89 protein-coding genes, 16 pseudogenes and 1 other annotated feature (2 of these 106 running past the window's edge) are annotated in these 115,343 nt (G+C 54.1%); of the genes and pseudogenes, 55 read left to right on the forward strand and 50 right to left on the reverse strand.

Features of this window, described 5'->3' with window-relative positions; translation table 11 throughout:
• A protein-coding gene (locus HA45_RS26095) for an anthranilate synthase component 1 (RefSeq protein ID WP_100700635.1) crosses the window boundary here: on the reverse strand, positions 1-491 show its 5' portion. 1,072 nt of this gene lie to the left of the window's left edge; 491 of the gene's 1,563 nt are visible here — the first part of the coding sequence; the start codon lies at positions 489-491; its stop codon lies off the left edge, out of view.
• Positions 492-515: 24 nt separating this feature from the next.
• Positions 516-620, reverse strand: a sequence feature (Trp leader region).
• Between the two features lie 154 nt (positions 621-774).
• On the opposite strand from HA45_RS26095, the pseudogene rnm reads away from it, so the two are divergent.
• Both rnm and HA45_RS26105 read left to right on the forward strand, forming a co-directional pair.
• Positions 775-1,657: pseudogene (rnm, locus tag HA45_RS26100) on the forward strand (RNase RNM).
• A gap of 12 nt (positions 1,658-1,669) precedes the next feature.
• On the forward strand, positions 1,670-2,290 hold the full coding sequence (locus tag HA45_RS26105) for an L-threonylcarbamoyladenylate synthase (RefSeq protein ID WP_100700633.1): 621 nt from the start codon (positions 1,670-1,672) through the stop codon (positions 2,288-2,290).
• Here the strand turns inward: HA45_RS26105 and HA45_RS26110 are convergent, their stop codons facing one another.
• Positions 2,291-2,947, reverse strand: coding sequence for a serine protease (locus HA45_RS26110; protein WP_100700632.1), 657 nt, complete (start codon positions 2,945-2,947; stop codon positions 2,291-2,293).
• Positions 2,948-3,766: 819 nt separating this feature from the next.
• Between HA45_RS26110 and rluB the strand changes: the two genes are divergently transcribed.
• Positions 3,767-4,834, forward strand: a complete 1,068-nt coding sequence (gene rluB, locus HA45_RS26115; RefSeq protein WP_100700631.1) for a 23S rRNA pseudouridine(2605) synthase RluB — start codon at positions 3,767-3,769, stop codon at positions 4,832-4,834.
• A 35-nt stretch (positions 4,835-4,869) separates the two neighbouring features.
• Here rluB and cobO read toward each other — a convergent pair whose 3' ends face one another.
• Both cobO and HA45_RS26125 read right to left on the reverse strand, forming a co-directional pair.
• Positions 4,870-5,457 carry a cob(I)yrinic acid a,c-diamide adenosyltransferase gene (gene cobO / locus HA45_RS26120; protein WP_100700630.1) on the reverse strand — a complete coding sequence of 196 codons (588 nt, stop codon included), beginning with the start codon at positions 5,455-5,457 and terminating at the stop codon, positions 4,870-4,872.
• Positions 5,454-6,217 (reverse strand): annotated as a pseudogene (locus HA45_RS26125) (YciK family oxidoreductase). The gene cobO and the pseudogene HA45_RS26125 overlap by 4 nt, the downstream one beginning before the upstream one ends.
• Positions 6,218-6,391: 174 nt before the next feature.
• Here HA45_RS26125 and sohB point away from each other — a divergent pair.
• Positions 6,392-7,438 carry a protease SohB gene (sohB, locus tag HA45_RS26130; protein ID WP_100700628.1) on the forward strand — a complete coding sequence of 349 codons (1,047 nt, stop codon included), beginning with the start codon at positions 6,392-6,394 and terminating at the stop codon, positions 7,436-7,438.
• Positions 7,439-7,464: 26 nt separating this feature from the next.
• Here the strand turns inward: sohB and HA45_RS26135 are convergent, their stop codons facing one another.
• Entirely contained in the window at positions 7,465-7,713 is a 249-nt protein-coding gene (locus HA45_RS26135) for a YciN family protein (RefSeq protein WP_100700627.1), read from the reverse strand.
• A gap of 370 nt (positions 7,714-8,083) precedes the next feature.
• Here HA45_RS26135 and topA point away from each other — a divergent pair.
• The 6 genes and pseudogenes from topA to HA45_RS28540 all read left to right on the forward strand — a co-directional run bounded on the left by topA (position 8,084) and on the right by HA45_RS28540 (position 15,800).
• A pseudogene (topA, locus tag HA45_RS26140) lies at positions 8,084-10,679 on the forward strand (type I DNA topoisomerase).
• 193 nt (positions 10,680-10,872) lie between these two features.
• Entirely contained in the window at positions 10,873-11,847 is a 975-nt protein-coding gene (gene cysB / locus HA45_RS26145; RefSeq protein WP_100700625.1) for an HTH-type transcriptional regulator CysB, read from the forward strand.
• Positions 11,848-12,340: 493 nt separating this feature from the next.
• Positions 12,341-12,499 (forward strand): YmiA family putative membrane protein, encoded by a 159-nt coding sequence (locus HA45_RS26150; RefSeq protein ID WP_071845610.1) that lies wholly within the window; start codon positions 12,341-12,343, stop codon positions 12,497-12,499.
• Between the two features lie 3 nt (positions 12,500-12,502).
• Positions 12,503-12,682, forward strand: coding sequence for a YciX family protein (locus HA45_RS26155; protein WP_100700624.1), 180 nt, complete (start codon positions 12,503-12,505; stop codon positions 12,680-12,682).
• A gap of 437 nt (positions 12,683-13,119) precedes the next feature.
• Entirely contained in the window at positions 13,120-15,270 is a 2,151-nt protein-coding gene (acnA, locus tag HA45_RS26160) for an aconitate hydratase AcnA (protein ID WP_244563541.1), read from the forward strand.
• Positions 15,201-15,800, forward strand: a complete 600-nt coding sequence (locus HA45_RS28540) for a hypothetical protein (protein WP_244563542.1) — start codon at positions 15,201-15,203, stop codon at positions 15,798-15,800. The genes acnA and HA45_RS28540 overlap by 70 nt, the downstream gene beginning before the upstream one ends.
• 39 nt (positions 15,801-15,839) lie before the next feature.
• Here the strand turns inward: HA45_RS28540 and ribA are convergent, their stop codons facing one another.
• A complete protein-coding gene (ribA, locus tag HA45_RS26165; RefSeq protein WP_100700622.1) occupies positions 15,840-16,433 on the reverse strand; it encodes a GTP cyclohydrolase II in 594 nt (197 codons plus the stop codon).
• A 229-nt stretch (positions 16,434-16,662) separates the two neighbouring features.
• Between ribA and pgpB the strand changes: the two genes are divergently transcribed.
• The 5 genes from pgpB (at position 16,663) to yciH (ending at position 20,266) form a co-directional block, all read left to right on the forward strand.
• Positions 16,663-17,427 carry a phosphatidylglycerophosphatase B gene (gene pgpB / locus HA45_RS26170; protein WP_100700621.1) on the forward strand — a complete coding sequence of 255 codons (765 nt, stop codon included), beginning with the start codon at positions 16,663-16,665 and terminating at the stop codon, positions 17,425-17,427.
• 127 nt (positions 17,428-17,554) lie between these two features.
• The gene (locus HA45_RS26175) at positions 17,555-17,860 is read left to right on the forward strand and encodes a LapA family protein (protein WP_100700620.1); all 306 of its coding nucleotides are present in this window, start codon (positions 17,555-17,557) and stop codon (positions 17,858-17,860) included.
• A gap of 6 nt (positions 17,861-17,866) precedes the next feature.
• Positions 17,867-19,036 (forward strand): lipopolysaccharide assembly protein LapB, encoded by a 1,170-nt coding sequence (lapB, locus tag HA45_RS26180; protein WP_100700619.1) that lies wholly within the window; start codon positions 17,867-17,869, stop codon positions 19,034-19,036.
• 199 nt (positions 19,037-19,235) lie between these two features.
• Entirely contained in the window at positions 19,236-19,943 is a 708-nt protein-coding gene (gene pyrF / locus HA45_RS26185; protein WP_100700618.1) for an orotidine-5'-phosphate decarboxylase, read from the forward strand.
• A complete protein-coding gene (yciH, locus tag HA45_RS26190; protein WP_100700617.1) occupies positions 19,943-20,266 on the forward strand; it encodes a stress response translation initiation inhibitor YciH in 324 nt (107 codons plus the stop codon). Before pyrF ends, yciH begins: the two co-directional genes overlap by 1 nt.
• Positions 20,267-20,335: 69 nt before the next feature.
• Here the strand turns inward: yciH and osmB are convergent, their stop codons facing one another.
• Positions 20,336-20,554 carry an osmotically-inducible lipoprotein OsmB gene (gene osmB / locus HA45_RS26195; protein WP_034821457.1) on the reverse strand — a complete coding sequence of 73 codons (219 nt, stop codon included), beginning with the start codon at positions 20,552-20,554 and terminating at the stop codon, positions 20,336-20,338.
• Positions 20,555-20,788: 234 nt separating this feature from the next.
• Between osmB and HA45_RS26200 the strand changes: the two genes are divergently transcribed.
• Positions 20,789-21,487: an L-ribulose-5-phosphate 4-epimerase gene (locus HA45_RS26200; protein ID WP_100700616.1), complete on the forward strand. Its 699-nt coding sequence runs from the start codon at positions 20,789-20,791 to the stop codon at positions 21,485-21,487.
• Between the two features lie 343 nt (positions 21,488-21,830).
• Positions 21,831-22,697 carry a crotonase/enoyl-CoA hydratase family protein gene (locus tag HA45_RS26205; RefSeq protein ID WP_100700615.1) on the forward strand — a complete coding sequence of 289 codons (867 nt, stop codon included), beginning with the start codon at positions 21,831-21,833 and terminating at the stop codon, positions 22,695-22,697.
• Positions 22,698-22,709: 12 nt separating this feature from the next.
• Here HA45_RS26205 and pdeR read toward each other — a convergent pair whose 3' ends face one another.
• The 5 genes and pseudogenes from pdeR to HA45_RS26230 all read right to left on the reverse strand — a co-directional run bounded on the left by pdeR (position 22,710) and on the right by HA45_RS26230 (position 31,763).
• Complete coding sequence (gene pdeR, locus HA45_RS26210) at positions 22,710-24,695, reverse strand: cyclic di-GMP phosphodiesterase (protein ID WP_100700614.1); 1,986 nt, start codon at positions 24,693-24,695, stop codon at positions 22,710-22,712.
• Positions 24,696-24,851: 156 nt separating this feature from the next.
• Complete coding sequence (locus HA45_RS26215; RefSeq protein ID WP_100700613.1) at positions 24,852-25,148, reverse strand: YbdD/YjiX family protein; 297 nt, start codon at positions 25,146-25,148, stop codon at positions 24,852-24,854.
• Positions 25,141-27,207, reverse strand: a complete 2,067-nt coding sequence (locus HA45_RS26220) for a carbon starvation CstA family protein (protein WP_100700612.1) — start codon at positions 27,205-27,207, stop codon at positions 25,141-25,143. The genes HA45_RS26215 and HA45_RS26220 overlap by 8 nt, the downstream gene beginning before the upstream one ends.
• Positions 27,208-27,391: 184 nt before the next feature.
• A pseudogene (locus tag HA45_RS26225) lies at positions 27,392-29,327 on the reverse strand (exoribonuclease II).
• A 126-nt stretch (positions 29,328-29,453) separates the two neighbouring features.
• The gene (locus tag HA45_RS26230; RefSeq protein WP_100700610.1) at positions 29,454-31,763 is read right to left on the reverse strand and encodes an FdhF/YdeP family oxidoreductase; all 2,310 of its coding nucleotides are present in this window, start codon (positions 31,761-31,763) and stop codon (positions 29,454-29,456) included.
• 248 nt (positions 31,764-32,011) lie between these two features.
• On the opposite strand from HA45_RS26230, the pseudogene HA45_RS28810 reads away from it, so the two are divergent.
• Both HA45_RS28810 and HA45_RS26245 read left to right on the forward strand, forming a co-directional pair.
• A pseudogene (locus HA45_RS28810) lies at positions 32,012-33,600 on the forward strand (PTS transporter subunit EIIC).
• A 230-nt stretch (positions 33,601-33,830) separates the two neighbouring features.
• Positions 33,831-34,726 (forward strand): annotated as a pseudogene (locus HA45_RS26245) (LysR family transcriptional regulator).
• Here the strand turns inward: HA45_RS26245 and HA45_RS26250 are convergent.
• The 8 genes from HA45_RS26250 to pspF all read right to left on the reverse strand — a co-directional run bounded on the left by HA45_RS26250 (position 34,723) and on the right by pspF (position 43,941).
• A complete protein-coding gene (locus HA45_RS26250) occupies positions 34,723-35,844 on the reverse strand; it encodes a CMD domain-containing protein (protein WP_100700608.1) in 1,122 nt (373 codons plus the stop codon). The pseudogene HA45_RS26245 and the gene HA45_RS26250 sit on opposite strands and share 4 nt — an antisense overlap.
• Before the next feature lie 210 nt (positions 35,845-36,054).
• Positions 36,055-36,843: an enoyl-ACP reductase FabI gene (fabI, locus tag HA45_RS26255; protein ID WP_100700607.1), complete on the reverse strand. Its 789-nt coding sequence runs from the start codon at positions 36,841-36,843 to the stop codon at positions 36,055-36,057.
• Positions 36,844-36,983: 140 nt separating this feature from the next.
• Complete coding sequence (gene sapF, locus HA45_RS26260) at positions 36,984-37,787, reverse strand: putrescine export ABC transporter ATP-binding protein SapF (RefSeq protein ID WP_100700606.1); 804 nt, start codon at positions 37,785-37,787, stop codon at positions 36,984-36,986.
• Between the two features lie 2 nt (positions 37,788-37,789).
• Positions 37,790-38,785 (reverse strand): putrescine export ABC transporter ATP-binding protein SapD, encoded by a 996-nt coding sequence (sapD, locus tag HA45_RS26265; protein WP_100700605.1) that lies wholly within the window; start codon positions 38,783-38,785, stop codon positions 37,790-37,792.
• Positions 38,785-39,675, reverse strand: coding sequence for a putrescine export ABC transporter permease SapC (gene sapC, locus HA45_RS26270; protein WP_100700604.1), 891 nt, complete (start codon positions 39,673-39,675; stop codon positions 38,785-38,787). Before sapC ends, sapD begins: the two co-directional genes overlap by 1 nt.
• Positions 39,662-40,627, reverse strand: a complete 966-nt coding sequence (sapB, locus tag HA45_RS26275; RefSeq protein ID WP_100700603.1) for a putrescine export ABC transporter permease SapB — start codon at positions 40,625-40,627, stop codon at positions 39,662-39,664. Before sapB ends, sapC begins: the two co-directional genes overlap by 14 nt.
• Before the next feature lie 2 nt (positions 40,628-40,629).
• Positions 40,630-42,252 carry an ABC transporter substrate-binding protein SapA gene (gene sapA, locus HA45_RS26280; protein WP_100700602.1) on the reverse strand — a complete coding sequence of 541 codons (1,623 nt, stop codon included), beginning with the start codon at positions 42,250-42,252 and terminating at the stop codon, positions 40,630-40,632.
• Between the two features lie 690 nt (positions 42,253-42,942).
• On the reverse strand, positions 42,943-43,941 hold the full coding sequence (pspF, locus tag HA45_RS26285; RefSeq protein WP_100701347.1) for a phage shock protein operon transcriptional activator: 999 nt from the start codon (positions 43,939-43,941) through the stop codon (positions 42,943-42,945).
• A gap of 147 nt (positions 43,942-44,088) precedes the next feature.
• On the opposite strand from pspF, the gene pspA reads away from it, so the two are divergent.
• The 7 genes and pseudogenes from pspA (at position 44,089) to tyrR (ending at position 49,926) form a co-directional block, all read left to right on the forward strand.
• Positions 44,089-44,769 (forward strand): phage shock protein PspA, encoded by a 681-nt coding sequence (pspA, locus tag HA45_RS26290; protein ID WP_128599119.1) that lies wholly within the window; start codon positions 44,089-44,091, stop codon positions 44,767-44,769.
• A 77-nt stretch (positions 44,770-44,846) separates the two neighbouring features.
• Positions 44,847-45,053, forward strand: a complete 207-nt coding sequence (gene pspB / locus HA45_RS26295) for an envelope stress response membrane protein PspB (protein ID WP_128599120.1) — start codon at positions 44,847-44,849, stop codon at positions 45,051-45,053.
• The gene (gene pspC, locus HA45_RS26300; RefSeq protein WP_100700598.1) at positions 45,050-45,397 is read left to right on the forward strand and encodes an envelope stress response membrane protein PspC; all 348 of its coding nucleotides are present in this window, start codon (positions 45,050-45,052) and stop codon (positions 45,395-45,397) included. Before pspB ends, pspC begins: the two co-directional genes overlap by 4 nt.
• A 57-nt stretch (positions 45,398-45,454) precedes the next feature.
• Complete coding sequence (gene pspD, locus HA45_RS26305; protein ID WP_100700597.1) at positions 45,455-45,703, forward strand: phage shock protein PspD; 249 nt, start codon at positions 45,455-45,457, stop codon at positions 45,701-45,703.
• On the forward strand, positions 45,684-47,081 hold the full coding sequence (locus HA45_RS26310) for a YcjX family GTP-binding protein (protein ID WP_100700596.1): 1,398 nt from the start codon (positions 45,684-45,686) through the stop codon (positions 47,079-47,081). The genes pspD and HA45_RS26310 overlap by 20 nt, the downstream gene beginning before the upstream one ends.
• Positions 47,078-48,149 (forward strand): annotated as a pseudogene (locus tag HA45_RS26315) (YcjF family protein). Before HA45_RS26310 ends, HA45_RS26315 begins: the two are co-directional and overlap by 4 nt.
• 213 nt (positions 48,150-48,362) lie before the next feature.
• A pseudogene (tyrR, locus tag HA45_RS26320) lies at positions 48,363-49,926 on the forward strand (transcriptional regulator TyrR).
• Positions 49,927-49,999: 73 nt separating this feature from the next.
• Here tyrR and tpx read toward each other — a convergent pair.
• Positions 50,000-50,502, reverse strand: a pseudogene (tpx, locus tag HA45_RS26325) (thiol peroxidase).
• Between the two features lie 155 nt (positions 50,503-50,657).
• On the opposite strand from tpx, the gene ycjG reads away from it, so the two are divergent.
• Positions 50,658-51,644: an L-Ala-D/L-Glu epimerase gene (ycjG, locus tag HA45_RS26330; RefSeq protein WP_100700592.1), complete on the forward strand. Its 987-nt coding sequence runs from the start codon at positions 50,658-50,660 to the stop codon at positions 51,642-51,644.
• On the opposite strand, the gene mpaA is transcribed toward ycjG, so the two are convergent.
• Positions 51,613-52,326, reverse strand: a complete 714-nt coding sequence (gene mpaA / locus HA45_RS26335) for a murein tripeptide amidase MpaA (protein ID WP_100700591.1) — start codon at positions 52,324-52,326, stop codon at positions 51,613-51,615. The genes ycjG and mpaA overlap by 32 nt on opposite strands.
• 209 nt (positions 52,327-52,535) lie before the next feature.
• On the opposite strand from mpaA, the gene HA45_RS26340 reads away from it, so the two are divergent.
• Together HA45_RS26340 and zntB are read left to right on the forward strand one after the other, a co-directional pair.
• Complete coding sequence (locus tag HA45_RS26340) at positions 52,536-54,155, forward strand: peptide ABC transporter substrate-binding protein (protein ID WP_100700590.1); 1,620 nt, start codon at positions 52,536-52,538, stop codon at positions 54,153-54,155.
• Between the two features lie 212 nt (positions 54,156-54,367).
• Positions 54,368-55,351, forward strand: a complete 984-nt coding sequence (gene zntB, locus HA45_RS26345) for a zinc transporter ZntB (protein WP_100700589.1) — start codon at positions 54,368-54,370, stop codon at positions 55,349-55,351.
• A 23-nt stretch (positions 55,352-55,374) separates the two neighbouring features.
• Here the strand turns inward: zntB and HA45_RS27570 are convergent, their stop codons facing one another.
• Positions 55,375-55,512, reverse strand: coding sequence for a hypothetical protein (locus HA45_RS27570; protein ID WP_167390556.1), 138 nt, complete (start codon positions 55,510-55,512; stop codon positions 55,375-55,377).
• A gap of 146 nt (positions 55,513-55,658) precedes the next feature.
• Between HA45_RS27570 and HA45_RS27575 the strand changes: the two genes are divergently transcribed.
• Complete coding sequence (locus HA45_RS27575; RefSeq protein WP_167390555.1) at positions 55,659-55,805, forward strand: hypothetical protein; 147 nt, start codon at positions 55,659-55,661, stop codon at positions 55,803-55,805.
• A gap of 49 nt (positions 55,806-55,854) precedes the next feature.
• Here the strand turns inward: HA45_RS27575 and ttcA are convergent, their stop codons facing one another.
• Complete coding sequence (ttcA, locus tag HA45_RS26350) at positions 55,855-56,790, reverse strand: tRNA 2-thiocytidine(32) synthetase TtcA (protein ID WP_100700588.1); 936 nt, start codon at positions 56,788-56,790, stop codon at positions 55,855-55,857.
• Between the two features lie 271 nt (positions 56,791-57,061).
• Here ttcA and HA45_RS26355 point away from each other — a divergent pair, with 271 nt between their 5' ends.
• The gene (locus HA45_RS26355; RefSeq protein ID WP_100700587.1) at positions 57,062-57,262 is read left to right on the forward strand and encodes a DUF2767 family protein; all 201 of its coding nucleotides are present in this window, start codon (positions 57,062-57,064) and stop codon (positions 57,260-57,262) included.
• Between the two features lie 37 nt (positions 57,263-57,299).
• On the opposite strand, the pseudogene nifJ reads toward HA45_RS26355, so the two are convergent.
• Positions 57,300-60,827 (reverse strand): annotated as a pseudogene (gene nifJ, locus HA45_RS26360) (pyruvate:ferredoxin (flavodoxin) oxidoreductase).
• Positions 60,828-60,963: 136 nt separating this feature from the next.
• The gene (locus HA45_RS26365) at positions 60,964-61,620 is read right to left on the reverse strand and encodes an MgtC/SapB family protein (RefSeq protein WP_100700585.1); all 657 of its coding nucleotides are present in this window, start codon (positions 61,618-61,620) and stop codon (positions 60,964-60,966) included.
• Positions 61,621-61,808: 188 nt separating this feature from the next.
• Here HA45_RS26365 and HA45_RS26370 point away from each other — a divergent pair, with 188 nt between their 5' ends.
• On the forward strand, positions 61,809-62,081 hold the full coding sequence (locus tag HA45_RS26370; RefSeq protein WP_100700584.1) for a putative hemolysin: 273 nt from the start codon (positions 61,809-61,811) through the stop codon (positions 62,079-62,081).
• Between the two features lie 17 nt (positions 62,082-62,098).
• Here the strand turns inward: HA45_RS26370 and HA45_RS26375 are convergent, their stop codons facing one another.
• Positions 62,099-63,091, reverse strand: coding sequence for a 2-hydroxyacid dehydrogenase (locus tag HA45_RS26375; RefSeq protein ID WP_100701346.1), 993 nt, complete (start codon positions 63,089-63,091; stop codon positions 62,099-62,101).
• Between the two features lie 165 nt (positions 63,092-63,256).
• Between HA45_RS26375 and HA45_RS26380 the strand changes: the two genes are divergently transcribed.
• From HA45_RS26380 to HA45_RS26390, 3 genes are read left to right on the forward strand one after another with little or no spacing between them, the layout of a single operon-like run.
• A complete protein-coding gene (locus tag HA45_RS26380; protein WP_100700583.1) occupies positions 63,257-65,872 on the forward strand; it encodes a YdbH family protein in 2,616 nt (871 codons plus the stop codon).
• Positions 65,869-66,057 carry a YnbE family lipoprotein gene (locus tag HA45_RS26385; RefSeq protein ID WP_100700582.1) on the forward strand — a complete coding sequence of 63 codons (189 nt, stop codon included), beginning with the start codon at positions 65,869-65,871 and terminating at the stop codon, positions 66,055-66,057. The genes HA45_RS26380 and HA45_RS26385 overlap by 4 nt, the downstream gene beginning before the upstream one ends.
• Positions 66,058-66,068: 11 nt before the next feature.
• Positions 66,069-66,389: a YdbL family probable chaperone protein gene (locus HA45_RS26390; RefSeq protein ID WP_100700581.1), complete on the forward strand. Its 321-nt coding sequence runs from the start codon at positions 66,069-66,071 to the stop codon at positions 66,387-66,389.
• A gap of 89 nt (positions 66,390-66,478) precedes the next feature.
• Here HA45_RS26390 and azoR read toward each other — a convergent pair whose 3' ends face one another.
• On the reverse strand, positions 66,479-67,078 hold the full coding sequence (gene azoR, locus HA45_RS26395) for an FMN-dependent NADH-azoreductase (protein WP_100700580.1): 600 nt from the start codon (positions 67,076-67,078) through the stop codon (positions 66,479-66,481).
• A gap of 255 nt (positions 67,079-67,333) precedes the next feature.
• Here azoR and hrpA point away from each other — a divergent pair, with 255 nt between their 5' ends.
• The gene (hrpA, locus tag HA45_RS26400; RefSeq protein WP_100700579.1) at positions 67,334-71,230 is read left to right on the forward strand and encodes an ATP-dependent RNA helicase HrpA; all 3,897 of its coding nucleotides are present in this window, start codon (positions 67,334-67,336) and stop codon (positions 71,228-71,230) included.
• Positions 71,231-71,344: 114 nt separating this feature from the next.
• Here hrpA and HA45_RS26405 read toward each other — a convergent pair whose 3' ends face one another.
• From HA45_RS26405 to rstA, 6 genes are all read right to left on the reverse strand, one after another.
• Positions 71,345-72,151: a trypsin-like serine peptidase gene (locus HA45_RS26405; protein ID WP_100700578.1), complete on the reverse strand. Its 807-nt coding sequence runs from the start codon at positions 72,149-72,151 to the stop codon at positions 71,345-71,347.
• 119 nt (positions 72,152-72,270) lie between these two features.
• Complete coding sequence (gene ydgU / locus HA45_RS29445) at positions 72,271-72,351, reverse strand: small membrane protein YdgU (RefSeq protein WP_455843913.1); 81 nt, start codon at positions 72,349-72,351, stop codon at positions 72,271-72,273.
• Between the two features lie 82 nt (positions 72,352-72,433).
• Entirely contained in the window at positions 72,434-72,853 is a 420-nt protein-coding gene (gene asr / locus HA45_RS26410) for an acid resistance repetitive basic protein Asr (RefSeq protein ID WP_100700577.1), read from the reverse strand.
• Positions 72,854-73,023: 170 nt separating this feature from the next.
• Positions 73,024-74,511: a carboxypeptidase M32 gene (locus tag HA45_RS26415; protein WP_100700576.1), complete on the reverse strand. Its 1,488-nt coding sequence runs from the start codon at positions 74,509-74,511 to the stop codon at positions 73,024-73,026.
• Positions 74,512-74,523: 12 nt separating this feature from the next.
• On the reverse strand, positions 74,524-75,834 hold the full coding sequence (gene rstB, locus HA45_RS26420; protein WP_100700575.1) for a two-component system sensor histidine kinase RstB: 1,311 nt from the start codon (positions 75,832-75,834) through the stop codon (positions 74,524-74,526).
• Positions 75,831-76,556: a two-component system response regulator RstA gene (gene rstA / locus HA45_RS26425; protein ID WP_100700574.1), complete on the reverse strand. Its 726-nt coding sequence runs from the start codon at positions 76,554-76,556 to the stop codon at positions 75,831-75,833. Before rstA ends, rstB begins: the two co-directional genes overlap by 4 nt.
• A gap of 176 nt (positions 76,557-76,732) precedes the next feature.
• Here rstA and HA45_RS26430 point away from each other — a divergent pair, with 176 nt between their 5' ends.
• The gene (locus HA45_RS26430) at positions 76,733-77,146 is read left to right on the forward strand and encodes a hypothetical protein (protein ID WP_100700573.1); all 414 of its coding nucleotides are present in this window, start codon (positions 76,733-76,735) and stop codon (positions 77,144-77,146) included.
• Here the strand turns inward: HA45_RS26430 and HA45_RS26435 are convergent, their stop codons facing one another.
• Together HA45_RS26435 and ydgH are read right to left on the reverse strand one after the other, a co-directional pair.
• Positions 77,147-78,538, reverse strand: a complete 1,392-nt coding sequence (locus tag HA45_RS26435) for a basic amino acid/polyamine antiporter (protein WP_100700572.1) — start codon at positions 78,536-78,538, stop codon at positions 77,147-77,149. It abuts the gene before it with no gap.
• Positions 78,539-78,749: 211 nt separating this feature from the next.
• Positions 78,750-79,706 (reverse strand): DUF1471 family protein YdgH, encoded by a 957-nt coding sequence (gene ydgH / locus HA45_RS26440; RefSeq protein ID WP_100700571.1) that lies wholly within the window; start codon positions 79,704-79,706, stop codon positions 78,750-78,752.
• A gap of 538 nt (positions 79,707-80,244) precedes the next feature.
• On the opposite strand from ydgH, the gene pntA reads away from it, so the two are divergent.
• Complete coding sequence (pntA, locus tag HA45_RS26445; protein ID WP_100700570.1) at positions 80,245-81,777, forward strand: Re/Si-specific NAD(P)(+) transhydrogenase subunit alpha; 1,533 nt, start codon at positions 80,245-80,247, stop codon at positions 81,775-81,777.
• A gap of 11 nt (positions 81,778-81,788) precedes the next feature.
• Positions 81,789-83,177, forward strand: coding sequence for a Re/Si-specific NAD(P)(+) transhydrogenase subunit beta (pntB, locus tag HA45_RS26450; protein WP_100700569.1), 1,389 nt, complete (start codon positions 81,789-81,791; stop codon positions 83,175-83,177).
• 49 nt (positions 83,178-83,226) lie between these two features.
• On the opposite strand, the pseudogene uspE reads toward pntB, so the two are convergent.
• Together uspE and fnr are read right to left on the reverse strand one after the other, a co-directional pair.
• Positions 83,227-84,184: pseudogene (gene uspE, locus HA45_RS26455) on the reverse strand (universal stress protein UspE).
• A gap of 118 nt (positions 84,185-84,302) precedes the next feature.
• The gene (gene fnr, locus HA45_RS26460) at positions 84,303-85,055 is read right to left on the reverse strand and encodes a fumarate/nitrate reduction transcriptional regulator Fnr (protein WP_034830913.1); all 753 of its coding nucleotides are present in this window, start codon (positions 85,053-85,055) and stop codon (positions 84,303-84,305) included.
• 297 nt (positions 85,056-85,352) lie between these two features.
• On the opposite strand from fnr, the gene smrA reads away from it, so the two are divergent.
• The gene (smrA, locus tag HA45_RS26465; protein ID WP_100700567.1) at positions 85,353-85,919 is read left to right on the forward strand and encodes a DNA endonuclease SmrA; all 567 of its coding nucleotides are present in this window, start codon (positions 85,353-85,355) and stop codon (positions 85,917-85,919) included.
• Here the strand turns inward: smrA and HA45_RS26470 are convergent, their stop codons facing one another.
• The gene (locus HA45_RS26470; protein WP_100700566.1) at positions 85,920-86,840 is read right to left on the reverse strand and encodes a LysR substrate-binding domain-containing protein; all 921 of its coding nucleotides are present in this window, start codon (positions 86,838-86,840) and stop codon (positions 85,920-85,922) included.
• Between the two features lie 309 nt (positions 86,841-87,149).
• Here HA45_RS26470 and HA45_RS26475 point away from each other — a divergent pair.
• Both HA45_RS26475 and hglS read left to right on the forward strand, forming a co-directional pair.
• Positions 87,150-88,483: pseudogene (locus HA45_RS26475) on the forward strand (MFS transporter).
• An 88-nt stretch (positions 88,484-88,571) separates the two neighbouring features.
• Positions 88,572-89,909, forward strand: coding sequence for a 2-oxoadipate dioxygenase/decarboxylase HglS (gene hglS, locus HA45_RS26480; protein WP_100700564.1), 1,338 nt, complete (start codon positions 88,572-88,574; stop codon positions 89,907-89,909).
• A 68-nt stretch (positions 89,910-89,977) separates the two neighbouring features.
• On the opposite strand, the gene HA45_RS26485 is transcribed toward hglS, so the two are convergent.
• Positions 89,978-90,412, reverse strand: coding sequence for a DoxX family protein (locus tag HA45_RS26485; RefSeq protein WP_100700563.1), 435 nt, complete (start codon positions 90,410-90,412; stop codon positions 89,978-89,980).
• Positions 90,413-90,605: 193 nt separating this feature from the next.
• On the opposite strand from HA45_RS26485, the gene HA45_RS26490 reads away from it, so the two are divergent.
• Both HA45_RS26490 and HA45_RS26495 read left to right on the forward strand, forming a co-directional pair.
• Positions 90,606-92,123, forward strand: a complete 1,518-nt coding sequence (locus tag HA45_RS26490) for a carboxylesterase/lipase family protein (RefSeq protein WP_100701345.1) — start codon at positions 90,606-90,608, stop codon at positions 92,121-92,123.
• Between the two features lie 213 nt (positions 92,124-92,336).
• Complete coding sequence (locus HA45_RS26495; protein WP_100700562.1) at positions 92,337-94,013, forward strand: methyl-accepting chemotaxis protein; 1,677 nt, start codon at positions 92,337-92,339, stop codon at positions 94,011-94,013.
• Here HA45_RS26495 and HA45_RS26500 read toward each other — a convergent pair.
• The gene (locus HA45_RS26500) at positions 93,971-94,852 is read right to left on the reverse strand and encodes a LysR substrate-binding domain-containing protein (RefSeq protein ID WP_100700561.1); all 882 of its coding nucleotides are present in this window, start codon (positions 94,850-94,852) and stop codon (positions 93,971-93,973) included. The two genes, HA45_RS26495 and HA45_RS26500, sit on opposite strands and share 43 nt — an antisense overlap.
• 126 nt (positions 94,853-94,978) lie before the next feature.
• Between HA45_RS26500 and HA45_RS26505 the strand changes: the two genes are divergently transcribed.
• Positions 94,979-96,145 carry a methionine aminotransferase gene (locus HA45_RS26505; protein ID WP_100700560.1) on the forward strand — a complete coding sequence of 389 codons (1,167 nt, stop codon included), beginning with the start codon at positions 94,979-94,981 and terminating at the stop codon, positions 96,143-96,145.
• 14 nt (positions 96,146-96,159) lie between these two features.
• The gene (locus HA45_RS26510; RefSeq protein ID WP_100700559.1) at positions 96,160-96,939 is read left to right on the forward strand and encodes a transporter substrate-binding domain-containing protein; all 780 of its coding nucleotides are present in this window, start codon (positions 96,160-96,162) and stop codon (positions 96,937-96,939) included.
• 157 nt (positions 96,940-97,096) lie between these two features.
• On the opposite strand, the gene pepT is transcribed toward HA45_RS26510, so the two are convergent.
• On the reverse strand, positions 97,097-98,323 hold the full coding sequence (pepT, locus tag HA45_RS26515; RefSeq protein ID WP_100700558.1) for a peptidase T: 1,227 nt from the start codon (positions 98,321-98,323) through the stop codon (positions 97,097-97,099).
• Between the two features lie 113 nt (positions 98,324-98,436).
• Between pepT and HA45_RS26520 the strand changes: the two genes are divergently transcribed.
• Positions 98,437-100,032, forward strand: a complete 1,596-nt coding sequence (locus HA45_RS26520) for an ABC transporter substrate-binding protein (RefSeq protein ID WP_100700557.1) — start codon at positions 98,437-98,439, stop codon at positions 100,030-100,032.
• Between the two features lie 215 nt (positions 100,033-100,247).
• Here HA45_RS26520 and HA45_RS26525 read toward each other — a convergent pair whose 3' ends face one another.
• Positions 100,248-101,174 (reverse strand): LysR family transcriptional regulator, encoded by a 927-nt coding sequence (locus HA45_RS26525; protein ID WP_100700556.1) that lies wholly within the window; start codon positions 101,172-101,174, stop codon positions 100,248-100,250.
• A 148-nt stretch (positions 101,175-101,322) separates the two neighbouring features.
• Here HA45_RS26525 and HA45_RS26530 point away from each other — a divergent pair, with 148 nt between their 5' ends.
• Together HA45_RS26530 and HA45_RS26535 are read left to right on the forward strand one after the other, a co-directional pair.
• Positions 101,323-102,744 (forward strand): M20 family metallopeptidase, encoded by a 1,422-nt coding sequence (locus tag HA45_RS26530; RefSeq protein WP_100700555.1) that lies wholly within the window; start codon positions 101,323-101,325, stop codon positions 102,742-102,744.
• Positions 102,741-104,013: pseudogene (locus tag HA45_RS26535) on the forward strand (MFS transporter). Before HA45_RS26530 ends, HA45_RS26535 begins: the two are co-directional and overlap by 4 nt.
• A 151-nt stretch (positions 104,014-104,164) precedes the next feature.
• On the opposite strand, the pseudogene aldA reads toward HA45_RS26535, so the two are convergent.
• From aldA to HA45_RS26545, 3 genes and pseudogenes are all read right to left on the reverse strand, one after another.
• Positions 104,165-105,600: pseudogene (gene aldA / locus HA45_RS26540) on the reverse strand (aldehyde dehydrogenase).
• A 198-nt stretch (positions 105,601-105,798) separates the two neighbouring features.
• Positions 105,799-105,897 carry a YoaK family small membrane protein gene (locus HA45_RS27260; RefSeq protein ID WP_141399000.1) on the reverse strand — a complete coding sequence of 33 codons (99 nt, stop codon included), beginning with the start codon at positions 105,895-105,897 and terminating at the stop codon, positions 105,799-105,801.
• 14 nt (positions 105,898-105,911) lie between these two features.
• Positions 105,912-106,235: a hypothetical protein gene (locus HA45_RS26545; protein WP_100700552.1), complete on the reverse strand. Its 324-nt coding sequence runs from the start codon at positions 106,233-106,235 to the stop codon at positions 105,912-105,914.
• Between the two features lie 367 nt (positions 106,236-106,602).
• Between HA45_RS26545 and rhaT the strand changes: the two genes are divergently transcribed.
• Positions 106,603-107,640 carry an L-rhamnose/proton symporter RhaT gene (rhaT, locus tag HA45_RS26550; protein WP_100700551.1) on the forward strand — a complete coding sequence of 346 codons (1,038 nt, stop codon included), beginning with the start codon at positions 106,603-106,605 and terminating at the stop codon, positions 107,638-107,640.
• 43 nt (positions 107,641-107,683) lie between these two features.
• Here the strand turns inward: rhaT and rhaR are convergent.
• Both rhaR and rhaS read right to left on the reverse strand, forming a co-directional pair.
• Positions 107,684-108,549, reverse strand: a pseudogene (rhaR, locus tag HA45_RS26555) (HTH-type transcriptional activator RhaR).
• A 14-nt stretch (positions 108,550-108,563) separates the two neighbouring features.
• A complete protein-coding gene (rhaS, locus tag HA45_RS26560; protein ID WP_100700549.1) occupies positions 108,564-109,385 on the reverse strand; it encodes an HTH-type transcriptional activator RhaS in 822 nt (273 codons plus the stop codon).
• 289 nt (positions 109,386-109,674) lie between these two features.
• On the opposite strand from rhaS, the gene rhaB reads away from it, so the two are divergent.
• Genes rhaB through rhaM form a run of 4 tightly spaced genes read left to right on the forward strand, consistent with a single transcriptional unit; the run spans position 109,675 to position 113,553 of the window.
• The gene (rhaB, locus tag HA45_RS26565) at positions 109,675-111,156 is read left to right on the forward strand and encodes a rhamnulokinase (protein WP_100700548.1); all 1,482 of its coding nucleotides are present in this window, start codon (positions 109,675-109,677) and stop codon (positions 111,154-111,156) included.
• Positions 111,140-112,396, forward strand: a complete 1,257-nt coding sequence (locus HA45_RS26570; RefSeq protein ID WP_100700547.1) for an L-rhamnose isomerase — start codon at positions 111,140-111,142, stop codon at positions 112,394-112,396. The genes rhaB and HA45_RS26570 overlap by 17 nt, the downstream gene beginning before the upstream one ends.
• 10 nt (positions 112,397-112,406) lie before the next feature.
• Positions 112,407-113,249, forward strand: coding sequence for a rhamnulose-1-phosphate aldolase (rhaD, locus tag HA45_RS26575; RefSeq protein WP_100700546.1), 843 nt, complete (start codon positions 112,407-112,409; stop codon positions 113,247-113,249).
• The gene (gene rhaM, locus HA45_RS26580; protein WP_100700545.1) at positions 113,239-113,553 is read left to right on the forward strand and encodes an L-rhamnose mutarotase; all 315 of its coding nucleotides are present in this window, start codon (positions 113,239-113,241) and stop codon (positions 113,551-113,553) included. Before rhaD ends, rhaM begins: the two co-directional genes overlap by 11 nt.
• A 92-nt stretch (positions 113,554-113,645) precedes the next feature.
• Here rhaM and HA45_RS26585 read toward each other — a convergent pair whose 3' ends face one another.
• Positions 113,646-114,296: a TetR/AcrR family transcriptional regulator gene (locus tag HA45_RS26585; protein WP_100700544.1), complete on the reverse strand. Its 651-nt coding sequence runs from the start codon at positions 114,294-114,296 to the stop codon at positions 113,646-113,648.
• A gap of 293 nt (positions 114,297-114,589) precedes the next feature.
• Between HA45_RS26585 and bhsA the strand changes: the two genes are divergently transcribed.
• Positions 114,590-114,847, forward strand: coding sequence for a multiple stress resistance protein BhsA (gene bhsA / locus HA45_RS26590; RefSeq protein ID WP_100700543.1), 258 nt, complete (start codon positions 114,590-114,592; stop codon positions 114,845-114,847).
• A 62-nt stretch (positions 114,848-114,909) separates the two neighbouring features.
• Here bhsA and HA45_RS26595 read toward each other — a convergent pair.
• A pseudogene (locus HA45_RS26595) lies at positions 114,910-115,343 on the reverse strand (sugar transporter) (it continues 750 nt past the right edge of the window).

Raw genomic sequence — 115,343 nt, forward strand, 5'->3', positions numbered from 1 at the left:
AGTGCGGGTAAATCTTCGAATCCGGCCACCAGATCATAAGCAAACAGGCCGCCGAGGAACATCGCTTCACGCTCTTCCTCTGGGCTGTTCACCAGCTGCGGAATCAGGCGCAGCGCGTCGAAAACAGACAGTGCTTTCAAACGTGAATCTTCATCGTGCAAACCCTGAGGCAGCGGGAAATGCAGCACGCGGCCATCCGGACGCGCTTCGATTCTGACATCCTGCGGCAGCGCGTCATCCAGAAGTGGCAGAATGGTGCGGCCATTCTCAGACAGCGCCTGTAACGTCACCACGTTACCCAAAGCACTAATGCGCAGGGCGCTATCCACAATCAGTAAGCTTTTCAGATTCTTTTTGCTGTCGATATCGGCGGATTCAAGCAGCAGTGTTGCCGGACGTGCGCCGCAAATTTGATGGAACACTGCGGCCGGATCTTCGCGGTAGGGCGCGGTACCGGTAATCAACTTCAATGTAGGTTTCGCATTTGCCATTATTGTAATCTCTGAATTTCGCTCAAAAAAAAGCCCGCTCGGTGGCGGGCTCAGGTATCTGCACAGCGGTTACGCAAGATGTGCACGACGACGTTGCCCGTTTAGGGGAACATCGCGCCACCAACCTTTTGCATGCGTACCAAACATAGCCATGATGAAATACCCGTTACGTGTGAACTTGTGTACTAGTTAACTGGTTCAGGCGAAAAAAGTCAATACCCTTTTTCAGTCAGGGTCAAAATCGTTATTATGCCTGCCGAGTTAAGCCGTTGCTGGAGTCACCTTGTCGGATATTGCCCGTTTTCCCCTTTACGATTTACACAGTCATACCCAAGCGTCTGATGGTTTGTTAACCCCTACTGCGTTAGTGCAGCGTGCCGTCGAGATGAAAGTGGGCGTGCTGGCCATTACCGATCACGACACCGTTGCCGGTGTGGCGGAAGCGCAAGCCGTGGTGCAGCAACAGGATCTGCCGATTCGTATCCTGGCGGGCTTGGAAGCCTCAACGCTGTGGGAAAACCACGAAATTCATATTGTGGGTTTGAACGTGGATTGCCAGCACCCGGCATTGACATCATTTCTGGCACACCAGCATCAATGCCGTGCAGAACGCGCACAGTTGATCGCCGAAAGGTTAGACCGGGCACGCATTCCCGATGCGCTAGCGGGGGCACAGCGTTTGGCGCAGGGCGGTGTCATCACCCGGGGGCATTTCGCCCGTTATCTGGTTGAGATCGGCAAAGCCGATAATATGGCGCAGGTGTTTAAGAACTATCTCGCCCGAGGGAAACCGGCTACGTGCCGCCGCAATGGTGTACAATTAAACAAGCTATTGATGCCATTCATCATTCTGGCGGCGTCGCGGTACTTGCGCATCCGGCCCGCTATGGTTTGTCCGCCAAATGGCTTAAACGTTTGGTTGCCCATTTTGCGGAAGTCGGTGGTGATGCAATGGAAGTGGCGCAGTGTCAGCAGGCACCCAACGAACGCACGCAGCTCGCAACTTATGCACGTGACAATCAGCTGGCAGCATCGCAGGGATCCGATTTTCACCAACCTGTCCGTGGATAGAACTGGGGCGCAAACTATGGCTGCCGGGCGGCGTTGAACCCGTTTGGGAACGCTTTCCCGCGCTGGCGCCAGCCGTGGCTATTGCAGACAGGTGATATGAGGTTTTTATGAGTCAACTTTTTCACATTCATCCCGATAACCCGCAACCGCGCCTTGTGAATCAAGCGGTGGATTATCTCAATAAAGGTAGTGTGATTGTCTATCCAACCGATTCCGGTTACGCGCTCGGTTGTCGTTTGGAAGAGAAGAATGCCATGGAGCGAATCTGTCGTATTCGCCAGTTAGATGGCAATCACAACTTTACGCTGATGTGCCGCGATCTGTCTGAACTGTCGACCTACTCACAGGTGGACAACACCGCGTTTCGCATATTGAAAAACAATACGCCAGGCAACTACACGTTTATTCTCAAAGCGACCAAGGAAGTGCCGCGTCGTTTGATGAATGACAAGCGTAAAACCATCGGTCTGCGCGTGCCGTCAAATCCGGTAGCGCTGGCGCTGCTCGAACGTCTGAATGAGCCGATGATGTCTACCTCGCTCATGTTGCCAGGCAATGACTTCACCGAATCCGATCCGGAAGAGATTCAGCACAGCATTGGTAAGCTGGTGGATCTGATCATTGATGGCGGCACATTGGGCCAGCAGCCAACAACCGTGATCGATCTCACCAGCGATGTACCCGTCGTAGTACGTGAAGGGGTGGGCGACACGCGCCCATTCCTCTAATCACGCGTGGTCAGGCGGCGTTAAGGTCGTCTGGCCAATATTTTGTTCCAGCCAATGTCTGAAATCTCCGTACGGAATATACAGCGAGACATCTTTCAGGATGACTTGCTTACTGCGTACATTGGATATTTCATGGCTGTATCCGACAATCACGCCGCCAATTGTCTGATCAGCATTATATACCGCGCCCCCCGACATTCCCTGCACCACCCCAGCATTTGATGCCATTGCCATGCACGGTTTTTTATTCCATTTATTGGTGATAGCGGTGCGCGCTAAATTAACGCCGCTCGATTCCACCGGCATGGCTGAAATAAAGCTGTAACCGTACATCTTAATGGGTTCACCGACTTTGCTGGTACGGAATTTCGCCAGCGTCTCAGGGCTATTCTTGTGGTAGATAATGGCGACATCGCAATAGGGATGATATGCCTTCACTCGCTGCACGGCGGTGGTGGCAACGTGAGCTGCTGTCAGGCTATATTCAGGCGTGAGTGGAATGGTCGTGCCGAGGATGCCCAAACCCAGTACTGTCGGGATGCCCGTCACGCTCATATCAACGTGTTCAAGCGCCGTACGACTGTACTCAGTGTGGCCCACGGAACAACCGCTCAGTGCCAGCGCCGCGAGCGCAGGCCAAAGCAGAGAGGTTCTCATGATAGTTATCTTCTTTTAAGCATGTCAGTAAAATCCCTGGTGAAGATTTTCGACATGCAAATTAAATTCATTCCGTGAATGAATAAACGCGTCATTCCCTGCGTGCGTCGGTTTATATTATCAACGAAACTGCACTGCGTTCGTTAATAGCTTGTTAGAGAAACGAGTGTAAATAGTAAAGGTGATAGTTTTATTAATACGACACACTGGATTTCAGGCTTAAATTTTACACAGATTTTCCATCAGAACAATTCATGAAATTTAATATGAATCAAATAATGTGAAAATACAGACTTAATCCAACCTGCAGTGCCAATAAACTGCTAATTTAAATTTACTGGCGTAATGAAGCTTATTTATCCGGGTTAAATAGATTTTTATCCTGTTTTGTGGTTTGGCTTTAGGTTTTATGTTTGAGATTATCCTTAAGCGTGGTGCGCAATGCTGGCAGACCAGTCTTGAAAAGCGCTAATGTATCACGAGGCTGAAGTGGGGATAATCACCAGGCGGATAGTGCCGCCAGCAAGTGATAAAAATTCAGTGACTTGGCGCAAGGTGATGGGAAGTGTGGTTGGTGTATTAATCAGTTGCGTAAATGTATAGGCGCATGGCCCTGAAAGGATGACGCAGCCTTTGGCCTTTATTATCGGCAGCAAAGGAAAAGGTGTTAACGAAACTTGCGTTAGTGTAAAATCGCGGGCCGCCTGAGATGGCTTGAGCGATGCTCGGCGGTAACAGATTCTGATATGGGAACTGGTAATCCCTGTATCGTACCTCTTCTTACCACGACGCCTGGGAAGGCGACAACGAGGCATCTCCATGAGTGAGAAACTACAAAAAGTATTAGCGCGTGCCGGTCACGGTTCGCGCCGCGAAATCGAAACGATGATTTCAGCCGGACGCGTTAGCGTTGATGGCAAGCTGGCGACGCTGGGCGATCGCATCGAAAGTGATAAATCCCTAAAAATTCGTATTGATGGCCATCAGGTCTCGATTGCTGAGTCAGCGACCGAAGTGTGTCGCGTGCTGGCCTATTACAAACCTGAAGGTGAGTTGTGTACCCGTAATGATCCCGAAGGCCGCCCGACGGTGTTTGATCGTCTGCCGCGTCTGGTGGGTTCACGTTGGATCGCTGTTGGCCGTCTGGACGTTAACACCTGCGGACTGATGTTGTTCACCACTGATGGTGAACTGGCGAATCGCCTGATGCACCCGAGCCGTGAAGTAGAGCGTGAATATGCAGTGCGCGTATTCGGCGAAGTGGATGACGATAAGATTCGTCAGTTGAGCAAAGGCGTACAGTTAGAAGATGGTCCTGCCTCGTTCAAAACCATTAAATTTGCCGGCGGTGAAGGGATCAACCAGTGGTACAACGTGACGCTGACTGAAGGTCGTAACCGTGAAGTGCGTCGCCTGTGGGAAGCCGTGGGTGTGCAGGTGAGTCGTCTGATGCGCGTGCGTTACGGTGATATTCAATTGCCTAAAGGCTTACCACGCGGTGGCTGGATGGAAATGGAATTACCTGCGGTGAACTACCTGCGAACACTGGTGGGCCTGCCGGAAGAGACGGTGACCAAAATTTCGGTTGAGAAGGATCGTCGTCGTACTAACGCTAATCAGATCCGTCGTGCGGTTAAACGCCATAGCAATGTGAGCGGTAGCCCACGTCGTACGGGTGGGAGCAGCAGTAGCCGCACGAAGGATAACAGTGGCGCGACTACCGGTCGCAGTGGCACCCCTACCAGCCGCAGCGGCGCTGCCAGCACTCGCGCGGGTACTTCTACCGGTCGTGCGGGTACTTCTACCGGACGCGCGGGTACTTCTACTGGTCGTGCTGGTACTTCTACCGGTCGCAGCGGCGGCGGCAGTAAGAAGCGCGGTTCCTGATATCGATTTGACGCCGCATAATGCGGCGTCAATCTTTACCAATCAATTCCCTGCTGCGCTTGAATTCCCGCATCAAAAGCATGTTTTACCGGACGCATCTCAGTCACGGTATCTGCCAAATCTAATAATGTTCGATGACAACCTCGTCCGGTAATGATCACGCTCTGCTGCCCAGGACGTTGATTTAAAGCCTGCACCAGCTCATCCAGATCCAAATAATCCATGCTCACCATGTAGGTGATTTCGTCCAGAATCACCAAATCAATGTGCGGGTCCGCCAGCATACGGCGAGCTTCTTGCCACACCAGCTGGCAGGCAGTGGTGTCCGTTTCCCGGTTCTGCGTATCCCAGGTGAAGCCGGTGGCCATCACCTGAAATTCAACACCATGCTGCTCCAGCAGATTGCGTTCGCCATTCGGCCATTCACCTTTAATAAACTGCACGGCAGCAACGCGATTACCGTGCCCACAAGCACGCAGCGCCGTGCCAAAGGCGGCGGTGGTTTTGCCTTTGCCGTTACCGGTGAACACCATCAAAATGCCGCGCGTTTCAGTGGCGGCGGCAATACGTGCATCAACCTGTTCTTTTAAACGCTGCTGTCGTTGCTGATGACGATCACTCATGCGCTGGCTGGCCCCGGCTTTCGTCCCGGCTGCGCATCAAACTGGTGCCGGTTTTACGGCGGCTGTCGTCGCCCATTAAATAGAGGTACAGCGGCATCAAATCAGCAGGGGTTTTGAGCAAGTTAGCATTTTCTTCCGGAAAGGCGCTGGCGCGCATTTTGGTACGCGTGCCGCCAGGATTGATGCAATTTACCCGCAGATGGCGATTTTTATACTCATCGGCCAGTACCTGCATCATGCCTTCGGTGGCGAATTTTGATACGGCATACGCCCCCCATCCAGCCCGACCGGTGCGGCCTACGCTCGAGGTGGTAAACACCAGCGAACCGGCATCAGATTTCAGCAGCAGTGGCAGCAATGCCTGGGTTAAATAGAAGGTAGCATCGAGATTGATCTGCATCACCTGTCGCCAAACCGCAGGATCGAGTTCGGCTAACGGGACGATTTCACCGAGAATCCCGGCATTGTGCAGCACGCCATCCAGGCGTGGTACCTGAGCGGCAATGTCATCGGCGATCTGAGCGCAGCTCTCCGGTGTAGCGTGCGACAAGTCCAGTAGCAAATGAGACGCGGGCTGTTTGTTGAGCTGGTTGATAGCCTGTTCAGTCTGCTGCAGCGTTTCGGCGTTGCGGCCCATCAGAATGACGCGCGCGCCATAGCGCGCATAGGTGAGCGCCGCTTCACGGCCAATGCCGTCTGAAGCGCCGGTGACCAGGATAATGCGATTTTCCAGCAGATCGCTTTTCGGTTGATAATGCACAGCGATGTCCTTTGGCAAGTCAGAGGGTTTTTGGCTTTATGCCTCAATTTGCCGCAAGGTGCAATCACCACGCCTCGCATTCTGTGCCGCTTGCGGGCATTTCAGGCGACGAATGTCTATAAAGCGGGTAAACTCAGCCATTGTTTGTAATTCACTGTTTAATAAGGCGGCAGAATGGATTTACTCTCCAGTTATGGATTATTTCTGGCCAAGGCCGTTACCGTGGTGGTGGCGTTCGCAGCTATTGTTCTGATTGTGCTAAATGCTGCACTGCGTAAACGCCAAAGTGGCGGACAGCTGCGTTTAACCCATCTCGACGATGATTATCGTGAAATGAAAGAAGATCTGCAGCTGGCGAAGATGAAGCCGCAGGCGCAAAAAGTGTGGCTGAAGCAACATAAAAAAGAAGAGAAGCAAAAAGCCAAAACCGAGAAGCGCAATGCTAAAGCCGGCGTGAGCGAAGCGGTTAAGCCGACACTGTACGTGCTGGAATTCAAAGGCAGTATGGATGCGGGCGAAGTCAGCTCTTTGCGAGAAGAAATTTCCGCGGTGCTTGCGGTGGCGGTGCCGGGTGATGAAGTCCTGTTACGACTGGAAAGTCCGGGCGGCGTGGTGCACGGTTACGGCCTGGCAGCCTCACAGTTGCAGCGTCTGCGTGACGCGGGCCTGCAGTTAACGGCAGTGGTCGATAAAGTGGCGGCCAGCGGGGGCTATATGATGGCTTGTGTTGCCGATCGTATTGTTGCGGCGCCATTCTCCATTATCGGCTCAATTGGCGTGGTCGCTCAGATCCCCAACTTTAACCGTCTGCTGAAACGCAATGATATAGATGTGGAGTTACATACCGCTGGCCAATATAAGCGTACGCTGACTTTGTTTGGCGAGAACACCGATGAAGGTCGTGAAAAATTCCAGGAAGATCTCAACGAAACCCATTTGCTGTTCAAAGACTTCGTTCAGCAGATGCGCCCGTCCCTAGATTTGGAAAAAGTCGCGACGGGAGAACACTGGTACGGTCGTCAGGCGCTGGATTTAGGCCTGATCGATGAAATCGGCACCAGCGATGCACTGATTATCAAACAGATGGATCGCTTTAACGTGCTGGGCGTGCACTTTGCGCGCAAGAAGAAAATGATGGACCGTTTCACCAACAGCGCCAGTTTGGCGGCTGAGCGGTTAATTCTGAAAATATGGCAGCGCGGTGACAAGCCGCTGTTGTAAATCAGCCCGGCATACGCCGGGCTTTTTTATGCCAGGTGATATTGCGCAGAGAGCGCCACGGCGAGGTGCTTAAAGACGTTGAACACCACGGTGGTTTTTGCAGTGGGCAGGCCTTCTTTATCTAAGAAATAGGGCCCACGAAACACCAATACCTCGCCCTGCTGAATCACATCATTGGCTTCCATGCCGGCTAAATAATCATCATGCTGTTTGATCATTTGATTGGCTATTTCCAGTAACGCCTGGCGTGAAATGGATTCCGTTTCGGCTAACATTGTTCACCTCTTTTTTGACAGCAATTGTTCTCCTTCTATATTACTAGCGAGTCGCAGTGCGCATCAAATCAGTCTCTGCCAGCAAAACTGGCGCAAAATTAACCAGAATGCTAATTAAGTTGCGTAACGGATTTTATCAGGTAGAGTGTGGGCGATTCAGCTTTCAGGGAGATCACACCCGGATGTGTGATGTCGTCAGATGGAAAACCCGCTTCTAATCATAAAGTTGCATAAGTCGATGCAATCTGACCTGAGATTACCCCCGCTGCCTTGAAAAGTGAAAAGCAGGCAGCAATATTGAACCCATTGGGTTTTGGGGCATCGAATCCTCTCCCGTTTATCAGGACGTTTCAATTAGGTAAAGGTACATATGGGTAAATCACTCGTAATCGTTGAGTCCCCGGCAAAGGCCAAAACAATCAATAAATACCTCGGTAATGACTACGTGGTGAAATCCAGTGTCGGTCATATCCGTGATTTGCCGACCAGCGGTTCAACTGCCCGTAAAAGTACCGACGGGGAAAAGGCGAAAACAGGAAAAAAGGTCAAGAAAGATGAGAAGGTCGCTCTCGTCAACCGTATGGGTGTTGATCCCTGGCATGGTTGGGAAGCGGATTATCAAATTCTGCCTGGCAAAGAGAAAGTCGTTGCCGAACTGAAAAGCCTTGCCGCAGATGCCGACCACATCTATCTCGCAACGGATCTCGACCGCGAAGGGGAAGCCATTGCCTGGCACCTGCGGGAAGTGATCGGTGGTGATGAAAAGCGTTTCAGCCGCGTGGTGTTTAACGAAATCACCAAGAATGCGATTCGTCAGGCATTTGAAAAGCCGGGCGAACTGAACATCGAGCGCGTCAATGCTCAGCAAGCGCGTCGTTTTATGGACCGTGTAGTGGGTTACATGGTTTCTCCGCTGCTGTGGAAAAAAATTGCGCGTGGTTTGTCTGCTGGTCGTGTTCAGTCGGTGGCTGTGCGTCTGGTGGTTGAACGCGAGCACGAAATCAAAGCCTTCGTGCCAGAAGAGTACTGGGAAATCGACGCTGATTTCACGACTCCGAAAGGTGACGATCTGGCGATGCAGGTGACGCATCAAGGCGATAAAGCTTTCCGCCCGGTTAACCGTGAGCAGACACACGCTGCGGTGGCCGTTTTACAGAAGGCCCGCTTCGATGTGCTGGATCGTGAAGATAAGCCGACCAGCAGCAAACCTTCAGCACCTTTTATTACCTCGACGCTGCAACAAGCGGCGAGCACACGCCTCGGTTATGGCGTGAAAAAACCATGATGATGGCACAGCGCCTGTATGAAGCGGGTCACATCACCTATATGCGTACTGACTCCACCAATTTGAGCCAGGATGCGGTGGCCATGGCGCGTGGCTTTGTGGAGACGAGTTTTGGTAAGAAGTATTTGCCAGATTCTCCGATCACTTACGCTAATAAAGAGAATTCCCAGGAAGCGCACGAAGCGATTCGTCCTTCTGATGTCAATATCCAGTCAGAACAGCTGAAGGATATGGAAGCTGATGCACAGAAACTGTATCAGCTGATCTGGCGTCAGTTTGTCGCCTGCCAGATGGTGCCGGCTCAGTATGATTCGACGACGCTAACGGTGGGTGCAGCAGACTTTAAACTGAAAGCCAAAGGGCGCACGCTGCGTTTCGACGGCTGGACCAGAGTGATGTCTGCCTTGCGCAAGAACGATGAAGATTTAACGTTGCCACCGGTAAACGTTGGGGATTCGTTGGATCTCAAAGAACTGATGCCAAGCCAGCACTTCACCAAACCGCCTGCGCGCTTCAGTGAAGCTTCTCTGGTACGCGAACTGGAAAAACGCGGCATCGGACGTCCATCAACCTACGCATCAATCATCTCCACGATTCAGGATCGCGGTTATGTGCGGGTGGAAAACCGTCGCTTCTATGCCGAGAAAATGGGTGAGATCGTCACCGATCGTCTGGAACAGAATTTCCGTGAGCTGATGAACTATGACTTCACCGCGCGCATGGAGAACAGTCTTGACCAGGTCGCGAATAATGAAGCGCAGTGGAAAGCGGTACTGGATTCCTTCTTCAGCGATTTCAGCCAGCAGTTAGGTCAGGCTGAGAAAGATCCGGAAGAGGGCGGAATGCAGCCGAACCAGATGGTGCTGACCACGATTGACTGCCCGACTTGTAGCCGTCAAATGGGTATCCGCACCGCCAGTACGGGCGTATTCCTGGGTTGTTCGGGTTATGCATTGCCGCCGAAAGAGCGCTGCAAGCAGACCATCAATCTGATCCCGGAAAACGAAGTGCTCAACATTTTGGAAGGCGATGATGCTGAAACCAATGCGTTGCGCGCCCGTCGTCGTTGCCAGAAATGCGGCACGGCAATGGACAGCTACCTGATCGATAACCAGCGTAAACTTCACGTCTGCGGCAACAACCCAGAATGTGATGGCTACGAAATCGAACAGGGCGAATTCCGCATCAAGGGTTATGACGGTCCGATCGTTGAGTGTGAAAATGTGGTTCCGAGATGCACCTGAAAATGGGACGTTTCGGTAAATACATGGCGTGTACCAACGACGAATGTAAAAACACCCGTAAAATTCTGCGTAATGGTGACGTTGCGCCGCCGAAGGAAGATCCGGTGCCGCTGCCAGAGCTGGCGTGTGAAAAGTCGGATGCCTACTTTGTGTTGCGTGACGGTGCGGCAGGCGTATTCCTGGCGGCTAACACCTTCCCGAAATCGCGTGAAACTCGTGCACCGCTGGTGGAAGAGTTGCAACGCTTTGCTGACCGCTTGCCTGAGAAGCTGAAGTATCTGGCTGAAGCGCCAGCAGCCGATCCGGAAGGCAATAAAACGTTAGTGCGTTTTAGTCGCAAAACCAAGCAGCAGTACGTCTCCTCGGAAAAAGACGGCAAAGCCACGGGTTGGTCGATGTTCTATATCGACGGTAAGTGGCAGGAAGCGAAGAAGTAATTCCCCTCAAGGCCAGCATCTGCTGGCCTTTTCATCATCCTTATAGCTAATCGTTCTACATTCTTTCTTTAACTGATATAGTAGTTATAGCTTTTTTTCGTTTCGCTGACCTGCTCTCCCTCCTCAAACCTTAATCAAGGCGGAAACACGTCTGCAGGGATTGCTCCTCTGTCGCTACCGGGAAGATATAACTATGAAATTGCAGCAGTTGCGTTACATCGTCGAAGTGGTTAATCACAACCTCAACGTCTCATCCACCGCCGAGGGGTTATATACCTCGCAGCCGGGCATCAGTAAGCAAGTCCGTATGCTGGAAGATGAACTCGGCGTGCAGATTTTTGCGCGTAGCGGGAAACACCTCACTCAGGTAACGCCAGCGGGTGAAGAAATCATCCGTATCGCGCGCGAAGTGCTATCAAAGGTTGATGCAATTAAATCGGTAGCAGGGGAGCATACCTGGCCTGACAAAGGCTCACTGTATGTTGCCACCACCCACACTCAGGCGCGTTATGCCTTGCCTGGCGTGATTAAAGGGTTTATCGAGCGCTACCCGCGCGTATCGCTTCATATGCACCAGGGCTCGCCCACACAAATTGCGGAAGCCGTATCAAAGGGCAATGCTGACTTTGCCATTGCGACAGAAGCACTGCATTTGTACGACGACCTGATTATGCTGCCTTGCTATCACTGGAATCGCGCCATTGTCGTGACGCCCGATCATCCACTGGCAGGTAAATCGAATGTCACGATCGAAGAGCTTGCTGACTTCCCTCTGGTGACTTACACCTTTGGTTTTACCGGCCGTTCTGAGCTGGATACCGCGTTCAACCGGGCAGGATTGACGCCACGTATCGTGTTTACGGCCACCGATGCGGATGTGATCAAAACTTATGTTCGCTTAGGGCTGGGTGTGGGTGTCATTGCGAGTATGGCGGTAGACCCGGTTTCCGATCCTGATCTGGTGCGGATAGAAGCTTCAGAAATTTTTACTAATAGTACAACCAAAATTGGCTTTAGACGCAGTACCTTCCTGCGCAGCTATATGTATGATTTTATTCAACGTTTTGCACCGCATTTGACCCGTGATGTCGTGGATGCCGCGGTCGCATTACGGACGAATGATGACATCGAAGCCATGTTCCGCGATATCAAATTACCCTTCAAATAATCCCCTAAGTCATTATTTTGCCAAGGTGTCCAGTGGGCACCTTCTGAATCCCGCCCCGGTTAGCGCCACAAGATTCTCAAAAAAATTCATTATTTTTTTGTAAATGAAACATCGATCACATGTTTTTTCATTGTTATTTCTTAAATGAGAAACAGTACACATTTTTTACGTTGCTACTTTGCGGACCGCCAGGAATATTCCCATACTCCAGTTAACAACTGATGAAGAAGGGCTTTTTGACTGGTCCTTTAAATTAAACTCAAATTTAGATTGGTACTAATTAAGTTTTAACTCAAATTTACAATGTATGTATTAGATGAATAGTTTGATCAGTAATTAAATTTATCTCATCAATTATTCGGGCTTTGATAAATAGCGTTAATCGTTGTGCTCAATAAAAATAACTGGATTTTCGGACTTAACAAGTTTAGGATTCGTCCTAAATCTTAATCGTTATCAACAATCGTTTTATTGAGAGTGATTATCAAAAACTATGAATACTAGACTGACTGTACAACAAGATTTCCGTACTAAAACCGCCAAGGTTGAACGCTCAGGTAACGTGCGTCGCAAAGCTTGGTTGACCGTCTTCGCTGCTTCAGCACTGTTCTGGGTAGTGGTGGCATTGATGATTTGGCGTATGTGGGGTTAAGCCATGTGGGCAAATACACTCAGCCGTAAGTCTCCGGTTTCTGCGCGTCAGCCGAACACGTCAACGTGCAAAGCGAAAGAAGTAAAGAGCGCTGAACAGCCTGTGGCGATTCCTGCGTCGTGGGAACTGAGTGAGAATCAGCGTAACTTTATCGAATCTTTCATGGATCCGAAGTCGAAATAACGCAGTTTGCGTTCTGTTCTATATATAGACATCTATACCTCTCTTTGCCGGATTATCCGGTGGGCAGTTTAAAAGCCCGTCCTTTAACACTCAGCATTAAAAAAACGGTGTCATCAGTACAAAGCTGAAGACGATGGACTTTTTTTGCCCGAAATCCGGGAGGGAGTGCCTCAATGAATACAACGACTTTTTCATGGTTTAGCGTATATGCCTTTTCATTTGCATTTTGGGCTGCCGCCGTGTGGGCGATGATGTAATCCAATAACTCAAATTGTAATGACTTTTATTAATGCCCCGACAAACGTCGGGGCATTTTTGTTTGTGCCTTTATGTGTCATTTCGTGTTGTTATCAAATCGTTAACGACAATGTGGTCTATCTTTACTCTAAACCTTGTGGTTATTGAGGTTTAAAGAGAGGCCCATAAAAGGAGGAGCTATGTCGTTTACGTTACGCGAGCAAAGTCAGGATACGCTGGCCGTTCGGGCAAAAAAATATTATTACTACAGCCTGCCTAAAGCCGCCCAGCAACTGGGCAACATCGATCGCTTACCCAAATCAATGAAAGTGCTGCTGGAAAATCTCCTGCGCTGGCAGGATGGCGATTCCGTTACCGCAGAAGATATCGAGGCGCTGGTTGCCTGGCAGAAAGATGCCCATGCCGATCGCGAAATAGCCTATCGCCCAGCACGCGTATTAATGCAGGACTTTACCGGCGTCCCGGCGGTGGTGGATCTCGCCGCAATGCGTGAAGCCGTGAAACGCCTCGGTGGCGATGTAGCCAAAGTGAATCCGTTATCACCGGTCGATTTGGTTATAGACCACTCGGTGACGGTGGATCACTTTGGTGATGAAGAAGCATTCGAAGAAAACGTACGCCTGGAAATGGAACGCAACCACGAACGCTACGTATTTCTGCGTTGGGGGCAAAAAGCCTTTAATCGCTTCCGCGTGGTGCCACCCGGCACCGGCATCTGCCACCAGGTGAATCTGGAATACCTCGGAAAATCAGTCTGGCATGAAACCCAAGACGGGAAGGAAGTGGCTTATCCGGATACTTTAGTGGGTACAGACTCCCATACCACCATGATTAACGCACTTGGCGTCTTAGGATGGGGTGTCGGCGGAATTGAAGCGGAAGCCGCGATGCTGGGGCAACCGGTTTCCATGCTGATTCCCGATGTTGTGGGCTTTAAACTCACCGGCAAACTCCGCGCGGGCATCACCGCCACCGATCTGGTATTAACCGTGACGCAGATGTTGCGTAAACACGGCGTGGTAGGCAAATTTGTCGAATTCTATGGTGACGGTTTGGCGGATCTTCCGCTGGCTGACCGCGCAACCATTGCTAATATGGCGCCGGAATATGGCGCAACCTGCGGCTTTTTCCCAATCGATGACGTGACCCTGAGTTATATGACGTTAACTGGCCGTGATGCCGAGCAGGTCGAACTGGTCGGCGAATATGCCAAAAAACAGGGTATGTGGCGTAACCCTGGCGATGAACCGGTGTTCACCAGCACCTTAGCGCTGGATATGGCAGAGGTTGAATCCAGCCTTGCCGGGCCGAAGCGGCCGCAGGATCGTGTCTCTTTAGGTGATGTCCCAGCTGCCTTTGACGCCAGTAATGAGCTTGAAGTGAATCACGCGCAAAAAGCGCATAAATCGGTCAACTATCTCGACAGCGAGACCGGTGAAAGTTATCAGTTAGAAGACGGCGCGGTGGTTATCTCCGCGATCACCTCCTGTACCAATACCTCGAATCCCAGCGTATTGATGGCGGCTGGCCTGTTGGCCAAAAAAGCGGTTGAGCGTGGTCTGATGCGCAAACCCTGGGTTAAAGCCTCGCTGGCGCCGGGTTCAAAAGTGGTCTCGGACTATCTCGCGGTGGCACAACTGACACCTTATTTAGATGAACTGGGCTTTAACCTCGTGGGCTATGGGTGTACCACCTGCATTGGTAACTCCGGCCCACTTCCGGATGAGATTGAAAGCGCCATTAAAGAGGGTGATCTCACGGTCGGCGCGGTGTTATCAGGTAACCGTAACTTTGAAGGGCGCATCCATCCCCTGATCAAAACCAACTGGCTGGCATCACCGCCGCTGGTGGTAGCCTACGCGCTGGCAGGGAACATGAAGTTAAACCTGCAAAGCCAGCCGCTTGGGCAGGATCGGCAGGGGAATGATGTATTCCTGAAAGACATCTGGCCATCGCCGGATGAGATTGCCGCTGCGGTGCAGCAGGTCACCAGCGACATGTTCCATAAAGAGTACGCTGAAGTCTTTGACGGTACGCCAGAGTGGCAACAAATCAAAGTCAGTGAAGCGGCGACTTACGATTGGGATGAAGGCTCAACCTACATTCGCTTATCGCCGTTCTTTGACGACATGCAAAAACGCCGGAACCGGTTCAGGATATCAGAGGTGCCCGCATTCTGGCGATGCTCGGTGATTCAGTCACCACTGACCACATTTCACCGGCCGGCAGCATCAAAGCGGAAAGCCCTGCCGGACGCTATTTGCTCTCCCACGGTGTCGAGCGTACCGATTTCAACTCGTACGGATCGCGCCGTGGTAACCATGAAGTAATGATGCGAGGTACGTTCGCCAACATCCGTATTCGCAACGAAATGGTGCCGGGCGTGGAAGGGGGCTATACCAAACACTTCCCCAGCAATGAGCAGCTGGCGATTTATGACGCGGCCATGAAGTATCAGGCCGAAGGCGTGCCGCTGGCGGTGATCGCCGGGAAGGAGTATGGATCTGGATCCAGTCGTGACTGGGCCGCGAAGGGACCGCGCTTGCAAGGCGTACGCGTCGTTATTTCAGAATCGTTTGAGCGTATTCACCGTTCTAATCTGATTGGTATGGGGATTCTGCCGCTGGAATTCCCTGCAGGCGTGACGCGTAAAACATTGGGATTAACCGGTGAGGAGTTCATTGATGTCGAAAGCCTTTCCCAGTTGAAACCAGGTTGTACAGTCAATGTCACGTTGACGCGCGTCGATGGTAAAAAAGAGACGCTGGAAACACGCTGCCGTATCGATACCGGCAACGAGCTGACGTATTATCAGAACGACGGTATTTTGCACTATGTGATACGTAACATGCTGAACTAAAGAGAAAGCCGGGAGATTTCCCGGCTTTTACTGTCTGCTTTATGATTTTGGCAGCAGGTGACCCATTTTTTCTGCTTTGGTATCGAGGTAGTGCGCATTTTTGGGATTGCGCCCAACGACCAGAGGTACCCGCTCAACAATGTTAATTCCCGCTTCGCTCAGAATCTCAACTTTGCGTGGGTTATTGGTTAACAGACGAACTTCATTGACGCCCAACAGCTTGAACATGTCGGCGCACAGGGTGAAATCACGCTCATCAGCGGCAAAGCCCAACTGATGATTCGCTTCCACAGTGTCGTACCCTTTATCCTGCAGGGCATAAGCACGGATCTTGTTCAGCAGACCGATATTGCGACCTTCCTGGCGGTGATATAACAGCACGCCACGACCCTCTTCAGCGATAGCAGCGAGTGCCGCTTCTAGCTGAAAACCACAGTCGCAACGCAGGCTGAACAACGCGTCACCGGTAAGACACTCGGAGTGAACGCGCGCCAGAGCGGGATTGTGGTCGCTGACATCACCGTAAACCAGCGCGACATGATCCTGGCCGGTTGCCAGTTCTTCAAAACCAACCATCAGGAAATCTCCCCATGGCGTGGGCAGTTTGGCTTCTGCTACCCGTTTAAGCTGCATGTGACTCTCCAGAACCTTCAGAGGATGCGCTATCATCATGATAACGCACGGGCCCGATTGGCCCGACAAAACTGACAATATTGTGCCACAACCTGTACCCGGGCCGTTAATCAGTCAGAGTTATTGTAGTGATAAAGCACAATTATCTAAGCTGCAACGGGTATGTTATTCTTTTTTCAGCTAAAGTTATGCACGCCGCGCTGTTTTGGGCGGATCTAAAAGGAAACGGATGTTTAAAATAGCGCAACGCACCACCCTAGGAATGCTTTTGTTAATCATCATGCCGGTTGGCGTCTGGCTCTCCGGTTGGCAATGGCAACCGGGCGAAAGTGGCGCATTTTTACGGGTATTGTTTTGGATGACCGAAACCGTCACCAGCCCGTGGGGGGTGCTCACCAGCCTTATCCTCAGTGGCTGGGTGTTATGGTGTTTACGCTTTCGGTTAAAACCCGCCATTTTGCTGATTATCTTTATGAACGGCGCGATTCTCGCTGGCCAGTACACTAAATCCTTCATCAAAGAGCAGGTTCAGGAACCCCGGCCTTATGTGGTTTGGCTGGAGAAAAGCCACGGCATTGATGAAGCGGAGTTTTATCAGCAAAACCGTCAGGGGCGCAGTCAGCTGGTGTCGACCTTGTTGGCTAATGACACGCAGCTGCCGCAATGGCTGAAAAACCACTGGGCCTTTGAAACCGGCTTTGCCTTTCCTTCAGGACACACCATGTTTGCCGCCAGCTGGGCACTGTTGGTGATTGGCTTGCTGTGGCCACGACGTCACATTATTACCGTGGTGGTGCTGTTTGCCTGGGCAACCATGGTGATGGGGAGCCGTTTGCTGCTGGGGATGCACTGGCCGCGCGATTTAGTGATCGCCACATTAATTTCCTGGCTGCTGGTGACCGTGGCGACCTGGCTGGCGCAACGTTTTTGCGGTCCGCTTACCGTTCCACGCGAAGAGCAGCAGGAGATCGCACAGCGTGATGATGCATTGTAATTTCTGCATGCGCCCCCATATGATTGATTGCGCTTACAGAAAATGCACCAAGTGATGCGCTGATAAGCAGCATCGGCGGCACTTTTTTGGCATACTTCTACTGGATAACCTCACGACAGGACGCATTGTGAAATATTTGCTGATTTTTCTCGTGGTTTTGGTCATTTTTATCATCTCCGTCACACTGGGAGCGCATAACGACCAAATCGTCACTTTTAACTATCTGCTGGCGCAGGGCGAATTCCGCATTTCAACATTGCTGGCCAGCCTGTTTGGTGCTGGATTCCTGCTCGGATGGGCAATATGTGGTCTTTTCTGGTTGCGGATACGTGTTTCTCTGGCCCATGCGCAGCGCAAGCTGAAACGCATGCAGGCACAGAACGAACAATCAACGGCTGTGACGCACTCTTCTACTGCTGGTCGTCGGGATTAAGTTTCGATGCTTGAATTGCTGTTTTTGCTTCTTCCGGTGGCTGCGGCGTATGGCTGGTATATGGGCCGTCGCAGTGCACATCAGGATAAGCAACAGGAAGCGAACCGCCTGTCACGTGAATACGTTGCCGGCGTAAACTTCCTGCTTTCCAATCAACAGGACAAAGCTGTCGATCTCTTTCTCGATATGTTGAAGGAGGATAGCGGCACAGTTGAAGCGCATTTAACGCTCGGCAATCTGTTCCGTTCTCGCGGTGAAGTTGACCGCGCCATCCGTATCCACCAGTCGTTGATGGAAAGCGCCTCCCTCAGTTACGAACAGCGCCTGTTGGCTATCCAGCAACTGGGACGCGATTACATGGCCGCAGGGTTTTACGATCGCGCCGAAGACATGTTTAGCCAGCTGATTGATGAAACCGACTTCCGTATCGGTGCGCTGCAACAGCTGATACTGATTCATCAGGCAACCAGCGATTGGCAGAAAGCCATTGAGGTAGCCGAAAGACTGATCAAACTCGGTAAAGACAAGCATAAGGGCGAAATTGCTCATTTCTATTGCGAACTTGCCCTGCAGGCGTTGAGCAGTGACGATCTCGATCGCGCCATGAGCCTGTTGAAGAAGGGTGAATCGGCCGATCACCAAAGCGCGCGCGTTTCCATCATGATGGGCCGCATCTTTATGGAGCAGGGTGAATACGCCAAAGCAACGTCTCGCCTGCAGCGCGTGCTGGATCAAGATAAAGAGTTGGTGAGTGAAACCTTATCAATGCTGGAAACCTGCTATCAGCGTCTGAATCAGCCTGAGGAGTGGGCACAGTTTTTACAGCGCTGTGTGGAAGAGAATACCGGTGCAGCAGCCGAGCTGTATCTCTCTGATATCCTCGAACAGCAGCAGGGGCCGGAAGCGGCGCAGTTGTATATCAATCGCCAGTTGCAGCGCCACCCAACCATGCGCGTGTTCCATCGCTTAATGGACTTCCACCTGCATGAAGCTGAAGATGGCCGCGCGAAAGAGAGCCTGATGGTGTTGCGCGATATGGTGGGTGAACAGATTCGCACTAAACCGCGCTATCGTTGCCAGAAATGTGGCTTTACCGCGCATGCATTGTACTGGCATTGCCCATCCTGCCGCGCCTGGTCTTCAGTGAAACCGATCCGTGGACTCGACGGCCAATAATGGCCGTTTTTTTATATTTGATGCGACATAGTTACAACATACTATAGGCTTTGATTATTATAGCAGCCCTCAGCATTGTGCACCCTTCAGTCAATCAACAGGGTTTCGTCGCAGCGAGATTGTCGGGAAGGGGATGCACGGGTAGAATGCTTGCCGTTTGTCCATCGCGCCTGCGGGTGCCAGCCTTTGAGGAAACGTTATGCCTGTAACCCCTTCACCTATTCTGGTGGCACTCGACTATCATGATCTCAATAGCGCGCTGCAGTTTGTTGACCGCATTGATCCGAGCCAGTGTCGTCTAAAAGTGGGCAAAGAGATGTTCACGCTGTTTGGTCCCTCTTTGGTGAAAACACTGCAATCACGTGGCTTTGAGGTTTTCCTCGACCTGAAGTTTCATGATATCCCCAATACCACTGCGCATGCGGTCGCTGCTGCGGCCGATCTCGGTGTGTGGATGGTCAATGTTCACGCCAGCGGCGGGGCACGCATGATGAACGCGGCACGTGAAGCGTTGCTGCCTTTTGGCAAAGATGCGCCTCTGCTGATTGCGGTTACCGTACTGACCAGCATGGATGAAGACGATCTTAAAGGCCTTGGCATCACGCTTTCCCCGGCTCAGCAGGCAGAACGTTTAGCGCGTTTAACCCGCGAGTGTGGACTGCACGGCGTGGTGTGTTCCGCTCAGGAAGCCGCGCACTTTAAACAGGTGATTGGTCAGGATTTCGCACTGGTCACACCGGGGATCCGTCCGGCAGGCAGTGATGCGGGCGATCAACGCCGTATCATGACGCCACAGCAGGCAAAACTGGCTGGCGTGGATTACATGGTGATTGGGCGTCCGATCACCCAATCCAACGATCCGGCTGCGACACTGCACACAATCCTGCAAAGTCTTCAGGAGGTCTAATGGCTCAGGACAACCGGCTGGTTTACTCCACTGAAACTGGCCGCATCGCACAGGAAGAAGAAAAAGCGCCGCGCCCGAAAGGCGATGGCATTGTGCGCATTCAGCGCCAGACCAGCGGGCGAAAAGGCAAAGGCGTCTGTCTGATTACGGGTATCGATCTGGATGACGATGCGCTCGACAAGCTGGCTGCAGAACTGAAGAAAAAGTGCGGCTGCGGAGGTTCGCTCAAGGATGGCGTGATTGAGATTCAGGGCGATAAGCGCGATTTATTGAAAACCCTGCTCGAAGCCAAAGGAATGAAAGTGAAATTAGCCGGTGGCTAATTAAAAACGGGCCGCACACTGTGCGGCCCGTTGTGAGGTAGATGCGCTGCGTAGCCTAAATCATTATCGTTATTTAGAGACCTGATGGCCGATAATACCGCCAACGGCCGCACCACCTACTGTACCCAGTGCACTACCGTTAGTCAGAACGGAACCACCGATTGCTCCCGCACCCGCTCCAATAGCGGTGTTACGGTCGCGTTTTGACCAGTTCGAACAGCCACTCAAGGCAACAACCAGCGTGGCAGCTAATACCGCAACGGTCATACGTTTCATTGTTGTCGTCATCTCTTTCTCCTTGATTGTATGTACAGAGGCAACGTTGTAAGTATAGATGTTGCGCAATGAAGTACTTCATCCCGAAGTGCCAAACATTCCTCAATGTGGATAGATAATTCTTAATTCACACCACACTTTTCTCGCCTCAGCGACTTTCCGCTGCTTTTACAGCGATTCGCTCCATAACGTTTTCTCCCCTGGTTCAGCACAATTCAGCTATCACAGTTCGCAGGAGAAATAATCATGCTGGAATCGCTCAAGCAGCAGGTGCTGGAAGCTAACCTGGATTTACCGCGTTACAACCTGGTCACCTTTACCTGGGGCAACGTGAGTGCCGTTGATCGCGATCTTGGCCTGCTGGTGATTAAGCCATCGGGCGTGAAATACGAAAATATGCAGCGTGACGATATGGTGGTCGTGGAGCTGGCGAGCGGCAAGGTGGTGGAAGGGGAGCTACGTCCGTCATCTGATACGGCAACCCATCGCGCGCTGTATCTCGCCTGGCCGGAGATTGGCGGTATCGTGCATACCCACTCTCGGCATGCCACGATTTGGGCACAGGCAGGACGCGATATCCTTGCACTCGGTACGACGCATGCGGATGACTTCTACGGCACGATTCCCTGCACGCGGGCGATGAAGCGCGAGGAGATCCAACAAGAATACGAGTGGAATACCGGCCAGGTCATTATTGAAACCTTCGCTCAGCGTCGTATCAAGTCGAGTGACATTCCCGCTGCGCTGGTCAACTCCCATGGTCCCTTCAGCTGGGGAAAAGACGCGCATGCCGCTGTGCACAGTGCGGTGGTGCTCGAAGAGGTCGCCTATATGGCGCTTAATACGGAACAGTTACGCAGTGAACTCCCTGCCATATCGCAGAATCTGCTCGACCTCCACTATCTGCGTAAGCATGGAAAAAATGCCTGGTACGGGCAAAATTAAATCTCTCCAGCCGCCAATATCTGCCTGAGAGCGCGAGATTTGTCATCCGATCCGCAGTCAAGACTGGTCGCGCCAATCGCTATTGTACTGACTGCGCCATCGGTTATGGTGATTTCTGAATTGGGTCGATGTTCAGCGCAGTCTTTGCAAAACGCGTTAGGCGTTCTCATGTGGCAGTGGGATAGCACGCAGCCATCAAGTAAGCTCGCTAATCTTTCCCTGGCACGGGTGTCGGGGATATCTCTGGATTTTACTTTATAAATCAATCTCTCATTTGGTCTGGCCTCACTCTGGATTACGCTGATGTGGCGTTTAACGCATCACATAACTAGAGGATGAGACTATGACAGTAATTAACCAACCAACTTGCAGATTGTTTACCGAAGTCGGACAAACCACCCAGCTGGCGGCTTACTATGAGGAAGGTCGTCACACCATGTGGATGATGCTGCGTGCGCAACCGCGCCCGAGTTTCAACCACGAATTAATTGAGGAAATCATGAACCTGAGTTATGCCGCTCAACGTTCTGGTTTGCCGATTGATTTCTGGGTAACCGGTTCGCTGGTGCCGCAGATGTTCAACGCCGGAGGGGATTTACGTTTCTTTGTGGAGTGCATTCGCAACAACCGTCGTGAAGCGCTGCGGGCCTATGCGCGCGCCTGTGTGGATTGCATCCATTCGGCTGCGCGTGGCTTTGATACTGGAGCCGTAACGCTGGCGATGATTGAAGGGAGTGCGCTGGGTGGTGGCTTTGAAGCGGCGCTGGCGCATCACTTCATTCTGGCGCAGAACAGTGCACGCATGGGCTTCCCTGAGATTGCGTTTAATCTGTTCCCAGGCATGGGTGGCTATTCACTGGTGGCGCGTCGGTCCGGCATGAAGCTGGCTGAAGAGCTGATTTGTGAAGGAGAATCGCACAGTGCAGAGTGGTACGAGACGCGTGGCCTGGTGGATAAAGTCTTCCAGCCGGGTGATGCGTATCGTACGACGCGTACCTATATCGATACCTTACGTCCGAAACTGAATGGCGTACGCGCCATGCTGAAGGCGCGTCAGCGCGTGCTGCAACTGTCACGAGCCGAGCTGATGGACATCACGGAGGATTGGGTAGATTACGCCTTTACACTGGAGCCAAAAGACATTGCATACATGGAACGACTGGTACAACTTCAAAACCGTCATAGCGCATCCTTGCGCAAAGCCGGATAACCGAGACCAGCGTTAAACGCGGGCAGGATGCTTAGCCAGCCAATGCCCGAGCTGTTCTGCGGGCATTGGTTTTGCATAATAATAACCCTGACGCCCATCAACACCGTTGGACATCACGAATTTTTCTTCGGCTTTGGTTTCAATACCTTCAGCAATCACCTGCAGCTCAAGGGCTTTGGCCACAGCCACAATGGCACGCACAAGCGACTGAGCTACCGGCTGTTTGTTGATATTGCGCACGAAGCTTTGATCCAGCTTGATGGCATTAATTGGCACGCGAGCAAGTTGGGAAAGAGAGGAGTAGCCTGTACCAAAATCATCGAGATGAACCTGAGCGCCCAGTTCCTGAAACTGTTTCATCAGCGTCAGTGCACCGGCTTCGTTCTCAATCAGACAGCTCTCGGTTAACTCGATATCAATAGGGCAATCAGTGAGGCCGGCCTCGCTTAGCGCCTGCTTCAGATCGGTGTAAATGCTCTGATCAATCAGCTGCTTGGCGGAAACATTCACCGCCACGCGCAGGTAAATACCCTCGCTGCGCCACTGAACAATTTGTTGTAGCACATTGAGCATCACCCAGCGGCCTAGCGGAACAATCAGGCCAGACTCTTCGGCGTACGAGATGAAATCGCCGGGTGGTACCAGACCGCGTTCTGGAGAGTTCCAGCGCACCAGCGCTTCAGCACTGCGCACTTCGCCATCGCGATCCACTTTGGGCTGGTAATAGACCACCAGCTGCTCCAGCTCCAACGCTTTACGTAGGTTGGTGTCGAGCCAAAGATATTCAAAAACGCGCTGATTCATCTCGTTGGCGAATACACAGAATTTACCGCGCCCATTCTCTTTGGCGTGATACATCGCCGTATCGGCGTTACGAATCAGACTTTCGCGGTCTTCGCCATGAAGCGGGGCGAGGGCGATACCAATCGAGCAGCCGCTGTAGACCTCGATCAGGCCCACGCGGAACGGCTGACGCAGGCGTTCCAGAATGCGCGATGCCATGGCCTCCAGCGCCGCCTGGCTGGTGTGCTCCGCCAGTACCACGAACTCATCACCGCCGAGACGCGCCAGCGTCTGGTCTTTGCCCAGGCAACTGAGAATCGCCAGCGACACGGCTTGCAGCAGTTGGTCGCCGAACATATGGCCGTAAGCGTCGTTGACCTTCTTAAAATTGTCTAAATCGAGGTAAACCACGCCGGTTTGACTGCCATTGGCCAGTTCCAGTGCCAGACTAATCTGTTGATGGATAGCGTTGCGGTTGGGTAAACCCGTCACCGTGTCGGTATTGGCAAGCACGCGCAGGCGTTCCTGAGCGCGTCGTTCTTCTGTGATGTCGGTTCCAGAACAGATGAGGAAAATTTCATTTTTCCCGCTACCGCTGTGAACAAACTTATTACGAAACAGAAACAGTCGTTGACCTTTTTTGGTTTTGATCCAGCGTTCTACTTCGTAGGAGTGACCATCCCGGAAGAAGCCTGAGATGTTACGTCGCGAAGCCTGCGCTTCCTGTTTGGTCATAAACAGTTGAAACACGTTACGTCCGATCACTTCCTGTTCTTTCAGGCCGGTATACTCTTCGCTTAAGCGGTTGAATCGCTGGATATTGCCTCGCTGATCGAGGATCACAATCACCGAGTTGGCTTCCGAAACCACTTGTTCCGCAAAGGACAAACCCAGGGTTAAATCGCGCGCCACAGAGGAAGTATCGCCCCATGCGGAAGAGGTGCCAGCCCAGGTTGACTGGTTCACTTTGCGGCCGACAAAATGCATGGGAACGGGCGATCCGTGCAGGGAGAGCGTCAGGTTGATACTGGACGTAATAACCGTCATCGCACGCAGCAAACTTGCCTGTGCGGGAGTCAGTGGGACCGCCAAATTGGTATTGGCATTCTCATCTTCGGCAAAATGCAAAGCATCGCTATCTGAAGTTAAACGCCAATGAGGGCTGGTTGTGCCAAACAAGGTGTATAGCAACGTTTGCCCTTGTTCATCGGTCATGGAAACTTCCTCCGGGGAAATGCTGAGCAGGCGGTATCTCATTATTTTAGCAACAGTATTCAACCTCCTGCGTTAGCACAAGATGCAAACCAAATATATTTTTGTTTTCACTAAAGAATGGCACGAAAAAGCCCCGAAAATCGGGGCTCAAAAAACTCAGCAAGGGCACTTGCCGAGCTTGCCTGCCTGGCTGGGAAAACGCGCATCAAGGCAATATCGGTGAAACGCGCGTTCATCCATCGGCGTCTGTTCCGGATGGTGCTCACGCATATGCTTCAGATAAGTTTGATAGTCGTGCACGCCAACCATTAAGCGAAAACTTTGCTTCAATCCCTGCCAAATCCGTTGCCAGCGATTAAGAGTTTGCCCAGGCGCCTGGGTTGCGATCGGTAAGCATTGCTGAATATGCCAGGTGCCAATCGGTTTTCTCCAGCGAAGAATGGACTCAGACATTTCGTACCTCCTTACGCAGGGAAACTTCTGACTCATGGGTGGTCGGCAGATCGCTGCGCAGGGCGCGACGGATGACAAAGAACGCCGAAATCAACATGGTCACGGCCACCAGCATAAAGAAGCCGCACAGGGCCGCGTTAATTTGATTGCTGAACACGATGGTTTGCATGTCCGCCACCGTTTTCGCCGGGGCAATGATCACGCCTTCATCCACGCCCTTGCGGAACTTGTTGGCCTGCGCGAGAAAACCAATAGAAGGTTTCTCGTGGAAAATCTTCTGCCAGCCCGCGGTCATCGAGGTGATGAACAGCCAGGCGGTGGGCAAAATCGTTACCCATGCATAACGCTGCTTCTTCATTTTGAACAGCACTACGGTGCCGAGGATCAGCGCCATCGAGGCCAGCATCTGGTTACCGATACCAAACAGCGGCCACAGGGTATTGATACCGCCCAGCGGATCGACCACGCCCTGATACACAAAGAATCCCCAACCGGCCACCGCCACGGTAGTGCCCGCCATATTGCCTAACCATGAACGGTTGTTCGCCATGGAAGGAACCACAGTGCCGACCAGATCCTGCACCATAAAGCGACAGGCGCGAGTACCGGCATCCACCGCTGTCAAAATAAACAGTGCTTCAAACAGGATGGCAAAGTGATACCAGAACGCCATCATCACCCGACTGTTAAACACCTCGGTAATAATATGTGCCATGCCCACGGCAAAGGTCGGCGCGCCTCCGGCACGGGAAAGTACGGTGCTTTCACCCACATCACGCGCAATGCCGCTCAGCATCTCCGGCGTAACCACGAACCCCCAGCCGTTAATCACCTGTGAGGCACTCTCCACGGTTGTACCAATCAACGCGGCAGGTGAATTCATGGCAAAGTAGACGCCTGGATCGAGCACTGAAGCACAAATCAGCGCCATGATCGCCACGAAGGATTCCATCAACATCGCGCCGTAACCAATAAAGCGAATATGACTTTCACGCTCGACCAGCTTCGGCGTGGTGCCACTGGATACCAGCGCGTGGAAACCGGAGATAGCGCCACAGGCGATAGTGATAAACAAGAATGGGAAGAGTGCGCCGGAGAACACCGGGCCGCTGCCATCAATGAATTTGGTGACAGCGGGCATTTTCAGTTCCGGCATGGCAAACAAAATCCCCACCGCCAGACCAATAATGACGCCGATTTTCAGGAAGGTAGAGAGATAGTCGCGCGGGGCCAACAGCAGCCATACCGGCAGCGAAGAGGCCACAAAACCATAAATAACCAACACCCACGTCAGTTCAGTGCCCTTCAGCGTAAAGAGCGGCCCCCAATAGGGATCGGCAGCAACGTCGCCACCGTAGATAATCGCCGCCATCATCAGTACAAAGCCGATAATCGACACTTCTGCGATTTTACCCGGACGCAGGTAACGCATGTAAACGCCCATAAACAAGGCAATCGGAATCGTCGCGGCAATAGTGAACAAACCCCATGGGCTGTTGGCCAGCGCTTTGACCACCACTAACGCCAGTGCCGACAGGATGATGATCATCACGCCGAGCGCACCGAGCATGGTGACAACACCCGCAAAGGATCCCAACTCCTGACGTGCCATTTCACCCAACGAACGACCATCACGGCGCGTGGAGATAAACAAGATGAGGAAATCCTGCACCGCACCGGCCAGCATCACGCCGACCAGAATCCAGATGGTGCCGGGTAAGAACCCCATTTGAGCCGCCAGGATTGGCCCAACCAACGGCCCGGCACCGGCAATCGCCGCAAAATGGTGGCCAAACAGCACCCATTTATTGGTGGGCACATAATCGAGACCATCGTTGAGCCGCTCAGCGGGTGTACGACGGCGATCATCCAATTCGAAAATGCGTTCAGCGATAAACAGGCTGTAGAAGCGATAAGCAATGCTGTAGCAGGCAACGGACGCAATCACCAGCCAAACGGCGTTGACGTGTTCGCCACGGCTCAGCGCCAGCATGGCAAACGCACCTGCACCAATTAACGCCACGACGAACCAGATCAATCCGGTTTTGACGTTTTTCATGAGTTAACTCCTTGTAGAGACCGGGAAAATAAGCGATCGGATACAACAAGTTAAAAGTAATGTAATGAATTGTTAACGACAGGGAATCGGTTCAGAAGTGTGAAGCAGAAGGCAAATTTAGCGATTGAGAAAACGGGCGGGGAAAAATGCGGGATAACGGCTGTTATCCCGCAAGATTTCATGCTCAGGCAGCCGGACGGGCCACTACGCTGCGTGTTTCCATGCGCACTTCGGCGATGGTGACATCAATAATATCCGTCACGCGATAAGCGACTTCACCTTTGATCTGCACGGTGCCGCTCTCTTGCGAGCACACCAGCTCATCACGCACCGCGTGGATGAACGGTGCAGGCACAAAGGCGACAGCGCCGTTTTCCAGCAGACGTACGCGCATACCGCCGCGTGAAACGTCGATGATCTCGGCGCTGAATTTGCGATCGGTCGCGGCGAAAGGAGAAAGGAAGCGGGCATACAGCCAGTCACCCACGTCGCGCTCTGCCATACGGTTCAAACGACGACGCTCACTCATGATGGTAGTGAGTTCATCTTTTGGACGTTCGGCAGCTTCACCACGAACAATCGCTTTCAGCAGGCGATGGTTGATCATATCGCCCGATTTACGAATCGGTGATGTCCAGGTGGCATAGGCGTCGAGGCCCAGACCAAAATGGGGACCTGGCTCAGTGCCGACTTCGGCAAAGCTCTGGAAGCGACGGATACGACTGTCGAGATATTGCGTTGGCTGCGCATCAAGTTCACGACGCAGCTGACGGAAACCTTCCAGCGTGGTGATCGCCTGCGGATCGACCGTGATGCCATGACCGGCCAGCACGCCAGCGGCCTGTTCGGCATTGGCTAAATCAAAACCGGTGTGCAGGTTGTAGACACCGAAGCCCAGCTTCTCCTGCAACACTTTTGCGGCGCAGACGTTAGCCAGAATCATCGATTCTTCAACGATACGGTTGGCAATGCGGCGCGGCTCGGAAATGATATCCAGCACTTGGCCTTTTTCACCCAGTACGAAGCGATAATCCGGGCGATCTTTAAACACCAGGGCATGGGTTTGACGCCACTCGCTGCGCGCCAGGCACAGACGATGCAGCAGACGAATCTGTTGCGCAATGGCGTCATTTTCTGGCTGCCAGCTGCCGCTATTCTCAAGCCAGTCTGACACTTCGTCGTATACCAGCTTGGCTTTGGATTCGATCCAGGCCGCAAAGAAGTGGGCATCGCCCGCTACGCTGCCATCTGGTGTCAGTGTCACGCGGCACGCCAGCGCAGGACGGCGCACATTGGGACGCAGCGAACAGATGTCATCAGACAGTTCGCGCGGCAGCATCGGAATATTGAAGCCCGGCAGATAGGTGGTGAAAGCACGTTTAGCGGCCAGTTTGTCCAGCTCGCTGCCTTCTGCCACATAAGCGGTCGGATCGGCGATGGCGATCGTCAACAGCAGATTGCCGTCGGCTTGCTCTTCAACGTAGAGCGCATCATCCATATCTTCAGTGCTGGCGCTGTCGATAGTGACGAAGTTCAGCGCGGTGAGGTCCTCGCGCTGCAGCTGTTCGTCCAACATCTCGCCGAAGCCCACAGCAGGCGCTTCACGCTCCAGGTTATGGCGTGACAGCGTGACCCACCACGGCGCGAGGTGATCGTCCGCAGTGACAATAAATTCGGTGAGTTCAGCATAGAAACCGCGATCGCCTTTCAGCGGATGACGGCGCATTTCTGCCACCGCCCAATCGCCACTCTGGAAATCGTGCGTCACATCACGCGCTGCACGGCACTGAATCGCCTCTTTCAACAGAGGATGGTCAGGCACGATGGACAGACGATCGTCTTTCTTCTGAACGCGACCCACAAAGCGGGTCAGGAACGGCTCAATCAGGGTTTCCGGCTCGGCGCTCTCGCGATCTTTATCAGTGTGGATCACCGCAGAAATACGGTCACCGTGCATCACTTTTTTCATCTGCGGAGGGGGAATGAAGTAGCTTTTTTGGGCATCGACTTCAAGGAAGCCAAAGCCTTTTTTCCGTGCCTTTCACAACACCTTCGGCGCGCGGGGTTTGCGCGTGAAGCTTCTCTTTCAGCTGCGCGAGCAGCGGGTTATCCTGGAACATAATATATTTAGTTTCGTGGCCTAAGAGCGGTGGACAGTTTTACGCGAATCAGGGGCGCGCGGCAAGGCCAAAACAGGCTAAAAAGCCGCATTACGCGGCTTTTTACCTTCTGATAACGCGGATGACTCAGGCGATACGTTGGGTGGTGGTAGCGGCGGTTAATGCCAGCTTGACCGGTACCGATTTAGACGTGGGTGTCCCGCTGCCATCACCGAAACTGGATAGCGGCACCAGCGGATTAGTTTCTGGGTAATAGGCCGCGAGGTTGCCGCGTGGAATATTATAAGGAACCAGTTTGAAGCCACTGACGCGGCGCGTGCGCCCATCATTCCACAGCGTTTCAATATCCACCAACTGGCCTTCACTGAAGCCTAACGAGGCCATATCCTCAGGATGAATAAACACCACTTCGCGCTGGCCATACACACCACGATAACGGTCGTCGAGGCCGTAAATCGTGGTGTTGTACTGATCGTGCGAACGCAGGGTTTGCAGCGTGAACGGCACCGCAACTTCATTGCCTAACTGTGGGAACAGCGAAACTGGCAAGGCCGCGGCGCTAAACTCGGCCCGTTTTGTCGGCGTATTAAACCGCAACTCTGCGGCTGCGCTACCCAGATAGAACCCGCCCGGAATATCACACTTGGTATTAAAGTCGGCAAAACCGGGGATCGTGGCTCCGATATGGTCGCGAATCACATCGTAATTGTCCGCCATGCCCAGCCAGTCAATTTTATCGCCGCCCAGAGTGGCATGAGCAATACCGGCGACAATGGCGGTTTCAGAACGCTGTGTCTCCGCCATCGGGATGCCCACACCTTCGGATGCGTGCACCATGCTGAAGGAGTCTTCAACCGTGATGTACTGATTACCGCTCGCCTGGCGATCGCGTTCGGTACGTCCCAGCGTTGGCAAGATCAAACCTTCATGGCCGGGGACTAAATGGCTGCGGTTGAGCTTGGTGCTGATGTGCACCGTCAGACCACAGTGTTGTAACGCTTCTTCAGTGACCGGGGAATCCGGTGCAGCGGCCGCGAGGTTGCCGCCGAGGGCGATCAGCACTTTGACTTCATCACGCAGCATCGCGTTCAGGGCTTCAACGGTGTTATGGCCATGTTCGCGCGGCGGCTCAAAATCGAAGTGGGCACCCAGCGCATCGAGGAATGGCTTATTCGGCTTCTCATCGATACCCATGGTGCGGTTACCCTGCACGTTACTGTGGCCGCGCACCGGGCACAGTCCCGCGCCTTTTTTACCCAGCTGGCCAAACAGCAGTTGCAGGTTGGTGATCTCACGCACCGTATCAACCGAGTGTTTATGCTGTGTCACACCCATCGCCCAAGTGATGATGACGCGTTCAGCACTCTGATAGATCGCGGCAGCTTCCCGAATCTGTGCTTCGCTCAGACCGGATTGACGCACGATATCGTCCCAGCGCGTGTTGTCTACGGCAGCCAGATAGCTGTCAATGCCATGGGTGTTGGCATCAATAAACGCCTGATCGAAGATCCCCGGTTCACCGGCTGCCAGACGCTCACGCTGAACTTCCAACAGAGTTTTCACCATGCCGCGAATCGCTGCCATATCACCGCCGAGATTGGGCTGGTAATAGGCAGAACTAATCGTGCCCGCCATCGATGTGACGATCTCCAGCGGTTTTTGCGGGTCGGCAAAACGTTCCAGCCCACGCTCACGCAGGGTATTAAAGGTCACGATTTTCGCACCGTGATCGGCAGCGTGTCGCAGGCTATGCAGCATACGCGGGTGGTTGGTGCCGGGATTTTGACCGATGACGAAAATCGCATTGGCGTTGTCGAAGTCATCCAGGCGAATGGTACCTTTACCGACGCCGATACTGCGCTTCAAACCGGTACCGCTGGCTTCGTGGCACATGTTGGAGCAGTCCGGGAAATTATTGGTGCCCATCACACGGCCGAACAGCTGGTAGAGCCATGAGGCTTCGTTACTGGCGCGACCAGAAGTGTAAAGCTCCATTTGGTCGGGATGATCCATCGCCTTAAGATGGCGGGCAATCATCGCTAACGCATCGTCCCAACTGATCGGTTCATAGTGATCGGTGGCGTTGTTATAGCGCATCGGATGGGTCAGACGACCCTGATATTCCAGGAAATAATCGCTCTGTTGATACAGCGTGCTGACGCTGTGCTGGGCGAAGAACTCAGGCTCCACCACGCGGCGCGTCGCTTCCCATGTCACCGCTTTGGCACCATTTTCACAGAAGCTGAAGGTGCTTTTATTGTCATCACCCCACGCACAACCTGGGCAGTCAAAGCCGCGTGCTTTGTTCATGCGCATCAAATTACGCATGTTTTTCAGCGCGGCTTTACTATCAAGGACGAAACGGGTGGTTGCTTCCAAAGAGCCCCAGCCGCCAGCAGCAGCGCGGTAAGGCTGAATCTTACGTTTAAATTTCATAGTCGTTGCAGGCTTATTGTTTATGAATTGTTATCAGAATATGACTTCTATTGAGGGGAAGTGTGCGACTTGCTGCAAAAGTTGTCTAATTGATTGGTTTAATGGTGCGATAGGTGGAGTTTATCGCCCTAAAGTGGTTAGAAGCGTGATGCAGTTCAAACTTTGCTCGCTGGTGCTACCCCGCTTTGACGTGTGATTCCGATACCTGGCTAATAATTGCTCTTTCGATTGATGAAAGGGCGTGCACCATGAAGAATCTGGCCAGCCAAATCCATGCCTTCGGTAAAGCCTTAATGATGCCGATTTCGGTAATCGCCGCTGCCGGGATCTTTCTCGGACTGGCAGCCGCGATGCAAAATCCTGCGGTAACCGGCGATGCGTTTGCCAACATGCAGGTGCCGCAGTTAATTATTGGCTTTATTCGTAAAGTCGCTGCCGCGCTGTTCGCCAATTTGCCGCTGTTCTTTGCGGTAGCCAGCGCGATAGGCCTGGCAAAGGCTGAGAAGCCCACCGCAGCATTTGCGGCAGTCATTGGTTATATCGCAATGAACGTCGGTATCAGCGCCACGCTGGCAGCAAAAGGATTGACGGCCGCCTCCACAACGCCAGACGCGCTGCAGCAGGCGGGCATGGATCAAACCACCGCCATGATGACCTCAGCAGAATACATTCAGATGCTGGGCGTTTTACCTACAACATGAGCGTGCTGGGCGGGGTGATTGCCGGGCTGATCACCGTGGCTCTGCACAACCGCTTTTACACCCAACAGCTGCCCACCGCGATCAGCTTTTTCGGCGGACGCCGCTTTGTACCGATTATTACCGTCATCGTGTTGCCACTCATCGGCGTATTGCTGGCACTGATATGGCCCACGATTGGCCAGGGCATCGCGTGGGTAGGGCAGATGATTGGTAAAAGCGGGCAATACGGCGCATTTTTGTTGGGCACCGGTGAACGCCTGCTGATACCGACCGGCTTGCACCATATCCTCAATGAGACCGTGCGCTTTACGCCGATTGGCGGCATGGCGACGGTAGACGGACAGACCATCGTTGGCGCACTGAATATCTTTAACACCTCGCTTACCCATCCGGGTGCGATTCCCGACGACACCGTGCGCACGGCCACGCAGTTCCTGGCGCAGGGTAAGATTCCGGTGATGATGTTCGGTTTACCCGCGGCGGCGTTAGCCATCTATCACACCGCGCGTCCAGAACATAAGCAGCGCGTCAAAGCGCTGGTACTGGCGGGCGCATTAACCTCTTTCACCACTGGTATTACCGAACCGTTGGAATTCTGTTTCATCTTCGTTTCGCCGGTGCTTTATATCCTCCATGCGCTGTTAACCGGCTTGTCGTTTATGCTGATGTCGATGCTGCATTTGATGATTGGCAACGTGCAGGGTGGGGCCATCGATTTGGTGGTGTTTGGTATTCTCGGCGGCAGTAAAACCCATTGGTGGTGGACGGTGGCGCTGGGCGTAATCTATGCCCCGATCTACTACTACGGCTTCCGTTATGTGATTACGCGCATGCGAGTGGAAACGCCGGGGCGCGAGTCGGAAGAAGAACCACAAAGGGCGCAGGTCACGGCCGATGAACGCACTAAAGTGATCATTAGCGGGCTGGGCGGGGAAGCCAATATAGAAGACGTTGATTGCTGTTTCACCCGCCTGCGAGTGCGCGTGAAAGAGATGAAAGAGGTGATCGATCAAACGCTGCTGACCACCGGCGCGAATGGTGTTAATCGGGTGAGCGATCACGATGTGCAGGTGATCTATGGTCCGCAGGTGGAGAAGATCGCCAATGAGGTGAAAAGTGCGTTGGGCGTGGCTTAACACATTTAGTTACCATGCTAATAATAAAATTCGCAATCATTGTTAAATGCGCAGCACTGAGATTTGCGAAGATGACGTCGCCCCTTCAAGAGCTAAGCCATTACGAGTGCCGGAGATAAGCGCCGGGTGGGGCATTATTTTTACTCAGGCTGCCGCATGGTGGCCTTTGTGCTTTTTGTCACGCAAGTTTGTTAACATAGCGCGATCGTGACTTCAGGGTGGATGCCAACATCGACATCAAGCAATTGATATATCTTTGCAATTTAGAGCGCGAACGCCACTTTGGCCGTGCCGCAGAAGCCAGTTTTGTCAGCCAGCCGACGCTTTCGATGCGGCTAAAAACCTTGAACGCGAGTTAGGCTTATCGCTGATTAATCGCAGCAACAATTTTGACGGCTTCACGCCGGAAGGTGAACGCGTTTTGACGTGGGCGCGAGAAATCGTCTCAGTCTATTCAGGCCTGAAGCTCGAAGTCGAATCACTCAAGCATGGTGTGAACGGCACGTTGCGACTGGGCGTGATGCCACAGTGCAGTGTCGCGTTGCCGGCGTTGCTGAAAGCGGTGCAGACGCGTTATCCACAGTTGGATTATCGCGTGTCGGCCATGAGCGCGGACCAGCTGCTGGAAGCGCTTAACAGCCATACCGTGGACGGTGGCATCGGCTTCTTCGAGCTGACCTCGCTGCGGGAATTACACTTCCAAACCGCGCTGTTAAAAGATCCCGGCGTCGAGGCGATTTTCAATCCGCACCATTTCCCCACTTTGCTGGAACATGAAAGTCTTTCACTGACGCTGCTGGCGCAACAACCGCTGTGTCTTGCTGAACCTACGCGTTATTTTCGCCGCTATGTGGATAGCCAGTTGCGCGAAACCGGCCTGCTGCCAAGGGTGATCGTGGAAAGTGCGTCGATTATGCAGCTGTTGCAAAGTGCGCAAGTGGGATTGGGCGTGATGGTTTCACCCTGCGGCCATTTATTGCCGGAGATGCTGCAAAATCTGGCAAGACGGCCGATTGAAATGGCGCCGATGGGGCGTCAGGCCGCGTTAGTGATCGCTGAGCCAGGCAGAGCATCCCCACTGGCTCAACATTTCTTCGATGAAGCGCGCCGCCATTTGCCGGATTAACGTGCTTCACCCAGCGCCATCAAAACACGATCCTGCCAACTGGCAAACGCCACCGCCAGTAACAAGGTAAAGATGCGCTCTGTGCCCCAGCCTGCATTCAACAACGGCTGCAGGTGTGCGGCGCTGAAGCGTTCAGGCAAACGAACGAGCTGCGCGCTCACGCTGATCGGTGGGGTATCTTCTCCGGCTTTATCCACATCGCGCAACAGCGTGTCACGCTGGTCACCCGCATGTTGTGCAAACTGCTGCTGACAGCCAAGAATGCGCGCGCTGACGGCCTGTGCCAGCGCTTCATCTTGCCCGAAGTATTCAGCGAGCCGCTGCTGCAGAGTCGCCCAGCCATACAGCGCTTGTGCATCATGCACCAGCAGCCAGACAGCATCATCTGAACCTTCCATGCCCTGACAAAACGTAATCGCCGCTAACTGCTCTGCGCTGGCGTAGCGTAACTCAACCGGTTTCAGCGCGTGCTGCCATGCTGTGTCATTGGAAAATAGCGCAACATCGGCATCCGCGGGCGGGGATACGCCGGGGATCCAACGCACCGGTAAACCCATCAAGGCTTGTAAAGCCGCTACCACGCGCGCCTGAAAGCTGACAAACCCCACCAGTTGATTGAGCGTGACGATGTCTGGCTCGGTGAGCCCGACAGCATCCAGCGCGCTAATACTGTTGGCGTTAATTAACGCCGGTTGCATCGCCAGCTGGCGCGCATATTGCGTAATTTGCGTCAGGCGATTGTTGCTTTCACGTGAAGAGTCCGGGCCGGGCAAAGGATTGAGGCGTGCCGAGTAGTGATTGCACAACCGTTGCACACCAGCCACCTGCGCCACGGTCAGGGCGGTGCTAAGGCGATCATAAAGCGTCAGCGTGTGCGTTAAGGAGGTGTTCAGCGCGTCGGGAAATAAAATTTGGCTGATATCACGTGCCGCCAGAAATGCAGGCTGAAAGCGGCTAAATAACGGCTGTAGCGCGCTGGCTTCCTGTTGCAGGCCAAGTAAAAAACGATCTTCGATGTGTGCCGCCTCGGGCACCAGAGGCGCGGTTGTATGCGTGTGCGGGCGAGTCTGGCTTTCATAAAACCAGTGGTCATGGCCGGGAGAACGGCGTTGTTCCATGGTCATTCCTTGCGCAAAAAACGGACTTGGCGTGCGACGGGCAAATCTGAAAAGCACATCACCACCAAAGGGCTAGCTTATCGTCGCTGAAGCACTGTCTGTGGCAAAAGAATGAAGAGGAATAATTAATAGCAGGTCGGTATAAGGCAGGGTTTATAGGGGCGCACCGAATGAAGTGCGCCCGTGGGCAGCCAGCTGGCTGCCGCTACATTATTTCAGTTCCAGCTCGTTCATCGCGGCAATGCTGAAGCCGCCATCAACGTGGACCACTTCACCGGTGATACCACCAGACAGGTCGGAACACAGGAAGGCCGCAGAGTTACCTACGTCTTCGATGGTGACGGTACGGCGAATTGGAGTTACCGCTTCACAGTGGGCCAGCATCTTACGGAAGTCTTTGATGCCTGATGCCGCCAGGGTACGGATTGGACCAGCAGAAACGGCGTTAACACGCACGCCTTCTGGACCCATTGCGTTCGCCATGTAGCGTACGTTGGCTTCCAGAGAAGCTTTAGCCAGACCCATCACGTTGTAGTTCGGGATGGCGCGCTCTGCACCCAGGTAAGACAGGGTCAGCAGGGCTGAGTTCGGGTTCAGCATCGCACGGCACTCTTTCGCCATCGCCACAAAGCTATAGGCAGAGATGTCGTGAGCAATTTTGAAGCCTTCACGGGTCACGGCGTTCACGTAGTCACCATCCAGCTGATCGCCAGGTGCGAAACCGATTGAGTGAACGAAGCCGTCAAATTTTGGCCAGGTTTTTGCCAGTTCGGTGAACAGCGCAGTGATGCTCTCGTCTTCAGCTACATCGCATGGCAGAACAATGTCAGAACCCAAATCTTTAGCAAACTCTTCCACACGACTTTTCAATTTGTCGTTCTGGTAGGTGAAAGCCAGTTCTGCGCCCTGTTTGTGCATCGCCTGTGCAATACCGTAGGCAATGGAGAGTTTACTGGCAACGCCAGTAATCAGAATGCGCTTACCGGAAAGAAAACCCATAGCTGTAATCCTTATGGTCATTGTTGTTGGCGGCCGCGTTGATTAAATAGTAGGCGACCGACGTTAATCGACGTGCGGATTCTAGCACGTCTCTCTCAAATGCGGTAAATCGCACCGCGTTTTCGCGATGTGATGAACAATCAACGAACTTTACGCCAGGCTTCGGCGGTTAAGGCTTCGCCAAAGTGGCTGGTGATCAGGCGTTTGGTAAGATCGTGCAGCGGCGAGGCCAGCACATCTGCCGTGCCGCCACGTTCCACCACTTCACCCTGATGCATCACCAACACCTGATCGCTGATGTGCTTCATCATACCGATGTGCTGCGTGACATAAATATAGGCGATGCCGTGCTTCTCCTGCAGTTCCAGCATCAGGTTCACTAACTGCGAACGCATGGTCATGTCCAGCGAGGCAAGGGCTTCATCCGCCACAATCACCTTGGGTTGCAGAATCAATGCCCGCGCTAACGCCAGACGCTGTTTCTGACCGGGCGCCAGCATATGCGGATAATAACCAGCGTGGTCGCGCAGTAATCCAACCTGACGCAGCGTGGCGATGATGCGCTTTTCACGCTCAGCATCGTCCAGTTCGGTGTTCAGGCGCAGCGGGAAATCAAGAATCTGGCTAACGCGCTGACGTGGATTGAGCGAAGTCGACGGGTCCTGGAAGATCATGCGAATACGCTGGCTACGATAGCCGTAATCACCATATTCCAGCGGATGATCGTCAATCAACATCTCGCCTTCGGTGGGGGCGATCATGCCGCTGAGCATCTTGGCCAGCGTCGATTTACCTGAACCGTTCTCACCAATTACCGCCAGCGTCTGTTTCTCCCGCAAGGTAAAGCTCACACCCTTGACCGCTTCAACGTGTTGACGACGAAACAGTCCGGTGCGGTAGCGGTAAGTCTTACTCAGATTGCGCACTTCCAGCAGCGTTTCCATGCTTACTGGCCCTCCACATTGAGCGGGAAGTGGCAGGCGAACAGATGCGTTTTGGTGCCGCTCAGACGTGGAGTCTCAATACATTTGCGCTGAGCATAGGGACAGCGAGGGCCCAGTCGGCAGCCAATCGGCAGATGTTCAAGCGAAGGGATGGCACCTGACAACGTGTTGAGGCGGCTTTTATGCGGCAACGCGCTGCCAAAATCGGGCATTGCGCGGATCAGCGCCTGCGTATAAGGATGATGGGGTGTATCGATCAGATCTTCGCTCTGCGCCGTTTCCACGGTCTGGCCACAATACATCACGTTGATGCGATCGGCCCACTGACTCATGGTGCGCAGGTCGTGACTGATCAGCAAAATGGTGGTGTTGTTGTTCTGGTTCAGGCGGCTCAGCAACCGGAAAATTTGCGCCTGCGTGGTGGGCTCCATGGCGTTGGTCGGTTCATCAGCGATCAGCAGGCGCGGTTGATTCGCCAGCGCGATGGCAATCATCACTTTCTGGCATTCACCGTCGGTCAACTCGTAAGGGAAGCTGCGCATAATGTCTTTATGATCTTTAATGCCGACGCGATGCAGTAATTCAATGGCACGCGCTTTGCGCCAGAACCATAAACGCTGATACCAGCGGCCTTTAAAGGTCCAGCGCGGTATCGCCTGCATTATCTGGCGACCAATGCTTTCGGAAGGATCGAGACAGGATTGCGGTTCCTGAAAAATCATCGACACATTGTGGCCGACAATGCGACGCCGTTCGCGCGGTGACAGGCGCAACAAATCAATGTCATCGAAGACCATGCGGTCTGCAGTGACGCGCCAGTTGTCTTTAGTGACGCCACAAATCGCCTTGGCAATCAGACTTTTTCCCGAGCCGGATTCGCCCACCAGCCCACGCACTTCACCTTCGGTGAGCGTCAGATTGATGCGGTCTACGGCTTTCACCGGCCCTTCTGAGGTCATGAATTCAATCGTCAGATTGCGAATATCAAGTAGCGGCATTATTCAGCTCCCGCTTCTACGGCACGACGTACGCCGTCGCCCAGCAGGTTAACGATTAATACACTGATCATCAGCGCTACACCGGGCAGCATCACTGTCCACGGGGCAACATAAATCAGCTCCAGTGCGTCTCCCAGCATCGCGCCCCATTCGGGCGAAGGCAGCTGCGCACCTAAATCAAGGAAACCGAGCGCGGCAATATCGAGGATCGCCATCGACAGCGAGCGGGTAAATTCGCTCACCAGCAGCGGCAACACGTTGGGCAGCACCGCGTTCAACAGAATATTCAGGTTACGCGCACCATCGAGACGCAGCGCCACCACATACTCTTTGTCCATCTCATCATGAACTGCAGTATAGATCTCACGCACCAGGCGCGGGATGATCGCCAGCAAAACAGCCAACATGGCATGCTCGAGGCGCGGTCCTAAAAACGCCACCACGATGATGGCCAGCAGCAGCGACGGGATCGACAGTAGCGTATCCAGCACGTGATTCATCACCGCTGAACGCAATCCATGAGTAATACCGGCCAGCACGCCCAGAATCAGCGCGGCAACGGCAGCTAACACCGTGACCAAAATTGCCGACCCCACGGTTGGCGCTACGCCGCTCAACAAACGGCTCAGCACATCGCGGCCCAAATCGTCGGTGCCAAGGAAGAAGGAGACATCGCCGTAGCGTGACCATGACGGCGGTAACAGCTGATAGCCAAGGAATTGCTGATCGATGCCGTAGGGCGACAGCAAACCACCAAACACACACAGGAACAGCAGGGCGCCAAAGCCGTACAGGCCAATCATGCCGGTGGTGTCACGGTAGAAACGCTGCCAGAACAGACGAAACGGGCTGGGTAGCCGCTTCTCTGCATAAATATCATCGTAAGGCATACCATTCCTTGTGTTTCAACGGATTAAGCGCCGCACCGAGAATATCTGACAGCACGCTGACCAGAATCACCAAGCCGCCCACCACCATGACACCGGCAGAAATAGCCGCATAATCCTGTTGGCGAATGGCGTTAATCAACCAGCGGCCAATGCCAGGCCAGTTGAACACCACTTCGGTAATCATCGCCAGCGTCAGCATGGTGGAAAATTGCAAACCGAGACGTGGGATCACCGGCGGCAGGGCGTTATGCAGCACGTGGCGGCGGATCACCGTAAAACGGGATAAACCGCGCGTCGCGGCCGCTTTGACATAGTTTTTATCCATCACATCGCTGGTACTGCTGCGCAGTAAACGAATCACTTCGGTGGTCGGTGCCACCGCCAGCACAATGACCGGTAAAATCATGTGCATCAGGGCGCTCATTATCATTTCATGACGCCATGGCGAAGGGCTTAGCCAGGCGTCAATCAAGGCGAAACCGGTGATGTTCTGGACGGGATAGAGCAGGTCAAAGCGCCCCGAAACCGGCAGCCAGCCGAGTGTGAGTGAGAAGAACAGGGTAAACAGCAGAGCCAGCCAGAACACCGGCATAGAGAAGCCCAGCAGCGCCAGTGCGCTGATGGCTTTATCCTGCCATTTCTTGCGCATCACACCGGCACAAATTCCCAATGGAATGCCCACCAGCAGCGCGAGCATAAAGGCCAGCACACACAGCTCCAGCGTAGCGGGGAAAACTTCGCGCAGCTGCAGATCAATCGGCTGGCCATTGGTGCTGGACACGCCGAAATCGAACTGGAGTAAACCTTTGGACCAGAACCACCACGCATCCAACAGCGAAGCGCCTTCCAGCGGCGCATTGGGGGTAAAATAGCTAAGGCTGAAACTCACCAGTGACAGCAGAAACAGCGTAATGAGCAGCAACAGCAGGCGACGCAAAATATAGATAATCATGCTTATTCCTCGCTGCTTTCATCACGGTAAACACCTGCAAACGAGGCGTTACCAAACGGGCTCAGTACTAATCCTTTAATATCATGGCGATAGGCCTGCAGGCGCAGCGATGAGGCTAGCGGCAGCACCGGTAACTCCTTCGCCAGAATTTGCTGTGCCTGGTCATAACTATCAATACGCGCCGACAGCTGTTGCGATAACAGGGCACGTTGCAGTGACTCGTCAAAGGCCGGTGAGCACCAGTGGGCGAAATTAGTCTGCGAGCGGATAGCGGCGCAGCTAAGCAGCGGTCGGAAGAAACTATCCGGATCGTTGCTGTCGGTGGCCCAACCGGTCAACGTTATATCGTGATTCATCGCCATCAACTGAGCTTCCTGGAAGCGGCCTTCCACCGGAGCAATGGTGACGCGCACACCCACCTGCGCTAAATCAGCCTGGAGCAATTCGGCGGTTTTTAGCGGGCTGGGATTCCAGGATTGTGAAGTCGTCGGCACCACCAATCGCAAGTGCAGATCTTCCAGTCCCAGCGCTTTCAGTTCTTCACGCGCTTTCGCCGGATTGTATTCGGTCACCCGCGCATCATTATCATACGCCCACGAAGCACGTGGCAAAATCGAGGCTGCGGTTTCTGCGGTGCCGTAATAGATCGACTCCATCAGGCGTTCGTTATTGATGGCCAGCGCCAGCGCGTGGCGCACTTCGGGCCGATCCAGCGGCGGTTTACGCGTGTTAAAGGCCAGGTAGGCGATGTTCATGCCGGGGCGCAGCGTCATGCGCAAACGTGGGTCATCACGCAGAATCGACAGCTGGCTGGCCGCCGGATACGCCAGCACATCGCATTCGCCTGTCAGCAGTTTAGAGAGGCGCCCGGTGCCGCCAACGCCCAGATCGATCACCACCTGCTGCAAACGCGGCACACCTTTCCAGTACTGCGGATTGCGTGCCAGACGCAGATACTGCCCGGTGCGATATTCACTCAGCTGGAACGGCCCGGTTCCCACCGGTTCACGATCCAGTTGCTCCTGCTGGCCCTTTGCCGTCAATGTGTCGGCATACTCTTGCGACAGGATCGGTGCGTAATGGGTGGCGATATGCCACAGGAATGAGGCATCCGGACTGTTGAGCCGAATTTCTACCGTGTCGCTATCCAGCTTCTTCACGCTTTGCACGGAGTCAGAGAACTGCAGGCTATCAAAATACGGATAGCTGCCGCCATTCACGTTATGCCATGGGTGATGACGATCAAACATGCGCGCAAAGCTGAATACCACATCATCGGCATTCATTTTACGCGTGGGCTTAAACCAGTTGGTGTGCTGGAAAGACACATCTTTGCGCAGATGGAAACGATAAGTCGCGCCGTTGTCACGAACTTCCCAGCTCTGCGCCAGGTCGGGAATCAATCGATAGGTATAAGGATCGACATCCAGCAGGCGGTCATATAACTGCGCTGCCAGGGTATCCACCACCAGGCCGCTGCTGACCATCTGCGGATTAAAGGTATTCACCGTGCCATTGACGCAATAGACAAAGCCGCTGTTGCGGATGTTATTGGTTGGCGCGGCCAGCGCAGACGCACTCAATACGCTGAGACCAAGCAGCAGCGAGGGGAATAATTTTGGCATAGAACTCAACGATTCTGAGGCAATAGCGTCAGTGTATCCCAAACGTCACGCACTCCCCAAATCCGTGATGTTTCTGTGCTGTTTTTCACCAAAATGGCGGCGTGGTAATCACAATGTTAGTGTGGAAATGAGAAAAATTCTCAATTAGGGCTTTACAGATGATAATAAGAATGATTATTATTCTTCTGCGCTTCGACGGTGGCTCTACCGAAGAAGAGCACGACATTGCTCACATTGCTTCCAGTATTAAGTTGCCCGCCTCGTGCGGGCTTTTTTTTCTTCCTGGTTTGCACTGCTGCGGCGTTGGCTGCGCTCAGCCACCCCAGTCACATACTGATGTATGCTCCCGGGGCTGTCTTCGCTTGCCGCCTTGCATCAGCACAAACCCGTTTGAAAAAACCACCTCTGCGATTTTTTAAAAACGGTAAAAGCAAACTGCACCATCTATACCGGCGTTGGCTGCGCGCACTAACCCCGGTCACATACTTATGTATGCTCCCGGGGATTAGCGCACTTGCCGCCTTGCATCAGCACAAAAGCTATAGGGAAAACCGACCCACACCTGAGCTGTCGTTAAAAAATCTTTCGACCGGTTAAACGATGGTATGGGAATTTCTCCGCTAGCAGCGAAGCCACGATGTACTCCCAAATAATCACCAGGGTGCGTTTTTTTATCTTATGTGGCTAAGACTAATCCTCATCACGCGCCTGAATGCCGTGCTTTTTCATCATGGCGCGCAATTGATGATAGGTAACGCGCAGCAGATCGGCGGCGCGGCGTTGGTTGTATTTCGCCTGCTGCAAACTGGCTTCGACGAAGTCGCGCTCCTGCTGGTTTTGCCACTGGCGCAGATCGAGCGGCAGGGCGGGTAAATCGCTGGGGGCCGATTCGGTGAGAGTGTCTGGAGGGGCGCTGCGTGGGGCGAACGGGTTAATGATGATGTTATCCAACTCTTCTTCCGCGCTGTGATGGCGATAGACCGAGCGTTCAACCACGTTTTTTAGTTCTCGCACGTTGCCTGGCCAGCTGTGATTCAACAGCGTGAGCTGTGCGCGTTCGCTAAAACCCGGAAACAGTGGCAGGCCGAGTTCGCGGCACATCTGGATCGCGAAATGTTCCGCCATCACCAGAATATCACTGCGACGTTCGCGCAGCGGGGGTAACTGCACCACGTCAAAGGCAAGACGATCCAGCAGGTCGGCGCGGAATTTTCCTGCCGCGGCCAGCGCAGGCAGATCTTCATTGGTGGCGCAGACCAAACGGACATTCACCTGCAAAGATTGATTGCCGCCAACACGCTCTAACTGGCCGTATTCAATCACGCGTAGCAACTTCTCCTGCACCAGCATCGGCGCCGTTGCTAATTCATCCAGGAACAATGTCCCGGCATCGGCGCGCTCGAAGCGCCCGAGATGGCGTTTCTGCGCCCCTGTAAAGGCGCCGGCTTCGTGGCCGAACAGTTCGGAATCCAGCAGGTTTTCATTCAGCGCCGCACAGTTAAGCGACACAAAAGGCCCTTGCCAGCGGTCCGAGAGATAGTGCAAACGGCTGGCAATCAGCTCTTTGCCCGTTCCTCGCTCGCCGATCACCAGCACCGGTTTTTCCAGCGGTGCCAGACGGGAAACTTGCTCCAGCACCTCTAGAAAGTTATTCGATTCGCCTAACAGGTTATCGTTGCCATTTGCCATGATGAATTTCGCCACTGGTTAATCAATTTCACTACCATAATCGAAGCTTCCGCAGATGTAAAATATGCAACTCTATTAAAAACAAGGAATTAAAAGTTGGCACGGCGTTTGTATTAAGAAATCCTGTACCGCACAACCACATGACAAATAGAGGAACATCATTATGGGTATTTTTCTCGTTTCGCCGACATCGTGAACGCTAACATCAATTCCCTGCTGGAGCGCGCCGAAGATCCGCAGAAACTGGTACGCCTGATGATTCAGGAAATGGAAGACACGCTGGTGGAAGTTCGTTCTACTTCGGCACGCGCATTGGCAGAAAGAAAACAACTGCTGCGCCGAATCGAGCAGGCTGAAATTCAGCAAGCGGAATGGCAGGAAAAAGCCGAGCTGGCCATCAGTAAAGAGAAAGAAGATCTCGCCCGCTCTGCGCTGATCGAAAAACAAAAACTGACCGATTTGATTGCCTCACTGCAGCAAGAGTCTACGCAGGTTGAAGAGACGCTGGAGCGCATGAAGGGTGAGATTGGTGAGTTGGAGAAGAAACTCAGCGAAACCCGCGCACGTCAGCAGGCTTTAACGCTGCGTCATCAGGCGGCCTCTTCTTCACGCGATGTGCGTCGTCAATTGGACAGCGGCAAGCTGGATGATGCCATGGCGCGCTTCGAATCTTTTGAACGCCGTATCGATCACATGGAAGCAGAAGCGGAAAGCCAACGTTTTGGTAAGCCTAAAGGCCTCGACCAGGAATTTGCCGAGCTGAAAGCGGACGACGAAATCAGCCAGCAGCTGGCCGCGCTGAAAGCCAAAATGAACCGCAGCGAGTGACGGTAGCAGGGGCTCAACGCTGAGCCCCGCGCCAACGTTAATGATTAAGGAGAGTCAATGAGCGCACTTTTCTCGCCATACCCCTGACGATCTTCGTGCTATTTGTGGCACCGATCTGGTTATGGCTGCACTACAGCAACAAACGCAACGGCGGCGCGGAACTGTCGTCCAGCGAGATGCAGCGTCTGCAACAGCTGACGCAAGAGGCGCGCCGTATGCGTGAACGCGTTGAAGCATTGGAAGCGATTCTTGATGCTGAGCATCCGAACTGGAGGCAACCATGATGAATGGCCGCAAATTGTGGCGTATTCCACAGCAGGGCAAAGTGCGCGGCGTCTGCGCTGGCTTCGCCGAATATCTTGATATTCCCGTGCGTCTGCTGCGCGTCATCGTGGTGCTGTCGCTGTTCTTTGGGCTGTTTATGTTTACCGTAGTGGCCTATTTTATTCTCGGCTTTGTGCTGGATGAAAAACCGGCTGATGCACCCGACCAGCGCGCACCGACCGCGCGTGATCTGCTGGATGAACTGGAAACATCGTTGCGCGGCGATGAGCGTAATGTGCGTGACATTGAACGTTATGTCACCTCGGAAACCTTCAGCGTGCGCAGTCGCTTCCGTCAAATCTGATTTTCTCCCCGGACCCGGCAGCGGGTCCGCTTCTCGGCTAATTCTTAAGAGGTGGACATGCACAATCAGCGTTTTACTGCTCTGCGCCGTCGCGCAACGCCTGCGTTGAAGTCGGCGGGGAAATTCATCATCATCAGTGCAGTAACTTATGGGCCCGGCGGTTTAGCTGGCTGGGCAGTAAAATCGGTGGCGCGCCGTCCGCTGCGCCTGTTGCTGGCGGCCGCCCTCGAACCGCTGCTGAGCAAGGCGTTCAAACGTCTGTCAGCACGATTCGTCAGGGAGAACGATGAAAAGACTGCAAAATGAATTGTCGGCGTTGATGAATCGCGGGGTTGACCGCCATCTGCGCCTTGCGGTAACCGGCCTGAGCCGTAGCGGGAAAACCGCTTTTATCACTTCGCTGGTTAACCAGCTTCTCAATGTGCACAGCGGCGCCCGATTGCCGCTGTTTTCCGTGGTGCGCGAAGAGCGATTGCTCGGTGTTAAACGCGTCCCGCAGCGTGAGTTGGGTACGCCGCGTTTCACCTACGATGAGGGGCTAGCGCAGCTTTACGGCACGCCTCCCGTCTGGCCGACGCCAACGCGTGGCGTCAGTGAAATGCGCCTTGCGCTGCGCTATCGTCCCGAGCAATCGCTGCTTCGCCATTTTAAAGACACCGCCACCCTGTATCTGGAAATTGTCGATTATCCGGGGGAGTGGCTGCTCGATTTACCGATGCTGGCGCAGGATTATCTCAGCTGGTCACGACAGATGATGGGCTTGCTGCAAGGAGATCGCCAGCAGTGGGCCGCGCGCTGGCAGAATCTGGCGCAGGATCTTGATCCCTTTGCGCCCGCGGATGAAAATCGTCTGGCTGACGTGGCCGCCGCCTGGACAGATTACTTGCATCAGTGCAAAACCGAAGGACTGCATTTTATCCAGCCGGGGCGTTTTGTGTTGCCGGGTGATATGGCAGGCGCACCGGCGCTGCAATTTTTCCCGTGGCCGCAGGTGGATGAGATTCACGCGAATAAACTGCTGCAGGCCCCGGCGGGCAGTAACTTTGCGGTGCTACAGCAACGCTTTAACTATTACTGTCAGCACGTAGTAAAAGGCTTCTATAAAAACTATTTTCTGCGTTTTGATCGCCAGATTGTGCTGGTGGACTGTCTACAACCGCTGAATAGCGGGCCGCAGGCGTTCAATGATATGCGTCTGGCGCTGACACAGTTGATGCAAAGCTTCCATTACGGCCAGCGCACGCTGTTCCGTCGTCTGTTTTCACCGGTGATCGATAAGCTGTTATTTGCTGCCACCAAGGCCGATCACGTGACCGCCGATCAGCACGCTAATATGGTGTCACTGTTGCAACAGCTGGTGCAGGATGCGTGGCAAAACGCCGCATTCGAAGGTATCAGCATGGATTGCATGGGGCTGGCCTCAGTACAGGCGACCGAAAGCGGGTTGGTCGATCATCGTGGCGAAAAGCTGCCTGCATTGCGGGGTCATCGACTCAACGATGGCGAAGCGCTGACTTTTTATCCCGGCGAAGTGCCGCCGCGCTTGCCTGGACACAGCTTCTGGCAACAGCAGGGATTTCAGTTTGAACAGTTCCGGCCGCAGCAGTTGGATATCGATCGGCCGCTGCCGCACATTCGCATGGATGCTGCGCTGGAATTTTTACTTGGAGATAAATTGCGATGAGCGACGAAACCCCATTGAAACCGCGCATTGATTTTGCCCATCCCTTAGAAGCCGAAGCGCAAAAAAACTGCGCGCGGCACAAACGTTTAGCGCCGAAGCCGAGAACGCCTTCCTTGCAACTGCTGAAAGCGAACCGCTTGAAGAGGGTGAGGGCGAAAAAGTGGTGGAGGCTGCGCTGCGGCCAAAACGGAGCTTATGGCGAAAAATGGTGGGCGCTGGGCTGGCCATCTTCGGCGTCAGCGTGGTCGCGCAGGGCGTGCAGTGGCTACATGATGCCTGGATCACCCAAGACTGGTTTTCACTCGGCACCGGCGTTGCGGGTGGTCTGATTGTGTTTGCGGGTGCCGGCGCGTTGATCGGTGAATGGCGTCGTCTGTACCGACTGCGCCAGCGCGCTGAAGAGCGTGATATTGGCCGGGAACTGCTGCGTAGCCATGGTGTGGGTAAAGGGCGTGCGTTTTGCGAAAACTGGCGCAGCAGGCGCAACTTGATCAGGCACACCCGGCCCTGCAGCGCTGGCATGCCGCACTGCATGAAACCCATAACGACCGTGAAATAGTGATGCTCTACGCGCAGCTGGTGCAACCGGTGCTGGATCGTCAGGCGCATCGCGAAATCAGCCGCCATGCCGCGGAATCCACCTTGATGATCGCCGTGAGTCCGCTGGCGCTGGTGGACATGGCCTTTATCGCCTGGCGCAATCTGCGACTGGTGAATCGCATCGCCGCGATTTATGGTATCGAGCTGGGTTATTTCAGCCGTATCCGCCTGTTTCGTTTGGTGTTGTTGAACATGGCGTTTGCGGGCGCGTCTGAACTGGTGCGCGAAGTGGGGATGGATTGGGTGTCACAGGATATCGCAGCACGACTTTCAGCACGTGCCGCACAGGGGATTGGCGCCGGCTTGCTCACGGCGCGCCTTGGCATCAAAGCCATGGAGCTGTGTCGTCCGCTGCCGTGGCTGGAAGATGACAAGCCACGTCTGGGCGATTTTCGCCGTGAGCTGCTTACACAGCTAAAAGAATCCCTGTCTAAGAGTGGGGATAAACCAGGGCAGGCTGCTAAATAAACTCCCTTTGTTCACCTTTCGCGCTGCCACAGGCGCGAAAGGTGACATTATCTTTGTTAAAGGTGATATTTGGCGGGATTACTGCGGGTTGTTCCGTTACACTTCTTCGCGTCACCTGCCTCAAACTGTCAACTTTTCATGACAGCCCCCTTCTGAGGCGCTGCAAGTTAGCGTATTATCATTAAAATCAAAACCTGACTAAGGCTCATCGCAATGCGTTTGGAAGTTTTCTGCCAGGACCGCATCGGTCTGGCGCGCGAGCTACTCGACCTGCTGGTTGCGCGCAACATCGACCTGCGCGGTATTGAAATTGCGCCGCTCGGTCGCATCTATCTCAACTTTTCTGCACTGGAATTTGAATCCTTCAGCACCCTGATGGCGGAAATTCGTCGTACACCTGGCGTGACAGATGTGCGCACTGTCAGCTACATGCCCTCTGAACGCGAACATCGTGCGTTGAGCGCATTGCTGATCGCCATGCCGGAACCGGTGTTCTCGATCGATCTTAAATGCAAGGTTGAACTCGCGAACCCGGCTGCACAAAACCTGTTTAATTTGGACGAGCAAAAGCTGCGTAACCAAAACGCCGCCACGCTGATTAACGGTTTTAACTTCCAGCGTTGGATCGAAAACGAACGCGTCGAGGCGCAGGCGCAGCACGTGGTGATCCACGGGCGCGATTTTTGATGGAAGCTCGTCCGATTTATCTGGCCGAGGAAGAAGGGCAGAGCGATCAACCTGTTGGCGCGATGATTACCCTGAAATCCACCGCGCGCATGGGACGGCAACTGCAAAATCTTACTGTGACCGACGAGTCTGAGTTCGACCACATCGTCGCCGTCACGCCGAAAATGCGTCAGGTTGTCGATCAGGCACGTAAGTTAGCCATGCATGATGCGCCGCTGCTGATCGTCGGGGACACCGGTACCGGAAAAGACATGCTGGCGCGTGCCTGTCATCTGCGCAGCGCTCGGGGTAAAAGCCATTCCTGGCGCTGAACTGCGCTTCCTTGCCCGATGATGTGGCGGAAAGCGAGCTGTTTGGTCACGCTGCGGGCGCGTATCCCAATGCGTTGGAAGGGAAGAAAGGTTTCTTCGAACAAGCTAACGGTGGCTCAGTGCTGCTGGATGAGATCGGTGAGATGTCGCCGAGCATGCAGACGAAACTGCTGCGTTTTCTCAACGATGGCACGTTCCGCCGCGTGGGTGAAGAACACGAAGTGCATGTCGATGTGCGCGTGATCTGTGCGACGCAGAAGAACCTGATTGAGCTGGTGCAGCGCGGTGAATTCCGCGAAGATCTGTTTTACCGCCTCAACGTGCTAACGCTTAATCTGCCGCCGCTGCGCGAACGCCCGCTGGACATTCTTCCTCTTACCGAGATGTTTGTGGCGCGTTTTGCCGATGAGCAAGGGCTACCGCGTCCGCGTCTGTCATCACAGCTGGCACCGTTCCTGACGCGCTATAACTGGCCGGGCAACGTGCGGCAGCTGAAAAATGCTCTTTATCGCGCCCTGACGCAGTTGGAAGGCTACGAGTTACGCCCTCAGGACATTATCCTGCCAGAGCAGGCGCTGGATGTAACGCTGGGCGAGGAAGCGATGGAAGGATCGTTGGATGATATTACCAGCCGCTTTGAGCGCTCGGTGCTGACGCGCCTCTATTTGTCCTATCCCAGCACGCGTAAACTGGCGAAGCGTCTCGGCGTTTCTCACACCGCCATTGCCAATAAATTGCGTGAATACGGTTTAGGGCAGAAGCGTGGCGAAAGCGAATAAAGCTGGCTTGCACTCATCGCATTAAAAAGGGCGCACTCAGTCAGAGTGCGCCCTTATCACATCACAATACGGCTTACTTCAGTGCAGCTAACGCGGCATCGTAGTTAGGCTCTTCGGTGATTTCATTCACCAGTTCGCTGTAAATCACGTTGTCGTTTTCATCCAGCACCACTACAGCACGTGCAGTCAGGCCTTTCAGTGGGCCATCAGCAATTGCCACACCGTAATCTTCTTTGAATTCTGCACCACGCAGCGCTGACAGCGTCACGACATTGCTGACGTTTTCCGCGCCACAGAAACGAGACTGCGCGAACGGCAGGTCAGCAGAGATGCACAGCACGATGGTGTTATCCGCTTCGCCTGAACGCTCGTTGAATTTGCGCACTGATGCCGCACATACGCCGGTATCAATACTTGGGAAAATGTTCAGACTTTACGTTTACCTGCATACTTAGAGAGGGAGACGTCACTCAGGTCTTTAGCAACCAGGCTAAAAGGTTTAGCTTGTTCGCCAGCCTGCGGGAAGTGACCAGCAACCGGGACGGGATTACCCTGAAAGTGAACATTCTGAGACATACGATTTCCTTTTAAGCGATGAAAAAAGTCTGGCAATTTGCCTGCCAGAGCAGATATAGCGTTTGTTTATGACATAATTTTGAAGGGTTTACGAGAGCATTTCGTCGCGATAAACCAGCCGCTTCGCAATTAAGCCACGGATTTAAGGAGAAATAATGAGAACAGTGAAGAGTTATCCGGAAGCCTGGCCGCTGCATTCGCCATTTGTTATTTCACGCGGCAGCCGGACGGAAGCGCAGGTGGTGGTGGTGGAAATTGAGCAGGACGGCATCAAAGGGGTAGGTGAAGCCACCCCTTATGCGCGCTATGGTGAGAGTGAAGCCTCGGTGATGCAACAAATCGCGGGTCAACTGCCCGCTATACAAAATGGCATGACGCGTACAGCGTTACAGCAGGCATTACCTGCGGGTGCCGCGCGGAATGCCCTGGACTGTGCCTTGTGGGACCTGGAGCGTCAGCAGCAGGGCAAAACGTTGCAGGCCCTGTGTGACGTACAGCTGGCGGAGGAGATTGCCACTGCGCACACCATCAGTATTGATACGCCAGACGCCATGGCCAGCAGTGCGCTGGCGCTGTGGCAGCACGGCGCCACTCTGCTGAAAATCAAACTCGATAACCACCTGATCAGTGAGCGCCTGGTGGCGGTTCGCACCGCCGTTCCCGAAGCCACTTTGATTGTCGATGCCAATGAGTCCTGGCACGCAGAGGGGCTGGCGGCACGCTGCCAATTGCTGGCGGATCTCAACGTCGCCATGCTGGAGCAACCGCTGCCTGCAGCAGAAGACGCCGCGCTGGAGAACTTTGTGCATCCATTGCCCATCTGCGCTGACGAGAGTTGTCATACCCGTGATCAGTTGCCGCAGTTAAAAGGGCGCTATGAGATGGTGAATATCAAGCTGGATAAAACCGGCGGATTAACGGAGGCCCTGGCGCTGGCAAAAGAGGCGCGTCAGCAAGGGTTTGCTGTGATGCTTGGCTGTATGCTGTGTACTTCGCGCGCGATCCGTGCGGCGTTACCGCTGACACCGATCGCAAAATTTGCCGATCTTGACGGCCCAACCTGGCTGGCTGCCGATGTAGAGCCGTCGCTGCATTTCTCCCACGGCGTGCTTAAGCCTGCGGCTGCCAGCGCAGCAGATTAATCATCGCCTCCAGATACACCTCAGTGGCTTCGTCTACCGAAATCGGCGGCATCTCGGCGGTAATACAGAGTAAGCCGAAATCGTCGCACCAGCTGCCAAAAGATCCCGGCGTGGCGTAGCCCACGCTGCTCACGACCGGTAATTGCGTTTGTGCCGCCAGCCATTGTGCCAATGCACTGTGATGCGGATCGTCGATACAGGCCAAAGGTTCATGCCATGTGACCACCCAACGCGGTTTAATCTGGTGGATAAGCTGACACAGCGCACGGGTTTCCGGCTCGGACGCGGGACTGGTGCCGGTAGAGAGCACCACATCGCGCTCATCCGCTGCGCTGTTCCAGCGATAAACCGTATCGCCATTTTGCCAGTTGGCCGCCGGGAAATTGCGATTGAGATCGACGCCATTCGCATTGGCGCGCAGCCCGAGCTGACAACCATCAGGATTCACGGCTAACACCACATGATGGCGGCGCAGCGACTCGGGTAACGTACGCATTGCGCCCGATAACGTGGCCACGGCGGCGTTCTCATCACCATGTGTTCCGGCAATAATCAGCCCACTATCGGCATCGGCCGCCGGGGCAGGAAACCACAGTAGCGGCGCGCCCAGTACCGATTGGCCATATTGTTGCCAGACTGCGTCGAGTTTGCCGCGCAGCGGACGTGGATGGTGTGACGACATGACATTCCTCTCTGAAATCGTGCAAGAAGCGCCTGAAATGGATGGTTGTTCAGGCAAAAAAATGTGACCGACAATTCAGCCTCAACATAACGGTAAACAGTGGGCAGGGAAATAGCTATATATCAATCAGCAATTTGCGATAGAGTCACCCCAGTCGCTGGCGACGCAGACCTCTTCGCAGTCGCCATTTTTTGGGTTAAGGAGTGGTGATGAAATTAACTTTCCGCAAGACGCTGGCCGCCGTAATGATTGCTGGTATTTTCTCACCGGTGTTTGCCGCAAATGTGCCAGCGGGCGCACAGTTAGCGCCGACACAGGAAATTGTTCGCCATATCAAAGACGAACCCGCCTCGCTGGATCCGATGAAAGCGGTGGGCCTGCCAGAAATTCAGGTCATGCGCGATCTGTTCGAAGGGCTGACCAATCAGGACGCACACGGCAAAATTGTGCCGGGCGTGGCTGAAAGCTGGCACAGCAACGACAACAAAACCTGGATTTTCACCTTACGCAAAGATGCGCGCTGGTCAAACGGCGAGCCGGTGACAGCCCAGGATTTTGTCTACAGCTGGCAGCGTCTGGTCGAGCCTAAAAACAGTTCGCCGTTTGCCTGGTTCGCCGCACTCAGTGGCATTGAAAATGCAGATGCGATCACCAAAGGGCAGATGAGCGCCGATAAACTCGGTGTTACCGCCACAGATGCAACACATCTTAAAGTGACGCTGTCACGTCCTGTGCCGTGGTTCCCGAGTATGGTGGCCAATGCGGCCATGTATCCCGTGCCGCAAAAGGTGATTGAGCAAAATCCTGATGGCTGGACGGCGCCGGGTAAACTGGTGGGCAACGGTGCCTATCAACTACAGGACCGCGTGGTAAACGAAAAAATTGTATTAGTGCGCAACAAGCATTACTGGGATGACAGTCATTCCGTCCTGACCAAAGTCACTTTTATCCCTATCAACGAAGAGTCCAGCGCCACCAAACGCTATCGCGCGGGTGACATTGATATCACCGAATCCTTCCCGAAAAACATGTATGCGCTGCTGAAAAAAGATCTGCCGGGCCAGGTTTACACCCCGGATCAGTTAGGCACCTATTACTACGCATTCAATACTGAAAAAGGGCCGACCGCCGACGTGCGCGTGCGTAAAGCGCTGTCGTGGAGTATCGATCGCCGCATCATCGCTGAGAAAGTGTTGGGAACCGGGGAAAAACCAGCCTGGCATTTCACCCCAGATGTCACCGCGGGTTTCACGCCGCAGCAAAGTTATCTCCAGCAGCACAGTCAGCAAGAGTTAAATGCACAGGCCAAAGCACTGTTAACCTCTGCCGGCTATGGTCCGGGCAAACCCCTCCATCTGACGCTGCTGTATAACACCTCTGAAAGCCATCAAAAGATTGCGATTGCGGTGGCATCCATGTGGAAAAAGAACCTCGGCGTTGAGGTGACGCTGCAAAATCAGGAGTGGAAGACCTACATCGACAGCCGTAACAGCGGCAGCTTTGATGTGATTCGTGCTTCATGGGTTGGCGATTACAATGAACCCTCAACCTTCCTTAGCCTGCTGACTTCAACCCACACCGGCAACATCGCCCGTTTCCACAGCGCTGATTACGATGCCGTGCTAAACAAAGCCAGCATGGAAACCAACGTGGCAGCGCGCAACACTGATTACAACAAAGCAGAACAGATCATTGCCGATCAGGCGCCGATCGCCCCGATCTACCAATACACCAACGGGCGTTTGATCAAACCGTTTGTGAAAGGTTATCCGATCACGAACCCGGAAGATGTCGCGTACAGCCGCGAACTGTGGATCGAAAAGCATTGATTTAACCGCATCAATCAGCAGAGCGGCGCGATTGAGTACGTGCTCATTACCCGGTTCAACGGGTGAGGAAGGCGCATTCCATTGCACCGCGACTGCTCACATTTCCCTGGCGCTAACCGCTTCCTTGTCATTTTTGCTCACAGCCTGATGATTGCAACTCGCCTGCGTCACGCTAGACTGTATCGTATTGATTTTAATAGTGAGGCGAGTACGTGAACGTCATTGAAGGAAAAGCGCTAAAAGTTTCGGATGCAATTATCGCCTGCCAGTTGGATGGCAAAGGCGGGGTGATCCCGATCGAAGATAAAGATGTCATCAACTGTGAACGTCCCTGCTGGTTGCATCTCAATTACACCCAACGTCAAAGTGCCGACTGGCTGCAAAACACGCCACTGATCCCGGATTCCGTGCGCGATGCGCTGGCGGGCGACAGTATGCGTCCTCGCGTTACCCGTTTAGGCGACGGCTTTATGATTGTGCTGCGCAGCGTCAATCACAACGCCGATTCCCGCCCTGACCAGCTGGTGGCGATGCGGGTATTTATCAACGATAAGCTGATCGTCTCGACCCGCCGTCGCAAAGTGTATGCCATTGATGAAGTGCTGGCCGATTTGCAGAACGGCAACGGCCCGGTCGATGGCGGCAGCTGGCTGGTGGATGTCTGCGATGCGCTGACCGATCACGCCAGTGAGTTCATTGAAGAGATGCACGACAAAATTATCGAGCTGGAAGATGCGTTGATGGATCAGCAGGTCCCGGCGCGCGGCGAGTTAGCGCTGCTGCGTAAGCAGCTGATTGTGATGCGCCGTTATATGGCGCCGCAGCGTGATGTTTATGCCCGTCTGGCAAGTGAAAAGCTGCCGTGGATGAACGATGACGACCGTCGTCGTATGCAGGACGTTGCGGACCGTTTGGGACGCGGACTGGATGACCTCAATGCAGGTGTAGCACGAACCGGCATTTTGGCCGATGAAGTCGCGTCTTTGCTGGCAGAATCGATGAACCGCCGTACGTATACCATGTCGCTCATGGCTATGATTTTCCTGCCTGCTACCTTCCTGACCGGATTGTTTGGCGTCAACCTTGGCGGTATTCCCGGAGGCAGCTGGCCGCTGGGGTTTACCGCGTTCTGCGTGTTGCTGCTGGCGATGGTCGCGGGCGTGGCGATCTGGCTCAAGCGGCGCAACTGGTTGTAATGTAAGTACTACGTTATAAAGCGTTAAACCGCTGTTAAATAAGGTGCTGCCGGTAAAAAAGCGGAAAAAACCTGATCGATATCAATAAGTGGATCGCCTAACAGGGGCAAAATCTCTCTCGCAGGTGAATGCAACGTCAAGCGATGGGCGTTGCGCTCCATATTGTCTTACTTCCTTTTTTAGAATTACTGCATAGCACATTTGATTCGTACAACGCCGGCTAATCCGCCGGCTTTTTTTTGCCCGCTTGGCTTGGCCGCGTTTCCTTTCCTATGCTTATAAGACATTCAGCAACAAGGAGCAGGGCATGCAATCAATCATTGCCAGTGAACCTATCCCAACCGATCCGCCACCGATTCCTGAACCGATTCCCCATCCACAACCGATTCCACAACCCGATCCGCCGCACGATCCTGAATTTCCACCGATTAGCGATCCGCCTCCTCACCGCTAATAAAAAAGGCGCAGAGCCGAAGCGCTGCGCCTTTTTTGCATGATAGGCGTTACTTTATTTCCAGTACATCCAGTCGCACATTCAGTTGTGGCGCGTCTTCTTCTTCGGGCTGCCAGCCGGCGGGTTGCATGGGCAAGGTTTCACGATCAAAACCAATATCGCCGCCGTTCACCACGTCGTCGCCGTGCTGAATGCCTTTAAAGTCGAACAAATTAATGTCCGCCATATGCGAAGGCACAATGTTCTGCATCGCGCTGAACATGGTCTCGATTCGTCCCGGATAACGTTTATCCCAGTCGCGCAGCATATCGGCCACGACCTGGCGCTGCAGGTTCGGCTGTGAACCACACAGGTTGCACGGAATGATCGGATACTGGCGCGCTTCAGCAAAGCGGATGATGTCTTTCTCACGGCAATAGGCCAGCGGACGAATGACGATGTGTTTACCATCATCGCTCATCAGTTTCGGTGGCATGCCTTTCATCTTGCCGCCGTAGAACATGTTCAGGAACAGGGTCTGCAGGATGTCGTCGCGATGATGTCCAAGGGCAATTTTAGTACAACCCAGTTCGGTAGCGGTGCGATAAAGAATACCGCGACGCAGACGCGAACAGAGCGAGCAGGTGGTTTTGCCTTCAGGGATCTTATCTTTGACGATCGAGTAGGTATCTTCGGTAACGATGTGGTACTCAACGCCTAAGTCATCAAGGTAGGCGGGCAGAATATGAGCAGGAAAACCCGGCTGTTTTTGGTCAAGGTTGACCGCCACCAGCGAAAAGTTTACCGGCGCACTCTTCTGCAGATTGCGCAAAATTTCCAACATGGTGTAGCTGTCTTTACCACCGGACAGGCAAACCATGATGCGGTCGCCTTCTTCAATCATGTTGTAGTCAGCAATCGCTTCGCCAACGTTGCGACGCAAACGCTTCTGAAGTTTGTTCAGGTTGTATTGATCTTTTTTCGTTACTTCTTGATTTTCGGACATTATTTTCACGCTTGAGAGTGAAGGCAAGGGCCGTTGGCGGCTGAATAAAGCTTCAGCGGCAATAAACCCCTATGACATGAGTGCGTATGGTACGGATTGCGCACGCGAATGCCAGTCTGATGTGATCTCTTTTCACGCTTTCCTGCGATAAAACCGCACACTTTGCCAGAACAATCTGGCCATTTATTAATCTGGGTAAAGATTGTGCGCATCCGCGCCTGACAGGATGGAGAAAGTGTTTTTTTTAGTTTCTAAAGGTGAGGAGAGGCAGATGCAAACGTACGACATGGTTTTTGAAGAAGCGTGCCGGCTAGTCGGGCAATGTTATCTCGAGCTGGCGCAACGTGGATCAGCAACAGAAAAAGAGGTGGTAGCGACGGAATTGCGTAATCTGCAACTGCGCTATCGGGAATTAACCGGTTCACCCAATCGCGCGGTTGAGATGGCAATTGTTCAGCTTCAGCCCTGTTAAATCCTCAAGCCCGGCCAGCGCGCCGGGCTTGATTCATCTAGTCACTTTTCTCTGCTTTACCGGCCATTTCCGCCAGTCGCTGATAGCGCTGATTGGCGGCTTCCGTTGCATCGTGCCAAAGCTGCGTAGCCGTTTCCGGATCACGGGTTTGCAACTGACGGAAACGCTGCTCGTTCATCAATGCCTCTTCCAGCACAGAGGTTGGCGGACGAGAATCCAGCGCCAGTGCCGCTTTACCTTGTTCTGCACGACGAGGGTCATAGCGATACAGCGGCCAGAATCCACTGGTGGTTAACAATCGCATCTGCTCATGACTGTAAGCCAGGTCGTAGCCGTGTTCTTCACACGGGCTGTAGGCAATGATCAGCGAAGGTCCAGGCCACGCTTCCGCTTCCTGAATCGCTTTCACGGTTTGATTCAACTGCGCACCCAGCGAGATTTGCGCCACATACACGTGCCCGTACAACAAAGTCGCCATGCCCAGGTCTTTACGTGCTTTACGTTTTCCGTGCTCGCCAAATTTCGTGACTGCACCCAGCGGGGTGGCTTTGGACGCCTGCCCGCCGGTATTGGAATAGCACTGGGTGTCGAGCACCAGCACGTTGACGTTCTCATTCATGCTCATGACATGATCCAGCCCGCCGTAGCCAATATCATAGGCCCAACCGTCCCCGCCAATCAGCCAAACGGACTTCTCTACCATCGCATCAGCCACGTCATGCAATGCATCAGCATCTGGCTCTGAAGCCGTTTTCAGCCGCTCGCGCAGTTCGGCGATGTGTTGCCGTCGCTGCGATGTGGTGACGTTGTCACCTTTAAGCGCTTCGACTAGCGAAGGTGGTAACTGTGACGCGTACTGCTCCAGCAGGCGCAGCGCACGCTGCTTCTGCTGATCAACACTTAAGCGGAAGCCAAGACCAAATTCGGCATTGTCTTCAAACAGCGAGTTGGCCCACGCCGGGCCCCGGCCCTCGGCATTGGTGGTGTAAGGCGTGGAAGGAAGATTCCCGCTATAAATTGATGAGCAGCCAGTGGCATTGGCAATTAACAGCCGATCGCCATACAGCTGCGTCAACAATTTGATATACGGCGTTTCTCCACAGCCGGAACAGGCACCGGAATACTCAAACAGCGGGGTGATCAGTTGCGAAGTGCGGATATCAATCCGCTCCAGCTGCTCCGCCGTGATTTCCGGCAGGGCAAGAAACGCATCGTAATTGACTTTTTCGGTCTCAACATGCTCAAGGCGAGACCGCATATTGATGGCTTTTATATCGGGATCTTGTCGATCGCTGGCCGGGCAGACTTCCACGCAGAGATTACAGCCGGTGCAATCTTCAGGTGCCACCTGCAACACATACTTCTGGCCGCGCATATCACGCGATTTGACGTCCAGTGAAGCAAGCGAGTCGGGAGCGGATTGCAACGCCTCGGGCATCACGACTTTGGCGCGAATCGCCGAATGCGGGCAGGCCGCGACGCAATGGTTGCATTGAGTGCACAGGTCCGGTTGCCAGATCGGAATCGCTTCCGCGATGTTGCGTTTTTCCCACTGAGTCGTGCCAACGGGCCAGGTACCATCCGGCGGCAGCGCCGATACCGGCAATTTATCTCCCAGTCCAGCCAGCATCGCCGCAGTCACGGTTTGACGAAATCGGGCGCGCTGTCGGATACCACCGGTGGACGGTGCGGACTGCGCTGGTCAACTGGCTGCAGCGGCACCGCTTCCAGTGCCTGCTGGGCCATCGCCAGTGCTTGCCAGTTGCGCTGCACCAGCGCTTCGCCTTTGCTGCTGTAACTGCGGGATATGGCATTTTGCAGCGCTGTCAGCGCACTATCGCCAGGCAAAATCTGCGTCAACTGGAAGAAAGCCATTTGCATCACGGTATTAATGCGTGCACCTAACTGGCATTCGCGCGCGATACGCGCTGCGTTGATGACATAAAACCGCACCCGTTTATCATTGAGCTGGCTCTGCACTTCCTGCGGCAACCGTGACCAGACTTCATCGGCGGCGTAAGGCGTGTTCAGCAGAAAAATGCCGCCCGGTTTCAACGGGTCAAGCATCGAATATTTATCGATAAATTGCAGCTGATGACAGCCAATAAAATCAGCCTGTTGCACCAGATACGCCGACTGGATGGGATGTTCACTAACGCGCAGATGGGAAACGGTCAGGCCGCCGGCTTTTTTCGAGTCATAGACGAAATAGCCCTGCACGTGCCACGGCGTGGCATTGCCGATGATTTTGAGGTTATTTTTACTGGCGCTGACGCTGCCATCACTGCCGAGTCCATAAAACAGCGCTTCCAGCCGAGCCCGGTTCGGCACGATATTCGCTTCCATTGGCAGCGATAAGTGCGTGACATCATCGTAAATACCCACGGTAAAACGCGCGGGCGGTTGATCGCGCAGCAGAGCGCGGAATACGGCTAGCACGGCATCTGGCGCAAACTCTTTTGAGGATAAACCGTAACGCCCGCCGATCACTTTCGGCAGCGTGGCGCGTTCGCCACGGCTGAACGCTTCTGCCAGCGCGGTCATCACATCGAGAAACAGCGGTTCACCGAGCGCGCCCGGCTCTTTAGTGCGGTCCAGCACAGCAATGCGCGTTGCCGACAGCGGAATGGCGCTGAGCAAGTGTGCAGCAGAAAACGGCCGATACAGTCGTACTTTTACCAGGCCCACTTTCTCGCCACGCTGCAACATGGCATCAATGGCTTCTTCCGCTGTGCCGCAGCCGGACCCCATCATCACAATCACCCGCTCAGCCTGCGGATGGCCATAAAACTCAAACGGACGATAATGACGGCCAGTATCGGCACCGAATGCCGCCATCGCATCTTCAACGTGCCCGGTGCAGGCGTCATACCAGCGGTTAGTGGCTTCGCGTGACTGGAAATAGGTATCAGGGTTAGCGGAAGTCCCGCGAATTGTCGGGCGATCCGGCGTTAACGCACGCGCCCGATGGCCTGCGATCGCTGCCGCGGGCATCAGCGCATGCAGGGTTTCATCGCTGATGGGCACGATCTTATTGATTTCATGTGAGGTCCGGAAACCGTCGAAGAAATGAATAAACGGCACACGGCTATTGAGTGAGGCCATTTGCGAAATCAGCGCAAAATCCTGCGCTTCCTGCACGCTGGAGGCGCACAACTGTGCGCAGCCCGTCTGGCGTACGGCCATGACATCGGAGTGATCGCCAAAAATCGACAACGCATGTGTGGCGACCGTGCGTGCGGCAACGTGCAGTACAAATGACGTCAGCTGGCCGGCCAGTTTATACAGCGTCGGGATCATCAGCAGCAATCCCTGCGATGAGGTGAACGTGGTGGAGAGGGCGCCAGTTTGCAGCGCGCCATGCACCGTGGCTATCGCACCGCCTTCAGACTGCATCTCAACCACGCGGGGCACATCACCCCAGATATTGCGGCGGCCTTCGCCCGACCAACTGTCGGCCAACTCAGCCATGGTTGAGCTGGGGCGTGATGGGGTAAATGGCGATCACTTCGCTGGTGCGAAATGCGACCGAAGCCACCGCACCGTTGCCGTCGACGGTAATCATAAATCGTCCTTTGCTACGCTGAGAAACCCGAAACTTTACGGGGGTAATGATTCAGTTTAGCAAAGGGTGTGAACCGGACTTTTTCATCTGTGTGGTGGCGGTAGCTGAACGCACTGCCAACTAATATTGCTGATTTTTACATCATTTCCAGTGACTGAACGCCTTTGATTTCCATCACTTTATCGTAAATGGTGTGAATGGGTGCGTGGCGAGACAAGGTGATTTCTACGCTCAGTTCGCACAATCCATTCTCTTCATCGCGATTGACCACCGCGATGTGGCCATAGCGGATATTTTCCTGCTGTAGCACCAGCAACACCAGCGGCACACTTTTCGGTTTCAGGTGCACCATCAGCGTGTGGTGGCGACCAATCAGCCAGTGACTGATGCGACGAAAAGTTTCCAAGACCACCAGCGCCAGCACCGTACCGTAAATGCCGATTTCATACATGCCGCTACCAATCACCAGTCCTATCGCGGCGGTGACCCAGAGTCCGGCCGCGGTGGTTAATCCTTTCACCACCTGTTTCTGAATGATGATCGTGCCGGCACCCAGAAAGCCCATGCCACTCACCACTTGTGCTGCGATACGGCTGGGATCCAGCGCCACATGGTCGCTGTTCAGCATGTCGGAAAAACCATATTTCGACACCAGCATGAACATCGCACTGCCGATCCCCACCAAAATATGAGTGCGCAGCCCGGCCTCTTTGGCCCGCATCTGCCGCTCAAGGCCAATCAAGCCGCCAAGAATTCCGGCAAGTGCAATACGGATGAGCATGTCCGTTAACATGGTTTCTCCTTACGTGTTGATAAAGCACATGGTTTTTCTCAGGAAAGGGCCAGTCAGCCCAATCAGGATAATTCTGCTTGCAAACGACGATAATAAAATTTGTAAAAAGCTGTGTCGCCTATCGACCCCTTCACGCACCTGACATATGCTGGTGGCTCTTTTACGCCCAACTCCCCGGAGCCCGACCGATGAAAGCCGCTACCTTACTGCTGGCCGGTGCAGCGCTGTTACTTTCTGCCTGCAGCAGCAACAGTGATGACGAACCACCGCAACAGGCTACCGCAGCACACGTTCAACCGCATGTCATCATGGCATCCATGGCCGAAGTGAATTGTAATAATGCCGGGGGAACGTTGGCGTTTTCACGTCAACTTGATGGTTCACGTATTGGTATGTGTCAGTTAGCGAACGGTCGCCGCTGCGATGAAAATGCGTTGATGGGTGGACAGTGCGCCCGCTAATGCAGGCGCATTAAACCTTACGCTTTAACCTGATTCGGGCTGGTTTCGCCGCGTTCCAGTTGCTGTAAATTGCTGAGCGTGGTTTCTGAGATCGCCGTCAGGGCTTCGGCTGTCAAAAACGCCTGATGGCCGGTAAACAGCACGTTATGACAGGCCGACAGGCGACGGAAAATATCGTCCTGAATCACATCATTCGATTTATCTTCAAAGAATAGATCGCGCTCGTTTTCATACACGTCCATCCCCAGCGCACCAATCTTCTGCTGCTTTAACGCATCGATGGCTGCCTGCGAATCAATTAAGCCACCGCGACTGGTGTTGATGATCATCACGCCATCTTTCATCTGGCTAAAGGCCTGCGCATTGAGCAGATGATGATTTTCCGGCGTCATCGGGCAATGCAGGGTAATCACATCGGATTCGGCAAACAGGGTTTGCAGATCGACATATTCGGCACCCAGTTCCAGAGCGACCGCGCTTGGGTAGGGATCAAACGCCAGCAACCGCATGCCGAAGCCTTTCAGGATACGCATAGTCGCTACGCCGATTTTACCAGTGCCAATCACGCCTGCCGTTTTGCCATGCATATTGAAGCCGGTCAGGCCTTCCAGCGAGAAGTTGGCATCACGCGTGCGTTGATAGGCGCGATGAATACGTCGGTTGAGCGTCATCATCAACCCCACCGCATGCTCAGCAACGGCTTCTGGCGAGTAAGCCGGTACGCGCACCACCTGCAAACCGAGGGCAGCAGCCGCTTCAAGGTCGACGTTATTAAATCCGGCACAGCGCAGCGCGATGGTTTTCACGCCCAGTGCCGCCAGCTCCTCCAGCACCCCTTTACTGCCATCATCATTGACGAAAATGCACACCGCATCGCAACCCGCTGCATTCTTGGCCGTGGTTTCGCTCAGCAGGAAGTCAAAGAACTGCAGCTCAAATCCATAGCTGGCATTGACATGTTCAAGGTATTTCTGGTCGTAGTGTTTGGTGCTGTAAACCGCAACTTTCATTATTTCGCTCCTGAAAAATGCAACTTCGGTATCATCACAGGATAACGTTTTCTGCGTCATTTTGCTGATCTTCAACCAGGCTATAATGCTAACACCTTCATTTGCCGGGCATAACATGACATCATCTCCGTCAGGATTGCGTAAAGAACAGGATAGTTAGCTGCCATGACGCGGGGCCTCCATCGAACTCTTGCTGCGCTACTGGCGCTGATACTGCTGTTGTTGGGATTACTGCTAACGCTGACGCAATGGTTGCCGCGTCTGGCGGGAATCTGGCTGCCAGAAAATACCCGTGTGGAGCTTAATGGCTCACCACGCTGGCATAACGGCGGCGTGCATTTCCCGGCGGTTCGCTATCTGGCCGGTGATTGCGAACTGGCGAATGTCAAAGATGTGGCGCTGGGTTGGCAGCATAAACGCTGGCAGCTCAGTGCGCAGGCCGTGCAGCTCAACAGTGACTGTTTGCAAGCCCTGCCGCAGAGCGAGTCTGGTGGTGCACCGCGCAGCCTGGCGGAGTGGCAGCAGATGCTGCCGGGCGCTGATATCCATGTGAAACAGTTGAGTATTTTACCCTGGCAGCAGTATGCCGGTGGTTTTGACCTCAACCTCGATAAAAATGTTCAGCAGCTGCACTATCAGGGCGATAACCTCAGCGTCGATGCGCGCCTGCAAGGTCAGCAACTGCAAATCGCACAACTCCAGCTCAGTCATCCTCTGCTACCCAAACCGCTCGATCTGCACGGGGAGTTAACGCTTCCGACATTCGCTAATGGTTTACCGGTTGCCGGGGAACTCAACGGTGATATCAACCTGGTGCAATGGCCGCAGCCGCTGGCGGTGACGCTTAACTGGCAGCAACAGCAGGGCACGCTGGTGGTTAACCAACAGGGTGACGATCAGCCGCTGTTGCAATTGCCGTGGCAGGTCGATGCGCAGCAAATTCGTATTACTCAAGGTCAGTGGCGTTGGCCGCAAGCCGAGCAACCGCTGTCGGGTGGTCTGGCGCTCACGCTGGACAACTGGCAGCAGGGACTAGAAAACACGCAAATCAGCGGACGTTTCAACCTGTTGACACAGGGGCGTGGCGGCAAAGGTAATTTGGTACTCAGCGTCGGGCCGGGCACGCTCAGCCTCACTGACAGCGCATTGCCGTTCCAGCTCACGGGTGATAGCAAGTTTGCCGATCTGCAACTGTTTGGCAGTATGCCGGGCTTACTGCATGGCATGCTGAGCGATCCCCAAATCAGCCTGAAACAGGGCGCGCTGTTGCGCTTGCGCGGCCGTTTACTTTCGACGCTGGAAGTGGATGAAGCCCGTTGGCCGCTGGCGGGTGTGACGCTGGCTTCACGGGGTATCAACGGACGATTGCAGGCGATTCTAAAGGCCCACGATCCCAGCTTTGGCCGATTCACGCTGCATCTTGATGGCCGCGCCAGCGATTTCTGGCCGGACAGCGGACGCTGGAACTGGCGTTACTGGGGCGACGGCGAGATGCAACCCCTGAACGCCAAATGGGATGTTAAAGGAACTGGCAGCTGGCAAGACACGCTGATTAGCCTCGACACACTTAACACCGGTTTTGATCAGCTGGCTTACGGCATGGTGCAAGTGGATAAACCGCGCCTGACGCTTACTGCTCCCGTGCGTTGGCAGCGTGATGCCGCTCATCCGGCCTTTAACGGGGGCTTTACGCTCAAGTCTGGCCAGACGCAGTTTAGCTATGGCGGCTGGCTACCGCCTTCAGAACTGAGTTTTGAGGCCAAAGGCAGTGACCCGAGTCGCTTTATCTGGCGTGGGCAATTAACCGCTGAAGATATTGGTCCGGTGCGCGTGCATGGGCGCTGGGATGGTGAACGTCTGCGTGGTGAAGCCTGGTGGCCGGCGCAGTCATTGAGGGTATTTCAGCCATTACTCAGCAGCGATTTAAAGATGCGCATTCAGGCTGGCGAACTGCGCGCGCAGATGGCGTTTTCCGCCGCCAGCGATCAAGGCTTTGAAGCCGGGGGCTTCTGGGCGGTAAAAAATGGCGGCGTGTGGATGCCAGACAGTGAAATCAACGGCATCGACTTCACGTTGCCGTTTCGTCTCAAAGACCATCAATGGCAACTGGGCCGTCGCGGGCCGGTTTCCTTGCGTATCGCCGAGGTCAAAAATCAGTTTGCCCTGCAGAATATCACCGCCGATTTACAAGGCCATTATCCCTGGCACGAGCGCCAACCGCTGACGCTCAGCAACGTCAATCTCGATCTGCTCGGCGGCCATGTCAGCATGCCAGAACTGCGTATGCCACAGCATCAACCTGCACGGGTTTCGCTGCGAGAAATCAATCTCAGCAAACTGATCACCGCCATTAAGCCCAAGCAGTTCGCGATGTCCGGCAAGGTGAACGGTGAGCTGCCGCTGTGGGTGAACAATCCACAATGGCTGATTGAGAAGGGCTGGATTGCCAATAGCGGCCCGTTGACATTCCGCATGGATAAAGACATGGCCGATGCCATCGTCAGTAATAATTTTGCAGCGGGTGCGGCCATGGACTGGCTGCGTTATATGGAGATTTCCCGTTCGTGGGCCACCCTGGATCTGGATAACTTCGGCAATCTCACTATGCAGTCAGAAGTGAAGGGCACCAGCCAGTTTAGTAATCGCCGACAGTCAATCAATCTTAACTATCGACATCAGGAAAACCTGTTCCAGCTATGGCGCAGCTTGCGCTTTGGCGATAATTTGCAATCCTGGGTGGAGCAAAATGCCACCCTGCCATCGAAAAAGGATCCCCAATGAGCCCGAGGGCATTACTGGTGCTGGCAGCATGGCTGCCGCTGGTCGGTTGCGTGCCGCGTATTGAAGTGGCGGCACCGAAAGAGCCGATCACCATCAATATGAACGTGAAGATTGAGCATGAAATCCACATCAAAGTGGATAAAGATGTGGAAGCGCTGCTGAAAAACCAAAGCGGCCTGTTTTGAGGAGCGGCATGATGAAACGCAAAGGGATCGCCCTGATGCTGGCGCTGCTGCTGATACCTTCCGCATGGGCGTTGACACTTGATGAGGCGCGTCAACAGGGGCGCGTGGGTGAAACACTCAGTGGTTTTGTCGCGGCCCGTCAGCAGGATGCGGAAACCCAGGCATTGGTTAAGCGCATTAATGAGGGGCGGACACAACAGTATCAGCGTGTGGCGCAGCAGAATAACCTGACCACCAGTGAAGTGGCGCGGATTGCCGGTGAGAAGCTGGTGAGCCGTGCGGGCAGCGGTGAGTTCGTGCGCGGGATTAACGGCCAGTGGGTCCAGAAGTAAGCTAGCAGGCATAAAAAAGCCGGGCGCTCAGGCCCGGCAATGATGGCATCATACCCATTATTCTCGGGTATTCATCACGTTCTCAATGATTACGCAGCAACAATTTGCTTGATGGCATCTTTCGCGTCGTTAGCCGCTTTGGTTGCCACTTCAGGACCATAAGCAATACCTTCCGCGAACACGAAGTTCACGTCGGTGATGCCGATGAAGCCCAGGAACAATTTCACGTATGGGGTCAACAGATCGGTAGGGGTATCTTTATGGATACCGCCACGGCTGGACAGGATCACAGCACGTTTACCGGTCACCAGACCTTCCGGGCCCGCTTCGGTGTAACGGAAAGTCACGCCAGCACGAGCAATCAGGTCGAAGTAGTTTTTCAACTGGGTTGGGATGTTGAAGTTGTACATCGGTGCAGCGATAACCACGGTGTCATGCGCTTGCAGTTCAGCAATCAGTTCGTCAGACAGTGCCAGGGCTTCCTGCTGACGCGGAGACAGTGGCGCATCGGAAGGACGCAGTGCGCCAACCAGCTCACCATCCAGAACCGGAATCGGCTGAGCAGCCAGATCGCGTACGGTAACTTCGTTACCTTTGGCGCGCGCTTCTTCAGCGTAGAAGTCAGCCAGCTGGTTGGTCTGAGAGTAACCGGCGAGGATGCTTGATTTCAGAACTAAAACTTTGCTCATGGTATTTTCCTGTGCGTGACGCGGTTGGCTTACCGCTCAATGCGTTACACTCTACGGAGTTCCTCCGCGAGGTAAAAGCGCAATATTTCGAGACCTATGTTCGAAATTATTGAATAAGGTCGCACGTCCGGTCAGGTGAGGTTTTCCAGAGTGTGCTATCATGCCGGGCAATAATTGATTGAATCCGCCGGGAAATTTCAGCCGGTATAGAGCGCATTTTGCCAGGCTCGCCGCGACAACAGGTAACGCATCATTATGTCTTCATCCCCATCATCTCCTTTGGCACCGCTCTGGTCGCGGCTCGATAATCTGACGCTGCGCGATCGCCAGCGTTTGCAACGTCGCCTGCACGGCGCGGCTAAAGTCAAAAATCCCGATGCGCAGCAGGGTATTGTGGCGGAGCTTGAGCCTGAATTTGCTGCCGCCGAGCAACGTATTGCCCAACGGCAAGCCGCGACGCCGCGCATCACTTTCCCGGAAAACCTGCCTGTCAGCCAGAAGCAGCAAGAGATTGCTGAGGCGATTCGCGATCATCAGGTGGTGATCGTGGCCGGTGAAACCGGTTCAGGGAAAACCACCCAGCTGCCCAAGATTTGTCTGGCGCTGGGACGCGGTGTGAAAGGGCTGATTGGTCATACGCAGCCGCGCCGCCTGGCCGCGCGCACGGTGGCCAACCGCATTGCCGAAGAGCTGGAGACTTCGCTCGGCGGTACCATCGGTTATAAAGTGCGTTTTAACGATCAGGTCAGCGAAACCACGCAGGTGAAGCTGATGACGGACGGTATTTTGCTGGCGGAAATCCAGCAGGATCGCCAGCTGCTGCAATACGACACCATCATTATTGATGAAGCGCACGAGCGCAGCCTGAACATCGACTTTTTGCTGGGTTATCTGCGTGAGCTGTTGCCGCGCCGCCCGGATCTGAAAGTGATCATCACCTCGGCCACCATCGATCCGCAGCGTTTCTCGCGCCATTTCAACAATGCTCCGGTGATCGAAGTCTCAGGCCGAACGTATCCGGTGGAAGTGCGCTATCGACCGATTGTGGAAGATGCCGATGATACCGATCGCGATCAGCTGCAGGCGATTTTTGATGCGGTGGATGAATTAGGTCAGGAAAGCCGTGGCGATATCCTGATCTTTATGAGCGGCGAACGCGAAATCCGTGACACTGCCGATGCGCTGATGAAGCGCGACATCCCACATACCGACATCTTGCCGCTCTATGCGCGGCTGTCGAACGCCGAGCAGAACCGCGTATTCCAGTCACACAGCGGACGCCGTATCGTGCTGGCCACCAACGTTGCGGAAACCTCGCTGACGGTGCCGGGCATTAAATACGTTATCGATCCCGGCACCGCGCGCATTAGCCGTTACAGCTATCGAACCAAGGTGCAGCGCCTGCCGATTGAACCGGTTTCTCAAGCGTCTGCAAACCAGCGTAAAGGACGCTGCGGACGTGTGTCGGAGGGGATCTGTATTCGGCTCTTTTCCGAAGACGACTTCCTCAACCGCCCCGCGTTTACCGATCCCGAAATTCTGCGTACCAACCTGGCTTCCGTCATTCTGCAAATGACCGCGCTGGGTCTTGGCGATATTGCCGCGTTCCCGTTTGTTGAAGCGCCCGACAAGCGCAACATTCAGGACGGCGTGCGCCTGCTGGAAGAGTTGGGCGCCATTACGCTGAGTGAAGATGAAACCTACAAGCTCACCGGCTCGGGCCGTCAACTGGCGCAGCTGCCGGTGGATCCGCGCCTGGCGCGCATGGTGCTGGAAGCGCAGAAATTTGGCTGTGTGCGTGAAGCGATGATCATCACCGCGGCCTTGTCGATTCAGGACCCGCGCGAACGTCCCAGCGAAAAGCAGCAGGCATCGGATGAAAAACATCGTCGCTTTGCCGATAAAGAGTCGGATTTCCTCTCATTCGTGAACCTGTGGAATTACCTGCAGGAGCAGCAAAAAGCGCTGTCGAGTAATCATTTCCGCCGTCAGTGTAAGACCGATTTCCTCAACTATCTGCGCGTGCGCGAATGGCAGGATATCTACACGCAGCTGCGTCAGGTGGTACGTGAACTGGGCATGCCGGTCAACAGCGAACCAGCGCCGTATCGTGAAGTACACTGCGCATTGCTCACCGGATTGCTGTCGCATATTGGTCAGAAAGATAATGAGAAGCAGGAGTTTACCGGTGCGCGTAACGCCCGCTTCTCCATCTTCCCGGGTTCAGGATTGTTTAAGAAGCCGCCGAAGTGGGCCATCGTGGCAGAACTGGTGGAAACCAGCCGCTTATGGGGCCGCGTGGCCGCGCGTATCGATCCGGAATGGATTGAACCGCTGGCACAGCATCTGATCAAGCGTAGCTACAGCGAACCGCACTGGGAGAAAGCGCAGGGTGCGGTGATGGCCACCGAAAAAGTCACGCTTTACGGGCTGGCGATTGTGCAGGCGCGCAAGGTCAACTACAGCCAGATCGATGCGCAGCTCAGTCGCGAACTGTTTATCCGCCACGCGCTGGTGGAAGGTGACTGGCAAACGCGTCATGCGTTCCTGCGCAACAACCTTAAATTGCGCAGTGAAGTGGAAGATCTCGAACACAAATCGCGTCGTCGCGACATACTGGTTGATGATGAGACGCTGTTTGCCTTCTACGATCGCCGTATTGGTGCGGATGTGGTCTCTGCACGCCACTTTGATAGTTGGTGGAAACAGGCGAGCAAAGAGAATCCTGACCTGCTCAGCTTCGATAAGCAGATGCTGATCAAGGACGGTGCCGATAAAGTCAGCCAACTCGATTACCCCAACTTCTGGCATCAGGGCAACCTGAAGCTGAAACTGAGCTATCAGTTTGAACCCGGTGCCGATGCCGATGGCGTGACGGTCCATATTCCGTTGCCGTTGCTCAATCAGGTTGAAGAGGGTGGTTTCGAGTGGCAAATCCCCGGTGTACGCCGTGAGCTGGTGATTGCATTAATTAAGTCGCTGCCTAAGCCGACGCGCCGTAATCTGGTGCCTGCACCGAACTATGCCGAAGCGTTTCTGGGCCGGGTGAAGGCGATGGAATTGCCGTTATTAGATGCGCTGGAGCGTGAGTTCCGCCGCATGACCGGGGTCACCATTGATCGCGAAGCCTGGCAGTGGGATCAGGTGCCCGATCACCTGAAAATGACCTTCCGCATTGTGGATGAGCACAACCGCAAGCTGCAGGAAGGTAAAGATCTGCATCAGTTGAAGCAGGTATTGAAAGGGAAAGTGCAGGAAACGCTGTCAAAAGTCGCGGATGATGGGCTGGAGCAGAGCGGGCTGCACATCTGGAGCTTTGGCGATCTGCCACAAAGCTATGAACAGAAGCGCGGCAGCTACCAGGTTAAAGCCTGGCCGGCGCTGGTGGACGAGAAAGACAGCGTCGCCATTCGCCTGTTCGACAACGAACTGGAGCAGCAGAAAATGATGTGGCGCGGCCAGCGTCGCTTGCTGTTATTGAATATCCCTTCGCCGATCAAGTATCTGCACGAGAAGCTGCCAAACAAAGCCAAACTCGGCTTGTACTTCAATCCTTACGGCAAAGTGCTGGATCTGATTGATGATTGCATTGCTTGTGGTGTCGACAAGCTGATGGCGGAAGCGGGCGGTCCGGCGTGGCAACAGGATAATTTTGAGCAACTGCGCGATAAAGTGCGTGCTGAACTGAATGAAACGGTGGTGAGCGTGGCAAAGCAGGTCGAGCAGATCCTGACCTGTGTGTTCAATATCAATAAGTTCCTGAAAGGCCGCGTCGATATGACGCTAGCGCTGGCGCTGTCTGATATTAAAAACCAGATGAGCGGTTTGGTGTATCGCGGTTTTGTCACTGGGAATGGCTATCAACATCTGGGCGACACGTTGCGCTATTTGCAGGGTATCGAGCGTCGTCTGGAGAAACTGCCGACCGACCCTTACAGCGACCGTGCGCGCATGCTGAAAGTGCAGGCAACCGAACAGGCGTGGCAAGCATGGCGCAATAAACTGCCACCCCAACGTCAGGATGATGCTGAAGTGCAGGCGATTCGCTGGATGCTGGAGGAGTTGCGGATCAGTTACTTTGCCCAGCAGTTGGGCACCTCTTATCCGATCTCTGACAAGCGTATCTTGCAGGCGATGGAACAGATTGGCTGATTGCACAAATGACAGAGGCGCAATTCATGACTTGCGCCTCTGTAAATGAACATATCGCTAATGACGCGCGCAGCATCCTGGCGCGAAGAAGGTGTGCGATTCAGTGGCGAAATCTTATTTCGCCAGCTCTTCAAGACTGTCTTTAAACGACGTCACCGCGATGGCACGGTTATCCGCACGATAACGATCAGCCGGAGCGGGCGCAGAACTTTGCACCGCAATCAGTTTCCAGCCATCCCCACTTTTCAACAGCAGCGGCGATCCGCTGTCGCCAGGCAATGTATCGCATTGATGCGACAACACTGCACGTTGCGCCCAGCCGGTAATCAGGCAATCACTGTGTGAATAGAGCGTGTCGAGGTGATCAGCGGGATAACCGGCTTGCGTCACTTTACGTTCGGTGGTTTTCAACGCATCGGTTAAATCGCTGCGTGAGCCGTCAAACAGGGGGATTGGCACGATTCCGGACGGCGGGTTATGCAAAATAACCAGCCCATAATCGTAAGGCGCTGCGCCCGGCGGCACGATCCAGCCTTCACCATCGGCTTTCAACCTGTGCGCTAAAGAAGGTTCGACGCGTGCATCGATATCATGAATTTCGTAACGCCAGCCTTTCGCACCTGCCATAAAACGCAGAGCAACCGGCTTATCAAATTTACCGGGTGGCGCTAATAAGCAGTGTCCGGCCGTCAAGGCCAGATGGGCAGAAATCAGGGTGGCGGTGCAGAGGTTACCGCTTTCGGTCTCTAACTGACCAATGGCATCCCAGGGCGCGGCGCTGACATCCGTAATCGCTTTACGGTGATCTTTGCCAAAGAAAAGTGTCTTGATGTCTTCCGGGCTTGGCCCATCTTCGTCATCGGCATGTGCTGCGAGGTTAAAACTGAAAATACCAACAAGTAACAGGGTAGCCAGGCGCATAAATCTCTCAATGGCGAGAATAAGTAGGGGATATTGTTGTCATCACGCTTGAGCGATAACTATAGTCGGAGAGCGGGAAAAAAGGGAGAAATATTGGAGTAATCAGCACGCTACAACGACTAGATAAAAAAGCTGGCTGCAACGATGCCGCACAGGATCATCACAATCAGGATAATTTCGAAGCGATAGCGACGCACCATTTTTCGCTACTCCAGTAAATAAACACCCGGCATAACCGGGTGTTTTCAATCATTAATGCGGTGTTGGCGCTAAGAGGCCGTATTATTTAGCCGCTTTTTTCGCTTTGTGGTGCTTTTTAGCAGCCTGAGCTTTCTGAGCTGGCTTAGTTACTTTTTTGTGGTGCTTTTTAGCAGCCTGAGCTTTCTGTGCAGCTGGCTTGGTTGCTTTTTTGTGGTGCTTTTTAGCAGCCTGGGCTTTCTGTGCAGCTGGTTTGGTTGCTTTTTTGTGGTGCTTTTTAGCAGCCTGAGCTTTCTGTGCAGCTGGCGCTTTCTTCTCTACTTTCTTGTGTTTCTTAGCTGCCTGCGCTTTCTGGGCAACTTTCTTGTGGTGAACCGCTTTGTGTTTAACAGGTGCTGCGGTCGTTGTTGCGGCAGCAGCCGGAGCAGCAGCTGTTTCAGCAGCGAAAGCAACAGAAGACATACCCATAGCAGCGGCGATCACCAGTGCAACTAATTTTTTCATCGCAAAATCCTCGGACTATTTTTTCATGTGTGACCCACTGCGGGGCCGGTGAGACAACTATATGAAAAACAATTGAGGCTTTCCGTGAGGCATTGGTATCGGCGTGTAACGGATTGTACAAAGTGGCGTAAAGGAAGTGAAAAGGGCGGCCGATGGGGCCGCCGCGCAGTTTACGCAGAGAGATAGCGTTGTTCAAGATGTTGACGGAAGTACTGCGGATTCAGTGTTTCACCGGTGGCATTGACTAACAGTTGCTGAGTCGGGAAACGGCTGCCGTGCTGCCAGATATTTTGCTGTAACCAGTCAAACACTGGCTGTAACTCGCCGTTCAGAATTAACTCGTCAACCTGCGGCAGCGCGCGTTTCACCGCCTGGAACAGCTGGGCAGCGTACATAGCACCTAAGGTGTACGTCGGGAAGTAACCAAATGCACCATCGGTCCAGTGGATATCCTGCATACAGCCGTCACGATAGTTGCCCCGCGTATCAATTCCTAGTGACTGCTGCATTTTCTCATCCCACAATGCTGGGATGTCATCAACTTCAATCTCACCTTCAATTAAGGCGCGTTCAATTTCGTAGCGCAGAATCACGTGGGCCGGATAGCTCAGCTCATCCGCATCGACGCGAATAAAACCCGGCTTAACGCGTTGTGTCTGACGAATAAAGTTTTGCACTTCCAGCGCCGGCTGGTCGCGCATCAACGCCACCACCTGCGGATGAATGTGCTGCAGAAAGGCCTTGCTGCGACCAAGCTGCATTTCCATAAACAGGCTCTGCGACTCATGCATGGCGGTGGAACGCGCATGGGCGACGGGTTGTCCGCGCCACTGCTGCGGCAGATTCTGCTCATAGCGAGCATGACCGGTTTCGTGGATCACGCCCATCATCGCGCTGAGGAAATCGTTCTCATTGTAACGGGTGGTGATACGCACATCTTCCGGTACACCGCCGCAAAACGGGTGGGCACTCACGTCGAGACGGCCATGATTAAAATCGAAACCCAGGGTTTTCATCAGGCTGAGGCCGAGCTGTTTCTGCTCATCAATGGCAAAAGGCCCCACGGGGACAGCGATAGGAGTTTGCTGCTGCTTCGCGACGGCTTGCTGTAACAGGTCCGGCAGCCAGCTTTTCAACTCGCCAAAGGTGGTGTCGAGCTGTGCGCTGGTCATGCCCGGCTCAAACACATCCAGCAGGGCGTCATAACGTGAGACACCTAATGCTTCTGCGCGCAGTTGCGCTTCCTGACGGCTGAGCTTCACCACTTCTTTCAGGTTGGCTGAAAATCCTTGCCAGTCGTTGGCGGGGCGCTGTTGACGCCATGCGTGTTCGCAACGAGAGCCTGCCAGTGATTTGGCTTCCACTAATGAAGCCGGGAGGATTGTAGCCTGCTGCCACGCACGCTGCATTTCACTGAGATTTGCCTGCTCAACATCGTTTAACGATTCCTGCTGTGCAGCAGCAAACAGCCCACCGAGACGTTTTTCAGTCAGAATTTCATGCATAAACACGCTCAGTTCGGCAAGGGCTTCGCCGCGTGCCTGACTGCCGCCAGGTGGCATGGTGGTTTGCATATCGACGCCAGCAATAGCGCCAAGGTGACCGAAGCGAGAAAGACGCTGGAAGGTTTTGCTCAGTTCCTGATAAGCGGATGTCACGATGAAAACTCCTTATGACGATAAACGTGGCGAAATGTCTCGCAAGGGTAGATCAATGGGCCAGCAGAAGCGAACGCTGGCGCCACCCAATGGGCTGCTTTCAATGGTGACGTTGCCCTGCAATGCTTGCGCGATGGAGTGGACAATGGCCAGTCCCAAACCACAGCCGCCCGTGGCGCGATCGCGGCTGGGATCGAGCCGGACGAAAGGCTCAAACACGCGAGCGCGTTCTTCCTGTGGAATGCCTGGACCGTCATCCTCGACCTGTAGATTGCCGATGGCGCCGTCAAACCATAAGCTGACGCGCAAACGATGCTGAGCATAGCGCAGTGCATTGTTCACCAGATTATCCAGCACCCGCTCCATCAGACGCGTATCCGCCGCGCCGACGTTTTCCAGCTGCGGAATATCCAGTGCAATCTGTGCCTGAGGATTCATGGTTTGCACATCTTCAATGTGCACGCGCAGCCACTGAGCCAGATCAAACGATTGCAGATTAAGATCGACCCTTGGGCGATCGAGGCGAGCGTAAGTCAGCAGCTCTTCAATCAAGCTCTCTAACTGGCCGACATCGCGATTTAACGCCGCGGATTCGGCTTCACTGAGGTTATCGCTCATCTCCAGTCGATAACGTAGCCGCACCAGTGGCGTGCGCAGTTCATGGGCTATGCCGTCAATCAGCTGCTTCTTACTGGCCACCAGCGTATTAATGTTGTCGGCCATCTGGTTAAACGCCACGCCGAGACTGTGCAAGCTCGACGTGCTTTCGAAATGGGTACGCACATCCAACTCGCCGCGACCAAAGCGTTGAGCGGCTTTTTCCAGCCGCTGCATCTCCTGCCAATGCGGCCGCAGCCAGATAAATACCGGCAGCGCCAGCGACATGCCAATAAAGGCCAGCAGCGCGATATCGAGGATGCGCATCTGATGCAAATAGAACAAATAAGGGATAGGGCCGACTGACAACACATAGTGGCTGCGCGGGATGTGCTGCAGGAAGGTGTATTGATCGTCGAGCGCGACAATTTCACCGGCACGCAGGCGGCGCATATCCGGCTCATCCAGCTCATATTTGCTCATCGGTTCGATATGCAGCTCAAACGATAAATCGAGATCGAGGTTGCGGATGGTTTTGTTCCAGTCACGCGGAGGGATCTCGCGCAATTCGCTACGCATTAAAAACAGCGAGCTGGCCATCAAATCATTCATCGACTGGCGACCCGCACGTTCAGCGGTGAACTTGTACACCAGTCCTACCAGCAAGGTCATCACCAGGAAACAGACGAACAGCAGCAGATAGAACTGGATAAAGAGTTTTCTCATGCAGAACGGGTATCCCAGGCCTGAGGCGCGAACAGGTATCCTTTATTACGGATGGTCTTGATGCGGAACGGTTCGGTGGCACTGTCATAAAGTTTTTTGCGCAGGCGAGAGATCGCCACATCAATACTGCGATCCATGCCGTCGTAAGTCACCCCTCGCAGCGTTTTCAGCAAGGCATCACGGTTCAAAATCTGGCCGGCGTGCGTGGCTAACTCCCACAGCAGATCAAAATCGGCAGTAGAAAGGGTGATGTTTTCTTCAAACAGCATCACCTGACGATTCAGAGAATCTATGGTCAATGAGCCAAAGCGTAACACTCGCTGCGAACTCTGAATGGCTGGCGTGACTTCGGGCTGAGAACCCTGAGCCTGACGCAGGTGTAAACGCAAACGCGCCAGCAAAACGGCGGGCGGCGTGGTTTTCAGAATGTAATCGTTGGCGCCCATTTCCAGCGCCAGAATGTGGTTCATGTCGCTGTCGAGCGAGGTGAGCAGCACGATTGGCCCTGACCAGTGCGCGCGCAAATCGCGACATACCGTCATGCCATCTTTCCCCGGCAACATGATATCCAGCAGCACCAGATCGGGATCGGCGGCAAGAATGGTGGCTTCTGCGCGGTCACCGCGCGTTTCAACAGTCACTTCAATATCGTGGCGGCCAAGGTAAGCGGCGATCAATTCACCAACTTCTGGCTCATCTTCCACATAGACAATTCTGTTCATAGTTCACTGCGAGTGATGACAATGACAGCAGCATAACTTTTCCTGGTCCTGAGCTCTACGCTATCGCACGAAATATCCCTGCCTGACTGGTATGTTTACCGTGAAATGTGCCATTATTAGCGGCGCGTTGTAGCGCAAGGTTCGGAACCGTAACGAAAACCAGGAGGAGTGCGAGGGTGTCTGATAAAGAGCTGGCTTCAGCCGGATACAGTGACCGCATCTGCTTCAATTACAGCGATTTTCTTTCCGCTTCCTGCAAAAAACGCTGGAGCTTCGTTGACGCCATTTATGGCGTGATGCCGATTTTTGGCATGGTGACACGTAAATCCTCGCACGGCTTAGCGGCGAGCGATGAGCACCTGAAAGAATTAGCATTACAAATCATTTCAACGCAGGTCAGTGACGAGATTAATATCGCGCGACTGATCACCTTAGCGGAACAGCAACATATCAGCCGCTTCGACATTCAATTGCCTTACCCTCTGTCAGAAGATCAGCTTGACGCGATTCATCAGGAATACCGTAAAGCGCTTAATCTGACACAGCAGGATGACCTGCTGTGCGTATCCATTCCCGTCCAGCCCCACTAATTATTGCGTGAGCTGCCACGTAGCCGGCAGTGATGCAGCAATCAGCAGTACAATCGCGATGCGCTCCAGCTGTGACAACACCTTGTTGCCGCGGCCGCCGCGTCGCGCATAAAGGAACAGCAGTAATCCCGGCGCGTAAAGCACCACAGACAGCAGCAGATGCAGCGGACCTGAAGCATAAAGCAGCCAGAATCCGTAGGCACTGGCGCCCAATCCCACCGCCATCGCCAGCGGATTATTTTGTCCGCGAACCACTTTGATTAAATACAGACCCACCAGCAGATACGGCACCAGAATCATCTCTGACGCGATGGTCAGGAGCGTATTGTAATCTGCGCCGGTGACGGCAATCAGAATCAAACAGACCTGCACGCTGGCGTTAGTGAGCCACAGCGAAGCAGCCGGAGAATTGTGACGATTCTGGCGTGCAATGCTGCGGGGAAAAGCCCCTTGTTGTGCCGCAAGGAAAGGGACTTCAGCGGCCATGATTGTCCAGCTTAAATACGCGCCACACACGGAAATAATCAGACCCACTGCAATCACCGTATTGCCCCAGTGCCCTAATAAATGCTGCATCAATCCTGCCATCGAAGGATTCCGCATTTGCGCCAGCTCTGCACGCGGCACAACGCCCAGCGCAAGCAGGGTAACCAGCAAGTAAACCAGCAGGGCCGCGATAACCGCCAGCATGGTGGCGCGTCCCACATCTTTCTTGTGACGGGCTCGCGCGGAAACCACGACCGCGCCTTCGACACCAATAAACACCCACAGGGTGATCAGCATAGTTTGCTTGACCTGCTGCCAGAGCGGCTGCCCTAAAGCCACGCCAGTAAAATCGAAGTGAAAGCGATCGTAGTTGAATGCCAGCAAGGCCAGCACCACAAACAACAGTAGCGGCACCAGTTTGCCCAAGGTCGCTAACAGATTGATGCTGGCAGCGGTTTGCACCCCGCGCAATACCAGGCAATGCACTAACAACAGCAGCACCGACGCGCCGAGCATCGCCTGCCAGGTGTTGCCATCGCCGAATACCACGTGCCCCGGAGAATCGGTAAAGAAACTCAATGCCGAAAAGACAATCACCAGATACGAAACGTTAGCGATCACCGCACATAACCAGTAGCCCCATGCGGAGCAAAATCCCATCAGCTCACCAAATCCTGCACGCGCGTAGGTAAAAATCCCGCCGTCCAGTTCGGGTTTTAAGCGCGTCAACAGCAGCATCGCCAGGGCAAGAAACAGGATCCCCACACCAGTAATTAACCAGCCAATCAGCAAGGCCGCAGGGCCCGCCACCGACGCCATATTTTGCGGCAGACTGAACACGCCCGCGCCAAGCATTGAGCTGAGTACCAACGCGGTGAGCGCGCTGAGACCTAATTTTTTATCCAAAATACCTTTCCCGGACAGCAGAGTATGCTGGTTAGTGACGATTCCGCTGGAGTGTAACGTGGTGATTAGCGCAGTTTAAAACGGAATAGACTGAAAACAGGCGAAGGATTTTACGGAGAGCGGGAAGGGAAGGCAATGCAGGATTATGCAGATTTGCGCACAGACTATGCAAACAGATACGCAGGGCGACAGGCGCCGCCCTGCATCGATATTACTTGAACAGATCCGCGGTCACGGTGAGGTTACCACCACTCTGGTTAGACCACTGACGGGTGACGTGGTAGAACTTCGCCCCTTTATCCGCTGCGCGTTTACCTACAGCTTCTGAAATCTCTGTCGGCGTACCGAAATGATCGGAGAAGGTGATGGTATCGAACGGTTGCATCTGTGCAGCGGTGATCGCATTGATCTCCTGCACGCTGCGTCCATCGGCCAGTTTAACGGTGTAACGTTCGCCGGTAGAACTCTGGGTTTCGAAGAAACGGCCTACGCTGCGGCTTGGGGTGTCAGAGGAAGCAACGCCTGGAATGGCCACTTTCTTCGCTTCTACGCCGCCGGCGGCCAATGCCGCTTTACCAGCTTCAGAATCGGCAGGAATGGCATCAGAAACGTTCTGCACTTTACGCTCTGCAGCATCTGCTTTGTAAACGTAAGCCGTCACATACTGATTGCCGCCGTTGTTTGCATCGACCTGACGAACGATAAAGAACGACGCTGCGCCTTTATCTTTAGCCTGTTTAGCAATCGCTTCGTTTACATCTGGCTGGCTGGAGAAGAAACCATTGACCGACACGGTATCAAACGGTTCTAAGCGATAGGCTTCTGCTTTTGGCAGCTCTTTAACACCATTAAACATACGATATTTAGTGGACTGATCGGCTTTTGGTGCATCGGCTTTATACAAATCAGCCGTGACGCGCCAGTTGCCGCCATTGCCATTGGTGTCATTGATGCCTTGTACATAGAAGGAGTCAGCGCCTTTTTCATCGGCTGCTTTGGAGATGGCATCGGTGGCATCACCAATGGCATTGAAACGACCGCTGATATTAATACGTTGGAATGGTTTCAACGCGGCCGCTTGTTCTGGCGTCAACTCTTTGGCCGCAAATGCATTTGCGGCCAACAGTGATAACAGGGTGGTCGCCAGAATGGTGTTCTTCAGCTTCATAAAAATGATCCTTCGCCTTACGCAAAATGAGTACGAAAACGTGCTGGACTCTTGATGTATAACAGATTAGCCGCTGATTATTGCATGTAATAATCCACCTGTCTCAGCCATTTTATGTGCATAACATTGACAATCTCCGCAAGTTATTCATCGACATGTCATTTGCCTATGCTATGGCTTTTTTTGACCGGCTTACCACTTATTGTGGTAACACATAGTGCCATAATAGTTAATGCATTGTTAATTAAAGGTTTTTTAAAACACTTAATTCGACATGACACGATTCTGCGCAGCAGATTATTTTTTATAACGGCAGAAAACTAGTGGCAAAAGGTGGCATTCATTCTTTGCATCTGAATATTTGAGTGAATGTCATAAGTGTGCGTTATCGCTGTGGATCACTTTTCACATTTTCAGTAGGTTATAAAGACTTTGTTACATTGCGCATTTTGCTCATAAAAAGCTGAAACGCTGTTTCAGCCTTATGGGCTTGTGCCACTTACAGAACCTCATCCTTTAATTGTTGAAAGGAAACAGTATGTTAATTGGGATACCCCAAGAGCGGTTAGCCAACGAGTCGCGCGTCGCCGCTACGCCCAAGACCGTTGAGCAACTGATCAAGCTGGGATTCAGCGTCACTGTCGAGCAGGGCGCTGGTATTCGTGCCAGCTTTGATGACGAAAGCTTTATCGCCGCCGGTGCCACCATCAGCACCACGCAAGATGTCTGGCAATCTGACATTGTGTTGAAAGTGAATGCGCCAGACGATCGGGAAATTGAACTGACGCGTGCAGGCAGTACGCTGGTGAGCTTTATCTGGCCTGCGCAAAATCCGGCCCTGTTGGAGAAATTAGCGGCGCGCAACGTCACCGTCATGGCGATGGATTCCGTACCGCGTATTTCCCGTGCCCAGTCACTGGATGCGCTGAGTTCGATGGCAAACATCGCGGGTTACCGTGCCATTGTCGAAGCTGCGCATGAATTCGGACGCTTCTTTACCGGTCAAATTACGGCAGCGGGTAAAGTCCCCCCGGCCAAGGTCATGATCATCGGCGCGGGCGTGGCAGGTTTGGCCGCAATTGGCGCAGCGGGCAGCCTCGGTGCGATCGTGCGTGCGTTTGATACCCGTCCAGAAGTAAAAGAACAAGTGCAGAGTATGGGCGCTGAGTTCCTTGAACTGGACTTTGAAGAAGAAGCCGGCAGCGGTGATGGCTATGCCAAAGTGATGTCTGAAGCCTTTATTGAGGCCGAGATGGCGCTGTTTGCTGCGCAGGCTAAAGAAGTCGATATCATCGTGACCACTGCACTGATCCCAGGCAAACCGGCACCGAAGCTGATTACCGCTGAAATGGTTGCCAGCATGAAGCCGGGTAGCGTGATTGTCGATCTGGCGGCAGCAACCGGCGGTAACTGCGATTTGACCGTGGCCGATCAGGTTACGCTCACCTCCAACGGTGTGAAAATTATCGGTTACACCGATCTGCCTAGCCGTCTGGCGACCCAATCCTCTCAGCTGTACGGCACAAACCTGGTTAACCTGCTGAAACTGCTGTGCAAAGAGAAGAACGGTGAAATCACCGTCGACTTTGAAGATGTGGTTGTTCGCGGCGTGACGGTGATTCGTGCAGGCGAAGTCACCTGGCCAGCACCGCCAATTCAGGTATCTGCTGCGCCGAAAGCCACGCAGGCTGCCATCGAGCCAAAAGTCAAAGTGGAGACTAAACCGGTCTCGCCATGGCGCAAGTATCTGCTGCTGGCTCTGGCGGTGGTGCTGTTTGCCTGCCTCGCCAACGTCGCGCCACCTGAGTTCCTGTCCCACTTCACCGTCTTCGCGCTCTCCTGCGTCGTCGGTTACTACGTGGTGTGGAACGTCAGTCATGCATTGCATACCCCGTTGATGTCCGTCACTAATGCCATTTCCGGCATTATTGTGGTGGGCGCGGTGCTGCAGATGGGCCACGGTGGTTGGGTGACGTTCCTTGCCTTCGTTGCCGTACTGATTGCCAGCATCAATATCTTCGGTGGTTTCACCGTCACCCAGCGCATGCTGAAAATGTTTCGTAAGAATTAAGGGGTTTCACCATGTCTGGCGGATTAGTGACTGCAGCATATATTGTTGCCGCAATTCTGTTTATTTTCAGCCTTGGCGGCCTCTCTAAACATGAGACGTCCAAGCAGGGTAATATCTTTGGCATCAGCGGCATGGCGATTGCGCTGTTGGCGACAATCTTCGGCCCTAACAGCGGCAACGTTGCGTGGATCCTGCTGGCGATGGTCATCGGTGGTGCGATTGGCGTGCGTCTGGCGAAGAAAGTCGAAATGACCGAAATGCCGGAGCTGGTGGCGATTTTGCACAGCTTCGTGGGTTTGGCAGCGGTGCTGGTGGGCTTCAACAGCTACCTCGACCACGCGCCAGGCCTGCCGGCAGTGATGGAAAATATCCATCTGACCGAAGTGTTCCTTGGCATCTTCATTGGTGCAGTGACCTTCACCGGATCTCTCGTGGCGTTTGGTAAACTGCGCGGTAAGATTTCTTCCAAAGCGCTGATGTTGCCGCATCGCCACAAAATGAATCTCGCTGCACTGGTGGTTTCCTTCCTGCTGATGCTGTGGTTTGTGCAGACGGATAGCACCGCTTCACAAGTGGTGGCGCTGTTGCTGATGACGGCGATCGCATTGGTGTTCGGCTGGCATCTGGTGGCCTCGATTGGCGGTGCAGATATGCCAGTGGTGGTTTCCATGCTGAACTCCTACTCCGGTTGGGCGGCAGCGGCGGCGGGCTTTATGCTCAGCAATGACCTGCTAATTGTCACCGGTGCGCTGGTTGGTTCTTCAGGTGCGATTCTGTCCTACATTATGTGTAAGGCGATGAACCGCTCGTTCATCAGCGTTATCGCGGGTGGCTTTGGTACTGACGTCAGCGTCGGTGGCGAAAGTGAAGAAGAGGGTGAACATCGTGAGATCACCGCGGAAGATACGGCGGAGCTGCTGAAAGGGTCAACGTCAGTGATCATCACCCCAGGCTACGGCATGGCGGTGGCGCAGGCGCAGTATCCGGTGGCGGAAATCACCGAGAAGCTTCGTGCACGTGGCATCAAAGTGCGCTTTGGCATCCATCCGGTGGCAGGGCGTCTGCCAGGACACATGAACGTACTCCTTGCGGAAGCGCGAGTGCCGTACGATGTGGTACTGGAGATGGACGAGATTAACGATGATTTCAGCGAGACGGATACCGTATTGGTGATCGGTGCCAACGATACCGTTAACCCGGCGGCGCAAGAAGATCCACGTAGCCCTATTGCCGGTATGCCAGTGCTGGAAGTGTGGAAAGCGCAGAACGTGATCGTGTTCAAGCGTTCCATGAACACCGGTTACGCTGGCGTGCAGAATCCACTGTTCTTTAAGGACAACACGCAAATGTTGTTTGGTGATGCTAAAGCGAGTGTAGAAGGTATCCTGCGCGCGTTGTAATCGTCACTCGATTGAAAAAAAAGGCGACCATCTGGTCGCCTTTATTGTTTTAATCGTCGGCGTCTTCTTCGTCATCATAATCAATCGGCGATTTGAAATCGTCTGGTTTGATCGCCAGTAAATCGCAGCGTAAATGATCGATAACTTGTTCTGCGGTGTTGCCGAGGAAAGCCGCAGAGAGACCGGTACGGCCAATGGTGCCGAGCACCACAATCCCGGCTTCCAAATGCAAAGCGATATCCGGAATCACTTCCTCCGGCAAACCTTTCGCCACATGGGTAAATTCTTCGCCGATAGAGAATTTCTGCCGCAGTGCTTTCATCGCCACTAAATGCTGGCCACGAATGGCATCGTTGTAAACGCTGGGATCAAAGTCGGGCAGTTCAATCGCGATATTGATGGGCGTAATCGGATAGGCACCCACCAGATGCACCTCAGTGTGATTCACCATGTCGGCCAGCAGCACCGTTTCACGAATCAACTTCTGATTTAACTCATCATGATGCGGTTCTTCACTGGCCAGATTGACCGCCACCACGGCTCGGCCACCTTCCGGCCAGGGCTGATCTTTCACCATCCACACCGGGCAAGGGCATTTACGCAGCAGATGCCAGTCGGTAGGCGTAAAAATCACAGCTTCCAGGCGATCGTGCTGATGGGCCATTTTCAGCACTAAGTCGTGCTGATGCGCCATCACTTCCTGAATAATCGCCTCGTAGGGACGGTTATGCCACACCACTTTAATATCAATTTCTACCCCGGCCTCAATATAGGCGTGGGCCTGCTGGCGGATCCACTCTGTGCGTTGGCTGATCACACCCTTGCGCATGTTGGAACGCTCATCAGGGGACAGCAGGGTAGTCATTTCGTAGGAGAAGTCGTAGATAGGCAGGAAAGCTTTGATTTTTTCCGCCGATACGTTGATTCAGATAAACCGCACGACGCAGCGCGGGCTGATCATCCTGTTGGGCGTCAATCGCGACCAGAATATTTTGGTACCGGGACATAAGGCAATCTCCTCAAACCAAAGCAAGTTGGATTAAAGATAGCCTAAGTTTGCGCAGGGCAGAAGAGGAAAAGTTGTTGCCGGATCAATAAAATAACATTTATCAACCCGGCTTAACATCATGCGGCTTGTTCAGTCTGACCCGCCAGTTCTGCCAGCAAAGCATGGTTTTCAATGGTGATATATTTGCCTTTTACCGCCAGCATGCCACTTTTCTGGAAGCGGCCCAGCAAACGACTAATGGTTTCTACGGTTAGTCCCAAATAGTTACCAATGTCGCCACGTGTCATGGTGAGACGGAATTCACGCTGTGAGAAACCACGTTGACCGAAGCGACGTGACAGATTCCAGACAAACGCCGCCAGGCGCTCTTCGGCGTTCTTTTTAGACAACAGCAGAATCATGTCCTGATCGCCTTTGATCTCACCGCTCATTAAACGCATCATCTGCTGGCGCAGTGCGGGCATTTTACCGGAGAGATCGTCAAGGGTTTCAAACGGAATCTCACAAACCATGGCGGTTTCAAGTGCCTGAGCAAAACTAGGATGGTGCGCGCCAACAATGGCGTCAAAACCGACTAAATCACCCGCCAGATGGAAGCCGGTAATTTGTTCGTCACCCTGTTCAGTAATGGTGTAGCTTTTGATGGTGCCGGAGCGGATAGCATAAAGCGATTTCAATTCATCACCGGCTTTGAACAGCGTCTGGCCTTTTTGAATGGGCTTTTTGCGCTCAATAATATTATCCAGCTGATCCAGCTCGTGCTCGTTCAGCGTGAAGGGAATGCACAATTGGCTGATACTGCAATCCTGACAATGGATGGCACAACCGCCTGACTGAATACGTCGAATGCTGCGTTTTTCCGGGATCATATAGTTACGCTCGATGATTATTGACTGCGGTCAATTTTAACATTTTTACGCGTTAAGGGAACTCATCCGAGCAGTATTAATCGTTAAAACCCCACTAACGTCAGGTATACCAGTGTCTGCGCAGGTTGGCCTTTACGCCGTTTCTTGATCTGGAACGTTTTCTTGCCACTGTTTACAATGGCTCGTAACCTGTTATGACGCAAAAAGTGACAGATGTGATGCCAAATATCCTTTGCTACTCTTTTGCTTTGGACAGAAATTTTGCGCTCAGCAAACCACCAGGCGTGAGAACAAACCATGAACCTTGACGATGAAGACCTTTTCCGGGATGCCATGGGCGATGTAACGCCACTCAAAGATTGCGCCAACACCCAATGGCTACGTGCACCTTCCACCAAGGAACCCCGACCGCCACGAGCAGGTGATGAACAGGAAAACTTCCTGACGCGCGGCTTCCTCGATATCGTCCCGTTAACGACGCCATTGGAATATACAACTGAAGGGATACAACAGGGCGTGCTGGATAAATTGCGTTTAGGCAAATATCCACCGGAGGCCAGCTTGAATCTGCTGCGGCAGCCTGTGGAAACCTGCCGCCAGGCGCTGTTCAGTTTTATGCTGCAGGCGCGAAAACAGGGATTACGCAATTTGTTAATCATTCATGGCAAAGGCCGTGATGATGAATCTCATGCCAATATCGTGCGCAGCTATGTGGCGCGTTGGTTGCCGCAGTTCGATGAAGTTCAGAGCTTCTGCGTGGCGCAACCCCAACACGGCGGTGCCGGGGCTTTGTATGTCAGCTTAAGAAAAACCGATGAGGCGCGACAGGATAATCGCGAGCGTCACGCCAAACGCAGCCGTTAATCAGGTATGGAATTTACGAATGGTCGCCATTAAGACTTCAGCGCTCAGGCTGAGCGGGGTGCCGCTACGGGTAATGATGCCCACAGGTTCACCCGGCCCTGGCGAGTTGATTGGCAGGGCGGCAACAGCGTGATGACTAAGATCTTCTTTAATGGCACCTGACGGCACAAACCACACGTAGTCATAACGCAACGCCAACTGACGTGCGAGTGAAGTGGAAGAGGTTTCCACGCAGTTAGCGGGCAGTGAACAGCCTTGTTCATCCAGCATATGTTGTGCAATACGACGCGGTGCAGTGCCTTCCGGCGATATCACCACCGGCCACTGCATGGCGCGGGATAACGTGACATTGTCACTAAGTAGTGGATGTTCCGGTCGAACCACCAGTTTCAGTGATTCCACGAATAACAGCTCATAGGTCAGGCCAGCCATCATCTCACTGTTTGCCATGCGTCCAATACCGATATCAAACTCACCGGCGCGCAGCCCGGCCAGCAGGACATTATTGTGCAACGTGGCGACCTGAACGGTAGTGTTCGGTTGTTGCTCATGAAAACGGTCGAGAATCTGTGGCAGCATGCCCATCGCAGCGGTGGTCAGCGCGCCCAGCCGAATCACGACCGGACGGCCCGGTTGCGGGGCGTTAAAGCTCTGACCCGCGTGATTTAGCGCATCCAGCACTTTCACTGCATGAATCAGAAATTGTTCACCAAGGGTGGTCAGCTGTGCACCGAGGCGCCCACGTTCGAACAGACGTGCACCGGCCAGTTCTTCAAGCTCATTAAGGGTTTTAGAGAGTGCGGGTTGGCTGAGATTCAGCGTTTCTGCCGCGCGCCCCAAAGTCCCTTGCTGCGCGACCGCAACAAAGGTGTGCAAATGGCGCAAGCGAATGCGCTGATTGAAAAGGATATTTTTGTCCATAACCTTCAACATAATGACTTTTACTGCTCGGCGGCAACCGGCAAACTGGAATTATGTTAACTTCACTGCAAAATTATATTAACAAAAACACCCAAAAGCCTAACTCTCTGTAGTTAAACGAATATTGATAAATGTGCTCCCTCCGTAAATTATCACCTGTTGTAATATCAAATGCTTAATCTCGCAAAATTTGAATAATTCTCAGTTACATTCAAAAATCCTGCCCGTTATTGTTAACGATGAGCTATCATTAGCGCCGTTTTTTTACCAAAACTGATGATTACACGATGAACATGCAGGAGTTGATCCGTGACCACCGTTGAAGCCGTAGATGTCCGCCAGCTGATCAATCAGAGTGCGCTTAGCCGTTGGCAAAAACGCCTGATTGCCCTGTGCTTCATCGTGGTGGCGCTGGACGGTATGGACATTGCGCTGATGGGCTTTATCGCGCCGACGCTTAAAGCCAGCTGGGGAGTCACTAACCATCAGCTGGGCATGGTCATCAGCGCCGCACTGATTGGTCTGGCACTGGGCGCAATGGTGGCCGGACCGCTGGCCGACCGCTATGGGCGACGGGTCATGATCCTGCTTAGCGTTGGATTTTTGGTCTGTGGACGCTGGCCACCGCCATGGCGCAAAACATCGATCAGATGATGTTGTTCCGCTTTCTCACCGGCCTCGGTCTGGGTGCCGCGATGCCCAACGTGGGAACGCTGGTGGCTGAATATGCGCCAGAGCGTCGTCGCTCCTTTATTATCACCGTGGTGTTCTGTGGCTTTACCTTTGGTGCCGCGTCGGGTGGTTTTGCGGCCTCCTGGCTGCTGCCTCGATATGACTGGCATTCGGTGATGTTAATGGGTGGTGTGTTGCCGCTGATTGTTTTGCCCTTTCTGCTGCGCGGTTTACCTGAATCGGTACGTTTTCTCATTAGTCGCCGTGCACCTGCGGCGCGAATCCATGCGATTCTGGATCGCATGTTGCCCGGTGTGGTTGAGCCTGACAGCCACTATCAAACGGTGGAACCGGTGGCCGTCAGACGAGGTGCGGTGGCGACCGTGGTGTCCCGGCGCTATTTGTTTGGCAGCCTGATGCTGTGGGGCGGCTACTTTATGGGGCTGTTCCTCGTCTACCTGATCGGCAGCTGGATGCCATCGCTGATTAACACCCTCGGCATGTCGGTGACGGAAGCGGCGATTGTCACCGCCATGTATCAGGCGGGCGGTACCGTGGGTTCCCTGTTTGCCGGATGGCTAATGGATCGCATCAACGCCAATATTGCCCTGGCGGTGATCTACTTCTGCGGCGGTATTGCCATCGTCGCTTTGGGGTTTTCGCCGGCAGAAGTCGGAATAATGAGTGCCATCGCCTTCTTCAGCGGCTTCTGCTTCAATGGTGCCAACACCGGTATGAATGCGCTCTCGGCCAGCTATTACCCTACGCATGCGCGCGCGACGGGCTCCAGCTGGATGCACGGTGTCGGACGCGTCGGGGCAATCATGAGTGCTTTTGTCGGTGCAGAGCTTTTGTCACTTGGCTGGTCGTTCAGCCAGATCTTCCTGCTTTTAGCCATACCGGCGGTGTTGACCACCATTATGCTGGCTCTGAAATGTCGTTTTGGTGACGCGTCGCAGCGCATTGAGTGAAAGGGCGATCACAGTTCCACGAAATTCCTCCACGGCGATAAAGGGTTGATCTACATTAGCAACAACCCTTAACGCCGAGGTGATGACCATGGAAAACTTTCTCACCAGCGATGCCATCCGCACGCTGTTCTCTCAAGCCATGTCCAATATGTATCAGCAGGAAGTGCCGCAATATGGCACCCTGACGCAACTGGTCACCGCCGTGAATGAACGCACGCTGGAAGCGCATCCCGCGCTGAAAAACCGCCTGGCGGCTGCCGATGAACTGAGTCGTTTGAGCGTAGAACGTCACGGTGCCATTCGCGTCGGAACCGCCGAAGAACTCAGCACGCTGCGTCAAATGTTTGCGGTGATGGGGATGGAACCGGTGGGATATTATGATCTGTCGCAGGCGGGCGTCCCCGTGCACTCCACCGCTTTTCGTCCGGTAACCGACAGTGCCTTGCGCCGCAATCCTTTCCGCGTTTTTACCTCACTGTTGCGTCTGGAACTGATTGACGACGATGACCTGCGCGCACGCGCCGCCGCAATTTTAGCCGCGCGCGATATCTTCACGCCTGGCTGCCGCGCCTTGATCACACAGCATCAGCAGCAGGGAGGGTTAACGGCCGCCGATGCCGCGATTTTTGTTAAAGAGGCGCTGGAAACCTTCCGCTGGCATGCGCAGACCACGGTGGATAGCGTGACCTATCGCGCTCTGAGTCAGCAGCATCGTTTGATTGCCGATGTGGTGTGCTTCCGCGGCTGCCACATTAACCATCTGACGCCTCGCACGTTGGATATCGATCGCGTGCAGACGCTAATGCCGACGCGTGGTATCGAACCCAAAACCTTGATTGAAGGGCCGCCGCGGCGCGAGGTGCCGATCCTGTTGCGCCAAACCAGTTTTAAAGCGCTGGAAGAGGCGGTGCATTTTAATGACGGTACGCCGGGTACTCACACGGCGCGCTTTGGCGAGATTGAGCAGCGTGGCGCAGCACTGACGCCAAAAGGACGCATGCTTTACGACCGTTTGTTAGCGGAAGCGGGCACCGGCAGCGATAATCAGCATCACCAGCAACATCTCAGTGCGGTGTTTAGGGATTTCCCTGATGATGAAGAAACGCTTCGCAACCAGGCGCTGGCGTGGTTCCGCTACCGGTTGACAGAGCAAGGCATTCAGCATCCCCCACAAGCGGGTGAAACGCTAAAGCAACTGCTTGCCGCAGGGCGCGTGCAGGCAGAGCCGATGGTGTATGAAGATTTCCTGCCGGTCAGTGCAGCGGGCATATTTCAGTCGAACCTCGGTGATGTCGCGCAAGCGCGCAGCGCAGGCAATGCCAGTCGGGCAGATTTTGAGACGGCATTAGGCACAGCAGTGCTGGATGAAATGGCGCTGTATCAGCAGATGCAGCAGCGCAGTCTGGAACGGTGCGGTATCCGATAACGTAAAAGAAAGCCGGTCTGTGAAGTGGCATAACCACTTCAGCAGACCGGCTTATTTTCTTCTATTTATTATTGCAGGCGCGAATCACGCACCAGCGTGTACTTCCCGGCACCCAAAAACATGATGGCGAGTGCGCCAAGCAGATAAAGCGCCTCTGTTTCCAGAGACCAGGCGCCAACATCAGTGCGATGCCAAACCGCGCCCATTTTTACCAGCAGTGTCGCAACAATCATGTTCACCGCAATAATGAAGGCCGCAGGGCGCGTCATTAAACCGATGATCACCATCACAGGTGCCACTATTTCCCCGATGTAAGCACCGTAAGCGATGAAACCTGGCATCCCTTTAACGGCCAGCATGTGAGCGATCCAGTCGACGCCATGCATCACTTTAAATTCGCCATGAAACAACAGCAGGCCGCCAAATGTCAGACGCAACAGCAGTTTACCGAAGTCCGGGTGATCGCTCATCCGATTAAACATCTGGTTGATTCCACCAAACATCGCACTTCTCCGTCTCGCCAGGTTAACTTGCAACCTTAAAACAATTTGCCATGCCAGGGTTAGCCAAAAAAATTTGATGGTGTTGTTCAATGGATCGAAGGCATATTCGGCTTAATCTGCAAATGCTTTCGGAACATGGACATTCGCTCAAGGCCTGCAAATAATGGAACCATGCTTGATCTGGGAACCCGAGATGAAAAATGAACGACGTCTGAGGATCATGACCGCGGAGGGTGAACTCAGAGGCCTGATTGACGATGATCTTTTTGTCTTCAAGGGAATACCTTACGCCGCACCGCCGGTGGATGCGCTACGCTGGCGTCCACCCCAGCCGGTAACGCCATGGCAGGAAGTGCGTGATGCTACGCAATGGGGTAATGCCAGCTGGCAAAGTCGGGATTATTGCGTGGCGGCCGGTGGTGGCGATCCGGGCCGGTTCAGTGAGGATTGTCTGTACCTGAACATCTGGACGCCAGACGTTGAGCCCTCTCGTCCATTGCCGGTGATGGTGTGGCTGCATGGTGGGGGATTTACCATCGGTGCGGGCAATCTCGATCCCTATCGCGGCAAAGCGTTAGCTGCGCAGGGCGTGGTGGTGGTGACGCTTAATTATCGTCTTGGTCACTTTGGTTTCTTCGCCCATCCCGCACTGGATGCCGAATATCCGGAAGAGGCGGTGGTTAACAACTTCGCGCTGTTAGATCAAATCGCCGCGCTACAGTGGATTCAGCGCAACATCCCGGCTTTTGGTGGCGATCGCCATAACATCACGCTGTTTGGCGAGTCTTCCGGTGCGCGCAGTGTGTTGTCGCTGTGCTGCTCTCCGCTGGCAGAAGGCCTGTTCCATAAAGGCATTGTTCAGAGCGCCTACAGCTTACCGGATGTTCCCCGCAAAAAAGCCCAGCAGATTGGCAAACAGGTCGTCGCGCATTTTGGTCTGCCGGAGAGTGCCACTGCCGAACAGCTTCGCCAACTGCCCGCCGATCAGTTCTGGCCGCTGCAACGTCCGTTAGGATTAGGACCGGTAGCGATCAGCGGTGATGCGGTGCTGCCGAAACCGATGCTCGCTACCTTTATGGCCGGTAAACAGCATCGCATTCCTTTGATGGTAGGAAGTAATAGCGATGAAGCCAGCGTGTTGGACTATTTTGGTGTGGATGCGGCAGCGGTGCTCAAGCAAATGCGCAGCAAAAGCCGCTTGAGCTATAGCCTGATGAAGTGGCTGTACGATATCCACGACGATACGCTGCTCGGCCGGGCGGTGGCGCGCGACATGGCGTTCACGGTAGTGCCGCTGCTGGTGGCGCAGTCACAGCACAGTATTGGTATGCCAGCATGGCGCTACTGGTTTGATTATGTTTCCGAGAACGCGCGCGACCTGTATCCGCATGGCACCTGGCACGGTAACGAAATCCCCTACGTATTCAACACGCTGACCACGCTAAAACCGCCAGCGGAGCGCGCTTACACCGCAGTCGATCAGGCGTTTGCCGCGATGGTCAGCACCTATTGGGTCACCTTCGCGCGTGATGCCAATGCGTTTAGTGCCCAGCTGCAGGGCGAGGTTGAATGGCCCGTGTGGCGACCACGCGAAGACCTGACCTTAGCCTTCGGCCATCAGGGTAAACCGCAATCGGTATTGAAGCCGCGTTTTATGCGTGGGCGACTGCGTTTGTTCCGGCTGATGATGCGCAGCCACGTGAAGCTTTGATGAGCAGGCTAATGATGAAACTGTGCAAACCATTTTTTAAGCCAAACTCCAGGCTAATCCATTGATTAACTGCAACAACATTTCCTATCCCGGTTAAGCAGACAGCAATTAATTAGCTTATTAAACCGTTACATTTTCCCCATCCACTGCCGATAAACGCAATATGCCCTATTTTATCGGGCCTCCTTCGCGTTTCACACCAAGGGATTATGTATGGGAATCTTAAAAAACTTCACTATTCGCGCCGTAATGCTGACCATTCTCGGGCTGTTCTGCCTGCTGTGGTGTGCTGTCGGGTTATTTAGCGTTCATTCGCTCAATGCCCTGGGCGACGGGAATGAGATTGACCGTGAACTGGTTAATCAGATGACGGTACTGAGCAAAGGCAACGACCAATATTTTCGTGTGGTGACGCGGTTGTCCCGCGTGATGGAAGGACGCGCATCCGGTGCGGCAGTAGGTGCGGATGCATTTGCACCGGTGCAGCAGGCGCTGGACAGTATGAAGGCGCAGCTGACGCAGTTTAAGTCCATGGCACCGGGTCCGATGGACAGTGATACCGCCAACAGTGTCATCGCCAGTTGGCAGAAACTACTGGATGAGGGCATCGCCCCGCAGGTTTCGCTGGCCCAGCAGGGCACCGTTGAGGCGTATCGTACGCAGGCGAATAATGTGACGCCCGGCTTGAGCCGCGCCTTTGGCACCAGTGCTGAAGCGTTCAACAAGGCCGCAGGTATCAAGCTGGATGACACGCGCGTTACCGTCGATAAACTCACCAACATTACCAAAATCATCATCCTGGTTGCGGTGGTGTTCGGCTTGGTGATACTGCTGTTCACCGACCGTTATCTGGTGGCGATGCTGGTGAAACCGCTGGAACGCGTGCGTAACCATTTTGCCGTGATCGCGCAGGGCGATCTCAGCCAGCCCGTGGAAGATTTTGGCCGCAACTGCGTCGGCAAACTTGTGCCGCTGCTGCGCGCGATGCAAGACAGTCTGCGTGAAGCGGTGAGCGCCATTCGCAGCGGGACTGAGAATATCTATCGCGGCGCGGCAGAAATCTCCTCAGGCAATAACGATCTTTCCTCACGCACCGAAGAGCAAGCCGCCGCGCTGGAGCAAACGGCGGCCAGCATGGAACAGCTCACTGCCACCGTGAAATTCAACGCCGATAACGCACGTCAGGCCAGCACGCTGGCGGAAACCGCGACCGGCACCGCACAGCAGGGTGGCCGACTGGTGGGTGAAGTGGTCACCACGATGCAAGGCATCTCTGGCAGCTCGAAGAAAATCGCGGAGATCACCAACGTGATCAACAGCATAGCCTTCCAGACCAACATCCTGGCGCTGAATGCTGCCGTTGAAGCCGCGCGCGCGGGCGAACAAGGGCGTGGCTTTGCGGTGGTGGCGAGCGAAGTGCGCAATCTGGCACAGCGCAGTGCCGGGGCGGCGAAAGAGATCGCCACGCTGATCGAAGATTCAGTACAACGCGTTGATAAAGGCTCGGCGCTGGTCAGCAGCGCCGGCAGCACCATGAACGATATTCTCAAGTCGGTGCAGGACGTCAATGAGATCATGAAGCATATCGCGGCCGCCTCTGAAGAGCAGAGCAAAGGTATTTCGCAGGTCGGAACTGCGGTGACGGAAATGGACAGCGTGACCCAACAGAACGCCTCGCTGGTGGAGCAGGTTTCTGCGGCCGCCAGTGCGCTGGAGCGTCAAACGCAAGAGTTGCAGGCTTCGGTGGCGAAATTCCGTCTGTCGGATAGTGCGCCAGTGAGCAAAGTCCAGACCGCGCCAGCCAGCGCCGTTCTGCGCCGCCCGGTGCTAAGCGGTGCACCAGCGGTTCATTCGAAGTCGGCCAGCGCCGATGAGTGGGTTTCGTTCTGAGGCTGACACAACCACGCCACCAGTTCCGGCAGGAACGGTGGTGCATTATGCTCCTCTCGCTGTAACAAGCTGTAAGCTGCCCCGGTGGCCACACAATCGGCAAACGGGGCAATCAAACGTCCATTCACCAGGTCATTCTGCACCAGCGTCACATCCGCTACCGTTGCACCAAAACCCTGAATCGCCGCGCTGATGGCTAAATCCATGGTGGCGAAATGCTGATTACGAGCCATATTCACCTCATCCGATTGCGCCGCGAGCCACAGTTGCCAGTCTCGTGCATCATGAGTGGGATGTAAAAAAGTGAATTTCGCCAGATCGCTGACGCGCGCAGGCGGAGTGACATGACTGCCGAAAACCGGCGTTAATCGCTCATCGAATAAACGAATCGAACCCGCTGGTGGCGTGCCGAAAACAATCGCCGCATCATAATTTTCTAACTGCGAGCCATGATCCAGCGTGGTGGTCAGCGCCACGTGAATCTCCGGACGCTGCTGCTCCAGCGCCACTAAACGCGGCACCAGCCAGCGCATGGCGCAGGTGGGTGCTTTCAGGCGAATTGAGGCATTACTGCGGCTGGCTTTTTCGGTGGCATTGACCAGCAGGGTGTAACCCTGCTGCAGTTCGGGTAACAACGCGGCACCTTGCCCGGTGAGGTGCAGCCCGCGTGCATGGCGCGCAAATAATGGAAATCCCAGCCAGCTTTCCAGCGTGGCGATTTTACGGCTCACCGCCCCTTGCGTGATGCATAACTCACTGGCCGCGTGCGTCAGGTTGAGATGGCGAGCGGTGACCAGAAAAGCATGGATGGCATTCAACGGTAGCGCGGAGCGGGACATAATGACCTCAAGCTATGATTTTTGATCATGGCTATTATGACAACAATTCGCTTGTCGACTCAAGCAACTCCCCGTTGAATAGAAATCTATTTTCCTTACGTGGTTATGCAACATTGTGGAGCAACGATGACCTTGAACAGCAGTGTTAACATCTCTTCCAAACAGCCCGATGTCGGCACGACGATATTCAGCGTCATCGGCCAGTTGTCGGCGCAACATAAAGCGATCAATCTGTCACAGGGCGCGCCGAACTTCCCGTGTGACCCGCATCTGGTGGAACTGGTCAGCAAAGCCATGCGCGAAGGTCATAACCAATATGCCTCCCTGACCGGTTTGCCAGCGCTGCGCGAAGCACTGGCCGAAAAAGTCGAGACGCTTTACGGCCAGCAATACGATGCAGGCAGCGAAGTGTTGATCACCGGCAGCGCCAGCCAGGGGATTTACATGGCGATTTCCGCGCTGGTGCACCCTGGCGACGAGGTGATCTTCTTCGAGCCGGCGTTTGATAGCTATGCGCCGGTGGTGCGTTTACAGGGCGCAACCCCGATTGGCCTGAAATTGCAGGTGCCGGATTTTGCGATCAACTGGGATGAACTGCGCGCCACCATTACGCCCCGCACCCGCATGATCATCATCAACACGCCGCACAACCCGAGTGCGCAGGTGCTGACGCCGGCCGATCTGGAACAGCTGGCTGCCTTAACCCGTAACACGGATATCGTGGTGCTGTCCGATGAAGTGTACGAACATATTCTGTTTGATGGTCGTGCCCATTGCGGCATGGCAACGCACCCGGAATTGGCACAGCGCAGCGTGATCGTTTCCTCTTTCGGCAAAACCTTCCACGTCACCGGCTGGCGCGTCGGTTATGCGCTGGCCCCGGCCGCGCTGATGGAAGAGATTGTGAAGGTGCATCAGTTCATGATGTATGCCGCTGACACGCCGATGCAGGTGGGTTTTGCGCACTATCTGCAGAATCCGCAAAACTACCTGCAGCTGTCGCCGTTCTATCAGGAAAAACGCGATCGTTTGCTGGCGTTGATGCAGGATTCGCCGTTTAAGCTGCTGCCGAGCGCTGGCTCCTTCTTTATGTTGGCCAGTTACGGACATTTCAGTGACGAAAGCGACAGTGAAATGGTAAAACGTCTCATCGTCGATCACGGTGTGGCCACCATTCCGTTGTCGGCGTTTTATATGGACGGCACTGACAATAAATTAATTCGCCTGTCATTCGCGAAAGACGACGCAACACTGCAGGCTGGCGCGGAAGCGCTGTGTCGGGTTAAAGGGTAATTAGGGGAAGAATAATGAAAAAGTTAAACGCACTGTTTGTGGCTCTGGGCATGCTGACTTCGGCGCACGCGCTGGCGCAGGAAACCTTACGCTACGGTCTGGAATCACAATATCCTCCATTCGAGAGCCGCAACGCACAGGGCGAACTGGAAGGCTTTGATATCGAACTGGGTAAAGCCATTTGCCAGGTGGGTAACTTCGATTGTAAGTGGGTGGAAAGCAGCTTTGATGCGCTGATCCCGGCACTGCAGGCGAAAAAGTTTGATGCGATTAACTCGGCGATGAACATCACCGAAGCGCGCGCCAAAAACATCGACTTCACCAAGCCAATCTACCGTATTCCAACCATGCTGATCGTGAAACAGGGTGAGAAACTCCTGCCAACGGCGGAATCGTTGAAAGGCAAAAACATCGGCGTACTGCAGGGTTCAATCCAGGAAACCTACGCGAAGAAGCACTGGGAGCCGCAGGGCGTAACCGTGACTTCTTATCAGGATCAGAATCAGGTGTATAACGACATGGTCGCGGGCCGCCTTGACGGCACGCTGGTGATGTCTGCGGCCGGTCAGTCTGGTTTCCTCGATAAGCCACAGGGCAAAGGTTTCGCCTTCGTTGGTAAAGCGGTTGAAGATGACACCATCCTCGGTTCGGGTATCGGTTTTGGTCTGCGTAAAGGCGATGCCAGGCTGAAAGGTGAACTGGATGCGGCTATCACCAAAGTTCAGGCGGATGGCACCATCACCAAACTGGCGGCCAAATTCTTCCCAGGTATTGATGTGACCGCAGCGAAATAATATCAAGCGCCACACTGGCGCGGCTTCGTTGAAAACGGATTGAAATAAGGCTGCCATTTCTCATTAATGGCAGCCTTTTTGTTTATGCCGGACTAGGTGGCATAGCCACTCAGCGGTAGTCAGGCCCTGGACCTGACTGCACCGATGAAGATCTTGCTTACTTCGCCGCCAGATAACACAGCGCTTCTGCCACCTGATACGACTTCACAAACGATGGCACCGGCAAAAACTCAAAGCGTGAGTGGAAATTGTGCGCGCCGGTAAAGAAATTCGGTGTGAGCAATCCTTTGGCCGACAACGCCGCACCATCTGTTCCCCCACGCATCGGGATCACTTTTGGCTCAACACCGACCTGTTCGAGTGCAGCGAAAATCAAATCAATTGCGCGACGGTCTTCACCCACTGCATTACTGATATTGCTGTAGGTATCGCTAATGGTGAGTGCGACATGTCCCGTCGGATACCGCGCGGCAATTTCATCCGCCACTTCCACCAACTGCTGTTTTTTCTGATCGAACCCTTGCAAATCAAAGTCGCGAATCGAGGCCTTAAGCACCGCACGGCTGGCGTTGGCATTGATATCGTTAAACCAGATATAGCCTTCGCGCCCTTCGGTATGTTCCGGCGTGGCCAGGCGGTCGAAGCGTGAAATAAAGTCATGCGCCATCAACAACGGATTAACCAGCACGCCTTTGCCGGACATCGGATGCGCCGGCACGCCGGTAAACACCAGTTCAGCCGCCGCGGCATTAAAGTTCTCATACACCACTTCACCCAGCTCACAGCAGTCGATGGTCCAGGCGAAATCGACGTTAAAGCGGGTTTCCAAATCCAGCGCTTTCGCGCCGCGCAGCCCAATCTCTTCATCCGGTACAAATGCCACCACGATGTCGCCATGATCGCCTTTCAGATTCTCCATCAGCGTCATGACCACCGTCACCGCCGCCTTGTTGTCGGCGCCGAGCACGCTGGTGCCATCGCTAAAGATAATTTCCTGACCGTGATAAGGCGCAACCTCAGGATGTTCCGCTACGCGCAGCCAGATATCCTGCTGAGCGTTAAGGCACAAATCGTCGCCGTTAAACGTCAGGGTTTGCGGATGGATATCCGCAGACAAGCCCACATCCACGGTATCGATGTGAGTGATAAAGCCGATGCGCGGCGCATCAGGACGATTACCGGGTTTCACTGCCGTCACCGTGGCGTGCTGATCGATAACGATATCCTGCAGCCCCAGTTCACGCAGTTCCTGCGCCAGCAATTCTGCCATCGCATGTTGTGAAGGCGTGCTGGGCAGCGTGGTGGATTTGGCATCGCTCTGGCTGGAAACCGCCAGATAACGATAAAAACGCTGAGTCAGTTGGCGAGCGAGTTGGTCTGTCATCACATTTCCTTATTGGCTTTGCGCGATGTGCATTACACACCTCGGATAAATCGTGTTATTTATCAATACATACCGATGCTGGCTCATGGAAGTCAATAAAAACGAGGGTCACAATGAAAAAGATGATGGCAAAGTTCACACTCAGCGCGTTGTGCTTAGCGATGGCGGGCGGTGTTTCGGCCAAGACGCTGGTTTACTGTTCAGAAGGCTCTCCTGAGAACTTCAACCCACAGCTGTACACCTCGGGAACCAGCGTGGATGCCAGCGCAGTGCCGATTTTCAACCGTCTGGTGGACTTCAAGCCGGGGACCACTGAACTGGTGCCAAGCCTGGCAGAGAGCTGGGATATCAGCCCGGACGGCACGGTATACACCTTCCATTTGCGTAAGGGCGTCAAGTTTCAGAGCAACAAGCTGTTCAAACCGTCGCGTGACCTGAATGCCGACGATGTGATTTTCTCGTTTATGCGCCAGATGGATCCTAAAAATGCCTACCATAATGTCTCGGGTGGCAACTACAGCAATTTCGACAGTCTGGAACTGGCGAAGCTGATTAAGAGCATCGAGAAGGTGGACGACAGCACGGTGCGCATCACATTGGCACATGCGGAAGCGCCGTTCCTCGCGGATTTGGCGTGGTACTTCGCCTCGATTCACTCTGCAGAATATGCTGACCAGATGTTAAAAGCCGGTACGCCAGAGAAGGTGGATATGGAGCCTATCGGCACCGGTCCATTTGAACTGGTGCAATACCAAAAAGACTCTCGCATCCTGTATAAAGCCTTCCCGGATTACTGGCAGGGCAAAGCGAAACTGGATCGCATCGTCTTCTCCATTACGCCAGATGCCTCAGTACGCTATGCCAAGCTGGAGAAAAACGAGTGCCAGATTATGCCGTTCCCCAATCCGGCCGATCTGGAAAAAATGCGCACCAATCCGGACATGACGCTGGAACAGAAGTCGGGACTCAATACTGGTTTCCTGTCGTTCAATACCACCAAAGCGCCGCTGGATAACGTCAAAGTCCGCCAGGCGCTGGCGATGGCGATTAACAAGCAGGCGATTATTGACGCGATCTTCAAAGGCACCGGCACGGTGGCGAAAAATATTCTGCCGCCGGATGTCTGGAGCGCTGATAAGGATCTGAAAGATTACGATTATGATCCGCAGAAAGCCAAAGCGCTGTTGCAGGAAGCCGGGATTAAGCCAGGCACCGAAATCTCGCTGTGGGCAATGCCGGTTCAGCGCCCTTATAACCCGAACGCGCGACGAATGGCGGAGATGATTCAGGCCGATTGGGCACAGGTGGGCATCAAAGCCAACATCGTCAGTTATGAGTGGGGTGAATACCTTAAACGCGTGAAAGGCGGCGAGCATCAGGCAGCACTGATGGGCTGGACCACGGCGACCGGCGATCCGGATAACTTCTTCGGCCCGCTTTACAGCTGCACTTCGGCAAACGGCGGCTCTAACTCATCAAAATGGTGCTACCAGCCGTTCGAGAAGATCATCACCGAAGCGCGCGGCGAACAAAACCACGACAAGCGCGTCACCCTGTATCGTGAAGCGCAGCAGATGATGCATGACCAGGTGCCTGCGGTGATGATCGCCCATTCGACGATTTTCGAGCCGGTGCGCAAAACGGTAACAGGTTACAGCGTCGATCCGTTTGGCAAACACATTTTCTATCCGGTCGATATTAAGAATTGATGACGGGCAATGTGCCGCCTAAAGGCGTAATGCTTGTCAGTTAAGGCCATATCAGCAAAGGCTGTCACTGTAAAAGTGGCAGCTTTTTTCGTTTAGGTGAGGACGTTGGAGTGCGGGCCAGCCCCTGTAAGGCACCAGACTGCGTTATCACCCGTCGTTTAACTGACGAGCATTACACTTAAAGGCGGCATTTTGGATTGGAAGTGCGATGTGAGTTACGGTTTCCAGCGTTGACGCAACGGCTCTTCCAATGCACTCAACTGCAGCTGTAAAAACTGCAAAAACACATTCAGGGCGGCACTGCGTGGTCGCCCTGATTGCGCCTGCAGCTGCAAATTACGTTGGCTCAACTGATCTATCCCTACTGAGCGCAATATCAATCCATGGGTTTCCGCATCGTGCAACACCGTAAAGGCGCTGCAAATCGTCACGGCCAGCGGTGTGCGCAGCAAAAAGTGGAACAGCGTCGAGAAGGTATCGCAGGTTATGACGGGCTCAATCAGATTGCCGCTCATATGGCTCGCCAACTCAAACAGCTGACGCACCGTGGTATTTTGCTGCGGTAAGGCCAGCGGATAGTGGCTGATATCCGTGAGCGTGACCTGAGACGCATTGGCCAGCGGATGCGTCTGATGCATCACCAACAACACGGGGGCGGGCCACGATCCGATCACATCAACGCCGCGCTCGGCATGCAAACTGAATTGCAATGCCAGGTCACATTCTCCGCTGCGCAGTAACTCGGCAACTCGTTGCGTGCTCGCCACTTTGATATCAAACAGCACGCCGGGATTGTCCTCACGAAACGCCGCAATCATGCGTGGTAGCAGAGTAAAGGCCAATCCATCGGTACAGGCCACGCGAATCAACGTGCGGCGCACCGCTTTCAACCCTTTGATTTCTGCCAGGGCGTGCTCCATATCGAGCATGTTTTTACGTACGTGGTGGGCGTAAATCTCTCCGGCTTCATTTAGCACCATGCCGCGCGCGTGGCGTGCAAACAGCGGAACGCCCACCTGGTTTTCCAGTCGTTGAATCTGGCGACTGATCGCTGAGACGGCGACAAAGAGCTGTTCGCTCGCCGCACTCAGCGAACCGGTATTCGCGACAGCCAGAAAATAGCGCACTTCATTGCTTAACATGCGGATGCCTCATACTGGTGCATGCCTCGAAATCGGGCAGCCGAGCTTTGCCATAAAAGCAAATCATACTCGATAAATTGATAATTGTGGCAAAGCAACGTTTCCGTAAAGATGACAAAACGATAATTCCAATAAAAGACAAGCAAACATGACAGCACAACACGCGGTACAGCAAGCCACCGCCTGGTTCGACAGCGGGGAGTTCCAACAAATACTGGCGCGGCGTGTCGCACAACGCACCGAAAGCCAGCGCCAGGATCGTGATAGCGAATTACAGCGTTACCTGCAGGATGAGATTGGCCCACAGCTGATCGCGCTGGGGTTCACGCTGCACTTTATCGACAACCCTGAAGCTGCCCATCGACCGTTCCTCGTGGCGGTACGCATCGAAGATCCTGCACTGCCGACCTTGCTGAGCTACGGCCATGGCGATGTGGTGTTCGGTGACGACGAAAACTGGCGTGAAGGCTTATCGCCGTGGCAGTTGGTGGAAGAGGGCGATCGCTGGTACGCACGTGGCAGCGCGGATAACAAAGGCCAGCACTGCGTTAACCTTGCTGCGCTGGAACAGGTGTTCAAGGCACGCGGTGGACGATTCGGATTCAACTGCAAAATGCTGTTTGAGATGGGTGAAGAGATCAGTTCGCCGGGCCTCGCGCAGCTGTGTCAGCACCATGCAGAACTGCTGAAAGCCGATCTGTTTATCGCCTCTGATGGCCCACGTCTCAATGCGGTACGTCCCACGCTGTTTCTCGGTTCAAGGGGGGCGGTTAACTTTCGTCTTACCGTTACCGCACGCGACAACGCGTATCACTCCGGTAACTGGGGCGGTTTGCTGACCAACCCAGGTACTCAACTTGCCAACGCGATTGCGTGCCTGGTGAACGCCAAAGGCGTGCTGCAGGTTGAGGCGTTGAAACCCAACTCCCTCACTCAGCAAGTGCGCGATATTCTCAGCGATATTGAAGTGGGCGGGATGCCGGGCGATCCAGAGATTGATACCACCTGGGGCGAACCAACGCTCTCTCCGACAGAAAGACTCTACGGCTGGAATACGCTGGAAGTGCTGGCGTTCCTGACCGGTAATCCTGCGCGTCCGATGAACGCCATTCCCGGCGAAGCCACGGCAGTGTGTCAGCTGCGCTTTGTGGTCGGCACCGATTGGGAAAACCTCGCGCAGCATGTCAGTGAGCACCTGGCGCAGCACGGTTTTGGCTACGTAAAAGTGGAGTTTATGCGCGGTTCACCGGCCACGCGACTCGATCCTACCGATCCCTTGGTGGATTGGGTGCTGGCGAGCATGGCTGAAACCAGCGGCAAAAAACCGGCGTTGCTGCCGAATCTGGGCGGTTCACTGCCCAACGAAGTGTTCTCGGAGATCCTCGGCCTGCCAACCTTGTGGGTGCCGCACTCCTATCCGGCCTGCGGCCAGCATGGTGTTAACGAGCACATGCTGAAATCGATTGCGCGTGAAGGTCTGCAAATCATGACCGGACTGCTGTGGGATTTGGGCGAGCAGGGCAGCGAGCTGGTGGCTAAACACCGCAAACACGCCGGAGGTGCCGCATGAGCACGCTTAACACGACTGCCCCATTGAGCAGCACCAAACCGAATCTGCATAAAACGTTGTTTGCTACCTGTATCGGCAACGCGCTGGAGTGGTTTGATATTGCGGTGTACGGCTTCTTCGCCAGCTACATTGCGCATGCGTTCTTCCCGACCAGCGATCCGTCGGTGTCGATGCTGCTGACGTTTGGCAGTTTCGGCGTCTCCTTTTTGATCCGTCCGTTGGGCGCGATTGTGCTGGGTAACTATGCAGACCGCCACGGACGTAAAAGGCGTTACTGCTGTCGATTAACCTGATGATGCTGGGCGGCGCGGTGATCACCTTTATGCCGAGCTATGGCAGTATTGGCCTGATTGCGCCGCTGCTGATTCTGCTGGCGCGTTTGGTACAGGGCTTCTCAGCAGGTGGTGAATTCGGTAGCTCAACGGCGTTTCTGGTCGAGCATTTCCCGGAGCGCAGGGCATTTATCGCCAGCTGGCAGTTTGCCACGCAAGGCGCGAGCACGCTGATGGCCTCGGCGTTTGGCTTGGGACTGACACAGATCCTCACCGAAAGTCAGATTCAGGATTGGGGCTGGCGTGTTCCGTTTGCCTTTGGTCTGCTGATTGGTCCGTTGGGGATTTATATTCGTCGCCACGTGCATGAGCCTGCCAGCTTTGAAGCGCAGGCGCCCGAAGCCGCGCCGCTCAAACGTCTGTTCGGACGTCAAAAAGAGCTGATGCTGCTGGCGATTGGCCTGATGGTGATCTCCACCGCCGTGAACTACATGCTGAACTATGTGCCGACTTATGCGACTAAAACCTGCATCTGCCGGGTTCAGTTGCCTTCACCGCAACGCTGTTGGCGGGGGTGATTCTGACGGTGGTGACGCCGCTGATGGGTTTATTAGCAGAGCGTGTCGGTCGCGTGCCGTTGATGTGGGGTTCGCTGATTATGCTGATCATCACCATCTATCCCGCGTTTAAGATGGTGGTGAATCACACCACGCCAACCACATTGATTATTCTGGTGTGCTGGATGGCGCTGCTGAAATCGATCTACTTCTCAACGGTACCGTCGGTGATGGCCGATCTGTTCCCAATTGGCACCCGTGCCAGCGGCATGGCGATCAGCTATAACGTCGCGGTGACGGTATTTGGTGGTTTTGCACCGTTGATTTGTACCTTGCTGATTACTGCTACCGGCACCAGTCTCGCACCAGGCTATTACCTGATGGCGATGTCGGTGCTAAGTGGGATAGCGTTGCTGCGCAGCCAGAAGCGCATCGCTTAAAACGGTTGAGGGGATTAGCTTTGCTCCTTGCCCGAAAGCGAACAGCTTAAAGAGCTTAGACAATCCGTGACTGTGCACTCCATTGCACAGCTCGCCGGTTTCGCTCAATGACGATACCTGGCTGGACAGCTTGTCCAGCCAGGTATTTCACTCAGGAGAACTGCAAATACGCCACATGGGTTTGCAGATACTCTTCCAGTCCGTGACGTCCATCCGCACCGCCGATACCCGATTTACGCCAGCCCGCATGGAATCCCTGCATTGCCTCGAAATTCTCGCGGTTGACGTAGGTCTCACCAAACTTCAGCTGACGCAGCGCAATCATCGCGGTATTTAGGTTTTGGGTGTAAATCGAAGAGGTCAGGCCATATTCACAATCGTTGGCCAGTGCCACGGCTTCATCGAGGGTTTTAAAGCTCATCACCGGTAATACCGGACCAAAGATCTCTTCACGCATGATCTCCATCTCCTGGCGCACACCGGTAATGATCGTCGGCTCGAAGTAGAAACCTTTATCACCGGCGCGTTTGCCGCCCAGCACCACTTTTCCGCCTTCAGACACCGCGTTGGCGACTTTTTGCTCGACGCGTCCCAGCGCAGCAGCGGTGATCAGCGGGCCCATATCGATGTCGGTTTGTTCGGCCGGATTGCCAAACTTCACCTGCTTCATCGCGGCAGTCAGAGCAGTGATAAAGCGATCATAAATGCCTTCCTGCACATACACGCGCTCTGCACAGTTGCACACCTGTCCGGTGTTGATCACGCGTGAGCTAACGATGGCCTTCACGGCCAGATCCAGATCCGCATCATCCATCACAATGGCGGGCGCTTTACCACCGAGTTCCAGCGACACCTTGGTGACATTTTTCGCAGCGGCTTGCATAGTCGCAATGCCCGCGCCCACGCTGCCGGTCAGGCTCACCAGGCCGACTTTTGGGTTGGCCGCCAGCTCCTGACCCACTTCAGGACCATAGCCAAACACAAAATTAATCACCCTTTCGGCAGGCCAATCTCATGCACAATCTGCGCGAAAATCGCCGCGTTGTTGGGCGTGAGTTCACTGGGTTTGATGGCGATGGTGTTGCCGGTAATTAACGCTGGCGCCGCTTTACGCGCGATCAAAAAGAACGGGAAGTTCCACGGCAGGATACCGGTGGTGACACCGATGGCTTTCTTGAACACGAAGATATTTTCATTCGGGCGATCGCTATTCACGATTTCGCCTTCATAACGACGCGCCCATTCGGCCATGTAATCCAGATAATCCGCGGTGAACATCACTTCCGTTTGCGCCAGCCCCTGTGTTTTACCGCCTTCCGCCACGATCGTGGCCGTCAATTCGGGTTCACGCTGGCGGATACCGGCGGCAATTTTGCGCAACCAGTTGCCGCGTTCTACTGCGGGTAAGGCTTCCCAGCCGGGCTGTGCTGCTTCTGCTGCAGCAATCGCCTGCGCCGCATCGTGCTGAGTGCCCTCAGGCACGCGAGACAGCAGCGCTTCCGTTGCGGGGTTAATCACTTCAATCCACTTGTCGTTCTGATCGTTTACAAACGCGCCATTAATGTAATGTTGATGGTGTGTTGTCATCTGTAGGGTCTCCGCGATCGGTTTCGTTAGCATGGTGTGAAAGAAGAGTGAAACAGATCAAGGTGTAGCACCTTTTTGTCAGTGCCAGAGCGGATGAGGGGATGGCAGAGAAGGGAAGAACGGTACGACAGACGCAGCATTCCTGTTGAAATGCCGCGTATTCAGCGTGTTAGCTCATCACCACTTGATGCAGAAATATCAGGAACCCGGCACTGCCGCGCCGCTGGCGATGAACCAGGCGAGGAAACTGACGCCAGCAATGATGATGGCAATAGGGAAGAGCAGTCCGATTTTCATAATTATCCTGATCGTTAAGCGAGTTGAACAATGGCGCGATGGGTTTTCATCATACTGAACAGCTGAAATTGGCTGGCGTCATCCACTTCGCGCAGATGCTCGCCTTTCTGATAACGAATGCGATGAATATGCCCGAGTTGGCGCCACACCACGATGGCCGATGCCAGCAGGGCGCAGCTCTCTTCACTCTGAATGCAGTCGAGTGTGGCGTAACGCTCTTCATCCAATCCATTAATGAACACGTTCAACGCCTGGGGCGGCACAATGGCGCGGATATCGTCCAGCATCACGCGGCTCACCGGCTGCGACAGCAGCAGCGTTAACCTTTTGCTATTCATCTCATTCCTTCGTTGCGATGATTTTTCCAACGTTATACGGAATTCGCCACGTGGGGGAAAGCTCATCGGGCGGCTTTGCGTGACTGCCATGTTAAACAGCAGGCTGGCAGTCAGTCAAAAACTGTGTCGATCAACACAACAAAAAATAAAAAATATCCCCAATAATAAGTCACTTATGAAAATCAGTCAGAATCTTGCCTGCAAATGCGATTTTGTGATCCTCATGTTGAAGACCCGCCGAATTTTGCCAGCACCGCGCGCTTTCCGGCAGCCATCCAAAGGCTGACGAAAAGCTGCCCACCGTAGACTGCTGCTAATCGGGAAACTGTCGGTTTCCTGTGGGCCTCAACCTTACGAAGGAATAACAATGAACAGTGCCATTCTTGCCGGTATTTTATGGCATCTGGTGGGTGCCGCCAGTGCCGCATGTTTTTATGCTCCGTTTAAGCAGGTAAAAAAGTGGTCATGGGAAACAATGTGGTCAGTGGGCGGCGTGATGTCATGGCTGATTCTGCCATGGGCGGTCAGCGCCGTGCTGCTACCCAACTTCTGGGCGTATTACGGCAGTTTTAGCCTCTCACAGCTGCTGCCGGTGTTTCTGTTTGGTGCCATGTGGGGCGTCGGGAACATCAACTATGGTTTGACCATGCGTTATCTCGGCATGTCGATGGGCATTGGTATCGCCATCGGTATCACCCTCGTGGTCGGTACCTTGATGACGCCGCTGCTGCAGGGTCGCTTTGTTGAGCTGTTCAGCTCGGCGGGCGGGCGCATGACGTTGTTAGGCGTGCTGGTGGCGTTAGTGGGTGTAGCGATCGTCACACGTGCCGGGCTGTTAAAAGAGCGTGCACTCGGCATCAACGCGGAAGAATTTAATCTCAAGAAAGGGCTGGTGCTGGCGGTATTGTGCGGCATCTTCTCGGCCGGGATGTCGTTCGCGATGGATGCGGCGAAACCGATGCATGAGGCGGCAGCCAATCTGGGTATCAACCCGCTGTACGTGGCATTGCCGAGTTATGTCGTCATCATGGGCGGCGGTGCGCTGGTCAACTTGGCCTATTGCTTTATCCGTCTGGCGATCAAACCAGAGCTGTCGGTGCGCCGTGATTTCTCAGTGGCGAAACCGATGCTGCTGGCCAACGTGGCCTTCGCCGTACTCGGCGGCACCATGTGGTATCTGCAGTTCTTCTTCTACGCCTGGGGTCACGCGAAAATCCCTGCGCAATACGACTTTGTCAGCTGGATGTTGCACATGAGCCTGTATGTGCTGTGTGGCGGTTTGGTTGGCCTGGTAATGAAAGAGTGGAAAGCGGTAGGGCAACGTCCGGTGCGCGTGCTGTCGCTGGGTTGTGTGGTGATCATCATTGCCGCTAACATCGTTGGATTGGGCATGGCCAACGGCTAATGGTCAATCCATGAGAGGTGAGCCTGACGCACAGCACGTTGCGTCAGGCTTTGGTATTTTCGATGAGCGGTTCGCGCTGAGGGAGAAAACGCTGGCGCCACGCACTTGGCGTTAAGCCGGTATCGCGCGTAAACACCACCGAGAAGTAGTTACTGTCATCAAAGCCGCAGCGTGCGGCCACTTCACTGATTAAACAATCCTGTGTGCGCAGCAAATATTTTGCCTGGCACAGCTGTAGCTGTCGCAAATAGTGACCCACCGTCATGCCGGTTTGCTGGCGGAACAGCTGCTTTAGGGCACGTTCATTTAATTCATTTTGCTGGCAAAAATGGGCCAGGTCGAATGGGCGGTGCAGCGCACCCTGTAAGGCCGACATCAGCAAATCAAGCTGTTCACCTTCCGGCAGCGCCCATGGACGGTCGGCTGCATAACCATGGCGGCGCAAGATCAGCGCCAGCTGCAGGAACAGGGCTTCAGAGAGTTGAATCGACAATGAATCACTTTTACGGCTCTCCCGTTCAAGCTGGCTGATCACCCCGCGCGCCAGCGCCATGCCGCGCGTGGTTAAGCGCCAGCAGCCGGGTGCATCATCGTCCTGCGGGGCAGTAGCTGGCTCCAGTCGAGACTCAGACGAAAGCGATCACGACAGTAGAGGATGTTATCCAGCGCTAAATCGTTGACGCTGTCATAGCTGTGGCAATCATTGTCGCGGATATAGAACACATCGCCGCAGGTGATTAACCAGGGACGATCGTTGAGCACGTGTAAACCGTTACCGCGCCAGACGATCACAATTTCGCTGAATTCATGACGATGCGGCGGGAAGGAGGGCTGAGGCATGCGTTCGGCCACGGCAATCGGCAGATTGGTGGCCGGGAAATAGTCTTGGCGCGTCAAGATCAGCGACATGGGAATCACTCCGATTACAACATCTGCTGGCGCTCCGCTCGGGGCGCGCAGCCAAATTCCCGCCGAAACAGCGTGGAAAAGTGGTTGCTGTCACCGAATCCACACTGATAGGCGATGTCCGTTATGCGCATATCACTATGGCGCAGTAAATGCCGTGCCTGTAATAAACGCAGCCGATTGAGATAGCGCTGCGGCGTATTGCCGGTTTGCTGCTTCATCTGGCGATGCAGGGTGCGCAGCGAAAGTGAGAAGCGATCGGCCAGCGCATCCCACTCAACATCTTCACTGTAATGCTCATTAAGCCAGTCAAGCAACCGATGCAGGCGCGCTTCCTGACCCTGTGCCTGATCGTTGTGACCCGCTTCGCGCAGCAGCACCAGCAGTTGCAAAAACCGCTGCTCCTGATGCGCCTGACGTTCCAGCGACCAGACATCCTGCTGTTTCATTTGCGTCACGATCTGCAGTGCCTGCGCCATCACTTTGTGATTGATACGCCAGTGCGACGCATAGTTGCCGTTTTCGTCACCGGGCAACAAAGACTGTAAACCGGAGAGAAAGCGAAACGCGGCCGGACTGCGGTACAGCACGTTGGTCAGGCACAAATTTTCTGTCTGCTCATACAGATGACGATCGTGATCGCGCACAAAGCACACGCAGCCTGCGCACAGGGTTTGCGGCTGACCGTTAAACACGTGAATGCCAGAACCTTGCTCAACCAGCACGATTTCATGGAAATCATGATGATGCTCGGGAAAGGCCTGCTGCGGCACGCGCGGCTCAATGGCAATGGCGTAGTTTCCTTCAGGGAAGAAATCAGCACTGTGCAGAACGGTCATGATGCGCCTCTCAATTAACAATTTTGCAACCGAGTCTACGCAGGCGCTGTGCACCTTACCTTGAAATTTAAACCGCCCAGCGCAGGAAAATGGCGAATTATTCAAGATCGGCCAAGTGATTGATGGAATTGCGGTAACGCTCACAACTCTGCTGTCCTTCGGTTCTGTGAGCTTTCTCACGATCATCTTTGCCAGCCTGCCAGCCACTATCACGCGCTGGCAGTAAGGGGAAGGTGGCAAGGCGCCAGGATTCATACGCTAAAGGCATCTCATCACAGGAAGAAACGCCATGAGTATGCGTAACATTGTTGCCATTGATTTAGGCGCATCCAGCGGGCGCGTGATGCTCGCACAATGGACCTCTGCTGACCAGCGCATCACCCTGCGTGAAGTATGTCGTTTTGCCAATCAGCGTGTTCGTCGCGCCGGTTATGACTGCTGGGATCTCGACAGCCTGGAGCAGGCGATTCGTGCAGGATTGGCGCAATTAGATGATGAAGGCATCGTGCCGGATAGCATCGGCATCGATACCTGGGGCGTGGATCTGGTGCTGCTGGATGCCAAAGGCGAACGCGTTGGCGAGGCGGTCAGTTATCGTGACCCGCGCACCGATGGATTGATGGCACAAGCGGTCAGTGAGCTGGGTAAAGCCGCGATTTACCAACGCACGGGTATCCAGTTTCTGCCGTTCAATACCCTTTATCAAATGCGTGCGCTACACCAGCAACAGCCGGACTGGCAGGCACAGGTCAAACATGCACTGATGATCCCGGATTATCTGCATTACCGTCTCACCGGCAACATGAACTGGGAGTACACCAACGCCACCACCACGCAGTTGCTCAATATTGAAACCGGCGAGTGGGATCGCGAGTTGCTGGCGTGGGCGGGTATAGATGCTGACTGGTTTGGTAAACCCACAGCGCCGGGGAATACCGTGGGCAACTGGATCAATGCCAGCGGCAAAAAGATTCCGGTGGTGGCCGTTGCGACGCATGATACCGCCAGCGCGGTATTGGCCACGCCGCTGATGCAGGATGATGCCGCATACCTCAGTTCCGGTACCTGGTCCTTAATGGGCATTGAAAGTCTGCAGCCCTGCGTCAGCCGCACGGCGCTCGACGCCAACATCACCAATGAAGGGGGTGCGGAAGGTTATCGGGTGTTGAAAAACATCATGGGTCTGTGGCTGCTGCAGCGCGTGTGCAGCGAATTGCACATCACCGATCTCTGCCCACTGATTGGCGAAGCGGAAAATGAACCCGCCTGCCGTGCTCTGATCAATCCCAATCATCCACGGTTTATCAATCCCGCCAGCATGGTGCAGGAGATTCAAAACGCCTGCGCCGAGCAGCATATGCCGATTCCGCAAAGCCCTGCAGCGCTGGCGCGCACCATTTTCGACAGCCTGGCACTGCTCTATCGCCAGGTGATTGGCGAACTGAGCACCCTGCGCGATAGCCCCATTCGCCAACTGCATGTTGTCGGCGGCGGCAGTCAGAACCCGCTGCTAAACCAACTCTGTGCCGATGCCTGCGAATTGCCGGTGCTGGCGGGCCCGATTGAGGCCTCAACGCTGGGTAATGTGGGCTGCCAACTGATGGCGTTGGGCGAACTGCGCGATGTGGCCGATTTACGCCGCTGCATCAGTCAAAACTTCCCGTTAAAAACCTTTGAACCCCAGAATGCCAGCGTCTTTGCAGCCCATCAGGCTCGCTTTGCGGCGCTGAGCCAACCTGCTAAGGAACTTGCATATGACAAAGCTGATTGAACAAGCCTTTGAACTGGCGAAACAACGCTACGCGGCATTGGGTATTGATGTGGAACAGGCGATGTCGCAACTGGATGGTATCCCGGTATCGATGCACTGCTGGCAGGGGGACGATGTCCGTGGCTTTGAGAACCCAAATGGCGAATTAACCGGCGGCATTCAGGCCACCGGCAATTATCCTGGGCGGGCACGAAACGCAAATGAACTGCGCGCTGACATTGAGAAAGCCATGTCACTGATCCCCGGCGCCAAACGTCTCAATCTGCACGCCATTTATCTGGAAAGTGACACGCCGGTTGAGCGCGACGCCATTGAGCCGAAACACTTCAGCGGCTGGGTAGAATGGGCGAAAGCCAATAAGTTAGGACTGGATTTTAACCCCAGCTGCTTCTCACACCCGCTGAGCGCCGACGGCTTTACGTTATCCCATGTGGATAAAGGTATTCGCCAGTTCTGGATCGACCACTGCAAAGCCAGCCGCCGTATTTCAGCGCACTTCGGTGAACAGCTCGGTACGCCATCGGTGATGAACATCTGGGTGCCGGATGGCATGAAAGATCTCACCATCGATCGTCTGGCACCGCGCGAACGTCTTGCCAGCGCGCTGGATGAGGTAATCAGCGAGAAGCTCGATCCGCGTCATCACATCGATGCAGTGGAAAGCAAATTGTTCGGTATCGGTGCGGAGAGTTACACCGTGGGCTCCAATGAGTTTTGCCTCGGTTACGCCGCCAGCCGTCAAACGGCGCTGACGCTTGACGCCGGACATTTCCATCCAACCGAAGTGATTTCCGACAAGATCTCCACCGCCATGCTGTACGTGCCGCGCCTGCTGTTACACGTCAGCCGTCCCGTACGCTGGGATAGCGATCACGTGGTGTTGCTCGATGATGAAACACAGGCCATCGCCACTGAGATCGCACGCCACAAACTGTTCGACAAAGTACATATCGGTCTGGACTTCTTTGACGCCTCAATCAACCGCATCGCAGCCTGGGTGATTGGCACGCGCAATGCCAAAAAGGCGCTGCTGCGCGCACTGCTGGAACCCAGCGATCAATTACGCACATTAGAGCAGGAAGGGGATTACACCGCGCGTCTGGCGCTGCTGGAAGAGCAGAAATCCCTGCCCTGGCAAGCGGTCTGGGAAGCCTGGTGTCTGCGCCATGATGTGCCTGCCGATGCCAGCTGGCTGAGCGACGTCCGCCACTATGAACAACAAACATTGCGTCTACGTTAAGGGATCAACCATGCAAAATATTCTCTCTTCTTCATTTGTTCAGGACATGGTGAAAGCCACCAGTGATATGTGGCTAAAGGGCTGGGATGAGCGCAATGGCGGCAATGTCAGCCTGCGCTTACTGCCGGAAGAAGCGCAGGCCTGGTCAGCTGATTTTTATGCCGAGCCGCGCTGTATTGAGTTGACCAAACCAGCGCCGGCGCTGGCCAACGACTGGTTCCTGGTGACCGGTTCAGGAAAATTCTTCCGCAATGTTCAGCTCGATCCGGCCGACTGTCTGGCGCTCTTACAGGTGGACGATAAAGGGCTGTCGTACAAAATCCATTGGGGTCTCAGCAACGGCGGGTTGCCGACCTCGGAGTTGGCGGCGCATTTCCAGTCGCACAGTGTGCGTAAGCAGGTGTCCAACGGGGTTGACCGCGTGATCATGCACTGCCACGCCACCAATTTTATGGCGCTGAGTTACGTGGTGAATCTGGATTCCGCTCGCTTCACGCGCTTGCTGTGGGAAGGCAGCACCGAATGTCTGGTGGTATTCCCGGATGGCGTTGGCATTCTGCCATGGATGGTGCCGGGCACCGACCAGATTGGTCAGGCCACCGCCGATGCCATGGCATCGCACAGCCTGGTGATGTGGCCGTTCCACGGGATTTTCGGTGCTGGCCCGAATCTGGACGAGACATTTGGTCTGATCGACACGGCCGAGAAGTCTTCGGAAGTGGTGGTCAAAGCCTTGTCGATGGGTGGAATTCGCCAGAGCATCAGCACCGAACAGCTGGTGGCACTGGGTGAACGCTTCGCCGTCAAACCGTGGCAGGCAGCGCTGGATGCGGAGCGCAGTGATGTTGCGTAAAGCCTTTGTGATGCAGGTGCATGCCCACTGTCACGATGAATATCTGCGTCGCCATTCACCGATCTGGCCTGAACTGGAACAGACCTTGAAAGCCCACGGCGCGCACAATTATGCGATTTGGCTCGATGCTGAACGTGACTTGTTGTTCGCCAGCGTGGAGATAGAGTCGGAAGCGCGTTGGGAGGCGGTGGCGAACACCGAAGTGTGCCAGCGCTGGTGGGCATCGATGAAGGATCTGATGCCATCAAATCCGGACAACAGCCCGATTGGCCACGCGCTAAAACCGATGTTTTTTATGCCCTAAGGCTGGCAAATATTACGCTTGAGCGCAATTAAGGGGCGGCCGGGAGGTCGCCCCGACTTCAGGGTGATAAAACGTTACGTCTCGGCAAGATATCATGCGTTCAACGCGCAGTAGCCTGCGAGGGCGGGCCAAATGGCCATCTGCGTATCCACAATGCCATCGAGATCATCACGACTTGCGCCTTCACGGGCGCGCACCGACATGCCCTGCAACACACAGGCGAGATAGCTGGCCAGCGTGCTGCTGTTGGCGCAGGGCGGTAATTCCCCGCGCTGCTGTCGAACATCCAAAAACTGTTTCAAGGCGTTTTCCTGCGCATGATGTTGCTTAGCCAGCAGCTGCGCAATCTCGTCTGAACCCGATGACAGCGCGCTGGAGGTGCAGATAAAGAAACAGCCCGCGGGCTTATCGCACTCGGTAAAACAGGCTGCGGTGGCACGAAAATAGGCTTCAATCGCGGCTTTCACATCGAGTGATTCATCATTGAGCACCTGATTACGCTGCGCGCTAAAGGTATCGATATAGCGCTGCATTGCCGCCCGGAACAAACCTTCCTTATTCTCAAATTCAGCGTAAAGCGTCGGCGCTTTTGCACCGGTTGCGTCCACCAAATCCGACAGCGATGTCCCTTCATAACCGTGCGCCCAAAACAGCATCAACGCTTTATCCAGCGCATCGTTGCGATCAAAGACTTTAGGACGGCCACGCGTTTTTCGATTAAGCGTGTCGGTAATTTGCGTCATAGCGCACCTCGCTGCATCAGGAACATGTGATTAAATTACCGATCGCTAACTAAACATGCAAGCGCAGCCGACATTCTCTTCTTCCCGCTTTGCCCGTTTGTGCTTTACCGCTGTCGCAACACTCAAATCGATAAGTGGAAAAGGGCGCTAAAGCCCATAATCACGCCACTTTCAAATAAAATAACGACCGTTAATAAAATGATTGACGAGATACCCACTTCGGCGCTAGCATTTAATTAACGGTTGTTAACTTAATTCAACCGGCCCCTTTCATCTGCATAAGAGAGACGATCATGAAAAGCATTAAACTGGTATTAGCTGCTGTCGCACTGTCATCCATCGCGTTTGGTAGCATGGCTGCCGACTTAGTCAATCAGGCACCGTTGAATCAACAGCAAATCGGTGTGGTGAGCGCATCAGGTAGCACTAACCTGACGTCACTGGAGAACCAGCTATCGGAGAAGGCGAATGCTGCCGGAGCAAAGTCGTTCCGCATCACTTCGACCTCTGGCAACAACAAGCTAAATGGCACAGCGGTAATTTATAACTAATCACCAAAGCGCAATAATTGGCGCAGGGGCGCACCGATGTGTGCCCCTGGTTATGAAGTGTGTTAGCCGTTGGAGCGGAGTTGCGGATATCGACGGAAGATGGTGATACACCAGAACAACGCAACGAGGCCAATGACGCCACCCACGTTACCCACATCCGACATTTTCATATGTGCGCTAACCTGATTACCCAACAGGCACCCGCGCCAATCCCAATGTTATAAATTCCTGAGAACAATGACATCGCTACGTCAGTGGCATCCGGTGCCAGTGACAAGACGCGCACCTGCATTGCCAGGCCAATCATCATCATCGCCATGCCCCAGAAAATACACACCAGCGTAATAGCAGCGGGGCGCACGGCAGCAAACACCAGCAAACCCATACTCAACGTCACGATGGCAATAGCGGCCAGTAACATTGCCGATGGGAACTTGTTGCCTAGCGTACTGAACAGCACGCTGCCAATAATGCCTGCCGATCCAAACAGCAGCAA

Origin of the sequence: Pantoea rodasii, assembly GCF_002095465.1 — a bacterium.
Lineage (GTDB): Bacteria > Pseudomonadota > Gammaproteobacteria > Enterobacterales > Enterobacteriaceae > Pantoea > Pantoea rodasii.

Excerpts from the sequence above, each read along its gene's own strand:
- fabI (WP_100700607.1), bottom strand. The coding sequence starts at position 36,843 with ATGGGTTTTCTTTCCGGTAAGCGCATTCTGATTACTGGCGTTGCCAGT.
- HA45_RS26105 (WP_100700633.1), top strand. The coding sequence starts at position 1,670 with ATGAGTCAACTTTTTCACATTCATCCCGATAACCCGCAACCGCGCCTT.
- HA45_RS26310 (WP_100700596.1), top strand. The coding sequence starts at position 45,684 with ATGAAAAGACTGCAAAATGAATTGTCGGCGTTGATGAATCGCGGGGTT.
- hrpA (WP_100700579.1), top strand. The coding sequence starts at position 67,334 with ATGTCTTCATCCCCATCATCTCCTTTGGCACCGCTCTGGTCGCGGCTC.
- ydgH (WP_100700571.1), bottom strand. The coding sequence starts at position 79,706 with ATGAAGCTGAAGAACACCATTCTGGCGACCACCCTGTTATCACTGTTG.
- pspF (WP_100701347.1), bottom strand. The coding sequence starts at position 43,941 with ATGGCAAATGGCAACGATAACCTGTTAGGCGAATCGAATAACTTTCTA.
- ydgU (WP_455843913.1), bottom strand. The coding sequence starts at position 72,351 with ATGGTGCGTCGCTATCGCTTCGAAATTATCCTGATTGTGATGATCCTG.
- HA45_RS26485 (WP_100700563.1), bottom strand. The coding sequence starts at position 90,412 with ATGTTTGGTGGAATCAACCAGATGTTTAATCGGATGAGCGATCACCCG.
- sohB (WP_100700628.1), top strand. The coding sequence starts at position 6,392 with ATGGATTTACTCTCCAGTTATGGATTATTTCTGGCCAAGGCCGTTACC.
- pspD (WP_100700597.1), top strand. The coding sequence starts at position 45,455 with ATGCACAATCAGCGTTTTACTGCTCTGCGCCGTCGCGCAACGCCTGCG.
- rhaD (WP_100700546.1), top strand. The coding sequence starts at position 112,407 with ATGCAAAATATTCTCTCTTCTTCATTTGTTCAGGACATGGTGAAAGCC.
- HA45_RS26340 (WP_100700590.1), top strand. The coding sequence starts at position 52,536 with ATGAAATTAACTTTCCGCAAGACGCTGGCCGCCGTAATGATTGCTGGT.
- HA45_RS26525 (WP_100700556.1), bottom strand. The coding sequence starts at position 101,174 with ATGTTAAGCAATGAAGTGCGCTATTTTCTGGCTGTCGCGAATACCGGT.
- pyrF (WP_100700618.1), top strand. The coding sequence starts at position 19,236 with ATGCCTGTAACCCCTTCACCTATTCTGGTGGCACTCGACTATCATGAT.
- ttcA (WP_100700588.1), bottom strand. The coding sequence starts at position 56,790 with ATGTCCGAAAATCAAGAAGTAACGAAAAAAGATCAATACAACCTGAAC.
- pepT (WP_100700558.1), bottom strand. The coding sequence starts at position 98,323 with ATGACAGACCAACTCGCTCGCCAACTGACTCAGCGTTTTTATCGTTAT.
- sapB (WP_100700603.1), bottom strand. The coding sequence starts at position 40,627 with ATGATTATCTATATTTTGCGTCGCCTGCTGTTGCTGCTCATTACGCTG.
- rhaB (WP_100700548.1), top strand. The coding sequence starts at position 109,675 with ATGAGTATGCGTAACATTGTTGCCATTGATTTAGGCGCATCCAGCGGG.
- HA45_RS26110 (WP_100700632.1), bottom strand. The coding sequence starts at position 2,947 with ATGAGAACCTCTCTGCTTTGGCCTGCGCTCGCGGCGCTGGCACTGAGC.
- acnA (WP_244563541.1), top strand. The coding sequence starts at position 13,120 with ATGTCGTTTACGTTACGCGAGCAAAGTCAGGATACGCTGGCCGTTCGG.
- pspC (WP_100700598.1), top strand. The coding sequence starts at position 45,050 with ATGATGAATGGCCGCAAATTGTGGCGTATTCCACAGCAGGGCAAAGTG.
- HA45_RS26405 (WP_100700578.1), bottom strand. The coding sequence starts at position 72,151 with ATGCGCCTGGCTACCCTGTTACTTGTTGGTATTTTCAGTTTTAACCTC.
- cysB (WP_100700625.1), top strand. The coding sequence starts at position 10,873 with ATGAAATTGCAGCAGTTGCGTTACATCGTCGAAGTGGTTAATCACAAC.
- sapA (WP_100700602.1), bottom strand. The coding sequence starts at position 42,252 with ATGCCAAAATTATTCCCCTCGCTGCTGCTTGGTCTCAGCGTATTGAGT.
- mpaA (WP_100700591.1), bottom strand. The coding sequence starts at position 52,326 with ATGTCGTCACACCATCCACGTCCGCTGCGCGGCAAACTCGACGCAGTC.
- yciH (WP_100700617.1), top strand. The coding sequence starts at position 19,943 with ATGGCTCAGGACAACCGGCTGGTTTACTCCACTGAAACTGGCCGCATC.
- HA45_RS26470 (WP_100700566.1), bottom strand. The coding sequence starts at position 86,840 with ATGGACAAAAATATCCTTTTCAATCAGCGCATTCGCTTGCGCCATTTG.
- HA45_RS26355 (WP_100700587.1), top strand. The coding sequence starts at position 57,062 with ATGCAAACGTACGACATGGTTTTTGAAGAAGCGTGCCGGCTAGTCGGG.
- sapC (WP_100700604.1), bottom strand. The coding sequence starts at position 39,675 with ATGCCTTACGATGATATTTATGCAGAGAAGCGGCTACCCAGCCCGTTT.
- HA45_RS26510 (WP_100700559.1), top strand. The coding sequence starts at position 96,160 with ATGAAAAAGTTAAACGCACTGTTTGTGGCTCTGGGCATGCTGACTTCG.
- HA45_RS26585 (WP_100700544.1), bottom strand. The coding sequence starts at position 114,296 with ATGACGCAAATTACCGACACGCTTAATCGAAAAACGCGTGGCCGTCCT.
- rstB (WP_100700575.1), bottom strand. The coding sequence starts at position 75,834 with ATGAGAAAACTCTTTATCCAGTTCTATCTGCTGCTGTTCGTCTGTTTC.
- HA45_RS26390 (WP_100700581.1), top strand. The coding sequence starts at position 66,069 with ATGAAACGCAAAGGGATCGCCCTGATGCTGGCGCTGCTGCTGATACCT.
- HA45_RS26150 (WP_071845610.1), top strand. The coding sequence starts at position 12,341 with ATGAATACTAGACTGACTGTACAACAAGATTTCCGTACTAAAACCGCC.
- rhaM (WP_100700545.1), top strand. The coding sequence starts at position 113,239 with ATGTTGCGTAAAGCCTTTGTGATGCAGGTGCATGCCCACTGTCACGAT.
- hglS (WP_100700564.1), top strand. The coding sequence starts at position 88,572 with ATGGAAAACTTTCTCACCAGCGATGCCATCCGCACGCTGTTCTCTCAA.
- HA45_RS26155 (WP_100700624.1), top strand. The coding sequence starts at position 12,503 with ATGTGGGCAAATACACTCAGCCGTAAGTCTCCGGTTTCTGCGCGTCAG.
- HA45_RS26370 (WP_100700584.1), top strand. The coding sequence starts at position 61,809 with ATGAAAGCCGCTACCTTACTGCTGGCCGGTGCAGCGCTGTTACTTTCT.
- pgpB (WP_100700621.1), top strand. The coding sequence starts at position 16,663 with ATGTTTAAAATAGCGCAACGCACCACCCTAGGAATGCTTTTGTTAATC.
- HA45_RS26530 (WP_100700555.1), top strand. The coding sequence starts at position 101,323 with ATGACAGCACAACACGCGGTACAGCAAGCCACCGCCTGGTTCGACAGC.
- HA45_RS26375 (WP_100701346.1), bottom strand. The coding sequence starts at position 63,091 with ATGAAAGTTGCGGTTTACAGCACCAAACACTACGACCAGAAATACCTT.
- HA45_RS26505 (WP_100700560.1), top strand. The coding sequence starts at position 94,979 with ATGACCTTGAACAGCAGTGTTAACATCTCTTCCAAACAGCCCGATGTC.
- rhaT (WP_100700551.1), top strand. The coding sequence starts at position 106,603 with ATGAACAGTGCCATTCTTGCCGGTATTTTATGGCATCTGGTGGGTGCC.
- HA45_RS26365 (WP_100700585.1), bottom strand. The coding sequence starts at position 61,620 with ATGTTAACGGACATGCTCATCCGTATTGCACTTGCCGGAATTCTTGGC.
- rstA (WP_100700574.1), bottom strand. The coding sequence starts at position 76,556 with ATGAACAGAATTGTCTATGTGGAAGATGAGCCAGAAGTTGGTGAATTG.
- HA45_RS27575 (WP_167390555.1), top strand. The coding sequence starts at position 55,659 with ATGCAATCAATCATTGCCAGTGAACCTATCCCAACCGATCCGCCACCG.
- ribA (WP_100700622.1), bottom strand. The coding sequence starts at position 16,433 with ATGCAGCTTAAACGGGTAGCAGAAGCCAAACTGCCCACGCCATGGGGA.
- pntB (WP_100700569.1), top strand. The coding sequence starts at position 81,789 with ATGTCTGGCGGATTAGTGACTGCAGCATATATTGTTGCCGCAATTCTG.
- rluB (WP_100700631.1), top strand. The coding sequence starts at position 3,767 with ATGAGTGAGAAACTACAAAAAGTATTAGCGCGTGCCGGTCACGGTTCG.
- azoR (WP_100700580.1), bottom strand. The coding sequence starts at position 67,078 with ATGAGCAAAGTTTTAGTTCTGAAATCAAGCATCCTCGCCGGTTACTCT.
- HA45_RS26545 (WP_100700552.1), bottom strand. The coding sequence starts at position 106,235 with ATGAATAGCAAAAGGTTAACGCTGCTGCTGTCGCAGCCGGTGAGCCGC.
- HA45_RS26500 (WP_100700561.1), bottom strand. The coding sequence starts at position 94,852 with ATGTCCCGCTCCGCGCTACCGTTGAATGCCATCCATGCTTTTCTGGTC.
- HA45_RS26250 (WP_100700608.1), bottom strand. The coding sequence starts at position 35,844 with ATGGAACAACGCCGTTCTCCCGGCCATGACCACTGGTTTTATGAAAGC.
- pntA (WP_100700570.1), top strand. The coding sequence starts at position 80,245 with ATGTTAATTGGGATACCCCAAGAGCGGTTAGCCAACGAGTCGCGCGTC.
- rhaS (WP_100700549.1), bottom strand. The coding sequence starts at position 109,385 with ATGACCGTTCTGCACAGTGCTGATTTCTTCCCTGAAGGAAACTACGCC.
- HA45_RS26495 (WP_100700562.1), top strand. The coding sequence starts at position 92,337 with ATGGGAATCTTAAAAAACTTCACTATTCGCGCCGTAATGCTGACCATT.
- lapB (WP_100700619.1), top strand. The coding sequence starts at position 17,867 with ATGCTTGAATTGCTGTTTTTGCTTCTTCCGGTGGCTGCGGCGTATGGC.
- bhsA (WP_100700543.1), top strand. The coding sequence starts at position 114,590 with ATGAAAAGCATTAAACTGGTATTAGCTGCTGTCGCACTGTCATCCATC.
- HA45_RS26215 (WP_100700613.1), bottom strand. The coding sequence starts at position 25,148 with ATGTCTGAGTCCATTCTTCGCTGGAGAAAACCGATTGGCACCTGGCAT.
- HA45_RS27260 (WP_141399000.1), bottom strand. The coding sequence starts at position 105,897 with ATGAAAATCGGACTGCTCTTCCCTATTGCCATCATCATTGCTGGCGTC.
- sapD (WP_100700605.1), bottom strand. The coding sequence starts at position 38,785 with ATGCCGCTACTTGATATTCGCAATCTGACGATTGAATTCATGACCTCA.
- HA45_RS26570 (WP_100700547.1), top strand. The coding sequence starts at position 111,140 with ATGACAAAGCTGATTGAACAAGCCTTTGAACTGGCGAAACAACGCTAC.
- ycjG (WP_100700592.1), top strand. The coding sequence starts at position 50,658 with ATGAGAACAGTGAAGAGTTATCCGGAAGCCTGGCCGCTGCATTCGCCA.
- HA45_RS26205 (WP_100700615.1), top strand. The coding sequence starts at position 21,831 with ATGACAGTAATTAACCAACCAACTTGCAGATTGTTTACCGAAGTCGGA.
- HA45_RS26200 (WP_100700616.1), top strand. The coding sequence starts at position 20,789 with ATGCTGGAATCGCTCAAGCAGCAGGTGCTGGAAGCTAACCTGGATTTA.
- cobO (WP_100700630.1), bottom strand. The coding sequence starts at position 5,457 with ATGAGTGATCGTCATCAGCAACGACAGCAGCGTTTAAAAGAACAGGTT.
- HA45_RS26490 (WP_100701345.1), top strand. The coding sequence starts at position 90,606 with ATGAAAAATGAACGACGTCTGAGGATCATGACCGCGGAGGGTGAACTC.
- HA45_RS27570 (WP_167390556.1), bottom strand. The coding sequence starts at position 55,512 with ATGGAGCGCAACGCCCATCGCTTGACGTTGCATTCACCTGCGAGAGAG.
- HA45_RS26520 (WP_100700557.1), top strand. The coding sequence starts at position 98,437 with ATGAAAAAGATGATGGCAAAGTTCACACTCAGCGCGTTGTGCTTAGCG.
- HA45_RS26230 (WP_100700610.1), bottom strand. The coding sequence starts at position 31,763 with ATGAAATTTAAACGTAAGATTCAGCCTTACCGCGCTGCTGCTGGCGGC.
- pdeR (WP_100700614.1), bottom strand. The coding sequence starts at position 24,695 with ATGACCGATGAACAAGGGCAAACGTTGCTATACACCTTGTTTGGCACA.
- fnr (WP_034830913.1), bottom strand. The coding sequence starts at position 85,055 with ATGATCCCGGAAAAACGCAGCATTCGACGTATTCAGTCAGGCGGTTGT.
- HA45_RS26135 (WP_100700627.1), bottom strand. The coding sequence starts at position 7,713 with ATGTTAGCCGAAACGGAATCCATTTCACGCCAGGCGTTACTGGAAATA.
- osmB (WP_034821457.1), bottom strand. The coding sequence starts at position 20,554 with ATGACGACAACAATGAAACGTATGACCGTTGCGGTATTAGCTGCCACG.
- smrA (WP_100700567.1), top strand. The coding sequence starts at position 85,353 with ATGAACCTTGACGATGAAGACCTTTTCCGGGATGCCATGGGCGATGTA.
- sapF (WP_100700606.1), bottom strand. The coding sequence starts at position 37,787 with ATGGAAACGCTGCTGGAAGTGCGCAATCTGAGTAAGACTTACCGCTAC.
- HA45_RS26385 (WP_100700582.1), top strand. The coding sequence starts at position 65,869 with ATGAGCCCGAGGGCATTACTGGTGCTGGCAGCATGGCTGCCGCTGGTC.
- HA45_RS26380 (WP_100700583.1), top strand. The coding sequence starts at position 63,257 with ATGACGCGGGGCCTCCATCGAACTCTTGCTGCGCTACTGGCGCTGATA.
- asr (WP_100700577.1), bottom strand. The coding sequence starts at position 72,853 with ATGAAAAAATTAGTTGCACTGGTGATCGCCGCTGCTATGGGTATGTCT.
- HA45_RS26220 (WP_100700612.1), bottom strand. The coding sequence starts at position 27,207 with ATGAAAAACGTCAAAACCGGATTGATCTGGTTCGTCGTGGCGTTAATT.